Below are 115,343 nucleotides of genomic sequence, written 5' to 3' on the forward strand. Positions count from 1 at the left end.
TGCCGCCGGCCGTCTTGCGCACCCGGTGCACGTCGTCGATGTCGAGGACGACGCCGGCGGTGCGGCGGGTGCCGCTGGGCGGGGAGGCGAGCGCGGTGGTGGGACGCATGCGCAGGGTGGACAGGGCGAGGGAGGCGCCGATGTCCAGGGCCCGGCCCATGTCGAAGAGGGCGCCCTTGACCAGGCCGGGGAGCATGCCGGGCAGCTCGCGCACGTCCGGCAGGGCCCGGCGCGGCGGATCGACGGGGCGCGGCGCCCGCTCGGGCAGGTCCACCGGGTCCAGGACGCCCGCGGCGAGCCTGAGGGCGCGCAGCCCGTCGGCGAGGGCGTGATGGAACTTGAAGAGCACGGCGAAGGAGACCCCGTCCTCGCCCGGCAGGACGTGCGCCTCCCAGGGCGGCCGGCCGCGCTCCAGCGGGCGCTCCATCAGCCGTCCGGCGGCCGCGTGGAAGTCGCCGGCCGGCGCGTGCAGCCGTACGTGGTTCAGCGGGTCGAAGTCCGGGTCGGTCTCGCGGGTGGCGCCGCCGAAGGCGAACGGCTGCCAGACGTCGCGGATGCGCAGGCGGAGCCCGGGGACGGCGGCGGCGCGGGCGGCCAGCAGGTCGGCGGCGTGGGCGCCGGCCGTGGGCGAGTGCGCGGCGAAGACACCGAGCGCGCCCAGGTGCATCGGATGCCGGTCGGACTCGATGTTCCAGAAGGCCAGGTCGAGGGGAGCGAGCAGATCGGGGGTCACGGGCTTGCCTCGCGCGTCGGCGGAAGGGAACTTCAGTCAATCCCCGGCAGTCGATTACGGTCAAGTGCGATCGATATACGCTCAGTTAACAACGGATAAAGTCCCGCCCCGCCGAACGGGGCGGGACTCAGGAGACACCTGAGGTCACTTCAGTACCGGGGGTGCCGCCTGGGCCGACGTACCCCACTCCGACGGGCGCGGGCCGACCGTGAACGCCAGCGAGCGCAGGGAGCGCAGCGCACGCGTCGTCAGATACGTCCGCCCGTGGGCCGTCCCGTCGACGCGCACGCCCTGGACGTAGCGGTCGGCGGCGGAGGTGCCGGGCGCGGTGACGGTCAGTCCGCCGCTCGGCCAGTAGCGGCGGTCCAGGGTGAGGCCGACGCGGTCGAAGACCGGGGTGGACAGACCCCAGGTGTCGTAGCCGGGCTGGACCGGGAAGAGCCCGATGGACGACAGCACGTTCCAGGCGGACATGGTGCCGAGGTCGTCGTTGCCGGTCATGCCGGTCGGACTGTCGGTGAACAGGGTCAGGGCCGCGTGCACGACGTCGGTGGTCTTCCACGGCTGGCCGGTGGCGAGGTAGGTGTAGGGCGCGATGAGGTCGGGCTCGTTCATCGGGTTGTAGACGGTCGCGTTGTAGTAGGCGTACGCGTCGCCGTGCACCCACACCTCACGGGCCGTCTTCGCCGGGTCGGCGAGCAGCCGGTCGTAGGCGAAGAAGGAGTCCAGGCGGTCGTTGGCCGCCCGCTTGCCGCCGATCAGGCCGACCATGCCGGGCAGGTCCTGCGGCACCAGCCACTGGTACTGCCAGGCGGTGCCCTCGTGGAAGCCGGTGCCGAGCGCCGGGTCGGCCGAGCCGGTGAAGGCGCCGGAGGCGTCGCGGGCCCGGAAGAAGCCGGTCGAGCGGTCGAAGATGGTGCGGTAGTTGCGCGAGCGGGCCGCGTACCGGGCGGCGTCGGCGTCGTGCCCGAGACCCCGGGCCATCTGGGCGAGCATGGCGTCGGCGAGGGCGTACTCCAGGGTGACGGAGGCGCCGTGGTGGTAGTCGGAGTCGCCCATCTTGGCGAGCGGCCGGTCCTTCTCGAACGGGGCGAAGCCGTCCTTGACGTACTCGGCGTTGGCCTCCCGTCCGATGCCCGGGTTCGCGGCGGGCGGCACCCCGTCCGCGTTCTTGCGCAGCGCCCGGTAGGCCCGCTCCTCGAACCCTCTCAGCAAGCCCATCTGGTAGGCCGTGGTCAGGAAGGGCGTGACCGGGTCGCCGCTCATCACGTTCGTCTCGACCGGGCCGTAGCCCCACTTGGGCAGCCAGCCGCCGTCCTCGTCGATCGCCACCACCGAGCGGGCCATGTCCCGCGCCTCGCGCGGGGCGAGCAGCGCGAGCAACTGGGCCTGGGTGCGGTAGGTGTCCCACAGCGACCAGTTCTGGTAGTACGTGAACCCCTTCGCGTGGTGGACGCGGCGGTCCCAGCCGAGGTAGCGGCCGTCGGCGTCGCCGCCGAGGTTGGGCGCGAGGTACGACCGGTACAGCGAGGAGTAGAACGTACGGCGCAGGGTGTCGGTGCCGCCCCGGACCCGCACCGCGGCCAGCCGCTCCTCCCACCGCTCGCGGGCCGCCCGGCGCACGGCGTCGAACGGCCGCCCGCCCTCGGCGCGCAGATTGCCCGCCGCGCCCGCCGGATCGACGTACGACAGCGCGGTGGTCGCCTCGACCGTACGGTCCCTGGTGGTGTCGAAGCGGACGTAGGCGCCGCCGTGTCCGGCGCGCGAGCCCGCGGTGACGGTGGCGCCGTCCCAGGTGCCGTACGCGGTGAAGGGCCGGCTGAAGCGGGTGATCGTGTAGACCGTGTACGGGGCGGTGTCCCGGCAGAAGCCATGGCCGGTGATCTCGGTGCGCACCGTGCGGTCGTCCAGGATCTCCACCTTGCTGCCGCCCGCCTTGTGCAGCGACTGGGCCGCGTTCAGCAGGACGTTGGCCTTGGTGGTGGCCGGGAAGGTGTAGCGCTGCACTCCGGTGCGGGCGCCGGCGGTCAACTCGGCGCGGACGCCGGAGGCGAGGCCGACGCGGTAGTAGCCGGGGCTCGCCTCCTCGTCACCGTGCGAGAAAGCGACCGCGTACTTGGCGTCGTCCGTCTGCCCGACGTCGCCGGTGGTGGGCAGCACGGGCAGGTCGCCGCCGATCCGGCAGCCCACGCCCGACAGATGGACCAGCGAGAAGCCTCGGATACGGCTCTGGGTGTAGTCGTAGCCGGTGTTGTGTCCGGTGTCCGGCGAGAGCTGCACCATGCCGAAGGGCACGGTGGCGCCGGGAAAGGTGTTGCCCTCGTTCTGGCTCCCGATGAAGGGGTTCACCAGGTCGACGAGGTGGCCGTCGGTCCGCTCGGCGGCTCCTGCGGCGGGGGTGGCGACCAGCGCGGACGCTGCCATCACCCAGGCCAGGCACAGTCGTGTGCGCCGGGTCCCTCTCATGTCGGATGACCTCCGGGGGTTCGACATCGTTGCCTGCATCGTGGCGGGCGAACGCCGTGAAACCGGGCATTGCGCGATGAGAGGGGGTAAACGCGTCGCGGAGAAGGTGACTTGACGGCCCGCGCGGACGTGGCACGCGACCCCGCCCCCGGAACTCCGCACCTCAGCCGGGCGAATCAACTCCCTTGCCCCCTACTGCGGTTGGGGACCGTGGTGTCGCCGGGGGCCGGCGGAAGCAGCAGTCGCCGCACACTCCGCCGCCGGGGACCCGGTAGTACAGGCAGCAGCTACGGCGGCGGAAGGCCGGGCCGGTGCGGGTGCCGGTGGCCCGCAGCAGGGAGTGGTCGAGGAGTTCGCCGGTGAGGGCGCGGGTGCGCGCCGCCACGTCGGTACGGCCCTGGGCACGGGCCCAGCGCTCCAGTTCCCGGGCGGTTCCGGCGAGCGCGGAGCCCGCGTTGCCCCACAGCAGCCCGGAGGCGACCCCGTAACGGGCCCTCAGGGTCTCCCCCAGGGGTTCCAGATGGCCGTGCAGCACCGCATCGGCGAGGGCGGCCGCGTCGCCGGGCCCCGGGCGGACCTCGGTGAGCCACAGGTCGTCGGGCGCGGACGCGTGGGTGTCCCAGCGCAGCAGGCCGGGGTCCAGACCGGGCAGCCGGCCGTACAGGACGGCGCAGCCGAGCGCGGCCGACCACAGCCGGGCGGCCAGGCCCTGGTGGGCGAGGGAGGCGGCGACGCGGGGTTCGGTGGTGCGCAGGCGGTGGGCGACGGTGCGTACGCGCGAGGCCAGGGGGTCGTCGGGGCTCTCCGGATCCTCCGGGCTCGTCTGCGCGTAGGCCATCGCGAGGGTCGGCAGCCGCGCCGGGTCCGCGTCCGGGGCCGTGCGCAGGTCGAAGAAGCCGCCCAGCGGGCGGAGTGCGGCGAGTTCGGGGTCGAGGTCCACGAGGGACACTCGTACCAGGCCCGTTCGCGACCCGGAGGGGCGGGGGGCTCCCCCTGGGTAACCCATCTGAGGGATGATCAGGGAACCGGCGTACTCCATCGGTAGTAGGACACATTGCGTGCTCAGGGACGACGACGGGAAGAGCGCGGGCGGGCAGAGTGTCGACCATGCAAGCCGACCGTAGGCCGCGCCGGGCTCAGGCCCCTCGCCGCACGCACAGGAGACCCCGATGAGCGGGAGAGGCCGATGAGCGCCCTCGTGCTGTCCGTGCTGCTGTCGCTGGTGTCCGCCCTCGGCTACGCGGGCGGCGCGATCGTACAGGAACGGGTCGCCGCGTCCTCCCCCGACAGCGCGTATCTCCCGCTGCGCCGGCCCGGCTGGTGGGGCGCGCTGGCGCTCAACGGGCTCGGCGCGGTGCTGCACGTCGGGGCGCTGGCCTACGGCCCGCTGAGCATCGTCCAGCCGCTCGGCGCGCTGACCATCGTCTTCGCCCTGCCCCTGGCCACGCTGTGCGTGGGCCGCCGGGCCGGGGCGACGGCCTGGCGCGGCGCGGTGATGGCCACCATCGGCCTCGCGGGCCTGCTCTCCCTGGTCGGTTCCGCCGACGACCACGCGCTCGGCGGCGCCCAGCGGCTGGCGGCCGCGGTGATCACCGGCGGCGTGGTCGTGGCGCTGATGTGCGCGGGCCGGGCCGCCCACCGGCACCCCGCGGTGCGCAGCGTGCTGCTCGCCACGGCGTCCGGCATAGCGTTCGGCATGTCCTCGGTGTTCACCAAGTCCGTCACCGTCGGCTGGGACGACGGTCTCGCCTCCTCCGGCACCCTGTTCTCGCTGGCGCTGATCGCCGCGTTCTCCGTCGCCGGCGTCCTGCTGTCCCAGGCCTCCTACCGGGGCGGCGGCCTGGCCGCGCCGCTCGCCACCCTGACCGTGGTCAACCCGGTGCTGGCCGCGGCGGTCGGCATCCTCCTGTTCGGCGAGACCTTCCGCCACGGCATGACGGGCACCCTGCTCGCCCTGGGGTGCGGGGTGCTGGCGGCCGGTGGCCTGATCATGCTGACGACGGAGCGGATGGAGGAGACGGCGGGGCCGGACCCGGAGACGGACCCGAAGACGGACCGGGAGTCGAACCTGGAACCGGACCCGGAGACGAGCCCGGAGCCGGCGGCCTCCGCCGGGGAGATCACCGGCACGGGGATCTCCGTCGAGGCGGTTGCCGTCGAGAGGATTCCCGTCGAGGTGATTCCTTCGGTGCCGCAGCAGCGGGCCGACGGGGAGGACGTACGAGGCCCCGTCCCGGGCGACGGACCGCTCGCGGAGTCCGGCCTGCGGAAGCTGCTCCTCCCGGCGGCCGACACCGCGCTGGGGGACGCGGGCGAGGCCGTACCGCCCGGGGAGCGCGCGCTCCCGCTCCCGGAGACCTACGCCCGGCTGACGGTGCCGCACCGGCGGCGGCCGCGGGTCAGATCCTGACGCCGTGGGCCCGGAGGTAGCCGAGCGGGTCGATGTCCGTGCCGAAGCCCGGGCCCGTGCGCACCTCGAAGTGCAGGTGGGGACCGGTGACGTTGCCGGTGGCCCCGGAGCGCGCGATGCGCCCGCCGGCGGCGACGTGCTGGCCGACCCGCACGGAGATGGCCGACAGATGGCCGTACTGGGTGTAGTGGCCGTCGGCGTGCCGGATCACCACCTGGTAGCCGTAGGAGCCGCCCCAGCCCGCGGCCACCACCTGGCCCGCCTCGGCCGCGTGCACGGCGGTCCCGGTGGGCACGAGGAAGTCGACGCCGGTGTGATAGCCCTTCGACCAGTGCGAGCCGGCCGCGTGGTATCCGGTGCCTATGGAAGCCTGGACCGGGGCGACGAACGCGTGCGTGCTCGCCCCGGCCTTGGCCTCGTGGCTCTTGGTCTGGTGGCTCTCCGTCTGGTGGCGGGCTTTCGGCTGTGCCGGGTGTGAAGTCTGCTTCTTCTTCGGGGCCTTGCTCTTCGAGGTCTCGTTCTTGGAGGTCTTGGAGGGCGCGGCGGGCGCGGCGGGCGCCTTCGCGGGGTGCAGGCTGAGCCGTTCGCCCGGCAGGATCAGGTCGGGGTCGGCGCCGACGGTGGCACGGTTGGCGGCGTAGAGCTTCTGCCAGCCGCCCTGGACCTGGTGCTCGTCGGCGATGCCGGAGAGGGTGTCACCGCGGACCACCGTGTACATCGCGGTACGGCCGGCGCGGGACTGGGGGGTGGTCTGCGGGCGCACGTCGTGGGCGGAGGCGTCGCGCGCCTCCCCGGCCACGGCGGACCGCGCGTCCCCTGACGGCGAACCGGCGCGGGACACCTCCCCGGCGTCGGCGCGGACGCCGGGGTGCGCGCCGGTCTCCGCGGCCGCCGTTCCCGCGGCGATCAGCGGGAGAGCGAGGCCCGCACCGCCCGCCGTGACGGTGAGCGAGGCGCGGTTGATCCTGTTCGGCTGGTACCGGCGATGCCGGCCGCTTAGGGCCATGTGCGAGGTCCCCTCATGCGTCAGGAGGCGCAAAGCTATGCGCCGCGAACATGCCATGACAAGACGGCGTTTCGGCCGTCCATGGCCGCCAACTGGCCGATACCGGACGGTCGTTGACCGGGATCTCCCGGGACCGGCCCGGACAGGGCCCGCGCCCCGGTCGCGCGGGTGGCGGGTCTGATGTGCGCTCGCCCTGGGGTCACGTCAGGATGGGCGGGGACCCGTACCGACGGAACCGCAGTCACGAGGCGATCAGGGAGCAGGCGGTATGAGCACTTCAGCGCAGATCGGCGTCACCGGCCTCGCGGTCATGGGCCGCAACCTCGCCCGGAATTTCGCGCGCAACGGTTACCCGGTCGCGGTGCACAACCGCACGGTGTCGCGGACGCGGGACCTGGTGAAGGAGTTCGGGCAGGAGGGTGACTTCGTCGCCACCGAGACCGCCGAGGAGTTCGTGGCCGCCCTGGAACGCCCGCGCCGCCTGATGATCATGGTCAAGGCCGGTGAGCCCACGGACGCGGTGATCAAGGAGTTCGCGCCGCTCCTGGAACCCGGGGACATGATCATCGACGGCGGCAACGCGCACTTCGCGGACACCCGGCGCCGGGAACGGGAGCTGCGCGAGCGGGGCATCCACTTCGTCGGCACCGGCATCTCCGGCGGCGAGGAGGGCGCGCTGCACGGGCCGAGCATCATGCCCGGCGGGTCGAAGGAGTCGTACGCCTCCCTGGGCCCGATGCTGGAGAAGATCTCGGCGAAGGCGAAGGACGGCGCGCCCTGCGTGACCCACGTGGGTCCGGACGGCGCCGGGCACTTCGTGAAGATGGTGCACAACGGCATCGAGTACGCCGACATGCAGCTCATCGGCGAGGCCTACCAGTTGCTGCGGGACGTGGCGGGCTACTCCCCGGCGCAGATCGCGGACATCTTCCGCACCTGGAACACCGGCCGACTGGACTCCTACCTGATCGAGATCACCGCCGAGGTGCTGTCCCACGGGGACGCGGCGACCGGCAAGCCGTTCGTGGACGTGGTGCTGGACCAGGCCGAGCAGAAGGGCACCGGCCGCTGGACCGTCCAGATCGCGCTCGACCTCGGCGTACCGGTCTCCGGCATCGCGGAGGCCGTCTTCGCCCGCTCGCTGTCCGGCCACGCCGGGCTGCGGGCGGCCTCCCGCCATCTCGCCGGTCCGCAGCCGACACCGCTGACCGGGGCGGAGGCGGCGGCCTTCGCCGACCGGGTGGAGCAGGCGCTGTACGCCTCCAAGATCGTGTCGTACACGCAGGGCTTCCACGAGATCGCGGCGGGCAGCGAGGAGTACGGCTGGGACATCGACCACGGCGCCGTCTCCGCCATCTGGCGCGCCGGCTGCATCATCCGGGCGGCGTTCCTCGACCGGATCCGCGCCGCGTACGACGCCCGGCCCGATCTGCCCAGCCTGCTGTCCGACGAGACGTTCGCCCGCGAGATCGAGGCGGCTCAGGACGACTGGCGCGAGGTGCTGGCCACGGCGGTACGGCAAGGGGTGCCGACGCCGGGGTTCGCGGCCGCGCTGGCGTACTACGACGGACTGCGCGCCCCTCGGCTGCCCGCGGCGCTCACCCAGGGGCAGCGGGACTTCTTCGGGGCGCACACGTACCGGCGGGTGGACCGCGAGGGTTCGTTCCACACGCTGTGGGGCGGAGACCGGTCGGAGGTCTCGGCGTAGCGCGCGTCCGGGGAACCCCTCAGGTCAGAGGCGGCCCCGGCTCGGGGTTGGGTACGGGCTCCGGCCCCGGCGGGATCGGGGACGGAGGCGGAGTGGGCTGCGGCCCCGGACCAGGCGGGGGCGGAGTCGGCTGCGGCCCCGGACCGGGGGGAGGCGGAGTCGGCTGCGGGCCCGGACCGGGGGGAGGCGGAGGTGGAGTCGGCTGCGGGCCCGGACCCGGGGGAGAGGGGGTCGGCCGGGGGCCGGGCTCCGGTGGTGGTACGGGGGTGGGGTACGGCTCCGGGGTCGGGGTGGGGCCCGGCGGGACGGGGTCGGGGTGCGGGTTCGTCATCATGTCCTCCGCGCAGTCGTCGATATCACTGGACGTCGCCTCTGGACTACTCCCCCGCCTACCCGGCCACCGCCCGGCCACTCACCCGGGGGCGGCAGCGAAGGGGGCCGACCGGGTTCAGGCCGATACGGCCCGGGACACGGACTGCGGGGCGCGCCGCTGCTCGGAACCGGGCACCGGCTCCGAGGGGTCGCCGCCGAGGGCCACGATCCGGTTGTCACCGTCGACGTGCACGACCCGCGGCTTCAGCTCCCGCGCCTCCGCATCGGCGACCTGCGCATAACTGATGATGATCACCAGATCCCCGGGGTGCACGAGATGGGCGGCCGCCCCGTTGATCCCGATGACCCCCGAGCCCCGCTCGCCCTCAATGACGTACGTCTCCAGCCGGGCCCCGTTCGTGATGTCCACGATGTGCACGAGTTCCCCCGGCAACAGATCGGCCGCATCGAGCAGATCGGCATCGATCGTCACCGATCCCACGTAGTGCAGGTCGGCCTGGGTGACGGTGGCCCGGTGGATCTTGGACTTGAACATGGTACGCAGCATCGAGGCACTCCCACAATGAGGCTCCCTGCCTGCGTTTTTGCAGGTCAAGGGCTGTTTCGACATCCTACAACGAGTCGCATGTCCGGGCAGCTTTCCCTGCGTTTTTCAGGACTCATGCTGACCACTTGCCGACTTTCCTGACGCCTCGTCAGTTGACCGGAGGAGGGCTTCGCCCACTCTCGCGGACCCCAACGTGGCGACGGCCCAAGCCTACGCAGCACCCCCCGAAGGACGTCCGTGATCACCGTCACGCGGACGGTCTGGACGGCAGTCAGGAGCGAAGGCGCTCGACCGGCGCGAGCTGGGTCTATACGGGTCCGGCGGGGGTGGTGCTGCTCGATCGAGGTGCCGGGGACGTACTGGTCAGCCGGGGTTCGTGAGGGCTTCGAGCCGTGCCAGGGCGGCTGTGATCACGTCGGTCCAGGGCCAGTGGCGTGTGAACCTCAGGTGCCGGCGGCGGGCGGTGGTGACGATCCTGGCCGCGGTGGAGAAGAGGCGGAGGCGGAGGGGCTCCCACCTGCGGATTTCGCCGGTCGGAGTGAGTATGGGCATCCGGGCCAGGAGATCGAGGGCGATTGCGCAGGCCGGTGGCGCGGGCGGCGCGGATGCGGTCCTCGGCCCTTGAGCGCCGGCGGTGCCGCAGTTCGAGTGCGGCGATCGGGACGCCGGTGGTGTTGGTGGCGAACGCGGTGAGCCGCAGGCCGTCGGCGTCGGTGAAGCGCAACTGGGCGCCGGGATGGGGTCGTTCCTTGCGGACGATCAGTCGCATTCCCTTCGCCCAGCCCTTCAGGCAGTCACCGGACAGTTCGGCGACCCAGGCGCCGTCGCGGATCTCGCCGTCCGGCTCGACGGCCACCGTCCATGCGGCAGTCGGGACCTTGAGGACGGCCTGATGGATGGCGTCGGTGATGGGCATAGAGGGGCGCGCTGAACCACACCCAGACCGGCCGCACCTTCCCGGCGGACATCGCGCACTCGGCGCGCACGACGCCGCTGGATGCCCCGAGCCGGGCCGTCTCCGCTCTGGGACGGGCCCCGGCCGGGGTTGCTCTCAGGTCGCCTTGAACTCTCCTTCGAGGAGCCAGAGGGTGATGTCGCTCTGGTCGAGTTCGGTCGGTAGTGGACGATTCCATCGATGGGTCTCCGCAGCTACGTGCGTGAGACCCGTGAGCTCCCATCGGTGATCCGCCAGCCAAGTGGCGGGAGAGGACGTGGGACCGGTGCCGAACTGTTCCATGGCCAGCGCCCAGGAGGCCTGTTCCTGTTCGTCCTTCGAACCACTTCGCATGTCCTCGACCCGCGGTTGCCGACTGTAATACTCCGTGACCAGTCGACTGCCCGGTGCCGACAGAGAGCCAACCGTTTTCAACAGCTGGGAGCAGTCGCTGTCGGAGAGGTACATCAACAAGCCCTCCACTATCCACACGGTCGCTTTTTTCGGGTCGAAGCCCGCAGCGAGCAGCGGCCCGGTCCACTCCTCGCGCAGGTCGACGGCGATCGGGACGCGGCGGCAGGACGCCTGCGCCTGCTCCCGGTCGAGCACGCGTTGCTTGTAGTCCAGAACAGCGTCCTGGTCCAGTTCGAAAACCGTGGTGTCGTCGGGCAGATCAAGCCTGTAGGCGCGGCTGTCCAGTCCCGCCGCGAGAAGAACGACCTGCCTGCAGCCGGACGCGACAGCATGCGTGAGGCGCTGGTCGTAGAACGGTGTCCGCATCGCGATGTAGGTGCAGTAGAAGTGCCACATCCCGGTTGCGTGGTCGCCGTTCGCCGGCCCGAGCCGGGGCCTTTCAGCGTCGGGCGTGCTCGTCTCAGTCGCTCCGGAAGCGAACACGGCCCCCAGCGGATCGTCGAAAAGGCGGTCCGGCCGTTCGGATTCGACCGACCTGCAATACGCGGTGAGCAGTGCGGTCCATCCGATTCCACTGGGCGGTTTGATGTCGGACACAATTTCGTCCTCTCTGTGCGGTGTTCGGCGAAAGCGATGTCGGGGACGCTGCGCGCCTTGAAAGAAGGGTGGGGAATCCGTGGACGGTACCCAAATCGGCTACGTCGGGAGCTGCAGAAGTTGCTGAAGGCTCAGCTGCATGGAAATGGCGTGGTCGAAGAGGTAGAAGTGGTCTCCTGGGTACTCCGTGACGCCGACGAAGTTCGAGGTGCGATCAGCCCACACCCCCATCGCGCTCGCGACGACGAGCGGGTCCGACCGGCCGGCGAACGCGACCACCGGACAGGAGACCTGCGCACCGTCGTCCAAGTAGTCGGCCGCCGCCCCGAAATCAGCGCGCAGCGCCGGTAGCGCCGTTCTCAAGAGCTCTTCAGCCAGTACGGACCCCGTAGGCATCAGACCCAACTCCGTGACAGCCGCGACGAGTTCTTCATCGGACATTTCCGGTACCGCCCGCTGCTTCGCCAGTATGTCTTCGCCGGGCACCCAGCCGGAGACGGCCAGCACGGAGGGCGCCGTCATGCCCTCCTTCTCGAACTGAACGGCAAGCCGATACGCCAGCAGCGCGCCGAAGCTGTGCCCGAACAACGCGTAGGGGCGGCCGTCCAGTTCGGCTTCCAGCGCCTCACCTACGCGCGCCAGTAGCAGCGGGAGCCGGGTGAGGGGCGCCTCGTCCCCACGTCCCCACCGGCCCGGCAGATGGAGCACGCGCGGCTCGACGGTGGCAGGCACCGTCGCCGCCCACTCCCGGTACATCGCGCCAGTTCCACCGGCGTGCGGGAAGAGGAACAACTGGACGTCCGCGTCGTCGTCAGGGGCGCGGCCTGAGGGCGGGAACCATTCACCGGGTTGCGAGGGTGCGTGTGACATGTGGCCTCGGTCTGCGTCGTCGTGAGGGGCGTTTGTTTGCGGCGTGCAGTTCCTCGATGCGCCGCCAAGCCTTCCCGTAGGCAGCGGACACGGCAGTGGGCAGGAACGGCAGCCGGCCGTCGTGGCCCGGGCGACGCGGCGCGGCACTGCGTGGGTGCCGCTGTCGCCGAGCCGAAGCGGAGGTCCGTCGGTTCGCCGCGACTTGGGCAACCGGCCCGGCATCCGGGCGCTCACGGGACTGCGGGTCGGCGTACGAGCCATCAGCGGGCCTCAGCACAGAACGTTGTCCAGCCAGCGTTCGAGCAGGGCCCTCTCACCGGTCACCGCCACGGAGGACCCCGCCTCGGGAATCCGGCGCTTGAGCAGCAGAAGGAGATCCGAAGCCGTTCCGCGGACAACCACGTCATCGGTAGCGGCGCCGCCACCCGGTCGCCAGGCGGAGGTGGCCAGTCCTTGGGGAGTGCACACCGCCAGCCACCCTTCGTGACCGTCCACGTCCGTGGGCTGGAAGCGCAGTCGCTCGCCGTTGCCCTTCATGTTCGCCAACCGGGGGTCGAGGAACGGCGCGGCGGCAGGTTCACGGACGTAAGCGAGCCACTGGTCGATGCTGTCGACCGCGAGATCGGTGTCGATGCGGAACTCCCGGGCGGCGAGCACTTCCGCGTCCGCCCGATGCAGCGATGTCTCGAGCAACGCCCAGCGGGCCCAGGTCCTCACGCGCGGAGGGCAGAACTCCCGCCAGACGGCCGTGTCCGGTCCGGCCTCAAGGAGCGCGGAGGTCAGCCTCCGGGCCCCGTCGGTGATCCACTGCGACAGACGCCTTCGATCCACCGGATCGCCGAAGCTGTCGAGCGCGCGGAGCGTCAGCTGGTGGATCTGCTCGCTCCAGTCGCCGGAGAGGTCGCCGTCGCCGCCACCGATCTCCAGCAGCGACACCCTCTGGGTGGCCCGGGTCTCGACAATGACCGCAGCCCACTCCTGGGCCTGGTGCACGTGCACCATGAGCTGACCGGCGGTCCATCCAGGGCAGGTCGGCACCGGTTGCTCCAGGGGCACACCGTCCAGGGCGGCCACGAGACTTTCGGTCTCCGAGAACACGCCCTCACACAGGCGTTTGAAGTCGATCGATGACACTGAATGACTCCCCACTTACGCACCGCCGAGTCGCGACGCTGGCTTTTGATCGTGATGACGTCATGTCGGTCCCGCACCACCGGTGCGGATACCGACTTGATGGCGAGACTCCCGGAATCGCGGGACCGGATGAGGGCTGCTGGTGCACAGCCGGACCGCAGGCCGGCGCAGCGGCTGGTGAACGGCTGGGACAGGCGCGCCCTGCGGTTCGTGCGCGGCACGGGCGCACAGAACCTCGGTGGGCGTGCCCCAGACCGGCAGGGCGTGGGGACACGCCACGACGCCGTCGACAGTCACCCGGCCCGAGCAGGGGGTGAATGAGGCGGCGGTCTCAGCACGGGCCGGCGCACAGCGAGCCGTGCCGGTCAGTGATAGTGAGCGGACCTCGACCAGTGTCTCGGCGGTCACACCGGAGCAGCAGCTCAGAAGGACGTGGGCGCTCGTCTCGCGTACGCAAGCGAGGCCGAGCCGAAAAAGAGGTGGCGCGTCGCCACCGGTACGGACGGCTTCCGCCGAGGATGCCGCCCACGGACGCTCGCCCCGCGGCATCCCGCGGGCGGAGTCCCCCGTACCGGCTGGGACGATCGCCATGTCGGCGGCTGCGGGACCGTCGTGGCCGATCAGTCCCGCCGTAACTTCTCGCATCGCACCGTCACCGCCCACCACCACGACGAGGTCGAGGCGGCGGACCGAGACGGCCGGCCGAAGCCTGCCCGACCGCCTTTTCGGCGTCGCCTGGTTCCCGCCATCGAATTGGTGACCCCCAGGGCGCGCCTGGAAGTGGAGGTTGCCTGTACTGCCATGAAAGCGAGCTCCATATCGGGACGATGGAGGGAAGGGAACGCGCCCTGTTACCCGGACCCGCGGAACCCCATCTCCGCGAGGGCCGCGGAAGGAGGACTCGAGTCACCGTGACATGGCACTTGCTCGTGCGTGGCGCGAAATGCGGCGTGACGACCTTTCCGGGCGGTTCGCGGCCAACCCTGCCAGGCAGCCCTGAGACGGCACTGACACACAACTGACACGGCACTGACGCCGTGAAGGGCGGCGCGCTTCACACCGCGGGAGACGAGAGCAGCGCTCTGGCACAAGTTCCGTGAGCCGATCACGCCTTGTAGTTATTGGTCTTCCAATACGAGTCCGCCACGGCAGGGCCACCGAGCGGCCGCGCCAGGCGATGAGTGAGATCGGGTTGGCCCTGGCCGGCCGTGCCGGTGCCCGTCTCGCCCAGGTCATGGGCATTACGACCAGCCGCACCACGCTGCTGCGCCGGGTGATGGACCTGCCCGACCCCGCGGCGACGGAGCCCCGGGCCGTCGGCGTGGACGACTTCGCCCTGCGGCGGGCACGTCTACGGCACGGTCGTGATCGACGCCGAGACCCACCAGGGCCTCGACCTGCTGCCCGAACGCGACGCCGCCACCCTCGCCCCGTGGCTCGCGGCACATCCGGGAATCGAGGTCATCTGCCGCGACCGCGCCGGCGCCTACGCCGAGGCAGCCGACACCGCAGCTCCGCAGGCCCTCCAGGTCGCCGACCGGTTCCACCTCTGGCAGAACCTCGCCTCCGCGGTCGAGAAGACCGCGGCCACCCACCGCTCCTGCCTGCGCGACCTGCCACCGCCTGCTCCGGAACCCGAGCCTGCGTGGGAGACGCCCGCCCGCCCAGACGGCCCCCGGCCAGGACGCTGAGCCGGACGAACCGACCGGCAGGTTCGCCGAGCGAGCCCGCGTCCACCACACCCTCGTCCACGAACTCCTCGCCCAGGGCATGAGTCTGCGGGCCATCGCCCACCACCTGGGCTGGGGCCGACACACCGTCCAGCGATACACCCGCGCGGCCCGCTGGCAGGGCATGGTCAAGATCCGCAAGTCCTCGATCTCCACCGGGAGATCACCGCCCGTGGCTTCCGTGGTCACTGCTCCACCGTCCGCGACCGGATCCGCCGCGACCTGCCGCGACAGGAGGGGGTCACGCCCGCCCCACCACCGCTGTCGGTACGGCAGGTGACCGGCCGGCTCACCCGGCACCCCGCCATCCTGACTGCCCGAGTGGATCACTGAGGCCACCGCGGCGGGCGAAGGAGCAGGGAACCGGATCAAGATGCTCAAGAGGCAGATGTTCGGCCATGCAGGGTTCCCGCTCCTTCGGAAACGTGCCGGGGGTGTCAGGCGCGTGTCAGCGGCAGGTCAGTTCGGTGTGGTCCCATCTAGTGATGGCAGATCAACGCATCACGGAAATAAGTGATCTACTGGAGATTCCGCTCTACGACCGGCGCGAAGCTCTGCAAGAGCTGGTGACACACGAACTGAAGTCAGCCTTGCTGATGGAAGACGACGAATACCTTGCGCCCGACTCTGTTTTTTTCGAACTGGGTCTGACATCTCTGCAGTTGTCCGAGATCAAATACACTCTGGACAAGGTGCTCGGATGCGAACTCGAGGTCGCACAGCTTTTCAACAGGCCGACGGTCGAGCAGCTCGTCTCATATCTGTCCGAGCATGTCATCGCCGAGGCTTTCGCCGATCCCGATGCGGACCTCCACCGTTGAAGCGTCGCCGTCAGCCCACACGCGCTCTCTGTGCTCCTTGACCAAAGAGCCCCACGGGGCGTGGCCCAACCCGACACGGAGACGGGACGTTGTCAAAAAACTCTGAGCTTTCCGAAGCGACCCCGCGCGACCTGCTGCGGAAGATCGACGAGCAGGACGCCGTGATCCGTGAGCTGTTGCTGGAGAAGCACGAACCGATCGCCATCGTGGGAGCCGGACTCAGGTTTCCCGGTGGTAACGAAAGCCTGCGGGATTTCGACGAGTTCCTCGCCAAGGGCCAGTCAGGCATCCGCCCCCTGCCGGAGAGCCGACGGCACACGCTCACCGGCTCGGATCCCGAGGACGCACAGCCGGTCATCGGCGGCTTCCTGGACGAGATCGACCGTTTCGACGCTGCCTTCTTCAACATCTCTCCTCGTGAGGCCGCCTACCTCGACCCGCAACAGCGGATGGTCCTGGAGACCACGTGGCAGGCGCTGGAGAACGCCTCCATACCTCCGGGGGCGTGGCGGCACCGTGAAGGCGGTGTCTATATGGGCGTCAGCTCCTTCGACTACGCACTGGACACCGCGGGCGTGCGCGCAGAGGAGGTGGACAGCTACATAGGCACCGGCTTGTCGCACAGCAGCGTGCCGGGCCGGCTCAGTTACTTACTGGGCTGGCGGGGGCCGAGCATCAGTGTCGACACCGCGTGCTCCTCCTCACTGGTCGCGCTGCACCTGGCCGTGCAGGGACTGCGCAACAAGGAGTGCGGCATCGCCCTGTGCGGCGGCGTGAACCTGATACACAACGCGGTGAGCAACGGTGCGTTACGGGCGGCCAACATGTTGTCTCCCGACGGCCGGTGCAAAACCTTCGACGACTCGGCTGACGGGTACGCCCGCGGCGAGGGATGCGGCGTGATCGTCCTGAAGCGTCTGTCGGACGCCGAACGCGACGGGGACGCCGTTCTCGCGCTCGTGCGTGGCACCGCGGTGCGCCAGGACGGCGAGAGCGCGGGCCTGACCGTGCCCAACGGACAGGCCCAGGAGCAGGTGATGGGGGCCGCGCTGGCCGCGGCCGGTCTCGAACCGGGGCACATCCAGTACGTCGAGGCGCACGGCACCGGCACGCCGTTGGGCGACCCGATCGAGATGGGCTCGATCGCCGCACTCTTCGCGGCATCGCACGACAAAGCCGCACCGGTGACGGTCGGTTCTGTGAAGACCAACATCGGGCACCTGGAGGGTGCCGCGGGAATGGCTGGTCTGGTCAAGACCGTTCTGCAGTTGCAGGCCGGCAAGTTCTACCCGCACCTCAATTTCGAGCGCCCCTCGGGGCGCATACCCTGGGAAAGATACCCGGTCACGGTGCCCACGGGCGAGCTCACGTGGGAGGGCACCCCCCGCCGAGCGCTGGTGAACGGTTTCGGCTTCGCCGGGACGATCGCCACGACCGTACTCGAACAAGCTCCGGCTCACTGTGCCGGACCCGCCCTGGACGGGCACGCCGAGTCGTCCGATCGTCATCCGGGGACCGACGGGCAGCGGGGCCATGTCTTCACCTTGTCGGCGAAGAACGACCGCTCCTTGCGCTCGCAGATCCGGCGGTACCAGCAGTTCCTCACCGCCGACGCACCGCCGTCCCTGGCCGACATCTGCTTCACTTCCAACACCGGGCGGGCTCACCACAAGGTGCGTCTGGCAGGAGCAGTCGCCAGCCGGGAAGAGCTGGCGCAGCTGCTGGATCGGCGCCTGCACTCCGCCGGAGCCTCGCCCGTCGGCGGCGCGCGTAAAGCGGCCTTCCTCTTCTCGGGGCAGGGTTCGCAGTTCTCGGGAATGGCGGCGGCGCTCTACCGGCGCTTTCCTGCCTTCAGGGAGCGCGTCGACGAATGCGACCGGGTACTCCGCCCCCTGACAGGGCGTTCGATGCGGGACATGCTGGTCGGCGCCGACGACCACGGCGACGACATCCATCAGACCCGGTACAGCCAACCGGCCCTGTTCTGTCTGGAGTACGCGCTGGCGGAGCTGTGGACGGACTGGGGAGTGCGGCCCAGCGTGCTGGTCGGGCACAGCATCGGTGAGCTTGTCGCGGCGACGGTGGCCGGCGTCTTCTCCCTGGAGGACGGTGCCCGGATCGCCGCGGAACGCGGCCGGCTCATGCAGTCGGTCAGCACCCCGGGCGCCATGGCGGCCGTGGCGGTGGCGGCGGAGGAGATCGGCCCGCTGCTCGGCCCGTACGACGATCTCGCGCTGGCGGCGATCAACGCTCCCGACCAGTGCGTCGTCTCGGGCGGTTCGCGTTCGCTGGAAGCTTTGCTGGAGGATGTGCGCCGACGGGACATTCGCGTCAAGCGGCTCCCCGTCTCGCACGCCTTCCACTCACCGCTGATGGCGGAGGTGGCCGACGAGTTCCGCGCCCTGTTCGAAGGCATCCACTGCCGTGCCCCGCGCTTGCCCGTGGTATCGGCACTGACCGGAAAGGTGGTCCGGGCCTCGGAATTCGCCGATCCGGCCTTCTGGGTGCGCCATCTGCTCGAACCCGTCGATTTCCTGGGCGCGGTACAAGCGGTCGAGCGCCGCGGTACGCACGCGTTCGTGGAGATCGGCCCCTCGGCCTCCCTGATCTCGCTCGCACGCCGGTGCGTCACCAGGAACGACCACGTGTGGGCCGCCAGCAGCCGTGCGGGCGACGAGGACGGTGCGACCATCGACCAGGCTGTCGCCGGCCTGTACATGGCCGGGCTGTCCGTCGACTGGGCCGCGTACCACCGGGGCACTACCCACCGGCGCGTGGACTTGCCGACGTACACGTTTGATCGAAAGCGGTACTGGCTGCCGTCCGGCACCGGTCCGGCACCGAGTGTCTCTCCCGATCCGCTGCCCGAGGCGCCGCCCGCCGCAGCCCTCGAAGAGGAGAGCAAGGCTGTGGCGCCCGAGTCGGCCGGGTGGCCGGCGGACGCGAGCAGCGGGGCGATCAACGAAGCGATACGCCGCGAGCTGGTGGCGATTCTCCGCTACCAGGACGTCGAGGACATCGAACCTGATGCGGATTTCGCGTCCTTGGGCCTTGATTCGCTCACGGCCGTCAGTCTGAAGAATCGGCTTGAGCAGGTGTTCGCCGTTTCGCTTCCGACGGCCGTGGCGTTCGAGCAATCACGTATCGATCTCCTGGCCGGCTCCATCCGCAGTCTGCTGATCCCGTCGTCGCGATGAAGGGCGCCATGATGGACGCGAAGAAGACCGACACGCTCCACGCGACTCTGGCCTACCAGGCGGCCCGTCAGCCGGATCACCCGGCCATCCTGTGCGAAGGCCGCAGTCTCACCTACCAGGCGCTCCACCAGGAGAGCAACCGGGTGGCACAGGCGTTGCTCGCCTCACAGGTCGGCCGCGACTCCCGAGTGGCGTACCTGGGCAAGGAGTCGGAACGCTACTGGGAGCTCGCCTTCGCCTGCGCGAAGACCGGCGCGGTGCTGGTGCCCGTCAACTGGCGGCTGACCCTGGACGAGGTCCATCACATCCTGGCGGACTCGGGCACGGAGCTGCTGGTGGTCGACGAAGGCTGTCGAGCCGTTGCGGAAGGTGTGCGCGACCGGCTCGACCGCCTGCGGACCGTTGTTCTCGCCGACGACTCCGAAGACGGGGGCGCGGGCTGGGTGGGCTGGACCGCACCGCACCCGGACACCGACCCGCAATCGGGCGGCGACCGGGAAAGCGCGGTGGTGCAGATCTACACGAGCGGCACCAGCGGGCGGCCCAAGGGTGTCGTGCTGCCGCACCGCAGCTTCTTCAACGTGGCCGAGGCCATGGAGCAGCACAGCCTCGACTGGTTCGACTGGCTGCCGGGCGACCGCAGCCTGATCGGCCTGCCGGGCTTTCACATAGGCGGCTTCTCCTACGCGATGCAGGGCTTCAACGCCGGGGCGACGATCGTCTCCATGCCGATGTTCGTCAGCTCGTCAGCTCTCAGACTCATCAGAGAACTGCGGATCACCACCGCGATCGTGGCGCCGGCCATGCTGCAACTGCTCTTCAACGAGCCGGATGCCAACCCCGCGTGCTTCCAGTCGTTGCGCAAAGTCGTCTACGGTGGCTCCCCCATCTCGGCGCCACTGCTTGAGCAGTGCATGAAGATGATCGACTGCGACTTCCTGCAGATCTACGGGAGCAGCGAGACAGGTAACTTCGCGGCCTGTCTGCCACCCGAGGACCACAGGCAGGGCAACCCCCGGCTGCTGGCCGCCGGCCGGGCGTACCCGGGCATCACGCTGCGCATCATCGACCGGGACGGCAAACCGGTGCCACCTGGCACGGTCGGCGAGGTCTGCGTGCGCTCGCCCGCCCGGATGCTGGAGTACTGGCGTCGCCCCGACGCCACGGCCGAGACCCTGGTCGACGGATGGATCCGCATGGGCGACGCGGGCTACCTCGACGAGGACGGCTACCTGTTCGTCAGCGACCGCGTCAACGACATGATCATCGTGGCAGGAGAAAACGTATATCCCGCCGAGATCGAGGCCGCGCTGTGCGCCCACCCAGCGGTCCTCGAAGTCGCGGTCGTGGGCATTCCGCACCCCAGGTGGGGTGAATCGGTGCACGCCCGAGTGGTCCTTGAGCCGGGCCGGCGCGTCACCCCCCGCGAGCTGATGCTCTCTCTGCGCGGCCGCATCGCCGACTTCAAGGTGCCCACCAGTTACGACTTCGCCGCGGAGCTGCCGAGGAATCCGAGCGGCAAGGTCCTGCGCAGGATGGTGCGCGGCGAACTCGCGGAGAAGGCGCCGCGGGTCGGCCGCTGAGTACCGCCGGTATATCCTCGTCGGCGCCCTCCATGGCGCGTGACCGACGCATTTCGGTGTCCACAAAAGGTAGAAGCGTTTAGCGTTTTGCCGAGTTCCTGGAAGTGTGTATCCATGAGGGAAAGCAAACCTGATTTCACGAGTCAGCTGAATGCCGCTCTCGACATGATCGGCCTGTCGCCCGAGAAAGCGGTCAGTGAACTTTCGGTGACCGGCGCAGATCCGTTGCTCAACTCCACCCTCAAACTCGGGACCGCCATAGGCGTTCCTCTCCTGTCGGCGGCCGCTGGAGCGGCGCAGATCTGGCACGAGGCGACCGGCCGCAGCCAGCGGCTCAGCCTTGACCTACCGCAGGCGCTCCACTCTCTCACGCCCTATCTGGGCGCAGGGAATCGCCTCAACGGCTACGGATCCAACATGGGTTCGCTGCAGGGCCTCGACGGCGGTCTCGCGCCCGCGGTCTTCGACTTCTACCAGACGGCCGACGATCGCTGGGTCATCCCCATCGCCTGTTACCCGCGGCCGAGTGATGAGTTGCTGTCGCTCCTCGGCACCGCGCACACGCAGGAGCATATCCGGAGCGCCATCGCCTCCTGGATATCCTGGGACCTCGAAGAGGCCGCCGCTGAGCGAGGAATTCCGCTCGCGGTGGTGCGCAGCCGCGAGGAGTTCCTGGCCCATCCGCAGAGCCAGGCGATCCAAACAGAACCGCTGGTGTCGATCGAGAAGATCGGCGACGCGCCCATAAAACCGCTGCCCGCCGGCGATCAGCCACTGTCGGCGCTGCGTTGTCTGCAGTTCACCCACATCTTCGCCGGCACCGCGATGGGGCGTACGCTGGCCGAATATGGCGCTGATGTGCTCCACGTGTGCGAGCCGCACGCCTTCGAACACGATCTGTGCTGGAATGAAACAGCTGTGGGCATCCGCTCCACCCGGTTGGAACTGCGCGAGGACAGCGACGGCCGTCGCATATTCGACCAACTGCTCCGCGAAAGCGATGTCTTCGTGCACAATCACCGGGCCTCGAAGCTGGCCCGGCTAGGGCTGACCCCACAGGAGTGCGCGGAAATCTCCGAAGGGCTGATCTACTGCTCCATCCGCTGCTACGGCCATTCGGGCCCGTGGAGCGAACGAGGCGGCTTCGACCACCAGGCGCAGGCGTTGGTCGGCGTCAACTGGAACGAGGGGGAGGACGGGAGGCCGCAAATGCCCCCGGGCCGAATGCTCAATGACTACCTCGCGGCCTATTTCGCAGCGGCCGGTGTGATGGCCGCAACCCTGAAACAGGCGCGGGAGGGGGGCAGTTACCTCGTCCGTGTCTCCCTTGCCGGCTGCGCCAACTGGGCGTGGGAGCTCGGCACACTGGACAAGTCGGAGGTCGCCGCGCAGCTCGGCACGACGGCCGCACCACCCGAGCCCGAGTGGTTGGTCCATCAGACCCCGCTGGGCGAGTTCCAGCACGTCGCTCCTCCGGTCCGGCTGAGCGAGACCCCCGCTGACTGGCGCCACGGGCCCGTCCTCGTACCCCGAGGGTCCTCCGCCCCCGTCTGGCGCGCCGACGGAGCCGCGGCGGCCCACTCCATCTCGTGAGCGTCGACAAACCGTCCGGACGAGAGGAACAGCGGCCGCAAGCCCGTGCCGGCCCATGTGTCAACGGCCGCGGCACCAGTGAGCCGCTGTCCCTTCTCGTGCTGAGCGTGGAGGTGCCCCGGGACCAGACTGCCTCGCACGGCGACGCGCACCGCGTGCAGGAGTTCTGCCGGTTCGGTGTCCTCAGCAGTTCGGACTCGGCCTGGGCGTCGCCATCCTTCTCGACGCCGTGGTCATCCGATGCCTGATCGTCCCCGCAGCCATGCAGGTGCTCGGCAGTTGGGCCTATTGGCTTCCTGGCCCGCTGGCCCGAAAACTGCCCAAGGTGTCCATCGAGCGCCCTGAGCAGAGCTGACCTCACCTCGCCCTGGCTCGGATCACCGCCGAACCCCCGCCGCCTCCGCGGGTAGGAGCGCTACCAGGAGGCGGGGCCGGCCACTTCGGTGACGGGTTGGTGAGCGGCCTTCGGGATGCCGAGGATTTCGCGGGCTCGGTGGACTGCCCGGATCTGGTCGGCTGCGGACGGTCCCCAGTCGAAGAACTCCAGGGCCTGCTCCGGCGTGGCCAGGATCCTGGTGTACGTACGTCCGGTTGCCGGATCGGCCGAGGCGGGGCCGAGGTTCGTGAGAACGGCGGCGTAGCGGGCGCGCGCACAGGGTCCGGTGGGGTCGAAGAGGTAGCCGAGATACCGGGCGCCCGTCAGGGCGGCGGCGGCCTCCTCACGGGCTTCCCGGAACAGGGTGACCTCAAGGTCGCCGTGGTCCTCCGGTTCCGGTGTTCCGCCGGGCAGACAGGCCGCGCCGGTGTCGGGTTCGAGGAGGACGAGGACACGCCCGTCCGGAGCGAAGGTCCAGGCCCAGGACTGGCGGACCGTGAGGCCGCCGGGGACGGGGACGGGATGGAAGAGGAGGTGGTGACGGGCTCGGGAGGTGCGCAGGACGCCGACCCGGTCAAGGACGGTGGGGGCGATCGGGAGCCCGTCCTCAAGGAACACGGGCCCGGCGCCGGCGATGCGGGCGCGAAGCGCGGACAGGGCGCGGCGGGCGTCGCCCGGGGACATCAGAGCGGGCAGGTCGGCCGGCTCGGCGAACTCGACGGCCTCGATCTCGCCCGGTGCGGGCCGGATCGCCGCGATCTGGTCCTCGTTCCAGACGCCGCCGTCGAAGACATGCAGGATCTCGCCGGGGAAATTCACGGCGGGGGACGCTGTGGCGCCGGCGGGCGAGACCCAGTCGATGGCGAGCCCGCGGGTGACGGTCGCCGTGACGCCGAGTTCCTCCTCCACTTCGCGGGCGGCGGCCTGGGCGGGGGATTCGCCCTTCTCGACGGCGCCGCCGGGCAGCAGACGCGTGGGACGGTAGCCGACGCGCTGGATCAGGACCTGCCCTCGCCGGTTGGTGATCAGCACGGAGGTCCCGGCCCACAGGGCGGCCGAGGCGCGCAGCGCCCCGTAGTCCTCGTCGCTCATCGTCGTGCCAGGAAGCTCGTCGGACGCGGAAGTCGTCGTCATCGTCTCTCCGATCGGTGAAGCGCCCGGGAACAGGGCGATGCGGGAGCGGCTGGTCGCCGGGTGCAGAGGGTGAGCTGGTGAGGGTCTCGAAGCAGCTCCCCGGCGGGAGCGGGACGGCGGCAGGCATGCCGTCGGAACCAGCTTCCGCCGACATCGCCGAGGGCGCGGGCCTGGACGAGGAGGCGACGAAGATACCAAAGGGCTCTCGGGCGTTGCTGAAGATCGAGGGCGTTGCAGAGCAACGCTCCGGCAACGGCCGATGCCGCCGGGCCCGTGACCTGCCGGAGAACGGTGGCGGCGCCTGTGCAACAGGTCCCTCCGCACTGCCCGGCTTGCGGGTCGTGGCTGCAACATCGCGGCTCAGCCCCGGACCACCACGGTCGAGGGAGAGAGCAATGGGTGAACTGCGACCTCTGGGAGCCGACCTCAACGAGGCTTCCCGGGCGTTGGACGTGGCGCTGCGCCGAGTTGTTCGAGAGCCTTCAGGTATCCGTCCGTCGGTACGCGGCCCGGCGCCGCCTCGACCAGGTACGGTCTCGCGTTATCTGAACGGCACGCGGTTACCCCCGTGGCAGGTGATCAGCGATCTCTTCACCGATGTCGCCGAGCATCGTGGGACCGCCGTCACTGCCGAGGCCCTGCTCGACCACGACGACTTCGCCGTCATCATCATGGACGTGCAGATGCCGGAGATGGACGGCTACGAGACCTGTGCCCACATCAAACGCCGCTCAAGGACCCGGGACATCCCCATCATCTTCCTGACCGCGATGGGCACGGGGTCCGAGCACTCCGCGCGCGGATACGCGGCCGGCGCCGTCGACTACATCCACAAGCCCTTCGACCCTTGGGCCCTGCGCGCCAAAATCTCCGTCTTCACCACCATCTACCTGGAGCGGCACGGGCAGTAGAAGGGTGCCGTGTGGCATGCTCCCGCCATCCTTGAACCGTCGAACACCGGTACCACCGACAGCCCCCAGCCCTTACCAGCCCTGGACGCAAGCCATGACCAAGACGACCGGTCCCGACGTCGCTGACGCGCCGTCCGGCGGAACGCCCGGTCCACCGCGTCCCCGCACGGTACGGATCGGGTACGGGCTGGGCTCGTTCGCCACCGGTACCTTCGGCACCGTCCCCGGTCTGATCCTGCTGTATTACCTGACCGACGTGCTGGCCGTGCCGGCGGCGGTGGCGGGTGCCGCCGTTTTCCTGCCCAAGGCGTGGGACGTCCTGGTCAACCCGCTGATCGGCGCCGCCGCCGACCGCAGGCGGGCGCACGGCGGTTCGCGCCGGCCGTTCCTGCTCGCGGGCGCGGTGACCCTGCCGCCGCTCTTCGCGCTGATCTTCGCCGCCCCTCCGCTGCACGGCGCCGCTGCCGCCGTCTACGTGTCCGTGCTCTTCCTGCTGGCGGCCACCGCGTACGCCGTGTTCCAGGTGCCGTACGTGACGATGCCCGCCGAGATGACCGAGGATCCCGTGGAGCGGGGCCGGGTGCTGGGCTGGCGGGTCGGTTTCCTCGGTACCGCCATCCTGGTGTCCGGGGCGCTGGCGCCCGCGCTCGCGCACGAGGACGGGGACACCCCGGCCGGCTACCGCACCATGGGCATCGTGATCGGCGCGCTGCTCGCCCTAGGCATGTTCGGCGCCTGGCGCAGCACCCGCCGGGCGCCGGTGGTGGCCCGCAGTGAGGCGGAGGGCTCGCTGCGGGCCCAGTTCACCGCCGGCCGGGAGAACAGGGCGTTCGCCGCGCTGGCCGGGATGTGGGCGGTGCAGGCCCTCGCGGTGGGCGTGATGCTGGCCGGGACGCAGTACTTCGCGACATACACCCTGGGCTCGGCGGGGGCCGTCACCCCGCTGTTCGCGTGCATGATCGGCCCGCTCGTGCTGGTCATGCCGCTGTGGAACCGGCTCGCCCGTGCCCGGGGGACGGCATACGCCCAGTGGTGCGCCTCGCTGCTCTTCACCGGCGCCGCCGCGCTGCTCTTCCTGACCCCTTACACGGCGCCCGCCCTTGGTTACGCGGCCGTGGCGCTCGTCGGAGTGGCCTACGCGGGGCTCCAGTTGCTGCCGCTGACCATGCCGGCGCACACCCTGGCCGCGGACACCCGGCGTACCGGGCGCCGGCGGACCGCCACCTTCACCGGGCTGTGGACCGCGGCCGAGACGCTCGCCATGGCGCTGGGACCGGCCCTGTTCGCGCTGGTCCTGACCGTCACGGGGTTCCGCTCGTCCGACGCCGACGAGCGAGTGGCGCAGCCCTCGGCCGCCCATACCGGAATCACCGCGGGGATGAGCCTGCTGCCGGCCGTCCTCTCGCTTGCCGCGCTCCTCCTCCTGGCCCGCTACCGCCGGGAATCCGCCCGTCTCGAAGCGGACGGCGCCGCCGCGTCCGACATCGAGGAGACCGGACGCGCCGTGTCCGACGCGATCCCCGCGCAATCCGCGGCCGACTCGGCGGCGTCCAAGGCCACTTCACTGTCGTCCGAGCCCGCCCATACCCAGGAAGAGAGCCATCGTGCCCGCTGAAACCAGCGAAACCAGCGAAACCAGCGAATCCGCCAAGTCCGACGAGGCCGCGAGCGCCGCCCCGTCCGGCACCGCGCTTCCCTCGACCGGCCGCCCCGCCGACGAGTTGCTGGCCGCGTTGCGTGAGCTGCGCGCCGCCGACGCCCCGACCCGCGGCGGCCGGACCTTCGCCTACGTCTACGATCCCGGCCTGCCCGAGGTGGACGAGCTGGCCGCCGCCGCGTACCGGGAGTTCGCGACCGTCAACGGGCTCGACCCGACCGTCTTCCCGAGCGTGGCCCGGCTGGAGAACGACGTGGTCGGCGCGGTGGCGGCGGTGCTCGGCGCGCCCGGGGCCCAGGGCACGTTCACCAGCGGCGGCACCGAGTCGATCCTGCTGGCCGTGAAGACCGCCCGCGACCACGCCCGCGCCGAACGCGGCATCACCCGGCCTCAGTTGGTGTTGCCGTCCACCGCCCACGCGGCCTTCCACAAAGCGGCCCATTACCTGGGCGTCGAGCCGGTGGTGGTCCCGGTCGACCCGGTGACGTTCAAGGCGGTGGCGTCCGATGTCGTGGCCGCGATCACCGACCGGACCGCCCTGGTCGTCGCGTCGGCGCCGTCGTACGCCCATGGCGTGCTCGACCCGGTCGCCGAGATCGCGGCGGCCGCCGCCGAACGGGGTGTGCTCTGCCATGTCGACGCCTGTATCGGCGGCTGGTTCCTGCCGTTCCTGGCCCGTGCCGGGCGTGAGGTGGAGCCGTTCGGCCTGACGGTACCGGGGGTCACGTCCCTCTCGGTGGACCTGCACAAGTACGGCTACGCCGACAAGGGTGCCTCCGTGGTCCTGTACCGGGACGCGGAGTTGCGGCGGCACCAGTACTTCGCGCACGCCGGCTGGCCCGGCTACCCCGTGGTCAACCCGACGGTGCAGGGCACCAAGTCGGGCGGGCTGCTGGCCCAGGCGTGGGCGGTGCTGCGGCGCCTCGGCGAGGACGGGTACACCGAGCTGGCGCGGCAAATCGCCCGCGCCGCCGAGGAGTTGGTGCCGGGCCTGCGTGCCGTCGCGGGGATACGGGTGCTGGGCGAACCGGCGGGCAGCCTGGTCGCCTTCACGGTGACCGGGCCGGGCGGCGATCCCGACCTGAGCCTGGTGCTGCACGTCGCCGACGAGATGCGGGAGCGCGGCTGGTACCTCCAGCCCCAGCTCTCCTTCGGCGGCCTCCCGCCCAATCTGCACCTCACGCTCACCCCGGCGACCGTCGAGCGGGTCGGGGCGCTGCTCGCGGACCTCACCGACTCCCTCGCGTCGGCACGGGCTCTCGAACCGGTCGTGGTGGACCCGGGGTTGGCCGAGCTGGCCGCTGGTCTCGACCCCGATGCCCTGACCCCGGACGAGGTGGCAGGCTTCCTGGCCTTCGCCGGCCTGGGCGGCGAAGGGGGCGGCGGCCAGGACGGAGGGGACGGACAGGGAGATGGGCTGCCGGCCCGGATGGCGCCGGTGCTCGCCCTGCTGGACGCGCTGCCGCCGCGGCTGAAGGAGCGGCTCCTCGCGGAGTTCATCGGGTCCGTGTTCCGCGTCTGAGCCGCAGCGCCGCCGCCCGAGCCACCGCGCCGTCCCGGATCGCCCAACTCCGCACTGCTGAATGCTTGTTGAGCGCCCTTATCGGCGCGTGCGCACCCCTTAGCAGGTCGTGGAGTTCCCGGCCACCCGCTCCGACAACCTGGCCAACCTGGCGTCCGACGGCACGGCCACGGCCTCCGACTACCAGGACGCCGTCATCGTCTCCTACCCGCCGTGCAAGGCGATCGACGGCGACCCGGGCACCCGGTGGGCGAGCAAGACCGAGTCCACCGCGTGGATCACCGTCGACCTCAAGGCGGTCCGCCAGGTCGGCCGGGTCGTCCTGGACTGGTCCGACCAGTACGCGGTCAAGTACACGATCGCGGTCTCCTCGGACAACGCCACCTGGACCACCGTCCACACCACCACCGCCGGCAGCGGAGGCATCGAGAACCGGTCCTTCACCCCGACCGACGCCCGCTACGTCCGCGTCAACCTGCTCACCAAGGGCACGGACAACCGGTACTCGCTGAACGAGATCGGCGTCTACACCCGGTAACTCCCGGGCACGCCGGTGTCGCCGCCGTCTTCCACGGCGGCGACACCACCATGTCCGTCGAAGTGGCAGGGCGGACGAGGGGACGCCGCATCCGGGTCGAGCACGTGCTCGGCCGTACGAAGGAGCGGCGCGAGGAGTGGGCGTCGCGCCGGCCCTCGTGCCTCTCCTCGTACCACTCGGGCACCGGGGCGGAGCCGCGCCGGTGTCGCGACACGCGCGCCCCTGTGCCCTCCGCACGAGGTGACCCGCGGCCGTACCGCGCGGACGATCGGCGGTCCGACTCCCCTGTCCGGGCGGTGAAGTGCTGGTCCGAGTGGCTCCGCAGGGCTCGGACCGCGACAGGCGCCTCGGCCGCGGCGGACCGGCTCCGGCCTCCCGGGGCCCGCCGCGCGGGGCTGCGGGCCCGCGCTCCGCCGCTCCCGGCCGCGCACGTCTTCGCGGGCGGACCCCCTGCCCCGGACACGGCCGTGGCCCCCGGTCCGCGCGGGAGGGTCCCCGGCCCCCTCCGCCGGGGCCTCCGGGTCGGCGGGACCCTCGGCCCGGCGTGACGGATCGAGATGCCCGAGCGTCTCGCGCAGCTGGGCCAGGCAGCGGGTGAGCAGCCGGGACACATGCATCTGCGAGATACCCACCATGGCCGCGATCTGCTGCTGTGTCCGGTCGTGGAAGAAGCGCAGCACCAGGATGCGGCGCTCCCGCTCCGGGAACCGCCGCAGCGCGTCGAGGAGTTCCACTCGCTCGGCGGCCGTCTCGATCCGGGCGTCCCGGTCGCCGAGCACCTCGCTGAGCGCGGGCAGCGGACCCTCCCGCCCCTGCGACGGCGCGTCGAGCGAGCCGGGCCGTGTCGCGTCCTGGGAGCGGAGGGCCTCGGCCACCGCGTCCTCGGACAGACCGGAGGCCCGCGCGATCTCTCCGAGCGTGGGCGGACGGCCGCCGCCCGTCTGTTCGAGCTCCAGCCGCACGCGTCGTACCTGCCGGCCGGCCTCCTGCACGGCCCGGGGCAGCCGCACGAGCCCGGTCCGGTCCCTGAAGTGGCGCTTCAGCTCCCCGGTGATCGTCGGCACGGCGTACGACAGGAAAGCGTGTCCGTGGCCGGGGTCGTAGCCGTCGATGGCCTTGACCAGGCCCACGCAGGCCACCTGGAAGAGGTCGTCCTGGTCCTCGACGCCGGTGTTGCGGTACTTGGCGGCGATCCGGCGTGCCACGGGGATGAGGGCGCGGACGGCCCGCTCGCGTGCCGCGTCCCGCTCGCGGCCCGGAGGGTGCGTGCTGATCCGCCCGACGACCTCGTCGATCCGCAGGGACGTGAGCGCGCCGTCGGTCTCATGCTTCCCCGGCGGGCGGAGGGTGGTCGGGGAATTCATGTGAGCCTCTGCGCTGAAGGGGCTTGCTGGGGTGCCCCATGGGTTTCCCGATTCCTTCGACCTATGCGAAGTTCACACGCCCGGCGACGACTTCGGGTGGAGTCGTGGGGGGAACGGGTGATTCCGGTTTCGCTCCGCGCCGTACGGTCCCGGCTTCGCGAACGCCTCACCGCTTGCCCGGCGCACACCTCGTTTCCGGACCGGGCGGCCGGGAAACCCCAGTGCCATGCATGAGAGAGCCGGCACACAGGCAGAGCTGGCGGACGGCGTCTGCCCGCCGTCGGTGCTGCGGGAGTACGGGATCCTCGCCGACGGCGAACGCGGCGCAGTGGTGGACCCTGAGGGGCGGATCGTGTGGCTGTGCGCGCCGCGCTGGCACAGCGACGCGGTGTTCTCCGCCCTGATCGGAGGCGGCGGGTACTTCGGCGTCGAACCGGTGGACCGCTGGCACGTGTGGGGAAGCTACTACGAGGACGGCACGCTCATCCGGGTCAGTCGCTGGGTGACCGCCGACTCCGTGATCGAGTGCCGCGACGCGCTGGCGATGCCGGGCTCGGTGGACCGGCTCGTGCTGCTGCGCCGGATGCGCGTCGAACGCGGTGAGGCACGGCTGCGGCTGACCCTCGACCCGCGGCCCGGCTTCGCCACGGGCCGGGTGCGCGACCCGCGCCTGGCGGGCGACGTGTGGCTCGCGGACGCAGGCGGTCTGCGGCTGCGGCTCGTCGGCGCCCCCGAAGCCGCCTGGCACACCGGGTCCGGGCTGCGCGGTGAGTTCCGGCTCCGGAAGGGCGAGCACCACGACCTGATCCTGGAGTTGGCGGAGCGGGAGTGCGCCGAGCGCCTGGAGCCGGATCGGTTGTGGCGGGCGACGGAGGACACCTGGCGGCGGGCCGTGCCCGACTGCTCCGCCCTGGCCGCTCCGCGCGACGCCCGGCACGCCTACGCCGTCCTGCGCGGCCTGACGAGTTCCTCCGGCGGCATGGTCGCCGCCGCCACCACCTCGCTGCCGGAACGCGCCAACACCGGCCGCAACTACGACTACCGCTTCGCCTGGATCCGCGACCAGAGCTACGCGGGCCTCGCGGTCGCCGCGCACGGCCCGCACGACCTGCTCGACTCCGCGGTGCGCTTCACCGCCGAACGCATCCTGGCCGACGGCGAGGGGCTGCACCCCGCGTACGACGTCGGCGGCGGACGGGTCCCGCGGGAGCGCGGGCTGCCGTTGCCCGGCTACCCGGGCGGCAACGACCGGATCGGGAACCGTGCGGCCGAGCAGTTCCAGCTCGACGCGTTCGGGGAGGCGCTCCAGCTTTTCGCCGCCGCCGCTCACCACGACCGGCTCACGCCCGAGGCCGAGCAGGCGGTCACGGTCGCGGTCGACGCGGTGGCACGCAACTGGAAGCGGCCCGACGCCGGGCTGTGGGAACTGGACGAGCGCTGGTGGACCCAGTCCCGGCTGAGTGTGGTCTGCGGTCTGCGCCGGGTGGCCGGGGCGTTCAAGGGGCGGACCGCGCGGACCGGGGCCGACCTCGCCGAGGCCGTCTTCGCCGAGACCCGCAGCCGCTGTCTGCGCGCCGACGGCCGCTGGCGCCGGGCCATGGACGACGACGGGCCGGAGGCCGCGCTGCTGACGCCGCTCGCCCGGGGCTGCCCGTCCGCCGACGACCCGAGCAGCGCGATCACCCGCCGCTTCATCGAGGACGAGCTGGCCGAGGACGGCTACCTCTACCGCTTCCGCCGCCCGGGCGTCCCGCTGGGCGAGGCCGAGGGGGCGTTCCTGCTCTGCGGGTTCACGATGGCGCTGGCCACCGACCACCTCGGCGACCGGACCGGCGCGCTGCGCTGGTTCGAACGGACCCGGACGGCGTGCGGGCCGTCCGGGCTGTTCGCGGAGGAGTACGACGTGCGTCAGCGCCAGCTACGCGGCAACCTGCCCCAGGCGTTCGTCCACGCCCTCCTGCTGGAATGCGCCGTGCGCCTCAACGACGCGTCGACGCTTCCCCCTTGAGCCGAGGGGCCGCGGCCCCGTGGCGGCGCCGGGCGCGGGCGGCCGCCGGGGCCGGAAGGCGCGCGTCCGGCGGACAGGTTTACCGGCGCGGCGTGGGGGCTAACCCCGTCGGGTTCGTCACACATGCCGACTCGTCGACGCACCGCCTGGAGGGCGCTCATGTCGAAGACGCACCCGGGGCTGGGGCAGGAAGAGGAGACCGCCCGCGGCCCCCGCGTGCACACGGGTGACCGGATCAGGGACTACCTGACGACCACCGACCACAAGAAGATCGGCAATCTCTACCTCGTCACGTCGTTCGGCTTCTTCCTCGTCGCCGGGGTGCTGGCGATGCTGATGCGCGCCGAACTGGCCCGGCCGGGGCTTCAGATCGTCACCGCGCAGCAGTACAACCAGCTGCTCACGATCCACGGCACGATCATGATGCTGCTCTTCGCGACGCCCACCTTCACCGGCTTCGCGAACGCCATCATGCCCCTGCAGATCGGCGCCCCCGACGTGGCCTTCCCCCGGCTCAACGCCCTGACCTACTGGCTGTTCCTCTTCGGGGGCCTCACGGTTCTCTCCGGGTTCCTGGTCAGCAAGGGTCCCGCCGATTTCGGCTGGTTCGCCTACTCCCCGCTGAACAACGCGGTGCACAGTCCGGGCCACGGCGGTGACGTGTGGGCGATGGGACTCGTGCTCTCGGGTGTGAGCACCACGCTGGGGGGTGTCAACTTCATCGCCACGATCGTCTGTCTGCGCTGTCCGGGCATGACGATGTTCCGGATGCCGATCTTCACCTGGAACGTGCTGTTCACCTCCATCCTCGTCCTGCTCGCCTTTCCCCCTCTCACGGCCCTCCTGCTGGCCCTGATGGCCGACCGTCAGTACGGCGCGCACATCTTCGACTCGGGCACCGGCGGAGCCCTGCTGTGGCAGCACCTCTTCTGGTGGTTCGGCCATCCGGAGGTGTACATCGTGGCGCTGCCGTTCTTCGGCGTCGTGACGGAGATCCTGCCGGTGTTCAGCCGCAAGCCGGTGTTCGGCTACGTCGGCATGGTCGGCGCGACCATCGCGATCACCATGCTGTCGGCCACCGTGTGGGCCCATCACATGTTCGCCACGGGCGCGGTGCTCCTGCCGTTCTTCTCCTTCATGTCCTTCCTGATCGCCGTGCCGACCGGGGTGAAGTTCTTCAACTGGATCGGGACCCTGTGGAACGGCAGTCTCTCCTTCGAGACACCCATGCTCTGGGCACTGGGTTTCCTCGTCACCTTCCTCCTCGGGGGCCTCAGCGGCGTCCTCATCGCCTCACCCGCCCTGGACTTCCATCTGACCGACACCTATTTCATCGTCGCCCATCTGCACTACGTCCTGTTCGGGACGATCGTCTTCGCCATGTTCGGCGGCTTCTACTTCTGGTGGCCCAAACTGACGGGCCGCATGCTGGACGAGCGCCTCGGCAAGATCCACTTCTGGAGCCTGTTCGTCGGCTTCCAGACCACGTTCCTCGTCCAGCACTGGCTGGGCGAGATCGGGATGCCGAGGCGCTATGCCGACTACCTGGCCGCCGACGGGTTCACCGCCCTGAACACCGTCTCGTCGATCGGCGCCTTCCTGCTCGGCCTGTCCACCCTGCCGTTCCTCTACAACGTCTGGAAGACCGCCCGGTACGCGCCGAAGGTGGACATGGACGATCCCTGGGGATACGGCCGCTCGCTCGAATGGGCCACCTCGTGTCCGCCGCCCCGGCACAACTTCACGGCCCTGCCCCGGGTCCGGTCCGACTCGCCCGCCTTCGACCTGCACCACCCGGAGATCAAGGAGCAGCTGCCGCCGCAGGAGCACGGCACCGTGGAACCGACCCCCGACACCCTAGGGACACAGAGCGGATGAAGTCCGAGGCATACCTCTTCGCCGGCGTGGCCGTCTTCTTCCTGGTCACCGACGCCGCCTACATCTGGTTCGCGCGCGAGCCCGTCGGTATCGCGGCGCTCACCGTCTCCTTCCTCATGGCGGCGGTGATCGCCTTCTTCTCGATGGTCAACCACCGCCGCAAGGGCTCGCGACCCGAGGACCGTTCCGACGCGGAGATCCAGGAGCGCAGTGGCCGCGTCGACTTCTTCCCCCCGCACAGCCGGCACCCGGTGGTGACCGCCGCCGGCGCCCTGCTGGTGGCCAACGGGATCGTCTACGGCGACTGGCTGATCCTGATGGGTCTCGGGGTCCTGGGGCTCGGAGTCTTCGGCCTGGTCTTCCAGTACAGCGGACGCGAGAGCGAGTGAGGCGGGCGGCGGCGAAGGATCCTCTCGCCGCCGCGCCGCCCCGCCCCGCCCTGCCGGGTCCCGCCCGGCGCGGGCGGCCGCGCGGCCGTCGCCGCCGGTCGGCGGATCTGCACCCGTTCCGGCTCCCCTGCGGTGCGGCGCGCGGCGGACTGCCGTGCGGCGGTACGGGTCGCCGTCGTGCCCGGCGCAGGGGGGCGAGCGGGGCCGGGGGCTGGGGCACGTTTACGACGGCGGCCCGGCCCTCCGTGGCCCCCTGACCGGTGACCCGATCGGTGGGCGTCGACGCGGGCCAGGACGCGCCTGATCCCGGACGTCAGCGCCGAGGCGCCGCCGCGCCGCCCCGCGGGGACGCGGGGACGCGGGGACGCGGGGACGCGGGGACGCGGGACCCGCCTGAGGTCAGTCCGGCTCTTCCTCTTTCCCGATGCCGCCCGCCACCGGATCGGCGGTGCGGGCCGTGACCTGGAGCCGTTCCTCCGCCGTGGCCGGCATGTCGACTCGCTCCCCGTAGTACCAGGAGCTGAAGGACGCCTGGAGCCTGCTCCGCAACGGCGCCCGCCCGGCCGGGCGTTTCAGCGGCCGCGGGATGTCCCGTACCAGCAGCTTGTAGCGCTGGTCCCGGTCCAGGGGTTCGTGCTGCTCGCTGATCCCGCCCGCCAGGTCCTGGTACACCTCACCGGTCTCCTCTCCCTCTTCCAGCAGTTGCCGGTCATGCCGTTGCAGGGCCAGGCAGACATGCTTGGTCACCAGGAAGGAGAGGACCGGGAGGACGAACAGGGCGACCCGGAAGATATACGTCAGGGTGTTGACGGAGATGTCGAACCACACGGTCATCACGTCGTTGCCCCCGGCCATGAGCAGCACCGCGTACCAGGCGATGGCCGCCACGCCGAGTCCGGTCCGGGTGGGCCGGTCCCGGGGCCGGTCACACAGGTGGTGCTCCACCATGTCACCGGTCACCCAGCGTTCGAAGAACGGATACATGTAGAGGACCAGGAACAGCAGGGCCGGCAGCACGACGGCGGGCAGCAGGACGTTCCACATGAACGTGTGGCCGGCGATGTTCCATTCGACGCCGGGCATCAGCCGCAGGGCCCCTTCGAGGAATCCGACGTACCAGTCGGGCTGGGCGTCGGTGGAGACCTGGTCGGGCACGTAGGGGCCGAAGAGCCAGACGGGGTTGATCTGCGCGAGCCCTCCCATGAGGGCGGTGACGCCGGCGACGATCAGCGACAGCCCGGTCGACTTGGCGGTGAACGAGGGGAACATCGGCTGGCCGACGACGTTGCGGTTGGTCTTTCCGCGTCCGGCCCACTGCGTGTGCTTCAGATAGACGACCAGGATCAGATGCACCGTGATCAGAGCGAGGAGGGCGCCGGGGACGAAGAGGACGTGGACAATGTACAGACGCCGGTTGATCGCGGTGCCGGGGAAGGGGCCGCCCCAGAGGAAGAAGCTCAGGTAGGTGCCGACGACGGGGATGGACAGGACGATGGAGTTGGCGGTGCGCAGACCCGTGCCGGACAGCAGGTCGTCCGGCAGGGAGTAGCCGCAGAAACCCTCCAGCAGCGACAGCAGGAACAGGGTCACCCCGATGATCCAGTTCATCTCGCGGGGCCTGCGGAAGGCGCCGGTGAAGAAGATCCGCAGCATGTGGACGCCGATGGCCGCCACGAAGATGAGCGCCGACCAGTGGTGCATCTGCCGGATCAGCAGACCGCCGCGTACGTCGAAACTGATGTGCAGGGTCGACTCGTACGCCTTCGAGACGAGCAGCCCCCGCAAGGGCTCGTAGGAGCCGGTGTAGGGCACCTTGGCGACGCTGGGATCGAAGTAGAGCGTCAGGTAGGTCCCCGTCAGCACAAGGACGACGAAGCTGTAGAGCGCGATCTCCCCCAGCAGGAACGACCAGTGGTCGGGGAAGGCTTTGCGCAGCAACTGGCCGGCCAGTTCCGACAACGGCGACCGCCGGTCGGTCGCGACGTATGCCCGGAAGGCCGCCTGCCGTGTCCTTCCCCGCATCCTCTCCCTGCGCCGCCGTAGTAGCACGCCCGCACCACTCCTCTTCCGCCCGGCCCTTCGTGTGCGCCGCACGGCCCGACCGCTCGCGCGACGGGCGCTCGAATACCCGAAGGCCCCGATCCCCAACCAGCCCCGCGCTCGTCCGGAATGAAACGGCGGTGTGGCGGGCATCCAGGACCGACAGCCGCCGGGGACCGCCGGCGCCTCACCTTTCAGGGAGCTTCGAGTGGGGAGTGACAGCGGCATCATCGAGCAGCTCGCGGCGGACCACCGCCGGATCCAGAACCTTCTCGACCGGGTGCGGTCCGCTCCGCCCGGCAGTGACGAGCGCACGTCACTCGTGGAGCAGGCCGGCAGCCGCCTGGTGAGCCATCTGGTGGCGGAGAGGGAGCGTCTCTATCCGCTCGTGCACCGTTACGTCGTGGACGGGGACGCGGGGGTGAACGAGCTGCTCGCCGTCGACGAGGACATCCAGCGGACGCTGAAGGCCCTGGAGGCCGCCCCGGCGGGCAGCGAACGGTACGCGCGCCTCCTGCTGTGCCTCGTCTCGGGCGTCACCGAGCACGTGGTGGGGATGGAACAGCGGCTGTTCCCCCGCTTGCAGGCCATGAGCCCGGTTGCCGTCCTGCGCGACGCGGGCGCCGGGACACGCCACGCGGAAGCCGTCGGACCCACCCGGCCACGCCCTGACGCGCCCAGCTCACCGGCCCTGACGAAGCTGACCTCCGCCGTCTGGGGACCCCTGGACCGGCTGCGCGACCGGCTGGAACGCCGGCCTTAGCGAACCGGCGGTCGCGGACACGCCCGCGGGACAGCCGGTGCCGGTGGGCGCGCCAGGGGCTCAGCCGTTGCGGCGTACGAGGGCGGCCTTGCGGGCCTCGGCGAGCTTGCGGGCCTCGCCGGCCTTTCGGGACTTGCCGCCCGCGCCGCGGGAGGCGTCCTTGCTGGTGCCGAGGCCGCGGAAGGGGAGGTTGGTGTTCTTGGGCCGGGGGGCGGCGGGGCCGCCGTCGAGCGGGGTCCCGGAAGGAGCCTTGGCGCCGGTGATCCGGCTCAGCTCCGCCTCGCCCGAGCGCACCTTGGTGACGGTCGCGTCGATGCCGGCCTCGGCCATCATCCGGCTCGTCTCGCGGCGCTGGCCCGTCAGTACGAGCGTGACCACGCGGCCGGACTCACCGGCGCGGGCGGTGCGGCCCGCCCGGTGCACGTAGTCCTTGGGGTCGGTGGGCGGGTCGACGTTGACCACGAGATCGAGGTCGTCGACGTGCAGGCCACGGGCCGCGACGTTGGTCGCCACCAGAACGTTGATCTGGCCGTTCTTGAACTGCGCCAGGGTCCGGGTGCGCTGCGGCTGGGACTTGCCGCTGTGCAGGGCCCCGGCGTGCACCCCGCTGGCCCGCAGATGCCGGGTGAGCTGGTCGACGGCGTGCTTGGTGTCGAGGAACAGCAGGACGCGGCCGTCGCGGGCGGCGATCTCCGTGGTGACGGCGTAGCGGTCGGGGCCGTGGACGACCAGGACGTGGTGCTCCATCGTCGTGACGGTGCCCGCGGACGGGTCGACCGAGTGCACGACGGGGTCGTGGAGGTAGCGGCGGACCAACTGGTCGACGTCGCCGTCCAAAGTGGCCGAGAACAGCATCCGCTGACCGTCGGGGTGCACCTGGTCGAGGGCCTCGACGACCTGCGGCAGGAATCCCATGTCGCACATCTGGTCGGCCTCGTCAAGCACGGTGATCCGCACCCGTCCCAAGCGGCAGGCGTTGCGGTCGATCAGGTCGTGCAGGCGTCCGGGGGTGGCGACGACCACCTCGGCTCCCTGACGCAGCTCGGCGATCTGCCGGCCGATCGAAATGCCGCCGACGACGGTGGCCATCCGCAGCCGCAGGGCCTCGGCGTACGGCGCGAGCGCCTGGGCGACCTGCTGGGCCAGCTCGCGGGTGGGCACGAGGATCAGGGCGAGGGGCTGCTTGGGTTCGGCGCGCCGCCCGGCCGTACGCGTCAGCAGCGGCAGGCCGAAGGCGAGCGTCTTGCCCGATCCGGTGCGCCCTCGGCCCAGGACGTCGCGCCCCTTCAGGGCATCGGGCAGTGTGGCGGCCTGGATCGGGAAGGGTGTGCGCACCCCGTGCTCGCTCAGTGTCCGGACCACCTCCGCCGGCAGTTCCAGGGCGTCGAAGGAGACGGCCGGCGGCAGTGCCGGGGTCGTGGCCTCGGGCTGGGCGGGACCGCCGTGAGCGATGCCGGAGTCATCGGGATGCTTCATGAACAGCCTTCCGCAGGGGAACGTACCGAGGAAGGCCCGGCAGGATGTGCACAGCCCACACGAGCGGAACCGAACAGCAAGAATCGCCCACCGCGACGACCACGCAAACACGCGAGACTAACACAGCAGGTCGCGCTTTTCTCCCGCGTCACGTGCCGACCGCCGCCCCGGGCAGGGCGGCGGGTACGGTCCGGACCGCGCGTCACGCCTTGCGGAAGACGTCCTTGACCAGGATCTTGTCGTCACGAAGGGTGAACAGGTCGATGCCCCGCTGGACGATGGTCCCGTCCTCCTTGCGCAGCGACCACTCGACCACGGCCTGGTCCCCGTTGGCGAGGAAGACGGGCTTCTCGAAGACGCCGTCCATTCCCTGGGCCCGTATCTGGTGCGCCTGCTCGTTCATCTCCTCGATCAGATCGCGGATCTCCCGGCCGCGGAGCGTACGCCCCGGCTCCGGGCCGTCCGAGGTGATCCACACCCCGTCCTCGGCGAAGCACTTCCACGCCCCGTCGATGTCCTCCTGCGCGCCGAGCTCGAAGAAGCGGCTCACTGCGTTGTCGCTCATGCGAAATACCTCCCGGATACGGATGGCCGCTGGTGTCATGGCCGACTGATCGGACAGAAATCGGGTGAGGCTGATAGCGGGGAGAACGGTCCGGAATTCCTTCGGATTTCCGCGACTTCCGAAACCCTATGCCGACTGCTTCGGACCACAACCCCTAGGAAACCGTGGTTTGTTTTCCGGTGAGAACTCCGGGCGCGGCCCGGATCCGGAAATGGGCAGAACGGGATCAGCCCAGCCGGACGGGAAGGCGTTCCAGCGTCCGGAACTGGAGGCTGTCGCGCCAGCGCAGGGACTGCTCGCCGACCGCCAGCCGCCAGGTCGGGAACCGCGCGAGCAGCCGGCTCAGCGCGATCTCGCCCTCCATGCGGGCCAGCGGAGCGCCCAGGCAGTGATGGATGCCGTGGCCGAAGGCGAGATGACTGTTGGCGGAGCGCGCGGTGTCGAGCGCGTCGGGCTCACTGAAGCGGGCGGCGTCGCGGTTGGCCGCCGCCAGGGAGATGAAGACGAGGTCGTCCCGGGGAATGGTCAGCCCGTCGATCTCGACCGGTTCCAGGGTGTAGCGGACCGTGGCCAGGTTGAGCGGGCTCTCGAAGCGCAGGAACTCCTCCACCGCGGCCGGGACGGCCTGCGGCTGCGAGCGCAGCCGCTGCTGCTGTTCAGGGTCCCGCAGCAGCGCGTACACCGAGTTGCTGATCATGCTCGCGGTCGTCTCGTAACCCGCGTTCATCACCAGGAAGATGGTCGACAGCAACTCGCCCTCGTCCAGGCCCTGTTCACCGTCGTCGGCCTGGAGCAAGGCGCTGACCAAGTCGTCGCCCGGCCTCTCGCGCTTGTCCACGATGAAGTCCCGCAGGTAGGCCGTGGCGGCCACATGGGCCTGCATCTTGTCCTGCATGGTCGCGGTGACGCTGGTCAGCGTGGCGTTCCAGGAGCGGAAGTCGTCGCGCCGGTCGCCGGGTATGCCGAGCAGCTCGCCGATCACGGTGATCGGCAGGGGCAGCGACAGCGCCTCCACCAGATCGACGTCCCCGCCCGGGACGATGCGGTCGAGGAGTTCGTCGGTGGCCCGCTCGATCCGGGGCCTGAGCCGCTCCACGCGCCGCATCGTGAACGCCTTGCCCATGATGCGGCGCAGCCGGGTGTGGTCCGGCGGGTCGCTGAAGAGCATGCTCTTGAAGTTCGCGAACTGCACCGGCTCGGCGCTGACCTTGTTGCGCTCCACGATGCGGGGCAGGTCCGCGGCGTCCTTGGAGAGCCGGGGGTCGGCCAGGAGCGAGCGCGCCGCCTCGTAGCGGGTGACCACCCAGGCGTGCAGTTCGGTGGTCAGCGTCTTCACCACGACCCGGTGGGCCGGCGCCTCGGCCCGCATGTCGTTGTAGATCGCATACGGTTCCTGGGTGAACTCCGGACTCAGCAAGTCCACCACATTCGATATTCCACTCACGCGTGTCCCTCCTGCTTCGTTCTGTGGGCCTCTTGGTCGGCCAGCCAGCGCAGGACCGGCCGGGCGGTCGACGCGGCGGACTCCTGGATCATGGACAGATGGTCGGCGTCCTCCACCTCGTAACTGGTGTGCGCGACGGGCCAGTCCGGCCTCAGATGCGCGGCCACGGGCCGGCCCGCCCGGGGCCCGGCGGTCACATGGCGTGCCGCGGTCAACTGGAGCGTCGGCGCGTGTGCCGCAGCGGGACGCCACTCCGCGAAAAGGGTCAAATAGCGCCCCATGGCGGTGAGTTGGGCGTCATTGATCCGCCCGAAGCGCTCCGCTTCGATCGTGTGGTCGCCGCCGAGCAGGATCTGTTGAATCTCGGCGAGCCCTTCGCTGCCCGGCAGATGGGAGTCCAGCAGCACCACCGCGCGGACGGGCTCCCCGGCTCGCGCCAGGTGCTCGGCCACGGCGTGGGCGACCCAGCCGCCGGAGGAGTAGCCGACGAGCACGATCTCCCGGCCGTCCGCGCAGGCCCGTACCGCGTCGGCCCGGTCGGCGACCAGCTCGCCCAGGGACGCGGGCAGCGGTTCCCCCTCCTCGAAGCCCGGATGCGGCAGCACGGTGAGCGGGTAGGCATCGCGGAACGCGGCGGCGAAGCGGGCGAACTGGAAGGCGTTCGACGGCGCCACCACGGAAGGGAAGCAGATCAGGGCGGGGGCGAGCGGGTCGCCGGTACGGCTGAAGACCATCGGGGAGGGAACAGTGAGGGCACGATCCACAGACCGCCGCGCATCCCTGAGCCTGGCCGCCGACTCCAGGAGGTCGAGGCCGGCCTCCATCCGCCCCTCGGTACAGGCGGCGCGGAAGAGTTCGCGCAGACCGCGGTCCTCGTAGCCGCCGACGCCGGACAACTCCGACTCCAGTACCCCGGGTTCATCGAGCCGTTGGAGGAGGTGCTTGGCGAGGAGCCTCGGTGCCGGATGGCTGAAGAGGACATCCGCGGTCAGCGGCAGACCGGTGGCCGCCTTGAGCCGCTCGCACAGCTCCACCACGGTCAGGGAGTCGAATCCCAGCTCGGCGAAGAGAGCGTCCGGGTGAACCTCGTCCTGCGCCGTGTAGTCGAGGATGGCCGCGACCTCGGCGCACACCCCCCGCAACAGCGCGTCCTCCCGTTCCTCGGGCGGGATGCCCGCGAGGCTCTGACGCAGCGGGAAGGACGGTTCCGACGGCGGTTCGCCGGGGGTGGGTGCGGCGGGGGCTGTGCCGACCGCGAGGGAGGGGCGGACTCCGTCGATCCAGTAACGCTTGCGCTGGAAGGCGTAGGTGGGGAGGTCGACGGTCCGAGCGCCTGAATCCTCGTACAGCGCTCGCCAGTTGACGGGCGCGCCGGTGGTCCAGAGGGTGGCGAGGGCCTTGACGGCGGTCTGGGGCTCGTCGCGGTTGCGGCGCAGGGTCGGGGTGCAGCCCGGGACCAGGGCGGACAGGGCCGCGTCCGGGCCGACCTCGATGAACCGGACGACGCCTGCCTCGCGGGCGGCCTCGATGTCGTCGTGGAAGCGGACCGTGTCGCGGACGTGCCGCACCCAGTACTCCGCGTCGGTCACATCCTTGAGGAGCGTCAACCGAGGCTCGTGGAAGGTCACCTGGGCGAGGACCTGACGGAAGTCGTCCAGCATCGGCTCCATCAGCGGCGAGTGGAAGGCGTGGCTGACCGACAGCCGCTTCACCTTGCGGCCCTCGGCCTCGAAACGGGCCGTGACCGCCAGCACGGCTGCCTCTTCGCCGGAGATCACGACCGCCTCGGGGCCGTTCACCGCCGCGATCGACACCTGATCCGACAGCAGCCCGGCCACCTCGGCCTCGGTCGCCTGAAGGGCCACCATCCCGCCGTCCGGCGGCAGTTGACTCATCAGTCGACCCCGCGCGGAGACCACCTTCACGGCGTCCTCAAGAGACCACACCCCCGCCACATGAGCGGCGGCGAGTTCACCGATCGAATGCCCCACCAGCGCATCCGGGCGCACACCCCACGACTCCAGCAGCCGGAACAGCGCCACCTCACACGCGAAGATCGCCGGCTGCGCCCACGCCGTGTCCCCCAACACCTCGGCAGGACCCTCGAACATCACCTCACACAACGACCCGCCAAAAGCCGCACACACCTCGTCCAGAGCCCTCGCGAACACCGGATACGCCGCATACAACCCACGGCCCATCCCCACCCGCTGAGACCCCTGACCGGAGAACACGAACCCCGTGCCACCGGCGTCCGCGTCTCCGCGCGCCAGTTGGCGGCCGTCGTCCGTCACCACGGCCCGGTGCTCGAACCCAGACCTGGTCGTGATCAGCGACCATCCGACATCCACGGGATCCGGCCTGGGAGTCCAGTCGTCCAGTCGGCTCAGCTGTGCTCGCAGGGCCGCGGCGGACCGCCCCGACACCACCCACGGCACCACGGGCATCGAGACGCGCGCGGGAGTCTCCGCCGTCTCCTCCGGCGGCGCCTCCTCCAGGATCACGTGCGCGTTCGTCCCGCTCGCCCCGAACGCCGACACCCCGGCCCGCCGCAGCCGCCCCTCCTCGGGCGCCCACTCCCTGGCCTCCCGCAGCAGCTCCATCGCACCCGACGCCCAGTCCACCTGCGGCGTCGGCTCCTCCACGTGCAGCGTCTTCGGCAGCAGCCCCCGTTGCAGGGCCATCACCATCTTGATCACACCGGCCACGCCCGCGGCCGCCTGCGCGTGCCCGATGTTCGACTTCAACGCGCCGAGCCACAGGGGCCGTTCGGCGTCCCGGCCCTGCCCGTACGCCGCCAGCAGCGCCTGCGCCTCGATCGGATCCCCCAGCCGGGTCCCCGTACCGTGTGCCTCCACCGCGTCCACGTCGGCGGGCGACAACCCCGCGCTCGCCAACGCCGCCCGGATCACCCGCTGCTGTGACGGACCGTTCGGTGCCGTCAGCCCGTTGCTCGCCCCGTCCTGGTTGACCGCGCTGCCCCGGACCACCGCCAGCACCCGGTGCCCCAGCCGCCGGGCGTCCGACAGCCGCTCCACGGCCAGCACCCCCACGCCGTCGGAGAACCCGGTTCCGTCCGCGTCGGCCGAGAAAGCCCGGCACCGGCCGTCGGGCGACAGCCCCCGCTGTCTGCTGAAGACCTGGAGCATGCCCGGGGTGGCCATCACCGTGGCACCGCCCGCGAGGGCGAGGGAGCACTCCCCCGACCGCAGCGCCTGCACCGCAAGGTGCAGCGCGACCAGCGACGACGAGCACGCCGTGTCGACCGTGACCGCCGGCCCCTCCAGGCCGAAGGTGTAGGAGATCCGGCCGGAGACCACGCTGCCGACGTTCGCGGTGAGGAAGTAGCCCTCCATGCCCTCGGGGCTGCTCTTCAGCAGTTCGCCGTAGTCCTGCATGCTGTTGCCGAGGAAGACACCGGTGCGGCTGCCGCGCAGTTGCCGCGGGTCGAGGCCCGCGCGCTCCAGCGCTTCCCACGAGGTCTCCAGGAGGAGCCGCTGCTGGGGGTCCATGGCCTGGGCCTCGCGCGGGGATATCCCGAAGAAGCGGGGGTCGAAGTCGGCGGCGTCGGCGAGGAAGCCGCCGCCCCGGGCGTAGACGGTGCCCCACCGGTCGGGGTCGGGGTCGTAGAGGTTGGCCAGGTCCCAGCCGCGGTTCTCCGGGAACGCGGTGATGGCGTCCGTACCGTCGGCCACCAGGCGCCACAGCGCTTCCGGGGTGTCGGCCGCGCCCGGGTAGCGGCAGGCCATGCCGACGATCGCGATGGGCTCGGCGGTGCGGGACTCCAGTTCGCGGACGCGCTTGCGCGCCTGGACCAGGTCGGCGGTCACCCATTTCAGGTAGTCCCGGAGCTTGGTCTCGGTGTCCATGGACTCGTGCTCGGCCGTCACTGGTCCCTCCCGAGTTCCTGGTTGATGAAGTCGAAGATCTCGTCATCGCTCGCCGCCTCGATGCGCTCGGCCGCGTCGTCGTCGGGGCCGGCCGGCGCCGCACCATGAAAGTCGGCCAGGACCGCGATCCGGTCGAGGAAGTCGCGCAGCCGCTCGGTGGCCTGCCGCCGCTCCCAGTAGTCGGCCGGGGCGGTGAGCAGGACGTTCTCGAGCCGGTCCAGGCCGGCCAGTGGGTCGTCGGAGGCCGGGGCGGCCGCGCCGCCCAGTGCGTCGTGCAGGTGTCCGGCCAGGGCCGTGGCGGTCGGGTGGTCGAAGACGACGGTGGCCGCGAGTGCGAGTCCGGTGGCGGACTTGAGCCGGTTGCGCAGTGCCACGGCGGTGAGTGAGTCGAAGCCGAGGTCGTGGAAGGCCCGGTCCGGGTCGACGGCGGCGCCGGAGGTGTGGCCGAGGACGGCGGCGGCCTCGGCCCTTACCAGGTCGAGCAGCAGGGCGTGCTGCTCGGCCGGGGCGAGCCCGGCGAGGCGGCCGGTCACGGCGGCGGTGTCCGTCGCCGGAGCGCTCGCGGCCTCGCGGGCGACGAGCGCGGCGGTGTCGGGCAGGTCGGCGAGGAGGGGGCTGGGACGGTGGAGGGTGAAGGCGGGCAGGAAGCGGTCCCATGCCATGTCGGCGACGACGAGGGTCGTCTCGTCGTCGGTGACCGCCTGTTCCAGCGCGGTGATCGCCGGTTCGGGCGCCATCACGATGACCCCGCCGCGCGCGAGTTGGTCGGCGCGCTTCTCGTCGAGCATGCCGCCGTCCGCGTCCCAGGCGCCCCAGGCCACGGAGGTCGCCCGGCCGCCCGCCGCACGGCGGGCCTGCGCCAGGGCGTCGAGGTAGGCGTTGCCCGCCGCGTAGGCGGCCTGCCCGCCGCTGCCCCATACCCCGGCGATGGAAGAGAACAGCACGAACGCGTCCACCTCGTCGGGTTCCAGGAGTTCGTCGAGGTGGCGGGCGCCCGCCACCTTCGCGGCCAGCGCCTCGGCGATCTGCTCGGCGGTGAGTTCGGCGAAGGGCGTGTACTCGGCGGTGCCCGCGGCGTGGAACACCGCGCGCACGGGATCGCCCGACGCGGTGAGGCCCTTGAGCAGTTCCTCGACGGCGGACCGGTCGGTCATGTCGCAGGAGACCACGCTGACCCGGGCGCCCGACGCGGCCAGTTCGGCGGCCAGTTCGCTCGCGCCGGGTGCTTGCGGTCCGCTGCGTCCGGCCAGTACGACGTGCTCCGCCCCGCTGCGCGCCACCCACCGGGCGACGTGCGCGCCGATCGCGCCCGTGCCGCCGGTGATGAGGACGGTCCCCTTCGGAGTCCAGGATGTGCGGGCCCGTTCGGGGCGCGGGCTGCGGCCGAGCCGTCGTACGAGTACGCCGCCCTCGCGGACCGCGAGTTGGTCCTCGCCGTGCGTGGGGGCGTCGCCGAGCACGTCCAGCAGCCGGCCGACGGCCCGAGGTGTCGGCACGGCCGGCAGATCCACCAAGCCGCCCCAGCGGTCGGGGAGTTCCAGGACCGCGGTCCGGCCCAGCCCCCATACGAGGGCCTGCGCGGGGCTGGTGAGCGGGTCGTCGGCGTCGACGGAGACGGCACCGGAGGTCAGGCACCACAGGGGCGCGTCCTGGCCGATGTCGCCGAGGGCCTGGGTCAGCAGGACCGTGTCGACGGCGCCCGACGTGAGCACCGGGTGCTCGGGGTGTTCCCGGTCGTCCAGCGCGGTGAGGGCCACCACGCCCCGGAGTTCCTCCTCGCCCGCGGCCTCGCCGATCAGCCGGCCCAGCACCGCGCGGTCACCGTCGGCGCGGGCCGTGTCCAGGACGCGCACGTCGGCTCCGCCCGCGGTCAGTTCGCGCACGAGGGCGTCGGCCCAGGATGCCGCGGCCGGGTGGTCCGGCACCGCGACGAGCCAGCGTCCGGCCGGCCGCGCCGCCGTACGGTCCGGGAGCGCACGCCAAGTGATCCGGTACCGGCGGCTGTCGAGCTCCACGCGCTCGTGGTGCCGCCTGCGCCAGGTCGCCAGCGCGGGAACGACCGTGTCGAGGGCGTCCGTGCCACCGAGATCGAGCGTGCCGGCCACCGCGGCGAGGTCTCCCGCGTCCACCGCCCGCCAGAATTCGGCCGTGTCCTCGGAGGCCGCGGCACCGCTCGGCGCGAAGGCGCCCGGGGCGGGCCAGTAGCGCTCGTGCTGGAAGGCGTACGTCGGCAGGTCGACCCGGCTCGCGTCCGCCCCGTCGAAGAGGGTGTGCCACCGCACCGACGCGCCGTGTGCGTATGCCTCGGCGGCGGAGAGCAGGAACCGGCGCAGCCCGCCCTCGTCGCGCCGCAGGGAACCCACGGTGACGGCTTCGGTCCCCGTCGCCTCGAAGGTCTCGGCGAGGGCGACCGCGAGAACGGGATGCGGGCTCGCCTCCACGAACAACCGGAAGCCATCGGCGAGAAGGGCACGGACGGTGTCCTCGAAGAGGACCGTCTGACGAAGGTTCGTGTACCAGTAACCCGCGTCCATCACCGACGTGTCGATCAACCCACCGGTCACCGTCGAATAGAACGGCACGGCGGACGCCCTCGGTTTGACGGACGCCAGCAGATCGGCCAACTCGGCCTCGATCGCTTCCACATGAGCCGAGTGCGAGGCGTAGTCCACCGGGATACGACGAACCCGCACCCCCTCGCCCTCCAACACCGCGAACAACTCGTCCAACGCCGCCGCGTCACCCGAGACCACCGTCGAGGACGGACCATTGACCGCCGCCACCGACACCTTGCCGCCCCACACCGCGACCCGCTCGCGCACCTCCGACACACCCAACGGCACCGACAACATCCCGCCCCGCCCCGACAACGCCACGATCGCCTGACTCCGCAACGCCACCACCCGCGCCGCGTCCTCCAACGACAACGCCCCCGCCACACACGCCGCCGCGATCTCACCCTGCGAATGACCCACCACCGCCGCCGGCACAACGCCGAGGGACCCCCACACAGCGGCCAGGGACACCATCACCGCGAACAACACCGGCTGCACCACATCCACCCGGTCAAAACCAGGCGCACCCTCGGCCTCCCGGACCACGTCCGTCAGGGACCAGCCGGTCAGGGGATCCAATGCCGCCGCACACTCCGCGAACCGAGCCGCGAACACCGGCGAGGACTCCAGCAACTCCACCGCCATCCCCACCCACTGACCCCCCTGACCAGGGAAGACGAAGACAGGTCGATCGTCGGTGCCGGTCGCCGCGGTGACGGTGTGGGCGGTGGTGCCGCCCTGGGCGACGGCCAGCAGTCCGGACAGCAGTTCGTCCCGGTCGGCGCCGACGACCACGGCCCGGTGTTCGTGGGCCGAGCGGGTGGTGGCGAGCGCCAGGCCGATTTCCTGGTGGGGCAGTTCACGGACGGCGGGCGAGGACAGCAGGGCCTGGGCCTGGCCGCGCAGGGCGGTCGCCGAGCGGGCGGTCAGCACCCACGGGACCACCGGGGCGGCCTGCGCGTCGCCGGAGGCGTGGTCGGTTTCCGGGAACTGCTCGACGACGACATGGGCGTTGGTGCCGCTCACCCCGAACGCGGAGACCGCGGCCCGCCGGGGCCGGCCCAGTTCCGGCCAGGGCCGGGCCTCGGTCAGGACGTGCACGTTCCCGCTGTCCCAGTCGACCTCCTGGGTCAGCCGGTCGACGTGGAGGGTCCTGGGCAGGACGCCGTGCCGGAGCGCCATCACGGTCTTGATGAGTCCCGCGACGCCCGCGGCGGCCTGGGTGTGGCCGATGTTGGACTTCAACGAGCCGACGTGCAGGGGCTGTTGGTCGTCGTGCTCCTGGCCGTAGGTGGCGAGCAGCGCCTGCGCCTCGATGGGGTCGCCGAGCCGGGTGCCGGTGCCGTGCGCCTCGACGAGGTCGACGTCGGCGGCGCCGACGCCCGCGTTGGCGAGGGCCTGGCGGATGACGCGCTGCTGGGAGGGGCCGTTGGGCGCGGACAGGCCGTTGGAGGCGCCGTCCTGGTTCACCGCGCTGCCCCGCACCACCGCCAGCACGCGGTGTCCGTTGCGCCGTGCGTCGGAAAGTCGCTCCACGACGACCATGCCGACGCCCTCGGCCCACGCCGTTCCGTCGGCGGTGTCGGCGAACGCCTTGCAGCGGCCGTCGGGCGACAGTCCGCGCTGCCGGCTGAACTCCACGAACAGGTCGGGCGTGGACAGCACGGCGACGCCGCCCACGAGGGCGAGTTCGCACTCGCCGGAGCGCAGCGCCTGCCCGGCGAGGTGCAGCGCGACCAGCGACGAGGAGCAGGCCGTGTCCACGGTGACCGCGGGCCCCTCCAGGCCGAAGGTGTAGGCGAGGCGGCCGGACAGGACGCTGCCGGTGCTGCCGGTGAGGAGGTAGCCCTCGTAGTTGTCGGCGGCGCGGGCGAGGAGCGAGGAGTAGGTCTGGCCGCTGGCGCCGACGAAGACGCCGGTGCGCGAGCCGCGCAGGGCGGCGGGATCGAGCCCGGCGCGTTCCATGGCCTCCCAGGAGGTCTCCAGGAGGAGTCGCTGCTGGGGATCCATGGCGACGGCCTCGCGCGGGGAGATCCCGAAAAAGGCCGCGTCGAACCCGGCGACATCGTGCAGGAAGCCGCCGTGGCGGGCGTAGGTGGTGCCCTGCCGGTCCGGGTCGGGGTCGTAGAGGCCGGTGGTGTCCCAGCCGCGGTCGGCGGGGAAGCCGGACATGCCGTCGCCGCCGGAGCGGACCAGGTCCCACAGGTCCTCGGGCGAGTCGACGCCGCCGGGGAAGTGGCAGGCGATGCCGACGACGGCGAGGGGCTCCTGGCTGTCGGCCCGGACGGCGGGGGCCGGGGCGATCGTGCCGGGGAGTTCCCCGCTGACGTCGGCGACGATGCGCGCCGCGAGGGCGCGGGGTGTGGGGTGGTCGAAGACGAGGGTGGCGGGGAGCCGGATGCCGGTCTCGGTGTTCAGGCGGTTGCGCAGTTCGACGGCGGTCAGCGAGTCGAAGCCCATCTCCTGGAAGGCGCGGCCCCCCTCGACCGCGTCCGGGGAGCCGTGCCCGAGGACGGCGGACGCCTGGGCCCGCACCAGGTCGAGGACGATCCGCAGCCGCTCGTCCTCGCCGCGGCCGTGCAGGCGCTGGCGCAGTCCGGTGGCCGGGGTGTCGGTGCCGGCCTGGGCACGCGGGGCCGTGGTGCGGACCAGGCCGCGCAGGACCGGTGGCACGGCGCCGCCGCGCCGGCGCAGTCCGGCCAGGTCGAGGCGGGCCGGCACGAGGGTCGGGGCGCCGTGCTCCAGCGCCGCGTCGAACAGGGCGAGACCGTCGTCCTCGGTCAGCGGCACCAGGCCGCCGCCCGCCATGCGCCGCCGGTCGACCTCGCCGAGGGACGCCGCCATGCCACCGGGCTGCTCCCACAGTCCCCACGCCATCGACACGGCGGGCAGGCCGAGGGCCCTGCGGTGTTCGGCGAGGGCGTCGAGGAAGGTGTTGGCCGCGCAGTACCCGGCCTGGCCGGCCGCGCCGAAGGTGGCGGCGGCGGAGGCGAACACCACGAAGTGGGCGAGGTCGAGGCCGCGGGTCAGGTCGTGCAGATGCCAGGCGGCATCGGCCTTGGGCCGCAGCACGGCGTCCACCCGCTCGGGGGTGAGGGAGGTGATGATCCCGTCGTCGAGCACGCCGGCGGCGTGGACCACGCCGTGCAGGGTGGAGTGCTCGGTGATGGTGTCAAGCAGCCGGGCCAGGGCCGCGCGGTCCGACACGTCGCAGGCGACCACCTCCGCCTGGGCACCCAACTCCGCCATTTCCGCGAGGAGTTGCTCAACCCCCGGGGTACGGCGGCCACGGCGTCCGGCGAGCACCAGGCGGCGCACGCCGTGGCGCGTGACGAGGTGCCGGGCGATCAGTCCGCCCAGGGCGCCACCCGCGCCGGTGACGAGGACCGTGCCGTCGGCGGCCGTGTCCCGGGGCTCGGCCCGGGGGACCGTGAGGACGACCTTGCCGATGTGCCGGGCCTGGCCGAGGAAGCGGAACGCCTCGCCGGCCGCGCGGACGTCCCAGGTGGTCACCGGGAGCGGTCGCAGGGCACCGCTCTCGAAGAGGTCCACGAGCGCGGTCAGCATCTCACCGATGCGGTCGGGGCCCGCTTCGAGCATGTCGAACGCCTGGTAGCGCACGCCCGGGTGGGCCGCCGCCACCTCCTCGGGGTGCCGGATGTCGGTCTTGCCCATCTCCAGGAAGCGCCCGCCCCGCGGCAGCAGTGCGGCCGAGGTGTCGACGTACTCCTTCGCGAGGGAGTTCAGGACGACGTCCACGCCGCGCCCGTCGGTGACCTCGGCGAACATCCGGCCGAAGTCGAGGAGGCGGGAGGAGGCGAGGTGGTCGTCGGGGACGCCGAGGGACCGGACGGTGTCCCACTTGCCGGGGCTCGCCGTGGCGAAGACCTCCGCGCCCAGGTGCCGGGCGAGCTGCACGGCGGCCATGCCGACGCCGCCGGCCGCCGCGTGGACCAGGACGGACTCGCCCGCCTTCAGGTCCGCCAGGTCCACGAGGCCGTAGTACGCCGTGAGGAAGACGACGGGCACGGCGGCCGCGCGGGTGAACGACCAGCCGTCGGGAATCCGGACGAGCAGCCTGCGGTCCGTGACGGCCACGGGGCCGAGGACGCCGTAGAAGAGACCCATCACCCGGTCGCCCGGGGCCATTCCGGACACTCCCGGTCCGACCTCCAGGACGACTCCGGCGCCCTCCGCGCCGACGCGTGCCTCGCCCGGATACATGCCCAGGGCGATGAGGACGTCCCGGAAGTTCAGGCCGCCCGCCCGCATGCCGACCCTGACCTCGCCCTCGGCGAGCGGCCGGCCGGCCTCCGGGTACGGCGCGAGGGCCAGGTTCCCGTCGAGGGTGCCCCGGCCGAGGGTCTCCAGGCGCCACGGCCGGTCGTCCGGCACGTCGAGTCCCGCCGGTGTCCGGGCGAGCCTGGGGACGAGGACGTCCGTGCCGCGTACCGCCCACTCGGTCTCGTCGCCGTCCGCGAGTACGGCCAACCGGGGCCAGACATCGCCCGGTTCGTCGACGTCGACCAGGACGAAACGGCCCGGGTTCTCCACGCCCGCCGACCGTATGAGCCCGCGCGCGGCCGCGTGCGCCGGTCCGGTGACCTGCTCGCCCTGGCGTGCGGCGACCGCCCGGCGAGTGAGCAGCAGCAGGCGCGCGCCGGCGAAGCGTTCGTCCGCGATCCAGGTCTGCGCGAGGCGCAGGGCACGGTGGGTGAGGGTGTGGGCCAAGTCGGGGAGGCGGTCGTCCACGGCGGTGGCCGTGTCGTCGCCGGGCCGATCGTCCGCACCGGCCGGGGTGTCGATGCTGGGCACGACCACGAGGCCGGGCAGCGGCGTGCCGGCGTCGACGGCGGCGGCGAGGTCGTCGAGGCCGGTGTAGGTGCCGGCGGCACCGGCCGCCAGGGCCTGTGCGGCGTACGGGGTGCCGGCCGGCGCCAGCAGGGCCCAGGTCAGCGGGCCGGCCGGGGTCGGCAGCGGTTGCTCGACCCACTCGACACGGAACAACGCGTCGAGGTCGCGTCGGCCGTCCCCGCGAAGTCGCTCGGCGGTCACGGGCCGGAGCACGAGCGCGTCGGCGGTGGCGACGAGCTGCCCGGAGGTGTCGGCGACGGCGAGCGCGAGGCTGTCGTCACCGGTGCGCACGAGGTGGACGCGCAGCGACGACGCGCCCCAGGCCCGCACGTCGACCCCGCTCCACGAGAAGGGCAGCCGCCCCGACGTGTGCTCCGCACCGAGCAGCCCGCCCGCTCCCACCGCGTGCAGCGCGGCATCCAGCAGGGCGGGATGCAGCGCGAACGCCGCCGCGTCCCCGCTCGCCTCGGCGGGCAGGGCGACCTCGGCGAAGAGTTCCTCGCCGCGCCGCCATACACCGCGCAGGCCCTGGAAGGTCGGGCCATAGGCGAAGCCCACGTCCGCGAAACGGTCGTACAGGTCGGCGGCGTCGACGGGGGTGGCGTCCGCCGGAGGCCATGTTCCCGTGACCGAAGAGGAGTTGGGGGCGGTTCGTACGGTGGTGAGGGCGCCCGTCGCGTGTTCCTGCCAGGGCTTCTCGTCCCCCGCCTCCGAGGGCTCCGGACGCGAGTGGATCGACAGAGCGCGCCGACCGGAGTCGTCCAGGTGTCCTACGACCACCTGGAGCTGGACGGCGTCCCGCTCGGGCAGGACGAGGGGGTGGTGCAGGGTGAGTTCCTCGACGGCGGGGGCCCCGACCTGGTCCCCCGCCCACACGGCCAGCTCAAGAAACGCCGTGCCGGGAAGCAGGACCGTGTCCAGGATCGCGTGGTCGGTCAACCAGGGATGCGAACGACGGGAAAGCCGACCGGTGAGGATCAGACCGTCACCCTCGGCGAGATGGATCGCGGCACCGAGCAGAGGATGCGCGGCGATACCCAGACCGGCAGCAGACACGTCACCCGTGGCAGAGATCGCGGGCTCCAGCCAGTAACGCTCGCGCTGGAAGGCGTAGGTGGGGAGGTCGACGGTACGGGCACCCGAACCCTCGTACAACGCCTGCCAGTTGACCGGCGCGCCGGTGGTCCAGAGGGCGGCGAGGGCCTTGACGGCGGTCTGGGGCTCGTCGCGGTTGCGCCGCAGGGTCGGGGTGCAGCCCGCGACCAGGGCGGACAGGGCCGCGTCCGGGCCGACCTCGACGAACCGGACGACGCCCGCCTCGCGGGCGGCCTCGATGTCGTCGTGGAAGCGGACCGTGTCGCGGACGTGGCGCACCCAGTACTCCGCGTCGGTCACGTCTTTGAGGAGCGTCAACCGCGGCTCATGGAAGGAGACTTCCGCCAGGACCCGACGGAAGTCGTCCAGCATCGGCTCCATCAGCGACGAGTGGAAGGCGTGACTGACCGACAGCCGCTTCACCTTGCGGCCCTCGGCCTCGAAACGGGCCGCGACCGCCAGCACGGCCGCCTCCTCGCCCGAGATCACCACCGCGTCCGGACCGTTCACCGCCGCGATCGACACCTGATCCGACAGCAGCCCGGCCACCTCTGACTCGGTCGCCTGAAGCGCCACCATCGCGCCGCCCGAAGGAAGTTGGCTCATCAGCCGACCCCGGGCAGCCACCACCCTCACGGCGTCCTCCAGCGACCACACCCCCGCCACATGGGCGGCGGCGAGTTCACCGATCGAGTGCCCCACCATCACGTCGGGGAGCACGCCCCAGGACTCCAGCAGCCGGAACAGCGCCACCTCACACGCGAAGATCGCCGGCTGCGCCCACGCCGTGTCCCCCAACACCTCGGCAGGACCCTCGAACATCACCTCACGCAACGACCCGCCGAAAGCCGCACACACCTCGTCCAGAGCCCTCGCGAACACCGGATACGCCGCATACAACTCCCGGCCCATCCCCACCCGCTGAGACCCCTGACCGGAGAACACGAACCCGGTCCCACCGGCAGCGACCACCCCAGTCACGGGCTCACCCCCGCCATCGAGCACCACGGCCCGATGCTCGAAGGTGGACCTGGTCATGATCAGCGACCACCCCACGTCGACGGGGTCCAGACCGGCGGCCCACTCCTCCAGCCGGCCCAACTGCCCCCGCAACGCCTCGGCCGACCGCCCCGACACCACCCACGGCACCACCGGAACGGAGACAGCGGACCGTGGTTCGGCCGCCTGATCCTCAGGCGCCTCCTCCAGAATCACGTGGGCGTTGGTCCCGCTGATCCCGAAGGAGGAGACTCCGGCCCGCCGCAGCCGCCCCTCCTCGGGCGCCCACTCCCGCGCCTCCCGCAGCAGCTCCACCGCACCCGAAGCCCAACTGACCTGCGGCGTCGGCTCGTCCACGTGCAGCGTCTTCGGCAGCAGCCCCCGCCGCAGAGCCATCACCATCTTGATCACACCGGCGACGCCCGCGGCCGCCTGGGTGTGTCCGATGTTCGACTTCAACGACCCCAGCCACAGCGGCCGTTCGGCGTCCCGGCCCTGCCCGTACGTCGCCAGCAGCGCCTGTGCCTCGATCGGGTCTCCGAGCCGGGTCCCGGTGCCGTGGGCCTCCACCGCGTCGACGTCCGCCGTCGACAGCCCGGCGCTCTCCAGGGCCGCGCGGATCACCCGCTGCTGTGACGGACCGTTCGGTGCCGTCAGCCCGTTGCTCGCCCCGTCCTGGTTGACCGCGCTGCCCCGCACCACCGCCAGCACCCGGCGGCCGTTCTCCCGGGCGTCGGAGAGCCGCTCCACCACCAGGACGCCCACGCCCTCGCCCCATCCGACGCCGTCGGCCGCGGCGGCGAAGGACTTCGAGCGGCCGTCGGGTGCCAGGCCGCGCTGTCTGCTGAACTCCATCAGGACGCCGGGCGCGGCCATCACCGCGACGCCGCCCACCAGCGCGCGGTCGCAGTCACCGGCGCGCAGGGCCTGGCCGGCCAGGTGCAGGGCGACCAGCGAGGAGGAGCACGCCGTGTCCAGCGTCACCGCCGGGCCCTCCAGGCCGAGGATGTAGGCGATCCGGCCCGACATCACACTGGGGGTGTTACCGGTCATGAGGTAGCCGGCCACTTCATCGGGCGCCTGGGTCAGCGGCGGGGCGTAGTCCCAGGTGTTGGAGCCGACGAAGACGCCGGTGCGGCTGCCGCGCAGTTTCTGCGGGTCGAGGCCCGCGCGTTCCAGCGCCTCCCACGAGGTTTCGAGGAGCAGCCGCTGCTGGGGGTCCATGGCCTGGGCCTCGCGCGGGGAGATGCCGAAGAACGCGGCGTCGAAGGCACCGAGGTCGTCCAGAAAGGCTGCCTCGCGGGTGCCGATGGAACCGGGCCGGGTCAGCTCGGGGTCGTAGAGGTCGTCGATGTGCCAGCCGCGGTCGGCGGGGATCGGGGCGACCGCGTCCGTACCGGTGGCGACGAGCTCCCAGAGTGCCTCGGGGGTGCGGACGCCGTGCGGGAACCGGCAGGCCATCGCGGTGATGGCGAGGGGTTCGCCGGCGCGCTCCTCCAGTTCCCGCACGCGGTCCCTCGACTGCACCAGGTCAGCCGTGACCCACTTGAGGTATTCGCGGAGCTTCTCTTCGTTGTCCATCTGCGTTGCCGCTCCATCCAGCAGTGTGCGTGCTCCGGGCTGCTCTGCCTGCTCTGTGGCGCCTTACTGCGACTTGCCGAGTTCCTTGTTGATGAAGTCGAAGATCTCGTCGTCCGAGGCGGACTCGATCTTCTGTGCGGAGGCCGCGCCGGGGCCGGTGCCGGCCGGGGCGCCGCCGACCGCGGCGAGGACCTCGCGGGCCCGCGCGGCCACCAGGGCCCGTTCGCCGTCCGTCGGCGCCAGGGCGGCGAGGGCGGCTTCGAGGGTGTCGAGCCCCGCCAGGACGGAGTCGACGGTCGTCTCCTGCGCCGGGGCCAGCTGTTCCCGCAGATAGGTGGCCAGGGCCGCGGGTGTCGGATAGTCGAAGACCAGCGTGGCGGGCAGCCTGAGGCCCGTCGCCGCGTTGAGCCGGTTTCGCAGCTCCACGGCGATCAGGGAGTCGAAGCCCAGTTCCTTGAAGGCGCGTTCCGGGGCGATCTCGGCGCCCGACGCGTGCCCGAGGGCGGTGGCCACATGGGTGCGGACGAGGGTGGCCAGGAGCTGGTCCTGCTCGGTGGGGGTGAGGCCGGCGAGCCGGGCGCCGAGCCCGTCGGGGCCTTCCCCGGGCGCCGTCTGTGCCGTCGTTCCGGCGGAGGTCCTGGCCGCGGCCGTCCGCAGGGCGCGTACGTCGGGCAGGTCACGGATGATCGGGCGGGCCCGGCCGCCGTGCACCTCGGCGACGAAGCGCCGCCAGTCGACGTCGATGACGGTGAGGAACGGCTCGTCCGCGAGCAGGGAGCGCGCCATGACGTCGACGGCGGTGGCGGGGTCCATCGGCCGGATGCCGCGCCGTTTGATGCGGGCCTCGTTGGAGCCGAGGGTGGCCATGCCGTCGCCGCCCCACATGCCCCAGCCGAAGGAGGCGCCGACGCGTCCTTGAGCGCGCCGCTGTTGGACGAGGGTGTCGAGGAAGGTGTTCCCGGCGGCGTAGGCGGCCTGGCCCGCGGAGCCGAGGACACCGGACACGGAGGAGAACAGGACGAACGCCGACAGGTCGAGGTGGGCGGTGAGTTCGTGCAGGTTGAGGGCCGCGTCGATCTTCGGCCGGAGAACCGCGTCCATGTTCTCGACGGTGAGGCCGTCGACAATGCCGTCGCGGGAGACGCCGGCGGTGTGGATGACGGCGTCGAGTGGGGCGTCGTCGGGCAAGGAGTCGAGAAGTTCGGCGAGTTGGGCGCGGTCGGCGACGTCACAGGCGGCGATGGTGACCCGCGCGCCGAGCGCGGTCAGCTCGGCCTCCAGCTCGTCCGCGCCGGCCGCGTCGCGCCCCCTGCGGCTGGTCAGGATCAGATGGTCGGCTCCCTCCTGGGCCAGCCAGCGGGCCACGTGGCCGCCGAGGGCGCCGGTGCCCCCGGTGACGAGCACGGTGCCGGCCGGCTTCCACGGCCGCTGCGGTGACGGCTCGGGGCGCGGGGCGCGCAGCAGGCGCCGTACGAGAACTCCCGTGTCGCGCACAGCCAGTTGGTCCTCGTCGCGGTCGGCCGCCAGCACGTCGGCGAGACGCCCGGCAGCGCGTTCGCCGGTCGTGGCGGGGACGTCGACGAGGCCGCCCCACTGCTTGGGCTGCTCCAGGGCGATGACCCGGCCCAGGCCCCAGACGGCGGACTGCAGGACGTGGTCGACGGGGTCGGTGTCGGTGGCCTGCACGGCGCCCTGGGTGGCGATCCACAGGGGTGCCTCGATGCCCGCGGTGTCCATGGCCTGGACGGTGGTGACGGTGTGGGCGAGGCCCAGCGGGACCGACGGGTGGTCGGGGTGCATGCGTTCGTCCAGGGCGAGCCAGGACAGCACCCCGGCCACGGGTCCGCCGTGTCCGTCGCCCCCGGCGGCCTCAATAAGGCGGTCTGCGAGGGCGGCCCGGTCGGCGGCCAGAGCGTCGGCGACGAGGACGGTGGTCACCCGGGCGCCGCGCGCCTGGAGGGCCTCGGCGCTCGCGGTGATCCACGAGTGGTCGGCCTGCCCGGCCGGCACGGCGAGCAGCCAGGTGCCGTCGAGGACCGCGTCGGGGGCGTCGGCGATCCGGGTCCAGTCGATGCGGTAGCGCCAGGAGTCCTCGGCGGCGGCGCTCTCGCCGAGGGCCTTCTTGGCCTCTTCGAGCTGGCCGGCGGAGAGCGGTCGCGCGGCCAGCGAGTCGACGGTGGCGACGGGCGCCCCGGTGGCGTCGGCGACGGTCACGGTGACGATGTCCTCGCCGCCGCGCCGGAACCGGACGCGCAGGGCGTCGGCGCCGGTGGCGTGCGTGCGTACGCCGTTCCAGGAGAACGGCAGGACGGCGGTCTCGGTGTCGCCGTGGTAGCCGAGGACGGTGGCGTGCAGGGCGGCGTCCAGAAGGGCGGGGTGCAGTTCGAAGGAGTCGGCCTGGGCGGCGTACTCCTCAGGCAGGGCGACCTCGGTGAACACCTCCTCGCCCCGGCGCCAGGCGCGCCGTAGCCCCTGGAAGGCGGGGCCGTAGCCGTAGCCGAGGTCCGCGAACCACTCGTAGACGCCCTGGACGTCGAGTTCCTCGGCGTCGGCGGGAGGCCAGACGGTGAGGTCCTGGTCGGCGGTGACCGGCGGCGCCGCGCCCGCCGCGGTGAGGAAGCCCATGGCGTGCCGGGTCCAGGGCCGGTCCGGCGTCGGTTCGACCGCCGTGCCGGACTCCGGGCCGGCGGCGGGTTCGGTGCGCGAATACACGCCGATCTCGTAGCGGCCGGTGTCGTCGCGTCCGCCGACCACGACCTGCACCTGTACGGCGCCGTCCGCGGGCAGGACCAGCGGGGCGTGCAGCGTGAGTTCGTCGATGCCGTCGGCTCCGACGCGCCGGGCCGCGTACTGGGCGAGTTCCACGAATCCGGTGCCGGGCAGCAGGACGGTGTCGAGGACCGCGTGGTCCGCGAGCCAGGGCTGGGTCGCCGTGGACAGCCGCCCGGTGAACACCGCGCCCGCGCCGTCGGCGAGTTCGACCACCGCGCCGAGCAGGGGGTGGTCCGCCCCGCCGATGCCCGCCTCGGTGACCTGGCCGGTGCTCCGCCGGGCCGCCGGTCGCAGCCAGTAACTGCGGCGCTGGAACGGGTAGGTGGGCAGGTCCACGGTGTGCGCGGCCGTCTCGGCGAAGGCGGCCTCCCAGTCCACCGGCACACCGCTGACGTGCAGTTCGGCAGCGCTCAGCAGCAACCGGTCGAGTCCCCCGTCGTCCCGCCGCAGCGAACCCACGGTGACGGCTTCGGTCCCCGTCGCCTCGAAGGCCTCGGCGAGGGCGACCGCGAGAACGGGATGCGGGCTCGCCTCCACGAACAACCGAAAGCCATCGGCGAGAAGGGCACGGACGGTGTCCTCGAAGAGGACCGTCTGACGAAGGTTCGTGTACCAGTAACCCGCGTCCATCACCGACGTGTCGATCAACCCACCGGTCACCGTCGAATAGAACGGGACAGCGGATTCCCGCGGCTCGACGGACGCCAGCAGATCGGCCAACTCGGCCTCGATCGCTTCCACATGAGCCGAGTGCGAGGCGTAGTCCACCGGGATACGACGAACCCGCACCCCCTCACCCTCCAACACCGCGAACAACTCGTCCAACGCCGCCGCGTCACCCGAGACCACCGTCGAGGACGGACCATTGACCGCCGCCACCGACACCTTGCCGCCCCACACCGCGACCCGCTCGCGCACCTCCGACACACCCAACGGCACCGACAACATCCCGCCCCGCCCCGACAACGCCACGATCGCCTGACTCCGCAACGCCACCACCCGCGCCGCGTCCTCCAACGACAACGCCCCCGCCACACACGCCGCCGCGATCTCACCCTGCGAATGACCCACCACAGCCGCCGGCACAACGCCGAGGGACCCCCACACAGCGGCCAGGGACACCATCACCGCGAACAACACCGGCTGCACCACATCCACCCGGTCAAAACCAGGCGCACCCTCCAACCCGCGCACCACGTCCGACAACGACCACCCCGTCAACGGGTCCAGTGCCGCCGCACACTCCGCGAACCGAGCCGCGAACACCGGCGAGGACTCCAGCAACTCCACCGCCATCCCCACCCACTGACCCCCCTGACCAGGGAAGACGAAGACCGGCCGGGTGGCGCGCCCCTGGAGTGCCGGGGTTCCTGTCTCCACGTTCGGTGTGGGTTCGCCGGTGGCGAGTGCGGTGAGTGCGGTGAGGAGGTCGTCCTGGTCGCGGCCCACGACGACGGCGCGCTCCTCGAAGAGGGAGCGGTGGCGTACGAGGGTGAGGCCGACGTCGGCGGCGGGGGTGCCCGTGGCGAGCAGCGTGCGCAGGCGCTGGGCCTGGGCCCGCAGGGCGGCCTCGGAGCGCGCGGACACGACGAGCGGGATCGCCGGAGGTGTCGCGGATGCCTCGGCCGGATCCGGTGCGTCGTTCGGTTCCGGTGCGTCGGCCGGTTCCGGTGCGGCGGCCGGCTTCGGTGCGGCGGCCTGTTCCGGGGCCTGGGCGATGACGACGTGGGCGTTGGTGCCGCTCACGCCGAAGGACGAGATTCCCGCGCGGCGCGGGCGGTCCGGGCCGGGCTCGGGCCAGGGACGGTTCTCGGTGAGCAGTTCCACCGCGCCGGCCGTCCAGTCGACCTGGGGCGTGGGCTCGTTCACGTGCAGGGTCTGTGGCAGCACTCCGTGGCGCAGGGCCATGACCATCTTGATGACGCCGGCGACTCCGGCGGCGGCCTGGGTGTGTCCGATGTTGGACTTCAACGAGCCGAGCCAGAGGGGCCGTTCGGCATTCCGGCCCTGTCCGTAGGTGGCGAGGAGTGCCTGGGCCTCGATGGGGTCGCCCAGTTTCGTCCCCGTGCCGTGCGCCTCGACGGCGTCCACGTCGGCGGATGACAGGCCCGCGCTCGCCAACGCCTCCCGGATCACCCGCTGTTGGGACGGGCCGTTGGGCGCGGTCAGGCCGTTGCTCGCGCCGTCCTGGTTCACCGCGCTGCCCTCGACGACGGCCAGGACGTGGTGTCCCTTGCGCCGTGCGGCGGAGAGCCGCTCGACGACGATGACGCCCACGCCCTCCGCCCAGCCGGTGCCGTCCGCGTCGGCGGAGAACGCCTTGCAGCGGCCGTCGGGCGAGAGTCCGCGCTGCCGGCTGAACTCGACGAAGAGGGTGGGGGTCGCCATGAGGGCGGCGCCGCCGACGAGCGCGAGGTCGCATTCGCCGTCGCGCACGGAGCGGGCGGCCAGGTGCAGGGCGACCAGCGAGGAGGAGCAGGCGGTGTCCACGGTGACCGCCGACCCCTCCAGGCCGAACGCGTAGGCGAGGCGGCCGGAGATGACGCTGGCCGAGCCGCCGGTGAGCAGATAGCCCTCGTAGTCCTGCGGGGCCTCGGCGAGGAGGGCCGCGTAGTCCTGGCCGTTGGCGCCGATGAAGACACCTGTGCGGGAGCCGTGCAGCGCGGCCGGGTCGATGCCGGCCCGCTCGAACGCCTCCCAGGACGTCTCCAGCAGCAGCCGCTGCTGCGGGTCCATGCCGAGGGCCTCACGCGGGGAGATCCCGAAGAACCCGGCGTCGAACTGGTCGAGGTCGTGCAGGAAGCCGCCGTGGCGGGTGTAGGTCTTGCCGGTGCGCTCGGGGTCGGGGTCGTAGAGGCCGTCCACGTCCCAGCCGCGGTTTCCGGGGAAGTCCGTGATGCCGTCGGTGCCCTCGGCGACCAGCCGCCACAGGTCTTCGGGACTGCTCACGCCGCCGGGGAAGCGGCAGGCCATGCCCACGATCACGACGGGGTCGTCGGCGGTGCCGACGGCCTGGACCGGTGCCGTGGTGGTCGACTCCCCCTGTTCTCCGATGAGTTCGGCGATGATCCGGGCGGCCATCACCTGCGGGGTCGGGTAGTCGAAGACGAGGGTGGCGGGCAGGCGCAGGCCGGTCTCGGCGTTGAGCCGGTTGCGCAGTTCGACGGCCATGAGGGAGTCGAAGCCCATCTCCTGGAAGGCGCGGGCCGCCTCGACCGCGTCCACGGAGCCGTGGCCCAGCACATCGGCGACATGCCGGCTGACCAAGGCGAGGCTGGCGGCCTCGCGGTCGTCGGCGGGCAGAGCGGCGAGCCGGTCGCGCAGGCTGCGGGCCGCGTCGGCCCCCGCCGCGAGCACCGGGCGCCGAGCGGGCCGTACGAGGGAGCGCAACAGGGCGGGCACCTCGCCGGAGCGTCGGAGCGCGGCCAGGTCGAGCCGGGTCGGCACGACCACCGGGCGCTGCTGTCCGAGCGCTGCGTCGAAGAGGGCGAGCGCCTCCGCGGTGGGCAGTGCGGTCATGCCGCCGCGCGCGGCGCGCCGCAGGTCGGCGTCGCCGAGGTGCTTGGTCGTGCCGCTGGTCTCCTGCCACAGGCCCCAGGCGAGCGAGACCGCCGGGAGTCCCTGGGCGGCGCGCTGCTGGGCGAGGGCGTCCAGACAGGCGTTGGCCGCCGCGTAGCCGGCCTGACCGGCGCCGCCGAGGGTCGCGGCCGCCGACGAGAACAGCACGAACGCCGCCAGGTCGGCATCCCGCGTCAGCTCGTGCAGGATGCGGGCGGCGTCGGCCTTGGGCCGCAGGACGGCGTCGACGCGGTCGGGGGTCTGCGCGGCGAACACGCCGTCGTCCACGACGCCCGCGGTGTGCACGACGGCTGTGAGCGGCGCCGAGTCGGGGATCGCGGCCAGCACGGCGGCGAGCGCGTCCCGGTCCGCGGCGTCGCAGGCGATGACCTCGGCCTGCGCACCCAACTCTCCTAGTTCCGACACGAGTTCGGCGGCGCCGTCGGTCGCGGGACCGCGTCGGCTGGTGAGCACGAGCCTGCGGACGCCGTGCCGGGCCGCGAGGTGGCGGGCGAGCAGTCCGCCGAGCGTGCCGGTGCCGCCGGTGACGAGGACGGTGCCCTGCGGGTCGAGGCCCGGGGGCCGGCCGCCGTGCGCGTGGGCGCGTGTCAGCCGGGGCACGAGGGTCTGGCCGGAGCGGATGGCTGCCTGGGGTTCGTCGGTGGTGATCAGGGCCGCGAGCGCGCGGGCCGCGTCCGGATTGGAGTCGCCGTCCGGTGCTCCGCTCTCGCTGTCGACGAGCACGATCCGGCCGGGGTGCTCCGTCTGCGCCGTCCGCAGCAGACCGTGGACGGCCGCGCCCGGCAGGTCGGTGACGTTCTCTCCCGGTCGGGCGCACACGGCACCCCGGGTGAGCACCACCAGCGTGGTCGTGGCGAACCGCTCGTCGGCGAGCCAGTCCTGCACGAACTCCAGCGTCCGGTGCAGGGCGGCGCGCACCGCGTCCTGCTCGGCAGCGCCGGCCTCCGTACGGCAGGCGAACACCACCGCGCCGGGAACGGTCCCGCCGCCGTCCAGGACGGCGCGCAGGGTGTCGAGGCCGTCGTACGTCGCCGTGGTGGCGCCCTGCTCGGCCAGCGCGGCCGCGAGGGCGTGACCGTCCCAGTGGCTCTGCTCGTCGGCGAGGACGGCCCACGTGGCCGCGGGGACCTCGGGTTCGCGGGAGGGGAGGGCGGACCAGTCGACGTGGAACAGGGCCTGGTCGCCGCGCGGGCGGGCCGTGGCGAGTTGCTCCCCGGTGACCGCCCGCAGCAGCAGCGACCCCACGGTCGCGACGGGCTGTCCGGAGGGCGCGGCCGCGGTGAGCCGCAGGGTGTCGGATCCGGTGCGGGTCAGCCGCACCCGCAGCGCGGAGGCGCCGGACGCGTGGAGCGTCACCTGCCCCCAGGCGAACGGCAGCCGCGCCTGGGCCTCGCTGTCGCCGAGCAGACCGCTGAGCCCGACGGCGTGCAGGGCCGCGTCGAGGAGGGCCGGATGGACGGCGAACTCGTCGGTCTTCCGGGCGACTTCGGCGGGCAGCTCGACGTCGGCGAAGACCTCGTCGCCATTTCGCCAGAGGGCTCGCAGCCCCTGGAAGGCAGGGCCGTAGTCGTGACCCTCGTCGGCGAGGCGCTCGTAGTAGCCCTGGGTGGAGATGGCCGTCGCCCCGGGCGGCGGCCAGGCCGCGGCGAAGTCGTGGTCGCCTCCGCCGTCCGTCCCGCCCGCGCTGTCCGCCCTGTCCGCCCTGTCGTCCTGGGGGACGAGCGCGCCAGAGGCATGCCGGGTCCAGGGCTCGTCCGTGCCGTCGACCGAATCGAGACGCGAGTGGATCCCTATCTCACGTCGCCCGGTGTCATCGGCCGCACCGACGGTCACCTGAAGCTGGAGGCCGTCCGCCTCAGGGAGGATCAGCGGGGCCTGGAGGGTGAGTTCCTCGACGGTGGAGGCCCCGACCTGGTCCCCCGCCCACACGGCCAGCTCAAGAAACGCCGTGCCGGGAAGCAGGACCGTGTCCAGGATCGCGTGGTCGGTCAACCAGGGATGCGAACGACGGGAAAGCCGACCGGTGAGGATCAGACCGTCACCCTCGGCGAGATGGATCGCGGCACCGAGCAGAGGATGCGCGGCGATACCCAGACCGGCGGCGGACACGTCACCCGTGGCAGAGATCGCGGGCTCCAGCCAGTAACGCTCACGCTGGAAGGCGTAGGTGGGGAGGTCGACGGTACGGGCGCCCGAATCCTCGTACAGCGCCTGCCAGTTGACGGGCGCGCCGGTGGTCCAGAGGGCGGCGAGGGCCTTGACGGCGGTCTGGGGCTCGTCGCGGTTGCGACGCAGGGTCGGGGTGCAGCCCGCGACCAGGGAGGAGAGCGCGGCGTCCGGGCCGACTTCGACGAACCGGACGACGCCTGCCTCACGGGCCGCCTCGACGTCGTCATGGAAACGGACCGCGTCGCGGACGTGCCGCACCCAGTACTCCGGATCGGTCACATCCTTGAAGAGCGTCAACCGCGGCTCATGGAAGCCGACCTCCGCCAGGACCTGACGGAAGTCGTCCAGCATCGGCTCCATCAGCGACGAGTGGAAGGCGTGGCTGACCGACAGCCTCTTCACCTTCCGACCCTCGGCCTCCAAACGGGCCGCGACCGCCAGAACGGCCGACTCCTCGCCCGAGATCACCACCGCGTCCGGACCGTTCACCGCCGCGATCGACACCTGATCCGACAGCAGCCCGGCCACCTCATCCTCGGTCGCCTGAAGCGCCACCATCGCGCCACCCGAGGGCAGTCGACTCATCAGCCGACCCCGGGCAGCCACCACCCTCACGGCATCCTCCAGCGACCACACCCCCGCCACATGAGCGGCAGCGAGTTCACCGATCGAATGCCCCACCATCACGTCGGGGAGCACGCCCCACGACTCCAGCAGCCGGAACAACGCCACTTCACACGCGAAGATCGCCGGCTGAGCCCACGCCGTGTCCCCCAACACCTCGGCAGGACCCTCGAACATCACCTCCCGCAACGACCCGCCGAAAGCCGCGCACACCTCGTCCAGAGCCCTCGCGAACACCGGATACGCCGCATACAACTCCCGGCCCATCCCCACCCGCTGAGACCCCTGACCGGAGAACACGAACCCGGTCCCACCTGCAGCGACCACCCCAGTCACGGGCTGAGCACCGCCATCGAGCACCACGGCCCGATGCTCGAAGGTGGACCTGGTCGTGATCAGCGACCACCCCACGTCGACGGGGTCCAGACCGGCGGCCCACTCCTCCAGCCGACCCAACTGCCCCCGCAACGCCTCGGCCGACCGCCCCGACACCACCCACGGCACCACCGGCATGGAGACACGTACGGGAGTCTCCGCTGCCGACACCGCCGGCGCGTCCTCCGAGTCCCCCGGCGGCGCCTCCGTCGGCTCCTCCCCCAGGATCACATGCGCGTTCGTCCCGCTGATCCCGAAGGAGGAGACCCCGGCCCGTCGCAGCCGCCCCTCCTCGGGCGCCCACTCCCGCGCCTCCCGCAACAGCTCCACCGCGCCCGAAGTCCAGTCCACCTGGGCCGTCGGCTCGTCCGCGTGCAGGGTGCGCGGCAGCACTCCCTCGCGCAGTGCCATCACCATCTTGATCACGCCGCCGACCCCTGCGGCCGCCTGCGCGTGGCCGATGTTCGACTTCAACGACCCCAGCCACAACGGCCGTTCGGCATCGCGAGCCTGGCCGTACGTCGCCAGCAGCGCCTCGGCCTCGATGGGGTCCCCGAGCGGGGTGCCGGTGCCGTGGGCCTCCACCGTGTCGATGTCCGAGGGAGTGAGTCCGGCGCTTGCCAACGCGTCCCGGATGACGCGCTGTTGGGACGGGCCGTTCGGTGCGGTGAAGCCGTTGGAGGCGCCGTCCTGGTTGACGGCCGAGCCGTTGACGACGGCGAGGACGCGGTGACCGTTGCGGCGGGCCTCGGAGAGGCGCTCAAGGAGCAGGAGCCCGGCTCCCTCGCCCCAGCCCGCGCCGTCGGCGGTGGCCGAGAAGGACTTGCAGCGGCCGTCGGGGGAGAGTCCGCGCTGCCGGCTGAACTCGATGAAGGGTCCGGGGGTCGCCATGACGGTCACCCCGCCGGCCAGGGCGAGGGAGCACTCCCCCGCCCGCAGCGCCTGCACCGCCAGGTGCAGCGCGACCAGCGACGACGAGCACGCCGTGTCGACGGTGACGGCCGGACCGACGAGGCCGAGGTTGTAGGCGATGCGTCCGGAGGCGACGCTGCCCGCGCTGCCGTGCAGGAGGTAGCCCTCGAAGCCGTCGGGGATGTCCCGGATGCGCGAGCCGTAGTCGCCGTACATCAGGCCCGTGTACACGCCCACCGGCGTGTCCTTCACGGACTGGGGGACGATTCCCGCGCGTTCGAAGGCCTCCCAGGCGATCTGCAGGAGCAGTCGTTGCTGGACATCGACGGCGAGTGCCTCACGGGGGCTCATGCCGAAGAAGGCGGGGTCGAACTCGTCGGCGTCGTGCAGGAATCCGCCCTCGCGGACGTAGCTTTTGCCCTGCCGGTCGGGGTCCGGGTCGAAGAGGGTGTCGAGATCCCAGCCGCGCCCGGTGGGGAAGTCGCCGACGGCGTCGGTGCCTTCGGCGACAAGCTGCCACAGGTCCTCCGGCGAGCGGACGCCGCCGGGGTACCGGCAGGCCATGCCGATGATCGCGACGGGTTCGCGGTTCTTGTTCTCCAGTTCTTCGAGGCGATGGCGCGTCTGGTAGAGATCGGCCGTGACCTTCTTGAAGTACGAGAGAAGCTTCTCGTCCTTCTCGTCGTTCTCCATGGCTGGATACCTCAATCCATCAGTCGGTCGGGTGACGGCGGATCACTTGGCGTTGGTGCCGAATTCCTTGTCGACGAACGCGAACATCTCCTCCATGGAGGAGGCGCCGATCCCCTCGACCACGTCGGCGACGCCGGTGGCCGATGTCGGGTCGGCCGGTTCGTCGTCCCAGACCGTGAGGAGTCCGCGCAGTCTGGTCAGGGTCATCTCGCGCGCGAGTTTGTCGAGGGAGACGGCGGTGAGGACGTCGCCGAGCCGGTCGATCTCCTTCAGGACGCGGTCCTCGGCGGAGAGTCCGTCGTCGACGATCTCCCGGTGGAGGTAGTCGGCGAGCGCCCGGGGCGTCGGGTAGTCGAAGACGAGGGTTGCCGGGAGGCGGCGCCCGGCCTCGGCGTTGAGGCGGTTGCGCAGGTCCACGGCGGTCAAGGAGTCGAAGCCGAGTTCCTTGAAGGCGGTCTCGCCGTCGACGGTGTCCGGGTCGCCGTGGCCGAGGACGGTGGCGACGTGTGTGAGGACGATGCGGAGCAGTTCGGCTTCCTGCTCCGGGCGGCTCAGGGTGGCCAGCCGCCCGGTGAGTCCGCCGGGGGCCGCGGTGGCCGGACCCCCGGTGGTGGCGGCGCCCCGGCGCGGGGCGTGGCGTACGAGGCCGCGGAAGAGGTGGGCGAGGCCGTCGCCCTGGGCGCGCAGGGCCTTGGTGTCGAGGCGCATGGGCAGCAGCCAGGGTTCGGGCATGGTGAGGGCGGTGTCCAGCAGGCCGAGGGCCTCGTCGGCGTCCAACGCGGCCATGCCGGCCCGCGCCATGCGCTGGTGGTCGGCCTCGGTGAGGTGCCCGGTGATGCCGCTGGCCTGCGCCCACAGTCCCCACGAGAGGGTGAGTGCGGGCAGTCCGCGGGCGTGGCGGTGGCCGGCGAGGGCGTCCAGGAAGGCGTTGGCCGCCGCGTAGTTGCCCTGGCCGGCGCCGCCCAGGGTGGCGGCGGCGGACGAGAACAGCACGAACGCCGACAGCTCGTGGTCGCGGGTGAGGTCGTGCAGATGCCAGGCGGCGTCCACCTTGGGGCGCAGGACGGCGGCGGTGCGTTCCGGGGTGAGCGAGCCGATGACTCCGTCGTCGGCGAGGCCCGCGGCGTGGATGACGGCGGTGAGCGGGTGCGTGTCCGGTACGGCGGCCAGGAGCCGCGCGGTGGCTTCGCGGTCGGCGAAGTCGCAGGCGGCGACGGTGACATGGGCGCCCTGTTCGGCGAGTGACGCGGTGAGTTCACGGGCGCCGGGGGCGTCGGCGCCCCGGCGCCCGGCGAGCAGCAGGTGCCGTACGCCGTGCGCCCGGACGAGGTGCCGGGCGAGCAGCCCGCCGAGCACGCCCGTGCCGCCGGTGATCAGGACGGTACCTTCGGGGGCGAACAGTACGGTTTCCAGGGGCGGTTGGGCGGGGACGCGGGCGATCCTCGGGACGAGCACGGTGCCGTCGCCGGTGAGCGCGGCCAGCGGTTCGCCCGAGGCGATGACGCCGGGCAGTCCGCGCCAGGCGTCCGGGGCGATGTCGACCAGGACGATCCGTCCCGGGTTCTCGGTCTGGGCGGACTTCAGCAGGCCCCAGGCGGCGGCGCCGGCCAGCCCCGCGGCGCTGTCCGTGCCGTGGTCCGGTACTCCGCCGGGGCAGGCGAGGACGAGCCGGGACGCCTCGAACCGGTCGTCGGACAGCCAGTCCTGGACCACGCCCAGGACCCGCACGACCGAGGCGTGGGTCGCCGCCACCACATCGTCCCCGCCGTGGTGCTTGAGCGGGAGGACGACGACGTCGGGAACGGCCGTGCCCGCGTCGACGGCGGCCCGCAGACCGGCCAGGTCCGGGTGGTGTCCGGTCAAGGGCCGGGCCAGGGCCGCTTCGAGCCGGTCCCGCGCGGCCGGGTCGTCGCCCGTGACCACGGCCCAGGTCAGGGTGGGGTCGGCGGCGGGCACCGGGGTGGTCGAAGGCACCCAGTCGGCTCGGAAGAGGGACTCGTGGTGGGTGACCCGCCGGGCGCCGCCCAGCCCCTCCGGGGACAGCGTCCGCCACATCAGCTGGGCGGCGGTGGCCACGGGCGCCCCGCTCGCGTCGGCGACGTGTACGGCCGCGGTGTCCGTGCCGGTCCTGGTCAGCCGTACGCGCAGGCTGTCCGCGCCCGAGGCGTGGATGGTCACCCCGTTCCAGGCGAAGGGCAGTACCGGCTCGGCGGAGCCCTCCAGGGTCACCACCATCACGGCGTGCAGGGCCGCGTCGAGCAGCGCCGGGTGCAGCACGTAGAGCGGGGCGTCGGCGCGTTCCTGCTCGGGCAGGGCGACCTCCGCGAAGACGTCGTCCCCGCGCCGCCAGGCACGCCGCAGGCCCTGGAAGACCGGCCCGTACTCGTACCCCAGGTCGAGGAAGCGGTCGTAGACGCCCTCGACATCGAGTTCCTCCGCGTCGGCCGGCGGCCATGCGCCCGGTTCGCCCATGGGCGCGGCGATGTCCGCGGTACTGGTGCTGTCCGCGGTTCCGGTGATGAGCGATCCCGTCGCGTGCCGGGTCCAGGAGGACGGTTCCTCCTCGCCGCCGGACCGCGAGTGGATGACCAGCTCGCGCCGGCCGTCCGCGTCCATCTCCTTCGCGGTGACCTGGATCTGGACGGTGTCCTGCCCGGGCAGCAGGAGCGGGGAGGCGAGGGTGAGTTCCTCCAGCCGGTGGGCGCCGACCTGGTCCCCGGCGCGGACGGCGAGTTCCACGAAGACGGTGCCGGGCAGCAGGACCTGCCCGTTCACGGCGTGGTCCGCGAGCCAGGGATGGGTGCGCAGCGAGAGCCGGGAGGTGAGCACCACGCCCGCGTCGTCGGCGAGTTCGACCGCCGCGCCGAGCAGGGGGTGCCCGGCCGTCTCCAGACCGGCGGCCGACAGATCCCGCACCGCGCCCTGAGCCGGCTCCAGCCAGTAGCGGCTGCGCTGGAAGGCGTACGTCGGCAGGTCCACCCTGCGCGCCGAGGCCCCCGCGAAGGCGGTTGCCCAGTCCACCGGCACGCCGTTGACGTGCAGTTCGGCAGCGCTCAGCAGCAACCGGTCGAGCCCTCCGTCGTCCCGGCGCAGCGAGCCCACGGACACGGTGATGGCCTCGGCGTCCTCGCAGATCTCCTGCAACCCCACCGCGAGGACGGGATGCGGACTGATCTCCACGAAAGTGCCATGCCCGTCGGCAAGGAGGGCGCGGACGGTGTCCTCGAAGAGGACCGTCTGACGGAGGTTCGTGTACCAGTAACCCGCGTCCATCACCGACGTGTCGATCAACCCACCGGTCACCGTCGAATAGAAGGGCACGGCGGACGCCCTCGGTTTGACGGACGCCAGCAGATCGGCCAACTCGACCTCGATCGCCTCCACATGAGCCGAGTGCGAGGCGTAGTCCACCGGGATACGACGAACCCGCACCCCCTCACCCTCCAACACCGCGAACAACTCGTCCAACGCCGCCGCGTCACCCGAGACCACCGTCGAGGACGGACCATTGACCGCCGCCACCGACACCTTGCCGCCCCACACCGCGACCCGCTCACGCACCTCCGACACACCCAACGGCACCGACAACATCCCGCCCCGCCCCGACAACGCCACGATCGCCTGACTCCGCAACGCCACCACCCGCGCCGCGTCCTCCAGCGACAACGCCCCCGCCACACACGCCGCCGCGATCTCACCCTGCGAATGACCCACCACAGCCGCCGGCACAACGCCGAGGGACTCCCACACAGCGGCCAGGGACACCATCACCGCGAACAACACCGGCTGCACCACATCCACCCGGTCAAAACCAGGCGCACCCTCCAACCCCCGCACCACGTCCGACAACGACCACCCCGTCAACGGGTCCAATGCCGCCGCACACTCCGCGAACCGAGCCGCGAACACCGGCGAGGACTCCAGCAACTCCACCGCCATCCCCACCCACTGACCCCCCTGACCAGGGAAGACGAAGACGGTTCGACGCGTGGAACCGCGTGGCGCGTTGGCCGTGCCGGTCACGATGTCGGCGGCGGGCAGGCCGGCCGCGAGGGCTTCGAGTCCGTTGCGCAGCACGTCCGTTGTGGCGCCGACGACGACTGCCCGGTGGTCGAAGACCGCGCGCGTGGTGGCGAGCGACCAGCCGATGTCGGCAGGCGTGTGCCCGCCTTCGCGGTCGAGGTGGGTCAGGAGTGCGCGGGCCTGATCCGCGAGGGCCGCTTCGGTGCGGGCCGACAGCAGCCAGGGCCGCGGGGTGGTCTCGTCTTCGCGGGGCTCGGCCTCCAAGGGCGCCTCGGGTGCTTCTTCGACGATGAGGTGGGCGTTGGTGCCGCTGGCGCCGAAAGAGGAGACGGCGGCCCGGCGGGGCGTCTCGCCGCGCGGCCACGGCCGGTCGTCGCCGAGGAGCCGTACGGTCCCGGACGACCAGTCGACCTTCGGGGTGGGCTCCTCCACGTGCAGGGTCCTGGGCAGGACCTCGTGGTGCAGGGCCATCACCATCTTGATGACACCACCGACGCCTGCGGCGGCCTGGGTGTGGCCGATGTTCGACTTCAACGAGCCGAGCCACAGCGGCCGTTCGGTGTCCCGGCCCTCTCCGTACGTGCCGAACAGTGCCTGCGCCTCGATCGGGTCGCCCAGGGGTGTTCCCGTGCCGTGCGCCTCGACCGCGTCCACCTCGTCGGGGCGCAGTCCCGCGTTGGCGAGGGCCTGGCGGATGACACGCTGCTGGGAGGGGCCGTTGGGGGCGGTCAGCCCGTTGGAGGCGCCGTCCTGGTTGACGGCGCTGCCGCGCACCACGGCGAGGACGCGGTGCCCGTTGCGCCGTGCGTCGGAGAGCCGTTCGACCACGAGGACGCCCACGCCCTCCGCCCAGCCGGTGCCGTCCGCGTCGGCGGAGAACGCCTTGCAGCGGCCGTCGGGCGACAGCGCGCGCAGCCTGCTGAACTCGACGAAGGTGTGGGGCGTGGTCATGGCGACGACGCCGCCCGCGAGCGCGAGGGAGCACTCGCCGGAGCGCAGCGCCTGCCCGGCGAGGTGCAGCGCGACCAGCGACGAGGAGCAGGCCGTGTCGACGGTCACCGCCGGCCCCTCCAGGCCGAAGGTGTAGGCGAGGCGGCCGGACATCACGCTGGCGGCGTTCCCGGTCATCAGGTATCCGTCGTAGTCCTCGGGGCGGCCGCTCAGCAGGTCCGGGTAGTCCTGGCCGTTGGAGCCGACGAAGACGCCGGTGCGGCTGCCGCGCAGCGCGTGCGGGTCGAGGCCCGCCCGCTCGAACGCCTCCCACGCCGTCTCCAGCAGCAGCCGCTGCTGGGGGTCGAGGGAGCGGGCCTCGCGGCGCGAGATGCCGAAGAACTCCTCGTCGAAGAGCGGGAGTTCGAGCAGGAAGCCGCCCTGCTTCGTGTAGGACTTGCCGGGCTTGTCGGCGTCGGTGTCGTACAGGTCCTCGATGTCCCAGCCCCGGTCGGCGGGGAACTCGGAGACGGCGTCGGTGCCGTCCGCGACGAGCCGCCACAGCGCCTCCGGCGAGTCGACGCCGCCCGGGTAGCGGCAGGCCATGCCGACGATGGCGATCGGCTCGTCGGCGGCCGCGGCGGCCGGGATCTCCTGGACGGGGCCGTCGTCGGCAGCGCCACGCCGGCCCAGGTCCACCAGGTGGGCGGCGAGGACGAGCGGGGTGGGGTAGTCGAAGACGAGCGTGGTCGGCAGTTCGAGGCCGGTGACCGTGTGCAGACGATTGCGCAGCTCGACGGCCGCGAGCGAGTCGAATCCGACGTCCTTGAAGGCGCGTTCGTCGGCCACCGCGTCCGTGGACGCGTACCCCAGGACCTGGGCGACCTCCCTGCGTACGGCGTCGAGGACGAAGGCGAACCGCTCGGCGGCCGGCCGTTCGGCGACGGCACGCTGCCAGGCCGAGGCTTCGTCGTGCTCGGCCTGCCGGTCCGTCGCCTCGGGCAGGGCTGCGAGGAGCGGGCGGTGCCGGGCGGCGGTGAACTCGGGCAGGAACTCGGTCCAGTCGATGTCCGCGACGACGCGACCGGGTTCGGCCCGGTCGGCCACGGCCCGCGCCAGGGCGTCGAACGCGGCTGCCGGGTCGAGCGGTTGGATGCCCCGGCCGTGGCGCGGCCCCGCGTCTCCGGTGGCCCACGGGCCCCAGGCGATCACCGTGCCGGCGAGTCCCCGCGCCCGGCGCCGTTCGACCAGTGCGTGCGCGTACGTGTCCGTGAGCGCCTGCGCACCCAGCCCAGGGGATCCCAGGACCCCGACCAGGGAGCCGTACAGCACGAACTGCGTCGCGGGGTCGTCGATCAGCTCGTCCAGGTGGGTGGCGCCCAGGGTTCCGGGGGCGGTCACGGAGAGCAGTTCGTCCGCGGGCACGTCGACGAGGTGCCGTCCGTCACCGGCGCCGGATCCGGCCAGGTGCAGTACGGCGTCGAGCCCTGAGTCCGTCAGGTCCCCGACCACCCGGGCGAGCGCCGCGCGGTCGGTGACATCGCAGGAGAGGACCGTGGTGGGCACCCCGTCACCGGTCAGCGAGTCCGCCAGTTCGGCGGCGCCGGGCGCGGCGAGGCCGCCGCGGGAGAGGAGCACCAGCCGCTCGGCGCCGTTGGCCGCGGCCCAGCGCGCCGCCCGGCTGCCGAGCCGGCCGGTGCCACCGGTGATCAGGACGGTGCCGGTCGGCTTCCAGGGCGCCGCCTCTGCCGTGCCGCCGCCCTCCGGCCGCGTCGGGTCAGGGGCGCGCACGAGGCGCCGGGCCAGGATCGCCGTACCGCGTACGGCGGTCTCGTCCTCGCCGCCCTCGCCCCTGGCGGCGGCGCCGAGGATGGTCACGAGCCGCTCGGCCGCCTCCGGCGAGACGGCATCGCCGTCACCGCCCGGCAGGTCGATCAGGCCGCCCCATCGCTGCGGTTCCTCCACGGCTGCGGTGCGGCCGAAGCCCCAGAGCCGGGCCGGTCCCTCAGGGGCGGGGTCGTCGGGACCGGTCCGCACGGCCCCGCGCGTCACGCACCAGAGGCGGGCTTCGGCACCCGAGTCGGAGAGGGCCTGCCACAGGGCGAGGGTGTCCGGCACATCGTCGGGCGCGTCGAGGAGGGAGAGGACGCCGTGCAGGGGCTCGCTTTGGCCCAACTCCACTATGTTTGTGGCGAGTTCGATGCGTTCGCGCTCGGAGACGACGAGGCGGCGCACGTCGGCTCCACGGGCACGCAGGGCGGTCTCCACCACGCCCGCCCACGTGTCTTCCGCCTCGGCGCCGAGAGCCAGCAGCCAGGTTCCCGGCAGGTCGGCGGGAGACATGCCGTCGACCTCATGCCACTCGACGCGGTAGCCGTGGTCGGCCGGGGAGGGGAGGTCCGTTCCTCCGTCGCGCCAGCTGTGGGTGACGTCGGAGGTGAGCCAGTAACGCTCGCGCTGGAAGGCGTAGGTGGGGAGGTCGACGGTCCGGGCGCCCGAGTTCTCGAACAGGGCCCGCCAGTCGACGAGGGCGCCGGTGGTCCAGAGGGCGGCGAGGGCCTTGACGGCGGTCCGGGGCTCGTCGCGGTCGCGACGCAGGGTCGGGGTGCAGCCCGGGATAAGGGAGGAGAGCGCGGCGTCCGGGCCGACCTCGACGAACCGGACGACGCCCGCCTCACGGGCCGCCCCGATGTCGTCGTGGAAACGGACCGCGTCACGGACGTGGCGCACCCAGTACTCCGCGTCGGTCACCTCTTTGAGGAGCGTCAACCGAGGCTCGTGGAAGGTGACTTCCGCCAGGACCCGGCGGAATCCCTCCAGCATCGGCTCCATCAGCGACGAGTGGAAGGCGTGGCTGACCGACAGCCGCTTCACCTTGCGGCCCTCGGCCCCGAAGCGAGCGGCGATCTCCAGCACCGCCGTCTCCTCGCCGGAGATCACCAGCGCGTCCGGGCCGTTCACCGCGGCGATCGACACCCGGTCCGACAGCAGCGCCCGCACCTCGGCCTCGGCCACCGCCAGGGCCACCATCGCCCCGCCCGGCGGCAGTTCGCTCATCAGACGTCCCCGGGCGGTCACGATCTTCGCCGCGTCTTCGAGGGACCACACCCCGGCCACGTACGCGGCGGCGAGTTCGCCGATCGAGTGCCCCACCATCACGTCGGGGAGCACGCCCCAGGACTCCAGCAGCCGGAACAGCGCCACTTCCACGGCGAAGATCGCCGGCTGTGCCCACGCCGTGTCCTCCAGGACCTCGGCGGGGCCCTCGAACATCACCTCGCGCAACGACCCGTCGAAGGCCGCGCACACCTCGTCCAGGGCCTGTGCGAACACCGGGTACGCCGCGTACAACTCTCGGCCCATGCCCACCCGTTGGGACCCCTGGCCGGAGAACACGAACCCGGTGCCGCCCGGTGCCACGGCCCCGCGAGCCAGTTCACCGCCGCCGTCGAGGACCACGGCCCGATGCTCGAAAGCCGACCTGGTCGTGATCAGCGACCATCCCACATCCACCGGATCCAGACCGGCGGTGCCTTCCGCCAACCGGCTCAACTGGTCCCGCAGTGCCTCGTCCGACCGTCCCGACACCGCCCACGGGACGACCGGAACGGAGACACCGGTTCGCGTCCGTTCCTCCTCTTCCTGGGCCGGCGCCTCCTCCAGGATCACGTGCGCGTTCGTCCCGCTCGCGCCGAAGGCGGACACCCCGGCCCGGCGGACCCGGCCCTGCTCGGGCGCCCACTCGCGCGCCTCCCGCAGCAGCTCCACCGCGCCAGACGCCCAGTCCACCTGGGGCGTCGGCTCGTCCGCGTGCAGGGTGCGCGGCAGCAGCCCCGCGCGCAGCGCCATCACCATCTTGATCACGCCGCCGACCCCCGCGGCCGCCTGCGCGTGCCCGATGTTCGACTTCAACGACCCCAGCCACAAGGGCCGTTCGGGGTCCCGGTCCCGCCCGTACGTCGCCAGCAGCGCCTGTGCCTCGATCGGGTCCCCGAGCCGGGTGCCCGTCCCGTGCGCCTCGACGGCGTCCACGTCCGCCGCCGACAGTCCGGCGCTCTCCAGCGCCGCCCGGATCACCCGCTGCTGCGAGGGCCCGTTGGGCGCCGTCAGACCGTTGCTCGCCCCGTCCTGGTTGACCGCGCTGCCCCGCACCACCGCCAGCACCCGGTGCCCCAGCCGCCGGGCGTCCGACAGCCGCTCGACCACCAGCACGCCGGCGCCCTCGGCCCACCCCGTGCCGTCCGCGTCGGCCGAGAAGGCCCGGCAGCGGCCGTCCGCCGACAGCCCCCCTTGCCGGCTGAACTCCAGGAACTCCCCTGGAGCTGACATCACCGACACGGCGCCGACCAGTGCCTTCTCGCACTCGCCCGAGCGGAGGGCCTGGACCGCCAGGTGCAGGGCGACCAGCGAGGAGGAGCACGCCGTGTCCAGGGTCACCGCCGGGCCCTCCAGGCCGAGCGTGTAGGCGATGCGGCCGGAGAGGAAGCTGGCGATGTTGCCGGTGAGGAGGTAGCCCTCGTATCCGCGCGGTGCCTCGTGGAGCGCCAGGTAGTCCTGGTTGGTGAAGCCGGCGAAGACGCTGGTGCGGGTCTCGCGCAGGGAGTGCGGGTCGATGCCGGCCCGCTCCACGGCCTCCCAGCAGGTCTCCAGCAGCAGCCGCTGCTGAGGGTCCATGGCCAGGGCCTCGCGCGGGGAGATCCCGAAGAAGCCGGCGTCGAAGTCGGCCGCGTCGTGCAGGAAGCCGCCCTCGCGGACGTAGATCCTGCCGGGCTTGTCGGGGTCGGGGTCGTAGAGCCGCTCGATGTCCCAGCCGCGATCGGCGGGGAACTCCGAGATGGCGTCCGTGCCGTCGGCCACCAGCCGCCACAGGTCCTCGGGGGAGCGCACGCCGCCCGGGTAGCGGCAGGCCATGCCGACGATCGCGATGGGCTCGCCGCTCTCCAGCGCCTTGACGCGGCGGCGGAGTTGTTCGTTCTCCTTCACCGAATTGCGCAGTGCGGCGACGATTTCTTCGGTCGATGCAGCCACTTGTCGGGCCCCTTCGGAATGCCGTTGGACGCTAGTTCTGGCGGGACGCGATCCTGACGAGTTCTTCGATGTCCATGGCGTCGACCTCGGTCGCCGGGTCCTCGCCGTCGTGCGGGAGGCTCCCGCGGGTGCCGTCCTGGGCGGCCGCCTCGTCGGCGGTCTGCGCGGCGGCCAGTTGACGCAGTTGGTCGAGCAGGCCCACCTCGCGGAGGCGGCTCAGCGGGATGACGCTGATCAGCTCCTTGACGGAGGTCTCGTCCTCGCCGGGGCCCGCCGGGTGCCGGTGGCCGTTTCCCGCGGCGGCCGGCCGGTCCGGCAGGAGTTGCTCGCGCAGGTGTTCCGCGAGCTTGGCGGGGGTCGGGAAGTCGAAGACCAGCGTGGCGGGCAGGGCGAGCCCGGTGGCGGTCTTGAGGCGGTTGCGCAGCTCGACGGCGGTCAGCGAGTCGAAGCCGATCTCCTTGAGGGCGCGCTCCGCGCGGATGCCGGTGTCGGAGGTGTGTCCGAGGACCGCCGCGACCTCCGAGGTGACCAGTCGCAGGATCCGCTTGCGCTGCTGGGCGGGCGGGAGCGCGGCCAGGGTGGCGGCCAGCGGGGGCGGCTGCTCCGGGGTGGCCGGTGCCGTGCCGTCGTCGCGCGATCGCCGTGCCTCGGGCAGGTCGCCGAGGAAGGCGCTGGCGCGGCGCAGGGTGAAGGCGGGCAGGAAGAGCTGCCAGTCCATGGCCGCGACGGTGAGAGTGGCGCGGCGTTCGGCGACGGCCTGGGCGACAGCGGTGATCGCGAGGTCCGGGTCCATGGTCAGGACTCCGCTGCGGTCGAGCTGCCGGCGCTTGTCGTCGGCGAGCATGCCGCCGCTGCCCCAGGATCCCCAGGCGATGGAGGTGGCGGGCCGGCCCTGGGCGCGCCGCCGGTGGGCGAGCGCGTCGAGGTAGCTGTTGCCGGCCGCGTACGCCCCCTGTTCGCCGCTGCCCCACACCCCGGCGACGGAGGAGAACAGCACGAACGCCTCCAGGTGGGTGTCGTCGACCAGTTCGTCGAGGTGCCGGGCGCCGATCACCTTGGTGGCGAGGGCGCCCGCGAACTCGCCGGGGTCCGTCTCGGCGAGCGGGACGTAGTCGACGGCCCCCGCGGTGTGCACGACGCCGCGCAGCGGGCCGTGTGTCTCCGCCTCGCGGACCAGCCGGGCGACCGCCTCCCGGTCGGTCACGTCGCAGGCGGCGATCGTCACTCCCGCGCCCAACGCCTCCAGCTCGGCGGCGAGTTCGCCCGCGCCCGCGGCGTCCGGTCCGCTGCGACTGGCCAGCACCAGGTGGTCGGCGCCCGCGCCGGCCGCCCAGCGCGCCATGCGGGCGCCGAGCGAGCCGGTGCCGCCGGTGATCAGCACGGTCCCCGTCGGCCGCCAGGCGGTCGTGGCGGTGTCGTCGTACCGCCCGGCGCGGGTGAGGCGGCGGGCGAGGAGACCGGACGGCCGTACGGCGATCTGGTCCTCGCCGGTGGCGCCGGACAGGGCGAGCAGCAGCCGGTCGACGGCCTGGGGGGTCGGCGTCCGGGGCAGGTCGACCAGGCCGCCCCAGCGCCGCGGGTGCTCCAGGGCGGCGACGTAGCCGAGTCCCCAGACCAGCGCGCCGGCCGGGTCGGCCGGCCGGCCGTCGTCGGGCGAGACGGCGAGCCGGGTGGCGCACCACAGAGGTGCGTCGGCGTCGAGGTCGCCGAGGGCCTGGAGGAGGCTCAGGGTGGCGGCGGCTCCCCTGGTGATCCCCCGGTGCCCGGGGTCCTGGTCGGTGTCGAGAGAGAGCAGGGAGACGATGCCCGCGACCGGTGCGGCGGTGACCGTCGTCCGCAACTGGTCGGCGAGTGCCGCGCGGTCGGGCGAGGCGAGTGTCAGGGAGAGGTGGCGGACGTCGGCGCCGCGCCCGGCGAGACCGTCCACGACGGCCTCCGCCCAGGCGTCGTCCCGGCCCGCCTCGCCGCACACCACCCACGTCCCGCTCAGGTCGGCCTTGTCGGCGGACGGCACCGGCCGCCAGGTGGTGCGGTAGCGCCACCCGTCGAGCCTGCCCTGGTCCTGCCGTCGGCGGCGCCACGACGCGAGGACGGGCAGTACCGCCCCGAGCGGTTCCACGAGGCCGTCGTCCGCGATGGACGCGGCCAGCGTCTCCAGGTCGCCGTCCTCCACGGCCCGCCAGAAGTCGTCGTCGACCGGATCGCCTGCGGCCGGCGGGACGTCGTCGCCCGGCAGGGGGCGGGTGGTCAGCCAGTAGCGCTCGCGCTGGAAGGCGTACGTGGGCAGCGCGACCGGGTCCGCGGGCGTGTCTCCGAGCACCGCTCGCCAGTCGACGGCGGCGCCGCGGACGTGGAGTTCCGCCGCGGAGTGCAGCACGCGCCGCAGGCCGCCGTCGCCCCGGCGCAGGGTGCCGATGCCGGCCGCCTCGACACCCGCGTCCTCGGCGGTCTCCTGGAGGCCCATGGTGAGGACGGGGTGCGGGCTGCACTCGGCGAACAGGCGGAAGCCGTCGGCGAGGAGGGCGCGGACGGTGTCCTCGAAGAGGACCGTCCGGCGGAGGTTGGTGTACCAGTAGCGCGCGTCCATCGTCGCCGTGTCGATCAGGCCGCCGGTGACTGTGGAGTAGAGGGGGATCCGCGACGCGCGCGGCTCGATCGGCGCCAGCGCCTCGGCCAACTCGCCTTCGAGGGTCGCCACATGGGAGGAGTGGGAGGCGTAGTCCACCGGGATGCGGCGGACCCGTACGTCCTCGCCGGAGAGTTCGAACAGCATCGCCTCCAGGCTGTCCTCGTCGCCGGAGACCACGGTCGAGGCCGGGCCGTTGACCGCGGCCACGGAGAGCCCCTCGCCCCACTCGGCGAACCGGGCGCTCACCTCGGCCGCGGGCAGCGCGACCGAGGCCATGCCGCCGCGCCCGGACAGGGCGAGGATCGCCTGGCTGCGCAGGGCCACCACGCGCGCCGCGTCCTCCAGCGACAGCGCCCCCGCCACGCAGGCCGCGGCGATCTCGCCCTGCGAGTGGCCGACCACGGCCGCGGGCACGACGCCGAGGGACTCCCACACGGCGGCCAGGGACACCATCACCGCGAACAGCACCGGCTGCACCACATCCACCCGGTCCAGGCCCGGCGCCCCCTCGGCCTCCCGGACCACGTCCGTCAGGGACCAGCCGGTCAGCGGGTCCAGCGCCGCCGCGCACTGCGTGAAGCGGGCCGCGAAGACCGGCGAGGACTCCAGCAGTTCCACCGCCATCCCCGCCCACTGACCGCCCTGGCCGGGGAAGACGAAGACGGGCCGGCGCGACTCCGCGGTGTCCGCGGTGCCCAGGACGACGTCCGGGTAGGACTCGCCGCGGGCGACCGCGGTCATGCCGCTCACCAGTCGTGCGCGGTCGGCCCCGAACACCACGGCACGGCACTCGAAGGCCGTACGGGACTCCAGCAGCGCCCGTGCGACGGCGCGGGCGGGTGCGTGGCCGGCGGCCGCGACCAGCCGCGCCGCCTGGTCCCGCAGCCCGGCCTCGGTCCGCGCCGAGACCAGCCAGGGCACGAGGTCGCCGGGGTGCTCCTCGGCGTCCTGGGCGGCGGCCCGCGGGTCCGGCGTCTCGACGGTGCCCTGGGCCGGTGCCCCGCCACCGCTCCGGTCCGGCGCCTCGATGATGACGTGGGCGTTGGTGCCGCTGATCCCGAACGACGACACCGCCGCCCGGCGGGGCCCGCCGCCCTCGGGCTCCGGCCAGGGCCGCTCCTCGGTCAGCAGCCGTACCGTTCCGGACGACCAGTCGACCTGCGGGGTCGGCTCGTCGGCGTGCAGGGTCCTGGGCAGCACCGCGTCGCGCAGCGCCAGTACCGTCTTGATGATCCCGCCGACCCCGGCGGCGGCCTGCGTGTGCCCGATGTTCGACTTCAACGAGCCGAGCCACAAAGGCCGTACGGTGCTCCGCTCCCTGCCGTACGTGGCCAGCAGGGCCTGCGCCTCGATCGGATCGCCCAGCTTCGTGCCCGTACCGTGCGCCTCCACCAGGTCCACGTCCTCCGGGCGCAGTCCCGCGGCGGACAGCGCGCGGCGGATGACCCGCTGCTGGGAGGGGCCGTTCGGCGCGGTCAGGCCGTTGGAGGCGCCGTCCTGGTTGACCGCGCTGCCCCGCACCACGGCGAGGACCGGATGCCCGTTGCGCCGGGCGTCGGAGAGCCGCTCCACGAGCAGCAGGCCGACGCCCTCGCCCCAGCCGGTGCCGTCCGCGTCGGCGGAGAACGCCTTGCAGCGGCCGTCGGGCGACAGCCCGCGCTGCCGGCTGAACTCCACGAAGGTGCCGGGCGTCGACATCACGGTGGCGCCGCCGGCCAGCGCCATGTCGCACTCCCCCGCCCGCAGCGACTGCGCCGCGAGATGCAGGGCGACCAGCGACGACGAGCAGGCGGTGTCCACGGTCACCGCCGGGCCCTCCAGGCCCAGGGTGTAGGCGATGCGCCCGGACACGACGCTGCCCGTGTTGCCGGTGAGCAGCACGCCCTCAAGCTGCTCGGGCATCCGCTCCAGGGGCGGCGCGTAGTCGTGGTACATGATCCCGGTGAAGACGCCGACACTGGTGCCGCGCAGGGTGCCGGGGTCGATGCCGGCCGTCTCGACGGCCTCCCAGGAGGTTTCGAGGAGCAGCCGCTGCTGGGGGTCCATCGCCAGCGCCTCGCGGGGCGAGATCCCGAAGAACCCGGCGTCGAACTCGGCGGCGTCGTGCAGGAAGCCGCCCTGGCGGGTGTAGGTCGTGCCCTGCCGGTCGGGGTCGGGGTCGTAGAGCCGCTCGGTGTCCCAGCCCCGGTCGGTGGGGAAGGCGGAGATGCCGTCGGTGCCGGTGCGCACGAGCTGCCACAGCTGCTCGGGAGACGTGACCCCGCCGGGGTAGCGGCAGGCCATGCCGACGATCGCGACGGGCTCCTCGTCGTCCACGGGTCCGGCGGCCCGCGTCGTCTCGGCGGCCGGCGCCCCCAGCGCCTCGGCCTCCAGAAACGCGGCGAGGGCGGTGGGGGTCGGATAGTCGAAGAGGAGTGTCGCGGGCAGCCGCAGCCCGGTCGCCGCGTGGAGCCCGTTGCGCAGTTCCACCGCGGCCAGGGAGTCGAAGCCGATGTCCTTGAACGGCTTGGCCGGGTCGATGGCGTAGGACGAGGGGTGGCCGAGCACGAGCGCCGCCTGCTCGGCGATGAGCTGTGTCAGCAGCCGCTCGCGTTCCTCGGCCCCGAGTCCGGCGATACGGCCTCGCAGCGCACCGCCCGCGTCCGCGGGGCGCGCCGCCGCGCGCCGGGCCGGCGAGCGCACCAGGCCGCGCAGCAGCGCCGGTACGCCGTCCGAACCGGCGTGCGCCCGCACGGACGCGGTGTCGAGCCGCAGCGGCACGAGGAGGGCGTCGTCGTGGGCCAGTGCCAGGTCGAAGAGCGCGAGCCCCTCGTCCTCGGCGAGGCTCGCCACACCGGCGCGGGCCATGCGCGCGAGGTCGGCGGTGTCCAGGCGTTCCGCCATGCCCCCGCTCTGGTCCCACAGCCCGAAGGCGAGGGCGTGGGCGGGCAGGCCCAGCGCACGGCGGTGGGCGGCTAGCGTGTCGAGGAAGGTGTTGGCGGCCGCGTAGTTGGCCTGTCCGGCGGCCCCCACCAGTCCGGAGATGGAGGAGAACAGCACGAACGCGGAGAGGTCGAGGTCGCGTGTCAGCTCGTGCAGATGCCAGGCCGCGTCCAGCTTGGGCCGCAGGACGCGGTCGAGCCGCTCGGGGGTCAGGGCCCCGAGGACGCCGTCGTCCAGGAGGCCGGCGGTGTGGACGACGGCGGTGAGCGGCCGGTCGTCCGGGACGGCCGCGAGCAGCGCGGCGGCCTGCGCCCGGTCCGCCACGTCGCACGCCTCGATACGCACCCGGGCGCCGAGCGCGGTGAGTTCGTCCGCCAGTTCCCGGGCCCCTTCGGCCTCGGCACCGCGCCGGCTCGTGAGGAGCAGGGAGCGCACCCCGTGCCGGGTGACGAGGTGCCGGGCGAGCAGGGTGCCGATCCGGCCGAAGGCGCCGGTGAGGAGGACCGTGCCGGAGGGGTCGAAGCGGGGCTCGGCGGCGGTGCCGGCGGCGGGCACGCGCGCCAGCCTCGGCACGTATGCGGTGCCCGCGCGCAGCGCGAGCTGGGGTTCGCCGGTGGCGACCGCCGCGAGGACGGCGGCCGGGCCGGGCTGGGCGGTGTCGGTGTCGACGAGCACGAGGCGTCCGGGGTGCTCGGTCTGCGCGGTGCGCAGCAGGCCCCACAGCGGGGCGGCGGCGAGCCCGGCGGGATCGTCGACGGCCCAGGCGGCGGCCGGTACGGCACGCTGGGTGACCACGACGAGCCGGGCGCCCGCGAACCTCTCGTCCGCGAGCCAGTCCCGCGCGAGCTCCAGAGCCCGCGCCACCCACGAGTGCGCACGCTCGGGTACGGCGGTGCCGGCGTCGTCCGCCGCCGTGGCGACGTGCGCGGGGTGCGCGGGGTGCGTGACGTGGGCGACGACGGCGTCCGGGACGGCCCGGCCCGCGTCGATGGCTCGGCGGAGGGCCGCCAGGTCGTCGTAGTGGTCGAGCCCGCCGCCGGCCGGCCGCGGGCCGATGGACACGGCGGACAGGGCGGCGGTCGCGGGCAGCGGGTGCTCGACCCAGTCCACGCGGTACAGGTTCTCCTCGAACGCGGTCCGCGCGCCGCGCAGTCGTTCCGCCTCGACCTGCCGCCAGGTCAGCGCGTCGACGACGGCCACGGTCCGACCGGCGGCGTCGAAGACGGTGAGCGCCGTGATGTCGGCGCCGGCCCGGACGAGCCGGACCCGCAGGGTGGTGGCGCCCCACGCGTGCACCCGCACCCCGCTCCACGAGAACGGCAGCCGCCCGGTCATGTCCTCGCCCAGCAGCCCGCTGAGCCCGACGGCGTGCAGCGCGGCGTCCAGCAGGGCGGGGTGAACGGCGAACTCCTGGGCGCTTTCCGCGATGTCGCCGGCCAGTTCGACCTCGGCGAAGACCTCGTCACCGCGCCGCCACAGGGCGCGCAGCCCCTGGAAGGCCGGCCCGTAGGCGAACCCGTCCCCGGCGAGCCGCTCATAGGCCTCGACCGGGTCCAGTTCGACGGGCTCCGCGCCGGTGGGGGGCCACTGGGCCAGGCCGTCCGCGGTCTCCGCCCCGGCCGCGCCGAGCACACCGGTCGCATGCCGCTCCCACGGCGACTCGTCCCCGCCCACGGGCGTCTCGGCCCGCGAGTGGATCCCTATCTCACGTCGCCCGGTGTCATCGGCCACACCGACGGTCACCTGGAGCTGGAGGCCGTCCACCTCAGGGAGGATCAGCGGGGCCTGGAGGGTGAGTTCCTCGACGGTGGGGGTGCCGACCTGGTCGCCCGCCCACACGGCCAGCTCCAGGAAGGCGGTGCCGGGGAGTAGGACCGTGTCGAGCACGGTGTGGTCACCCAGCCAGGAATGGGTTCGCCGGGACAGACGGCCGGTGAGGACCAGGCCGTCACCGTCCGCGAGGTGCAGGACCGCGCCCAGCAGCGGGTGCGCGGCCGTGCCCAGACCGGCGGACGACACGTCACCGGCGGTGCGGGGGGCCGACTCCAGCCAGTAGCGCTCGCGTTGGAAGGCGTAGGTGGGGAGGTCGACCGGGCGGGCGCCCGAGTTCTCGTACAGGGCCTGCCAGTTGACGGGAGCGCCGGTGGTCCAGAGGGCGGCGAGGGCCTTGACGGCGGTCTGGGGCTCGTCGCGGTTGCGACGCAGGATCGGCGTGCAGCCGGGCACCAGGGCGGACAGGGCCGCGTCCGGGCCGACCTCGACGAACCGGACGACGCCCGCCTCGCGGGCGGCCTCGACGTCGTCGTGGAAGCGGACCGCGTCGCGGACGTGGCGCGCCCAGTACTCCGCGTCGGTCACATCCTTGAGGAGCGTCAACCGCGGCTCATGGAAGGTGACTTCCGCCAGGACCTGACGGAAGTCGTCCAGCATCGGCTCCATCAGCGGCGAGTGGAAGGCGTGACTGACAGACAGCCGCTTCACCTTCCGACCCTCGGCCTCGAAACGGGCCGCGACCGCCAGTACGGCCGCCTCCTCGCCGGAGATCACGACCGACTCGGGGCCGTTCACCGCCGCGATCGACACCTCGTCCGGCAGCAGCTCGGCCACCTCTGACTCGGTCGCCTGAAGCGCCACCATCACGCCGCCCGATGGCAGTTGGCTCATCAGCCGCCCCCGTGCGGTGACCACCCGTACCGCATCCTCCAGCGACCACACCCCCGCCACATGAGCGGCGGCGAGTTCACCGATCGAATGCCCCACCAGCGCATCCGGGCGCACACCCCACGACTCCAGCAGCCGGAACAGCGCCACCTCACACGCGAAGATCGCCGGCTGCGCCCACGCCGTGTCCTCCAACACCTCGGTGGGACCTTCGAACATCACCTCGCGCAACGACCCGTCAAAGGCCGCGCACACCTCGTCCAGGGCCTTCGCGAACACCGGATAGGCCGCGTACAACCCACGGCCCATCCCCACCCGTTGGGATCCCTGACCGGAGAACACGAACCCGGTGCCACCGGTGGCGGCGACCCCCGTCACCGGCTCACCGGCCCCGTCGACGACCACGGCACGGTGCTCGAAGGCCGACCGGGAGGTGATCAGCGACCACCCCACGTCGACGGGGTCCAGACCGGCGGCCCATTCCTCCAGCCGGCCCAACTGCTCCCGCAACGCCTCGGCCGACCGCCCCGACACCACCCACGGAACCACAGGCAACGCGCCACGAACGGCCGCCTCCGACTCCTCCGCCGGCGCTTCCTCCACGATCACGTGGGCGTTGGTCCCGCTGATCCCGAAGGAGGAGACCCCGGCCCGCCGCAGCCGCCCCTCCTCGGGCGCCCACTCCCGCGCCTCCCGCAACAGCTCCACCGCGCCGGACGCCCAGTCCACCCGCGCCGTCGGCTCGTCCGCATGCAAGGTCTTCGGCAGCGAGCCCCGCCGCAGTGCCATCACCATCTTGATCACACCGGCCACCCCGGCGGCGGCCTGCGTGTGACCGATGTTCGACTTCAACGATCCCAGCCACAGCGGCCGTTCGGCATCCCGGCCCTGCCCGTACGCCGCCAGCAGCGCCTGCGCCTCGATCGGATCCCCCAGCCGGGTCCCCGTACCGTGTGCCTCCACCGCGTCCACGTCGGCGGGCGACAACCCCGCGCTCGCCAACGCCGCCCGGATCACCCGCTGCTGCGAGGGCCCGTTCGGCGCCGTCAGACCATTGGACGCCCCGTCCTGGTTGACCGCGCTGCCCCGCACCACCGCCAGCACCCGGTGCCCCAGCCGCCGGGCGTCCGACAGCCGCTCCACGACCAGCACGCCCACGCCCTCGGCCCAACCGGTGCCGTCCGCGTCCGCCGAGAACGCCCGGCACCGCCCGTCCGCCGACAGTCCCCGCTGCCGGCTGAACTCCAGGAACATCCCGGGCGTCGCCATGACCGTCACGCCGCCCGCGAGGGCGAGGGAGCACTCCCCCGACCGCAGCGCCTGCACCGCCAGGTGCAGCGCGACCAGCGAGGACGAGCACGCCGTGTCGACCGTGACAGCCGGCCCCTCCAGGCCGAAGGTGTAGGCGATGCGGCCGGACATCACGCTGGGGGTGGTGCCGGTGAGGAGGTAGCCGGCGAAGCCGTCGGGGGCGTCCTGGGCGCGGGGGCCGTAGTCGTGTGTGGTCGCGCCGACGTAGACGCCGGTGCGGCTGCCGCGCAGTGTCCCCGCGTCGAGGCCCGCGCGCTCCAGCGCCTCCCAGGAGGTCTCCAGCAGCAGCCGCTGCTGGGGGTCCATCGCCAGCGCCTCGCGCGGGGAGATCCCGAAGAACGCGGCGTCGAACTCGGTCGCGTCGCGCAGGAAGCCGCCCTCGTGGGCGTAGCTGGTGCCCCAGTGCTCGGGGTCGGGGTCGTAGAGCCGCTCGACGTCCCAGCCGCGGTCGTCGGGGAACGCGGAGATGACGTCCGTGCCCTCGGCGACCGTCCGCCACAACGCTTCCGGCGAGTCGATCCCGCCCGGGTAGCGGCAGGCCATGCCGACGATCGCGACGGGCTCGTCCACGGCGACCGGGACGTCGGCGCCGACGCCGGTCCGGGAGTCGGGGGCGCCCGCCAGTTCGCCGAGGACGTGCTGGATCAGCCGCTCGGGCGTCGGGTGGTCGAAGACGACTCCGCCGGAGAAGGCCAGCCCGGTCGCTTCGTGCAGGGCCTCGGCGAGTTCGACGGACGTCATCGAGTCGAAGCCGAGTTCCCTGAAGGTCCGGCTCAGGTCGACCGAGCCGGCCTCGGGGCGGCCGAGGACGCCGGCGATCCGGTCGCGTACGAGGGTGCGCACCGCCACCGTACGGTCTTCGTCCGGCAGTTGGGCGAGCGGATGGCCGGCTGCGACCGGGTCGGGCGCGACGGTCTCGGCACGCCGCTCACCACGTCGACTTGCCGCGGGGCGCGCCGCATCGAGCCAGAACCGCTCCCGCTGGAAGGCGTAGGTGGGCAGATCGACCAGCGGACCGCTCGGCGCGGGCAGCCGCGCCGCGAGGTCCACCGGCACTCCGCGGGTGTGCAGTTGGGCGAGGGCCGTGGCGACGGTGAGGTTCTCGTCGCGCTCGCGCCGCATGGTGGGCACCGCGGTGGCACCGGGGATCGCGGCCGGCACCAGGGCCGACAGGACGGCGTCGGGGCCGATCTCCAGCAGGGTGCCGATCTCCCGGGCGGCGATGGTCCGCAGGGTGTCGTGGAAGCGGACGGGCTCGCGGACGTGGCGTACCCAGTAGGCGGGGTCGCGCAGTTCGTCGTCCGTGGCGATCCGGCCGGTGAGGTCGGAGACGACCGGGATCGTGGTGTCGTGGCAGACGGCCGTCTCCACGACCGTGCGGAAGGCGTCCAGCATCGGTTCCATGCGCGGGGAGTGGAAGGCGTGGCTGACGGCCAGCCGCTTGGTCTTGCGGCCCTGCCGGGCGAAGCTTTCGGCGACGGCGGTGACGGCGTCCTCGTCGCCGGAGATCACCATGGCGTCGGGACCGTTGACCGCGGCGAGGGCGACCCGCTCCGGGCCGACGCCCTGTACCGCCTCGGCGATCTCGGCCTCGGTGGCCTGGACGGCGGCCATGGCGCCGCCCGCGGGCAGCTCCTGCATCAACCGGCCCCGGGCGGCCACGATGCGGGCGGCGTCCTCCAGTGACCACAGTCCGGCGGCGTGGGCGGCGGCGAGTTCGCCGATGGAGTGTCCGGCGAGGATGTCGGGCCGCACCCCCCAGGATCGGACCAGGCGGTAGAGGGCGGTCTCGACGGCGAACAGGGCCGGCTGTGCCCAGGCGGTGCGGTCGAGCAGTTGGTCCGGGCCCTCCAGCAGCACGTCGCGCAGGCTGCCGTCGAGGAGCGGGTCGAACGCCTCGCAGACCTCGTCGAAGGCGCGGGCGAACTCGGGATGGTCCGCGAGGAGCCGGCGCCCCGTGCCGACGCGCTGGGCGCCCTGTCCGGTGAAGAGCAGGGCGAGGCCGGCGGCCGTGGCCTCGCCGCGTACCGCTCCGGGTGTGGTGGTGCCGGCGGCGAGCGCGGTGAGGGCGCGGGTGAGGGAGGGCAGGTCGCCGCCGACGGCGACCGCCCGGTGCGGGAAGCTCTCCCGGGTGAGCAGCAGGGAGCGGGCGATGCCGGCGGGTGCCGGGCAGTCGTCGCGGTCCGCGAGGTCGAGCAGGTTCTGTGCCTGGGCGCGCAGGGCCGGCGCGGAGGCGGCGGACAGCGGCCAGAACAGCAGGGGCCCGGAGGCGCCGGCCGCCCCGGAGGCCGCCCCGGAGGCCGTGCCGGTGGCCGCCCCTGACGCCGCGCCGGTTCGGGGGGCTTCCTGGAGGACGACGTGGGCGTTGGTTCCACCCATCCCGAAGGAGCTGACGCCCGCGATAAGCGGTCGGTCGGGGTGCGGCCAGGGCGAAAGACCCTGCTGGACGCGGAGGTTGAGACGGTCGAGGGGGATGTCCGGGTTCGGCGTCTCGTAGTTGAGGCTGGCCGGGATCATCCGGTGCTTGAGGCAGAGGACCGTCTTGAGGAGTCCGGTGATGCCCGCGGCGCCGCTGAGGTGGCCGAGGTTGGTCTTCACGGACCCGACGGTCAGCGCGTCGCCCGAGGGGCGGGCCGCGCCGAGGACCGCGCCGAGCGCGGCTGCCTCCACTGGGTCCCCGGCCCTGGTGCCGGTGCCGTGCAGTTCCACGTACTGCACCGCGTCGAGCGGCACGGCCGCCTGTCGGTAGGCCTGCCGCAGGACGGCGCTCTGGGCCTGCGGATCGGGAGTGGTCAGGCTGCGCCCGCCGCCGTCGTTGTTGGTGGCGCTGCCCCGGATGACGCAGTGGACGCGGTCTCCGTCCGCGACGGCCTGCCGGAGGTTCTTCAGTACGACCGCCGCGCCGCCCTCGCCCGGGACGTAGCCGTTGGCGCGGGCGTCGAAGGTGTAGCAGCGGCCGTCGGGGGAGAGTCCGCCCCAGCGGGCGGCGAGGAGGGCGCTGTCGCCGAGCAGGTGCAGGTTGACGCCGCCCGCGAGGGCGAGCCGGGACTCGCCCCGGCGCAGGCTCTCGCAGGCGAGATGGACCGCGACCAGGGAGGAGGACTGGGCGGAGTCGAGGGTCAGGCTGGGGCCGCGGAGCTTGAGGAAGTAGGAGAGCCGGTTGGCGACGAGGGCGCGCTGGGCGCCGGGCATGGCGTGGTGGGCGCCCGCTTCGAAGGCGGCGTCCTGGTGCAGGAGTCTGGCGTAGTCGTCCGCGTTGACTCCGACGAAGACCCCGACATCGAGGCCCCGCAGGGTGGAGGGGCGGATACGGGCGTCCTCCAGGGCCTCCCACCCGAGTTCCAGCATGAGGCGTTGCTGGGGATCCATGAATTCCGCTTCGCGGGGGGTGATGCCGAAGAAGCCGGCGTCGAAGTCGGCGATCCGGTCGAGGAAGGCTCCGCGCCGGAGTCCCGCGGTGTTCCCGAGGCCGGGGCGGTCCGCCCGGTCGTCGGCGCCCCAGCGGTCCCGGGGCGCGTCGGTGACCGCGTGCCGGCCCTCGCTGAGCAGGTCCCACAGTTGATCGGGTCCGTCGGCCTTCGGCAGGCGGCAGGAGATGCCGATGATCGCGACGGCGTCGTCGGGGACGTCGGCCGTCCGGAGTTTCCCGGCTGTGACGTGACCTGCTTCGCGCATCGTCGCTCCCCGTTCGGAATTGGGTGGCAGTCCGGCTGGTGGATTTTCAGTGCACGAGAATCGGCTTGACCGTCACTCCGTTTTCGGAGTCCTTGACGGCGGCCGAAATCTCGTCGAAGGCGTAGGTCCGCACGAGTTTCTCGAAGGGAAATCGTCCGGCGGCGTGGAGATCCATGAGCTGTGGAATGAAAAGGGCCGGGACGATATCGCCCTCGATGACGCCGTGCACGGTGCGCCCCATCAGCTGGGTGAGGTTCAGGGACACGTCCTTGCCGCTGCCGGCCGAGCCGGCGATCGCCGCGACGCCCGACATCGTCAGCGAGTCGACCGCGCTGCGGGCCGTCTGCGGCAGGCCGACGGCGTCGAGGGCGAAGTCCACTCCGCCGCCGGTGGCCCGGACGAGGTCGCCCGCGATGTCGGGGGCGTCGGCGTGCAGGAGGTGGGTGGCCCCCAGTTCGGCGGCGAGGTCGAGCCGCCCGCGGTGCAGATCGACGGCGTAGATGGGGTCGCAGCCCGCGATCCTGGCCGCCATGATGCCGGCGAGGCCGACCGCGCCGGCGCCGAACACGGCGATGGACGCGCCGGGTTGGGGCGCGAGCACGTTGAGGACGGTCCCCGCGCCGGCCTGGAGCCCGCAGCCGAGCGGGCCGGCGAGCCGCAGGTCGAGATCGTCCCGGACCTTGATGACCGACCGCTGGGGGACGACGACGTGTCCGGCGAAGGAGGACTGCCCGAAGAAGTGGCCGTTGAGTTCGGCGCCGTCCCTGTCGTGGTAGGCGGTGCTGCCGTCCGTTCGGCGGCCGCGCAGGTTCAGCGGGCCCCAGTACGCGCAGTGCATGGGGTGCGCGGACCGGCAGTTGCGGCAGCGCCCGCAGCTCAGCGGGGCCAGGACGACCCGTTCGCCGACCGCGCAGGTGTCGACGCCGACACCGACCGCCTCGACGATGCCGCTGCCCTCGTGGCCCAGGACGGCCGGCAGCGCGGGGGGCAGCACCTGGTCGCGGACCAGCAGGTCGGTGTGGCAGACGCCGCTGGCGACGATCCGTACCCGGACCTCGTCGGGCCGCAGTTCGTCGGCGACCGATATCTCTTCGATCCGGAAATCCCCCGCCCTGTCGCGAAGAACAGCGGCCCGAGTCGTAACCATCCACTCTCTCCCCTGCCAGGCAATTACGTTCTCCGAGACTCCGTCGCCGGTTCGTGATCCACAACCCCTAGAAAACCGGTACGGCCACCGCCGGAGAACTCGGCACGGCCACCCCCTAGAAATCCACTACCGCTCATTCCGGATATTTAGGGGTTGTCGGAGCGGACGGCCGCTGCGACATTCGGGAGAACAGCGATACGCCGAGAGGAAGGGCACAGGCGTCCCCACGATGAGCAATGTCAGGACGGACAGCGATTGGATCCGCCGGTACCACCCGTCCGCGAAGGCCGCGATCCGTCTGGTCTGCTTTCCGCACGCGGGTGGTTCCGCCAGCTACTTCCGTGGCATCTCGGCCGCGCTGGCACCGGAGGTCGAGGGCCTCGCGGTCCAGTACCCGGGCCGGCAGGACCGCAGGAGCGAGCCGCCGTTGCGCAGCATCGAAGAGCTCGCCCGGGGCGCCGCTGCGGCGATCGCCCCCTGGGCGGACGGCCCGCTGGCCCTGTTCGGGCACAGTATGGGGGCGATGGTGGCGTTCGAGGTCGCCGCGTCACTCGCCCGTGACGGCATCGCCCCGTCCGTGGTCTTCCTCTCCGGTCGCCGGGCCCCGTCCCGGGTGCGGGAGGAGAACGTACGGCTTCGCGACGACGCGGGAATCATGGCGGAACTCCGCCGACTCGGCGGCACGGACGCCGCGTTGATGGAGGACGAGGAGCTGCGGCAGATGGTTCTGCCCGCGCTGCGCGCCGACTACCACGCCGTGGAGACCTACCGCCCGCGCCCCGGCACCGTACTCGACTGCCCGGTCGTCGCCCTCGTGGGCGACGCGGACCCCCGGACCACCGTCGAGGAGGCCCGGGCCTGGTCCGAGCACACGACCGGCCCGTTCGACCTGAAGGTCTTCCCGGGCGGCCACTTCTACCTGAACTCCCAGGTCCCGGCGGTGCTCGACGTGGTGCGTACACGGCTGCGCTCCCCCGAGACCGCCGCGTAACCGGCGACTCGTTCTCTCTCTCACGCGGAGGTGCCCACGATGTCCCAGATCAAGGTTCTCCTGGTAGGCGGCCCGTCCTACTTCCCCGACGAGGAGCGCGTCCAGTTCACGACCTCGCTCGCGGAGAAGATCAAGCACCGGTTCGGGGCGGGCTACGAACACTTCGTCCACGAGGGGGACTTCACTACGCTCGACGACGAGCGGCTGGCGGTGTTCCACTGGACGGCGCGCACCGCCATCGCGGAGTGAGCGCCGGGTGACCGCCAGCAGTCTGGCCGAGTTGCGCGAGATCCGTGCGCGGGCCCTGGCCGGCCCCAGTGAGACGGCGACCGAGGCACAGCACGCCAAGGGCAAGCTGACCGCCCGGGAGCGCATCGGGCTCCTCCTCGATCCGGGTTCCTTCCGAGAGGTCGAGCAGCTGCGCCGGCACCGGGCGACCGGTTTCGGCCTGGAGGCCAAGAAGCCGTACACCGACGGTGTGATCACCGGTTGGGGCACGGTGGAGGGCCGTACGGTCTTCGTCTACGCCCACGACTTCCGCATCTTCGGCGGCGCGCTCGGCGAGGCCCACGCCACCAAGATCCACAAGATCATGGACATGGCCATCGCGGCCGGGGCCCCGCTGGTGTCGTTGAACGACGGCGCGGGCGCCCGCATCCAGGAGGGCGTCAGCGCCCTCGCCGGGTACGGCGGCATCTTCCAGCGCAACACGAAGGCGTCGGGTGTCATCCCGCAGATCTCGGTGATGCTGGGCCCGTGCGCGGGCGGCGCGGCCTACTCCCCCGCCCTCACGGACTTCGTCTTCATGGTCCGCGAGACCTCGCAGATGTTCATCACCGGACCGGACGTGGTCAAGGCGGTGACCGGCGAGGAGATCACGCAGAACGGCCTGGGCGGTGCGGACGTGCACGCCGAGACCTCCGGCGTCTGCCACTTCGCGTACGACGACGAGGAGACCTGCATCGCGGAGGTGCGCTACCTCCTGTCGCTGCTGCCGCAGAACAACCGCGAGCTCCCGCCGCGCGTGGAGTGCACCGACCCGGCCGACCGTCGCTCGGAGGTCCTGCTCGACCTGGTCCCGGCGGACGGCACCCGGCCGTACGACATGGCCAAGGTCATCGAGGAGATCGTCGACGACGGCGAGTACCTGGAGGTCCACGAGCGCTGGGCCCGCAACGTCATCTGCGCCCTGGCCCGCCTCGACGGCCAGGTGGTCGGCATCATCGCCAACCAGCCGCAGGTCCTCGCGGGCGTACTGGACATCGAGGCGAGTGAAAAAGCCGCGCGCTTCGTGCAGATGTGCGACGCGTTCAGCATCCCCCTGATCACCCTGCTGGACGTGCCGGGTTTCCTCCCCGGCGTCGGCCAGGAGCACGGCGGCATCATCCGCCACGGCGCGAAGCTCCTCTACGCCTACTGCAACGCCACCGTGCCGCGCGTCTCCCTGATCCTGCGCAAGGCGTACGGCGGCGCCTACATCGTCATGGACAGCCAGTCCATCGGCGCCGACCTCACCTATGCCTGGCCGACCAACGAGATCGCGGTGATGGGCGCCGAAGGCGCCGCCAACGTCATCTTCCGGCGTCAGATCGCCGAGGCGGAGGACCCGGAGGCCATGCGGGCGCGGATGGTCAAGGAGTACAAGTCCGAGCTGATGCACCCGTACTACGCCGCCGAGCGCGGCCTGGTCGACGACGTCATCGACCCGGCGGAGACCCGCGAGGTCCTCATCGCGTCCCTGGCCATGCTCCGCTCGAAACACGCCGACCTGCCCTCCCGTAAACACGGCAATCCCCCGCAGTGACACACCCCGCTCCCCGACCGGCCGGGCTCCCGTGACATCACGGGAGCCCGGCCGGTCGCGTGCGCTGTGACTCCGCCTGTTTGACCGGCCGGCCGACGGGTCCTGGCGGGGGCGTCGAACACCAGCCGGTACCCGGGCCGGGCCCCGAGCGGAGCCGCAGCGGTCATCACCGTCAGTCCAGATTGAGTTCCGGCTGCTCCCGGGGGGCCGGGGCCGGCACCCTCCCGACCGGTTCGCCCGGGGCGCCCGGCCGTGCGGCCCGCGACCTGCTCCAGCGCCTCATGGCCGGCATCTCGATCCCTTCGTGCAGCAGCCACGCGGCGAGCAGCGCCACGACGAACCCGGCGGCCCACAGCCCGAGCGCGGCAGGGGTGCTCCACGTCTCGACGGGCCCGATGACACGGTGCCCGTAGTGCAGCACCAGCCAGTGCACCATGTAGAACGCGAAGGAGATCTCGCCGAGCCGCACCATCACCTTGCTGCGCAGGCCCCAGGTGGAGGTGCCGAGGCGGTCGGCCTCCGCCGCGGCGGGGACGAGAAGGGCCAGCGGGATGATGCTGGCCGCGGCGAAGGAGTAGTACATCGGGACCTTCACGACGACGTAGTAGTCGCAGACCGCCAGGATCACCGCGGGGGCGAAGCCCAGCTTGATCCAGCGGCCGGTCAGCACGATGCGCGCCATCACGATGCCCACCACGAACTCGAAGAGGTGGGCCAGCGGGAAGACCTTCATGAACCACGAGCCGTAGAAGGTCACGTCGTAGCCGGGGATCACGGGCTGCTGGGGCAGCAGCGAGGTGAGGAGCGGGGTGCACATCACGATGGCGACGGCGACGACCGCCGCGGGCCACAGCAGGGCCGGCCGTATCTTGCGGACGAGCCAGATGATCAGCGGGAAGGCGAGGTAGAAGAGCGCCTCGCAACACAGCGACCAGGACGGCGCGTTCAGGCTGACCATCGTGTCCGACCAGGGGAACCAGGAGTGCAGCAGGAAGAGGTTGAGCGTCCCCACGTGCCAGTTCAGCACGAGTCCGGGGGACTTGACCGTGGCCAGCAGGACGAGCGCCATCGCCCAGGTGACGACGTGCAGCGGATAGATCTTGGCCAGCCGCCGGCGCCAGAAGCCCCGCACGGTGTCATGGGGTCTGGCCGACCAGGTCAGCACGAAGCCGCTGAGGACGAAGAAGAACGAGACGCCGTACCTGCCGCCGGGTTCCAGCACGCGATGGGTCCAGGAGGCGACCCCCTGATCGCTGAAGACCGATTCGATCGACGCGTGCGTAAAAAAGACCAGTAAGGCAGCGATAAAACGCATTCCGGTCAGCGACGGGAGACGCGCGCCGGGTGGCCTCTGATTGTTTTCGAGCATGCCGGATGGCCTCCGAGTTGTATGGCAGCCTTGACCGATCTGTGCTGGAAAACACATTACTTTAGGCCCGGATCGGCGCGGCCCCTAAAAATCCCCAGGGAAAACGGAGGCAAATACTCCGTCTCGCCGGTGCAAAAATTCGCCGACCACGCGACCGGACAGTGCAGGGCATGCCGTAACGCGGCCCGCGTTACGGCATGAGACTTCCCTAATGGGGGGTGGTGGTAGTTGTAGGGAGTGGGCAACGATCAGTCACGGATCCGCAGTGATCAACTGCTTGATCACGGAGGCCCCGAACCCGACCGACACCGCGGGGACGGGGCCGGCACCAGGAGCGGGCAGGGAGATGAACCCGCCCAAAACTTTCCGCACCGATGACGCCGCGCACCGCTAAGGCAAGAGACGATCACCAAGCGGGAGAGAATCCGTGAAACACTTGGAAAGGGTCACCGAATTCAACGTTCTCAACTCCCTCCTGGATAATGCCGCGCAAGGCGACGGAGGCATCGTGATTGTGCTCGGCCCGCAGGGGTCGGGCAGGACGACACTCATTTCGGCTGTCGCGAGAACGGCGACCTCCCGTGGGTTCGAGGTGGAGACGATCGCCTTCCCGCACCTCTCGAAGCCCCTGCCGCTGGAATCCCCGGCCCGGCCCGGCACGATGCCCCGGCTGCTCTGCGTCGACGACGTGCAGGACGCCGACGTCGCCTCGCTGCGGGCGATGACCGGGCTCGCCCGGGACGTACAGTCGCGCCCGGTGCTCCTCGTCCTCGGGGAGAGGTCCACCCTGCACCGGACGCACCGGCGGGAACTCGCCGAACTCGCCGGCCGGCCGCACTGCCGCACCCTGCACATGGGACAGCTTTCCCCCACGGCGGTCGCCCGCATGGCCGCGCGGCAGTTCGGACTGACGCTGGACAGCGGCACCACGGCCGAGCTGATGCAGCTGGCGGGCGACAACCTGTCCCTGCTCAAGGCGCTGCTCTCCGACTACCAGCGGCTGTGGGAGGGGGGCGCCGTCGCCCCCTCGGTCGCCGAGGTACCGGGCGCGTGCTACCGCGAGGCGGTGCTGAGCTGCTACCACCGCAGCGGCGCGGAGGCCCGGGAGGTGGCCCAGGCCATCGCCGTCCTCGACGAGCACAGCACGGCGCGAAGCCTGGCCGAGGTGGTCGGCACGACCCCGGAGAACACCGCCCGGACGCTGACCGCCCTCGCCTCGGCCGGTCTGGTGGCCCACAGCCGTTTCCGGCACCCGCTGGCCGCCCAGGCGATCCTGGCCTCCATCCCGTTACAGCAGGGCTCCGCATTACGCCGCCGGGCGGCCACCGTGCTGCGGACCATGGGGGTGCAGGCGGTCAAGGTGGCACAGGTGCTGATCGCTGCGGACCACACCGACGCCTCCTGGACCGACTTCCTGGCCCAGGAGGCCGCCGCCCAGGCGCTGGCGCTCAACGACCGCCAACTGGCGGTCAGGACCCTGTGGCTGGCGGTGCGCGGCATGCCCGACGGCGCACGGCGCGCGGAGACCCTGAGCCGGATCGCCGAGATCCAGTCGGCCGCCGACCCCGAGCTCTGCGCCCAGTGCCTGCACGAAGCGCGTGCGCTGATCGGCGCCGACGCGTTGTGGCAGAAGCAGTCCTCTCTGCTCAGCGAGCAGATGGCGCGGCGCGGCATGGCCGCGGAGGCGGTCGCCGAACTGGAGGCGGTGGCCGGCCGGCTCGATGCGCGGCGACTGCCGGCGCAGGCCGAGCTGGAGGCCGACCGCCTCCTCCTCTGCGGCGACTACCCGGCGCTCACCCGTACGTCGTCGGCACGTCTGGACGACCACGCGAGGACCGCCGAACTCAGCGCCGCCTCCAACCGGTTCGCGGCGGCCTGGCCCCTGGTGCGGATGCTGACGAGCGAACAGCCGGATCCCGCCGCCGCCGAAGCCGCGTCCAAGGCGGTGTACGCCTCCTCCTGCACCGAGAACTCCGCGCCCGCCGTGCTGGCCGCCCTCTCCGCGCTGCTGTACGCGAAGGAGTGGAAACTCGTCCATTCCCTCACGGACAAGCTGGTGGACGAGGCCGCGGTGCGACGCGCCCCCGTGTGGCAGGCCCGGTTCCTCGCGATACGGGCCGAGGCGTCGCTGGGTGAGGGGCGGTACTCCGACGCGGCCGCGGCCGCCGAGGAGGCCATGGCCATGCTGCCCACGCCGTCCTGGGGCGCCCGGTTCGGCGGCCCGCTGGCCTCGCTCCTGCTCGCCCGGGTCATGACCGGCGAACTGACGGACGCCGCGGAGCGGTCGGCGCAGCCCCTGCCCACCGGCTCGCTGGACACCCGGCACGGACTGAGGTTCCTGTACGCCCGCGGTCACCTCGATCTGGCGCGGGGCCGGGCCGAAGCGGCGCTCGCGGACTTCCTCACCTGCGGACGGCTGCTGATTGCCTGGGGCGTCGACCACGAGCACATCCTGCCGTGGCGGCTCGCGGCGGCCGGTGCCCAGTTGCTGCGGGGCGACCACGAGGCCGCGGTGGACCTCGTCGACGAGCGGAACGCCCGGCTGGAGGCCCCCGGCCGGCCGATGAGCGCCGACGAGGGCTACCGCTCGGCGCGTGAGCACCTGTACGACGCGCTCGCCGGGGCCGTGGAGCGCGGCGAACTCGTCGAGTCGATCAGGACCCTGACCCTGGACGAGACGGCTCCGCCCAGCGAGAGACCCGCCCGCTACCAGATAGAGGACCGGTTCTCCCGCTACCTCAACAAGCTCACCTTCTCCGAGCGGAAGGTGGCCATGCTCGCGGCGACCGGCAGCAGCAACCGGGTCATCGCCCGCTCCCTGTCGCTGAGCATCAGCACGGTCGAACAGCACCTCACGCACACCTACAAGAAGCTCGGTGTCGCGGGACGGCAGCAACTGCGCGCCATGATCGGCTGAACCGCGCCTCCCCGTACGAGCACCCCCCGATCCGACGGGCCGGACCCCGCGCCCGCCGCACGACGACCAGGGTTCCGCCGCCCGCCACCGCGTGGCCGGACGGGCGGGATCCCCCTGCCACACGAAGGAGAAGGACGGCATGCTGACTTCCGTCAAGGACGGAGCGTGGACGGTGGGAGCGGCTCCCGGAGCGCTGCCGGTGCTCGGTCATTCGCGCCAGATGCGCCAAGACCCGCTGGGCTTCCTCAGCTCCCTGCACGAGTACGGCGACATCGTCTCGATCCGCATGGGGCCCACGCCGCTCAACGTGCTGTGCCGCCACGACCTCGCGCACCATCTGCTGGTCGAGCGCTCCAAGGACTTCGGCCGGGGCGGTCCCTTCCTCGAGAGGTCCCGCACGATCATGGGCAACGGCCTGGCCACGTCGACCGGGCCGGAGCACATGCGGCAGCGCCGGATGTCACAGCCCGCCTTCCACTCCCAGCACATCAAGTCGTACATGCGGGTCATGCAGGAGGAAGCGGACGCCATGGCCGGCGGCTGGCGGTCCGGTCAGGAGGTCGACATCGTCAAGGAGATGCACGACCTCACCACCCGGGTCACGCTGCGCTGCTTCTTCTCCATGTCGACCAGCGGGTCCGAGTCGGCCGGGACCGTCAACCAGGCGGCGGACTCGCTGGACCGGCTGACGGCCGGCATGTACAAGCAGATGACGGCGCCCCTCGCCATCCTCGGCAAGCTGCCCACCGCCGCGAACCGGCGGTACCAGGAGGCGGTGCGCCAGTTCGACGAGACGGTCGACAGGATCATCGCCGACCAGCGCCGCAGCACGACCCGCGACGACCTGCTCGGCCTGCTGATGTCGGCCCAGGACGAGGACACCGGGTCCACGTTCAGCGACGAGGAACTCCACGACCAGGTCATCACCTTCCTCGCCGCCGGCATCGACACCACCGCCAACACCCTCTCCTGGGCCCTGGGGCTGATCGCGCAACACCCGGACGTGCAGCAGAAGTTCCAGGCCGAGATCGACTCCCTGCTCGGCGGCGAGGACGTGTCGTACGACAACATCCGCGCGCTGACGTACGTCAACGCGATCCTGGACGAGACGCTGCGCCTCTACCCGCCGTTGTGGATGCTGACCCGCCGGGCGCTGCGCGACACCACGCTGGGCCCGCACCGCTTCCCGGAGGGTACCCAGTTCGCGGTCAGCCCGTACGCCCTCCAGCGCGACCCCCGCGTGTTCGAGGAGCCCGAGCTGTTCGACCCCGAGCGGCGCAAGCGGCAGCCCGACATCCCGCGCAACTCGTTCATCCCGTTCGGGGCGGGCGTGCACAAGTGCATCGGCGACGCGTTCGCCCTCACCGAGTCCACCATCGCGCTGGCCACGATCGGGCGGCGCTGGCACCTGCGCCTCGCGCCGGAGAGCACCCCGCTCAAGCCGCAGACGGAGATGACGATGGGCCCCGCGTCGGTGCGCGTGACCCTCGTCCCCCGGACGGCATAACCGCCGCGCCCGCCCCGCGGCGGCGCTATCCACGCAGCGCGGTCCTGGCCCAGGCGGCGACCTGGGCCCGTGACTCGATGTCGAGTTCGCTGCGCAGACGAGCCAGGTGGGTGGCCACCGTCCGCGGGGAGACGCCCAGCCGACTGGCGATCTGACTGTTCGTGAGCCCTTCGGCCACGAACCGCGCGATGTCCAGTTTCCTCGCGGACGGCACACCGGTGCGCCGCTCCTCCGCGGTCTCGTGCGGCCACGTCGCGCCCAGCGCGAAGGCCCGCGCGAGCCGCGGGGAGAGGGTGACCGCCGCCCTGCGGACCCGCTGCACCTCAGCCGGGTGCTGCCGGCCCACGAACTCCCGTAACCGCCGCTCCACTTCCTCGTCCAGCCACATCTGCTCCACCGCCCCGCCCTGGTCGCGCAGGGCACGGGCCAGCTCCGCGAGCCGCAGGGCCCGCAGCGGGTCCCCGTCCTCCACGAGGGCCGCGGCCAGCCGGCCGAGCGGCCGGTGCAGCAGCCCGGCGTCGTCCGGCAGCCTGCGCAGCAGCTCTTCGGCGTGGGCCGCGGCCAGGGCGGGCTCCCCCGCGGCCAGAGCGATGTCGGTCGCGGTGTCGAGGGCCTGTACGGCGCCCGCCTCGTCGTACTCGGGCAACGACCCCAGCACGCCGGTGATGATCCGGGATGCCTGATCCAGGTCGCCCGCGGCCATGCTCGTGACGGCCAGGTGCTGGAGACAGGCGGCTTCGTCGAGGACGCCGCCGTACCCCTGCGCGATGGCCAGGGCCTGCCGCGCGGTGGCCTCCGCGGCCGTGTGCTGCCCGATCCGGCGCAGGCAGGAGGCCAGGGTGAGAAAGGCGCGGGCCCGTACGGCCGGGTTCGCGCACGCGCGCCGGCCGCGGGGGCCGTCGGCGGTGTGGCCGGTGTGGCCCTCCCCGATCAGCTCCGTCGCGCGCGAGGCGTAGGCGACCGCGTCGATCAGGAAGTCACCGGCCAGTTTGGCCTCGGCGAGTTCCGTCAGCAGGACAGCACGGTCGGCGCTGTCGGCCGCCATGTGCAGGGCGCGCTCCCCCAGGCGTCCGAGCAGGGCGTGTTCGCCCCGGGCCCGCAGCGCCCTGGCGAGCGCGGCGACCAGCACCACGTGCCGCTCGTCGTCGGCGCGTGCCGTCCACTCGACGGCGCTGCGCAGGTGGTGGTGCACCCGGCAGACCCCGGACAGCGGTTCCCGCGGCACGGTGATGCGCTCCACCACGGGCCGGCAGAGGTCCACCAGCCAGTCGGTCAGCCGGTCGCGGGTGGTCTCCGCCTCCCCGGCCTCCTCCAGCAGCTCGCCCGCGTATCTGCGCACCGATCCGTACTGGCGCAGTTCCGTGCCGTTCGGCGAGTCCACCGCCGCCACCAGCAGGGACTTGGCCCGGAGCTGGGTGAGGAGTTGGGCGCTGTGCTGGGTGGACGGCGCGTCCTCGCCGCAGACCGCGGTGGCCAGGTCCAGGCCGAACGGCCCGGACAGCACCGACAGCCGGCGGAACACGGCCTGCTCGGCGGCGCTGAGCCGGTCGTAACTGGAAGCGAACGCCGACAGGAGGCTCCGGTGCCGGTCGCTCGCGGTGCGGCTGCCGACGGTCAGTGCCTTCGCCGACTGCCGGATGCGGGTCAGCAGTTCGGTGACCGTCAGCAGGCCGACCCAGTGGGCGGCGAACTCGATCAGCAGGGGCAGTCCGTCCAGCTCCACGCAGAGTTCGGCGACGGCGGCGGCGTTGTCACGGCTCAGCGCGAAGTTCGGGTTCCCCGACGAGGCGCGCTCCACGAAGAGCTGGCCCGCCTCGGAGCGCAGCAGCGCCTTGGGGGTGCTCGCGGTCGGGGCGGGCAGGGACAGCGGGTCGAGCCCGAGCACGGTCTCGCAGGGGATGCGGAACGCCTCCCGGCTGGTCGCGAGGATCCGCAGTCCGGGGCAGCGGGACAACAGCGTTTCCAGGGCGTGGGCGTGGCGTTCCACCACGTCCTCGCAGTTGTCGAGCACCAGCAGCACCTGCTGGGCGCCGAGTGCCGCGCACAGCGACTGCTCGTCGGCGTGGTCCGTCCCCGGGGCGAGTGCCGTGGCCAGGAGGTCCACGAACCGCTCGGTGCCGCCTCGTCCGTCCAGGTCGAGCCAGACCACCGTCGCGCCGTCGGCGGATATCGCCTGGACGTGCTGCATGGCGAGCCGGCTCTTGCCCACGCCCGGCGCCCCGGTCACCGTCAGGAGCCGCTTGCCGGACAGGGCCCTGAGGCGCTCCAGCTCCCTGGCCCGGCCGGTGAACTTGTCCAGCCGGACGGGAAAGGTGGCGGCGCCGAGAGGCCGCGGGTGAGCGGTCGACCGCTCCGTGGCGGCCAGTCTGCGCCGGTAGGCCCGCTGACGGCAGGCGTTGGAGCAGTACTGCTTGTGCGTTCTGGTGCGCCGGGTGGACGGTGCGGCGATACGCGATTCACAGATGACGCAGTAGATGGCCGATACTCCCAACGGTCGCGCTCCTCTTCGTCTGGTCCCTTCGCGGTACGGCGATCGTCCGGGAACGGTGCTCCCACGGCGCGGACGACGACTACATCCCCAGCACGGCGCCCGCGGAGAAGAGGCGGGCTCCCGCCGCCACGACCGTCTCGCGGGCCGGCGTGGCGATCGCGTGGCGCGGTATGCCGCAGGGGCTCTGGGCGGCCATCCAGGCGGCGAGCTGGGTACGCGAGTGGATGCCGAGTTTGGCGTAGATCCTCTTGGTATGGGAGGCCACGGTGCTCTCGGCTATCTGGAGGTGACCGGCGATCCGCCGGTTGCTCAGCCCCTGCGCGATCAGCATCGCGATCTCGTGCTCGCGCCGGGTCAGCTCCGACGGCTCGCGCGCCGGCAGCCCGTCCGCACCGCCCAGCGCGTAGCTGATGAGCTGCTGGTCGGTGCACGCCTCGGCGGCCCGCCGGATCTCCTCGGCCTCCTCGGCCGTCAGGCGCGCGGTGGCGACGAGGCGCGCGTCCGCGAGTTTGCGTTCCCACCACTGGGGGACGCGTGTCGACTCGCCCGGTCCGTTGCGGAACCTCTCGTGGGCGGTCAGCAGCATCAGGCAGCGGCTGGGCCGGCCGTGGAGCAGCGCGATGAGGGCGAGGCCGCCGATGGGGTAGAAGCAGCTCGGGCCGGAGGAGTTGAAGATGCCGACCGCGGTCCGCATGTGCTCCTCGGCGGCGTCCAGGGCGCCCACGGCGAGATCGCTGGCTCCCGCCACGAAGCGGTAACTGGCGTACTGGAACGGCCCGGCCTGCTCCTCGAAGGACGGAAGGGTGACGGAGACCGCGGCGCACGCCTCGGCGGCCTCGCCGACGCCGAGCAGGAACCAGGCGTAGATGTGCGAGCACGCGGAGAGGCTGAAGTCGTCGTTCAGCTGCCTCGCCAGAGCGATGGACTCCTCGAAGCACCGGCGCGCCGAGGCGTCGTCCTCCAGCCGGACGTAGACGCAGGCGAGCGACGTGAGCGCGCGGACCAGCACGGAGTCCGTGCCCGCGGCACGGGCCGCGGCCACCGCGTCGAGGACGACGGCCAGGTACTCGTCCGACTGGTCGTCCTGGTAGGTGAACCACAGCCCCCACAGGAGCAGGTCGCTGCGGTAGGGCGAGGGCGGGCTGCGGCGCAGCGCCCTGTCGATGAGGCGCCTGCCGTCCTCCTGCCGGCCGTTGTGCAGCCAGATGTTGGCCAGCAGAACCGCCATCAGGTCATGCCGGTCGTCGTCCCGCCTGGACCAGGTCCACTCGACGGTCCGGACGAGATAGTCCACGCGGTCGGCGAACCACTGGTTCTGCTCGCGGGAGAGCATGTAGGCGTGGGTGAGCCGGCGGGCGTGCTCCCATATCCAGTCGGCCAGGCGGGCGTTGGCGGCGGCCGCCTCTCCGTGTTCCGCCAGGCGTACGGCGCCGTACTCGACCGTGCTCTCGGGCCACCGGAAGCGGCTCTTCTCGGAGTCGCCGCACACCCGTTGGATCAGTCCCCTGAACTCCAGCATGTTCAGCGAGCCCACCACGTCCATCGCGCCGAGGCGGCTGTCGTGGCAGACCACGACGGCCGCCTCGGCGTCGAATTCGGTGCCCAGCACCGACAGTCTGCGGAAGACCGCGCGGTCGTCCGGGGTGAGGTGCTGGTAGTGCCGGTCGAGCGGCGATGTCGCCGGTTGGCCGGCCAGGGCCCAGGCCGACGGGTCGCCGACGGCCGGTTCGGCGTCCCGGCGGCGTGCGGCCTGGACGCCGCCGCGCATGCTCGCGTACTCCATTTCCGTCTATCCCCCGTTTCCCGTGTGGGCGGCTCCGCGGCTACCGCTCCACTAGTGATGTCCGCTCGCCGTCAGCGGCTCACAGGTCCCGCAACGGATCCTCGCGGGTTCGCAGTCCGTCCAGCAGCAGGCGCAGCAGCCGGTCGGCGTGTTCCTCGCTGTCCGGCGCCCGCTCGGCGGCCACCGCGATGGCGTGGGTGAAGGTGATCAGGTCCGAGACCGCCAGGTCCGGCTGGAACGAGCCGTCCTCCAGGGCCCGTTCCAGCAGGGGCTCGGCCGCCGCCTCAAGCGCTTCCCGGCAGTAGCGGAACAGCTCGGAGCCGCCGTCCTTGTTGTCCGCGGCGAGCGCCGCGGCGAGTCCGCGCCGCATCGTCAGCCGGACGAGGCTGCGCAGCCAGACGACGATGCCCTCGACCGGCGACCGCGCCGCGCGGAGGTTCTCGGCCTCCGTGCACAGCGCGTCGATCCGTCCCCAGAACACCGCGGCCAGCAGGGCGTCGCGGCTGGCGAAGTGGCGGTAGAGGGTGCCGGAGCCGAGCCCGGCCCGCCGGACGATGTCGTCCAGCGGCACCTCCGTGCCCCGTTCGTCGAACAGCTCGTCCGCGACGGCGACCAGACGGTCGTAGTTCCGCCGGGCATCCGTCCTGGTGGGACGGGAGGGCAGGCTCGGCGGAGCCGGTCTCGAGTGCTGCATCAAGCCTCCATGTTGCAATGCGGAGAGTGTTCCCCGTATGGTACGCCCATACACCCGGAGAGAACTCCCCGCTTTTGGCCGGGCACTCCGACTCGAACAGGCCGTCATCCGTTCGCGAGCATCGGCTCGCCGAAGGAGGCTCCCCACCTTGTCCAGCACCGCACCCCCCGGCCAGGACGCGAGGACCCCCGCGCACCGCGGCGCCATCCTGACCGTCATCCTCTGCGTCCAACTGCTCAGCGCCATCGACATCACCGTCATGAACATGGCCCTGCCCAAGGTCCAGCACGCGCTGGACGTCTCCCCCACCGGGCTGTCCTGGGTGCTCAACGCCTACACCCTGGTGTACGGCGGATTCCTGCTGCTCGGCGGGCGCATGGGCGACATCCTCGGCAACCGCAGGGCGCTGATGACCGGCGTCGCGCTCTTCACGCTGGCCTCCTTCGCCGGCGGCTGCGCCCAGGAGACCTGGTGGCTGCTGACCGCCCGGGCCGTGCAGGGCCTCGGCGCGGCGCTGGCGCTGCCGTCCACCCTGGCGCTGATCGTGCGGACGTTCACCGGCCAGGAGGAGCGCACCAAGGCCCTCGGCATCTCCGTGATGGCCTCCGGTATCGGCTCCACCGGCGGCCTGCTCCTCGGCGGCCTGCTGACGGACCTCGCCTCGTGGCGATGGGTGCTGTTCATCAACGTGCCCATCGGTGTCGCGGTGCTCGCCCTGACCCCGCGGCTGATCCCCTCGGCCGAGCCCCAGGGCGGCCGGTTCGACGGAGCCGGCGCGCTGCTCGGCACCGCGGGCATGAGCGCGCTGGTGTACGGCTTCGTCCACGCCGCCGACGAAGGCTGGTCCAACACGCTCACGGTGGGCTCCTTCGTCGCGGGCGTCGTCCTGCTCGCCCTGCTCGTGCTGGTCGAGTCCCGGCACTCCCAACCAGTCCTGAACCTGGGCCTGTTCACCCACCGCAACCGAGCCGGCGGCTTCCTGGTCTTCGTCTGCTCCGGCGGCGCGATGTTCGGGATGTTCTTCTTCCTGACGCAGTTCGTGCAGAACGTGCTCGACATGAATCCGATCGAGGCGGGATTCGCCTTCTTGCCGATGTCCCTCGGCATGGTCGTGGTGCCGAGGACGCTGACCCCGAAGCTCGTCAAGCGTTACAGCGCGAAGACCTCCATGACGACCGGACTGCTGATGGTCGCCGTCGCGATGGTGTGGCTGACCCAGATCTCGGCGTCGACCGGGTACTTCAGCGGCATCATGCTCCCGATGCTCCTGGCGGGAGCCGGGGTGGGCCTGCTCAACGCGCCGCTCGCCGCGACCATCCTCGCGGACGTCCCGCCGAAGGAGGCGGGCGGCGCGTCGGGCGCGTTGCAGACCGTCGGCATGATCGGTGGTTCGATCGGTACCGCGGTGCTGGTCACGATCTTCGGCAACGCCCTGCGCGGACACGGCGGCGGGACCGGCAAGGCCGCCCTGGCCGACAGCATCGCGACCACGTGCGTGGGCGGGCTGGCGTTCGCGGTCGTGGGGCTGTTCCTGGTGCTGGCCGTCATCCGCACGCCCAAGCCGCAGCCGGCCGAGCAGCGGCAGGCCGTCCGCGCCGCCTGACGGCACGGGAACCCGGCGACCACGAAAAGGAGGGAGTCGGGAAGCGGAGGTGGATCCGCTTCCCGACTCCCTCTTCCCGCCGGAATCGCCCGGTGGACTCAGTCGGATTCCGGGAAGACCCAGCGCGTCGCCGTGTTGAAAAACGGCGCGTTCCATCCCAGCACCTTGGTGGGGATGATCCGGAAACCGGGGCCGCCGTACCCTTGCGGGGTGAAAACACCCTCGTCGGTGGCGACCGTTTCATGGCTGAAGTGCTCCCGGTAGTTGTCCGAGATCACCTGGAGCTTGTCCTTTCCGTACAGCCTTTCGCACCGGCCTTCCACGATGACCACTTCGTCACCGCTTTCGGTGTGGACGGTGACATTGTTGTCCGCCTCCATGTACGCCACGGAGCGGTTCGTCGTCGAGAACCACAGGCTGTCCTGGAGCCAGAACCCCCAGACGGGCCGGGTGTGCGGACGACCGTCCAGCGCCTTGGTGGTCAGCCAGAAGTTCTTCGACTCCCGCAGCCGTTTGTGCGCCCACTCCCAGTCCAGCTGCGGCCCGGTGGCCGTGTAGCTGAATATCCAGGCGGGCTCCGTGACCGGCTCACGGTCCACACGCAGCAACTCCGGGTTGGTCATCGGAATCGCCACCTCCATTCCGTCGAGGCAGGGGTTCTTCACGTTCGCCTCCACGCTAGCGGCGCGGCTGATCGCTACAACCCCTAAGAAGCCACAGTGCGGTGCTGGCCCCGTACGGATTTCCTTCACTGAATCGGGACGCTTTCGCCCGGCCCCGCGAAAAGGTACGATGGCCGAGTTCCACTGGATTTCCGCGGCGCGGCATTCGCCGAAGCGGTCATCCGTCCCCAGCGCCGACTCGGCGGTTCCCCCGTGCCGTACGAGTCGGTCGGTCGCCGCGTTCAGGCCGCCCCGGCGGCGCGGCGCCAGAGCGGTGCGGGAAGGACAGGGCCATCCCCCGAGCCCTCTCCTTCCCGCACCACACCACGTGCCGGCGAGGCGGTCGCCGGCCCCGCTCAGTCGTCGCGGTCGACCCACTCCAAGGCCATCGCGCGGACGACGTCGAGTGCCGAGGTGTCGGCGTCGGTCTCGTCGTAGGCGGCGGCGAGTTGGAGGAAGGCCGCCGCGAACCCGCCGGTCAGCAGGGCGATCCGGTCCTGTGCCCTGCCTATGGTGATCGCCGCGGCCTCCCGCGCCGACACTCCGGCGGGCAACTCCTCGTCGAGGCGGGCCAGTTCGTCCATCAGCAGCGACAGCCGGTCCTGCTCACCGTCCCACGGTTCCTCGGGCATCAGGGTCAGTGCCAGGATGCCCGCGACCAGCCGCCAGATATCGCTCTTCTTCATGCAGAGCATGGTGCCCGACCCGCCCGCTCGTGCCGCGACCGCCGCGGTCAGCAGCCGGAGTCGGCGATGACGAAGTAGCCGGCGGAGGTCTCCTTCAGGGTGTGGCTGACGGCGACGTTGTACAGGCCCATGTTCTGGTTCGAGCCGTTGGCGTAGGTGTAGCCACCGCTCTGGTGCGCGCGACCGGCCTGGACCTGGTTGTAGTTGTTGTCGGTGTAGCACTTGGGCACGGAGCCCGTCGTCGTGGCCGTGACCGACGCGGACGACGCGCCGACGGCGCCGGAGGAGTCGACCGCGGCGACGGTGTAGCTGTAGGAGGTGCCGGCGGACAGGCCGGAGTCGGTGTACGTGGTGCCCGTCGCGGAGCCGACCTTCGTCCCGCCCCGGTAGACGTCGTACGAGGCGGCGCCGCTGACGGAGTTCCACGACAGCGAGGCGCCGGTGTCGGTGGTGCCGGTCACCGTGAGACCGGACGGCGCGGGCAGGGACCCGGTGCCGCCGCCCTGGCCGCCACTGCCGTCGAGACCCCAGAACTTCGCGGTGTAGTAGCTGGAGCAGATGTAGCCGAGGTAGTAGGACCCCGTGGTGCCGCACTGGTCGGCGCCCGAGCCGGGGTTCACGGCGAGGCCGTGTGCCATGCCGGAGATCGAGAACAGGGCGACGGCGGGCTTGCCGGTGCTGTCGTCGTAGACGCTCTCGGTGGTCCCGCCGGTCAGGCTCTGGGTGCTGGAGGCGGTCTGGCCGATGCCCCAGACGTCGGTCCACTGGTCGCGCAGCTCGGTGCCGTTGGCCGGGGTGACGGTGGTGTCGGAGGTGCCCTGCCAGATGGCGACCCGCGGCCACGAACCCGTGTAACCAGGATAGGAGTTGCGGACCTTGTCGCCCCACTGCTTCGGGGTGAGGTTCTGGCCGCTGTACTGGCAGCCGGAGGCGGCGGTCTGCGTGGTGGCGCACTGCGCGGGCAGGCCGGAGTCGACGGAACCGCCGGCGAAGACGTCCGGGTAGTCGGCGAGCAGGTCCGCGGTCATGCCGCCGCCGGCGGACAGGCCGGTGACGAAGATGCGGCTGCGGTCCGAACCGTACTGCGCCGCGGCGGTGTCGACCATCTGCATCACCGAGGCCGCCTCGCCCTTGCCCCGGGTGTCCTTGGTCGAGTCGAACCAACTGAAGCAGGACAGACTGTTGTTGGCCGAGCTGGTCTGCGGGTAGACCACGGCGAAGCCCCACTGGTCGGCGAACTTCTGCCAGCCGGAGTGCGCGTGGTAGTCGCTCGCCGACTGGGTGCACCCGTGCAGAGCCACCACCAGCGGCGCGTCGGCGGGCAGGTTGGCCGGGGCGTACTCGTACATCGCCAGGTTGCCGGGGTTCGAGCCGAAGCTGGTGACCTGGGTGAGGGTGCCGGCGGCCGCCGCGCTCGTCGCGAGGGGGGCGGCCACGGTCAGGCCCGCGGCGCAGACGCCCAGGGCGGCGGACAGTGCGGTGCGCCGGATGAACCGACGCCAGAGGGAGTGAGGCATGGTGCGACTCCGATGAGTGGTGGGGTGAGAGGAGGGAGCGCGGGCGCGGCACGCCGCCCGGCGGTCCCGCCCCGCCCGGCTCCCGCCCGTGCCCGCCTCCGCGGCCGGCCACCACGGCGTCCCGCCGCGGCCGGTCCGCTGTCGTTCCGGCTTGCTGTCGTTCCGGCTTGCTGTCGTTCCGGTTGTTGGTAGCGGACCGTACGACCGGTCGGGGCCACCGCGACATGTGGGGGACAGCCAGGACCGCGGTGCCCGGCGTGGCGCGTCCACCCATGGTGTCGGCGGTGGCGCCGTGACATGCGACGCGCCGCACGGACCGGCGCGTCCGCGGCCGCCGGGCGTTCCCGGCGGGCAGGGGCCTCAAGTCCGCCCGCCGGACCGCCGGCACATGGTGACGGAAGCCATCTCCCGCTGGGAAAATGTGTCGCCGACCCACGTGTCTCACCTCGTGGTTCCTCCCTAGCGTGGTCGGCCATGGACAGCACCAAGAGCTCCGACGAGGGCTCGCCCCAGCATCCCGGGCCCGGTGACACCACCGCGTCCGGTCCGGCCTCGACCGGGTTCCTCACCGGCCGCAAGGTTCTGGTCACCGGTGCGGCCAGCGGGATCGGCCGGGCCTGCGCCGAGGGCTTCGCCGCGGCCGGTGCCGAGGTCTACGTGGTGGACCGGGCCGCCGAGGCCGCCAAGGAGGTGGCCGGGGCGATCGGCGGCATCGCGGTCGTGGCCGACCTCTCCGAGGCCGACGCCGTGGACGCGCTGCCGGACGACGCCGACATCGTGGTCAACAACGCGGGGCTGCAACATGTCGCCCCCGTGCACGAGTTCCCCCCCGAGCGCTTCACGCTGATCCAACGGGTCATGGTGGAGGCGCCGTTCCGCATCCTGCGCCGCACCCTGCCCCACATGTACGGGCAGGCGTGGGGCAGGGTCGTCAACATCTCCTCGGTGCACGGTCTTCGGGCCAGCGCCTACAAGTCGGCGTACGTCGCGGCGAAGCACGCGCTGGAGGGCCTGAGCAAGGTCGTCGCCCTGGAGGGCGCCCCGCACGGCGTGACCAGCAACTGCATCAACCCCGGCTACGTCCGTACGCCGCTGGTCGAGGAGCAGATCGCCGCCCAGGCGCTCGCCCACGGCATCCCGGCGGCGGACGTGATGGACCAGGTGTTCCTGGACCGCACCGCGATCAAGCGCCTGATCGAGCCGGCCGAGGTCGCCGAGGCGGCCCTGTGGCTGTGCACCGAACGCAGCGGCTACATCACCGGCGTCTCGATCCCCCTCGACGGCGGCTGGACCGCCCGCTGACGGCGGGCCGGGCCGGGCCGCGAGCGCCCCCGGCCGGACCGTGCCGCCGCGGCCCGTCCGTCCCGGCGCTGCCGAGTGCGCTGCCCGGTCAACTCAAGTGCGCTGGTGGGCAATTCCGCACTGTTCGGGGTGTCTAGCCTGGTCGGCGCCGTCCATGACGGATGGCTGAACCACGTGGCACCCATCGAGAGGACAGTGTGGTGGAGAAGCAGCAGCCGCCGGCGACCACGGCACCGGGGGAGTTCGACCCCGACGCCTTCCTGGTCGTTCCGGCCCGGACCTTCGAGGACCTGCGGATCGGGGAGGTCTTCCGCGCCCCCAGCCGCACCCTGACCGACGCCCACGCCGCGGCTTTCCAGACGGTCTCCGCGGACAACCACCCCGTGCACTACGACGCCGAGTGGGCGCGCGGACACGGACACTCGGCACCGGTGGTGCACGGCCTCCAGGTGCTCGCGTTCACCGCTCCGGGGGCCACCCTGTTCCCGCACTTCATCGGGGAGGTCTTCGTCAGCTTCCTCGAACTGTCCGCCCGCTTCCTCGTTGAAGTGCACTCCGGGGACACGCTGTACCCGGCTCTGACCATCACCGGTCTGGAGCCGGACGGCGACACCGGCATCGTCGTCACGGAGGCCACCATCCACAACCAGCGTGGCGAGCTGGTGCTGTCCGGTCAGCACAAGTACCTGCTGCGTCGTCAGTAGACATGCCGGACATCCAGTCCGCGGCGCCGCCGTCGGCCACGGCGGCCGGCCTCCCGGACTCCCTCATGCACGCCACGGGTTTTCTCTCCTTCTTCGACCGGTTCGCGACCGCGCCCATGCTGGTGGTGATCACCGAGGAGGAGGGGATGCCGCTTTCCAGCGCCGTGCAGCTGGTGACGGTCTACGTGCTGCTGTACGCGCTGGGGCAGCCGATGTGGGGCCTGCTCAGTGATCGTCTCGGCCGGCTGCGGATCCTGCGGCTGGCCCTGGTGGGCACTCTGCTCGCGAGCGTGGCGAGCGTGGCCGCCCCTGGCTTGTCCGCACTGCTGGTGGCCCGCGCGGCGACCGGCTTCTTCGTCGGGTCCCTGTTCCCGAGCATGCTGACCGTCGTCGGCGACTCCTACACCGGCGCGGCCAGGGCCCGCGAGATTTCCGGTCTCCAGACCTCCACCGCGCTGGGCACGACGGTCGCGACGCTGGCGGCCGGCGCCCTGGCCGTCTGGGCGGACTGGCGCGTCGTCTTCGCCCTGACCGCCGTGGGGGCCGCGGCCCTCCTGGTGCGGCTGCGCCTGGTCCGGCTTCCGGTCGGTGGCGGGCGGCGCCGCAGTGTGCGCAGTGCCTTCACCGCCTGGCCGCTGTGGACCTACGCGCTCGGGTTCCTCGAAGGCGCGATCCTGCTCGGCATCCTGACCTACGTCGTCCCCGCCCTGGAGCGGGACGGCGTGTCCACCCAACTGGCGGGGGTGCTGGGGGCCACGTACGGCATCGGGATCATCGGCGGCGCCTACCTGGTCAGGCGAGCGGTGGCGCGCGCCGGGCGAACCGTGATGATCGGCATCGGCTGTGCCGTACTGTTCGGCGCCTTCCTCCTGGCGAGCCTTTCCCAAGGCGTCGCGGCGCTGACGGTCACCTCGGTTCTCATCGGCACGTCCAACGCCTTCCTGCACTCGTCACTCCAGGGCTGGGCCACCGAGGTCGCACCGGCCGCGCGGGCCACCACCGTCTCCGTGTTCGTCTGCTCCGCCTTCCTCGGCAGCGCCGCCGCGACGGGTCTTACCGCGGGGATGACCCGGCACGGCTATGGACCGGTCTTCACGGCCACCTGCGTCGCCACCGTGGTGCTGGCCGTCCTCGCGGTCGGCAGTCATGCCGCGTGGTCCCGCCGCCGTACCGGCCGCTGAACGCCGCGCCGAGCGGCCCTGACGCCCCGATGCCCCGATGCGCCAAGCGCATCGGGGCATCGGGCTGCTCAGCCGCCGTGGGCTGTGCTCACGGTGCCTTCCTCAGGGTGAAGTCGCCGGTGGTCGTCTCTCCCTTCGTGAGCTTCACCTTGGCCACGGCCGGCTGGTAGCCGTCCTTGGCCACGGTCACGGTGAGCGGAGCGCCACGGGCGTCCAGCCACAGGGCGAAGGTGCCGTCCTTGGCGGTCTTCAGGGTGTAGTCGGATGCCTTGCCGTCGATCCGGACGGTGGCCCCGGCGAGCGGTGCCGTCCCGCCCGCGCCGTCGGAGCCGAGGACCGTACCGGCGTACTTGCCCCAGTTCTTCGGCGGCTCGACGTGCATGGTCACCGGGATCTCGGAGGCGTGGTAGGGCGTGTCGGTGCCCACGCTGAGCCGCGCGGTGTACGCGCCCGGCTGGGTGACCTCGGCGACCGCGGCGTCCAGGGAGACCACCACGGTGGTGCTGGCTCCCGGGGCGAGGGTCGCCCGCCGGGTGTCGACGCCGAGCCAGGTCACGCCCTTGCCCGCACCGGCCTGTTCGTAACCGGGCAGCACCTTGACGGCGGCGGTCGGCTTGGCGCCGACGAGGTTGTTGTTCTTGCCGCCGACGCTGTAGAAGCCAGGTGCGCCGCCGCCGCGGTAGACCGGGGCGTCGGCATTGGGCAGGGCGCTCCAGGTACCGGCCCTGGGATCGAAGGCGAAGCTCTGGTTGGTGACGCCGCCGGGCATCCTGCCGCCGACGGTGAGCAGCAGCCCGTTCGCGGCGGTGTAGGCGGAACCCCAGAGCGTGGTCGGCAGATCGGCGATCCGCGACCAGCTGTCGGACACGGGGTCGTAGGCGTAGGCGTGCTTCGTGTCACCGCTCTCGGCCGTACCGCCGGCGCAGTAGAGCACGCCGTCGATCGCACCGCAGGCCGTCCAGGAGACGGGCTCGGGATACGCGGCCATCCGCGACCAGTTGTCGGTGGACGGGTCGTAGGCGTAGACGTCGGTGGTGCCGCAGGAGGACGCGAGGCAGCCGCCGACGACGTACAGCTTGCCGTCCAGGACCGCGCTGCCGGAGGCCGCGGCGGGCTTGGGCGAGGGGGCACCGGTGGTCCAGGTGTCGGACGACGGGTCGTAGATCTCCAGTTTCGCGTCGGGCGATCCGTCGGTACCCCAGCCGCCGACGGCGTAGAACTTGCCGTCGATGAAGCCCTTGGCCGGTGCCCCGCGGCCGTCGGCCGCCGAGGCCAGCTTCGACCAGGCGCCCGAGCCGGGGTCGTAGCCGTACAGGTCCGGGGTGTAGGTGGTCCCGTTGTAGCCGAAGGCGGAGTAGAGCTTGCCACCGTCCGCGGCGACCGCGTTGTCCGAGGAGCCCACCGGCAGATCCGCCACCGGCTTCCAGGCGTCACCGGCGGCCGCGGATTCGGCCGTCGGCCCGGCGGTGGACTTGCCGGCCCGCTCCCGCAGCGGCGAAGGATCGCCCGGCACCACCTGGAGCGGTGCGCCCTGAGCGGTCTGCTGCCGGAAGCCGCCCGGCCATTCGCCGAGGGTGAAGGTGGCGGGCACGCGGCCGGTGTTGGTCACGGTCAGCTTCTGGGTGCCGGTGGCGCCCCAGGCCAGCGTCTTGTCGACGGCCGCGGGGGTGAAAGTGAGCTGTCCGGCCTCCAGTGAGTAGTCGGCCTCGGTGGTGCTGTCCGCTGCCACCCGCACGGTGCTGTCGGCGGAGGCGTACGCGCCCTTCGCCGCCGTGAAGGAGTGCCGGCCGAGGGTGTCGGAGAACAGCCAGTAGAAGCCGTCGCCGAGCGCGGGGTCGTCCGGAGTGGCGGCGGTCACGCCCGACTGCGCGGCGGTGTCGCCGTTGGTGACGGTGGCTCCGACGATGCCGTGACCGGTGTTGGCGTCGGTGACGGTGCCCGCCACGAGGCCGCCGTCCACCGGGCCGTAGTGCTGCTCGCCGACGAAGACGTTGTCCAGCTCCCACCACCAACCCCAGGTGGCGGTGAAGTGGAACCGCAGCTGGACGGCCTTGGCACCGGCGTAGGCGGTGAGCGGGAGATCGATGTGGTCGGTCACGTTGGTGGCCCGCGACCACACCGTGGTCCAGGTGGCACCGCCGTCGGTGGTGATGTCGACACTGCCGCTCTGGCCGTTGTAACCCTCGTAGTCCGTGTCGAACGAGACCCGGGGCGAGGTGTAGCCGCTGAAGTCGTAGACGGGGCTGAGCAGCGTGCTGTCCTGGTGCTTGCCGCCACCGATGTGGTCGCTGTCGGCCATGGCGAAGGCTCCGCTGCCCCCGGTGTGGTTGCCCCGGTTGCCCGCGTCGGAGAACTCCCAGCCGCCGTCCGTGCCGTCCGCGTCGACGACGCTCCAGCCGGCCGGCGCGGCGGTCGTGGAGTCGAACGACTCGATGGGACCGCTCCTCTTCGTCGCATAGCCCGCGGCGGTGGCCGCCTTGGCGTCCACCGGGACGGCGACGTCGACGGTCCGGGAGGAGTCCGCGACGGTGACGTCCTTGGTCACCGCCTGGTAACCCGGGTACTGCGCGGCGAACTTCAGGGTGTAGTCATGGCCCTCGGGGAGCTGGAGCTTGTAGGTGCCGGTGTAGGGGTCGGTGAAGACCGGTGCGCCGGGCACGCCGTCGGCGGTGACCGTGGCGTACAGCGGCCAGCCGTGGCCGGATCCGTCGGTGACCTTGCCGGTGACGGTCTGGTGGGGCACCGCGGTCAGCACGAACTTCTCCGTGACCGAGCCGCCTTCGGTGACGGCCACCGTGGCCGTCCCGCTGTGGTAGCCGTAGGCGGCGGCGGTGAGGTCGTAGCTGCCGGGCGGCAGGACGAAGCCGTAGTGGCCCTTGCCGTCCGTGGTGGTCCGGTAGTCGCCGGCGGTGACGGACACCCCGGTCAGCGGTGTCCCCGCGGAGTCGGTGACGGTACCGCTGATCTCACCGTGCGGGTAGCTGCGGAAGGCGGTCAGGCCGTTGGGGGTGCCGAGGCCGGTCGGACCGTCGTAGCCGGCCCCGGCGGTGCACGCACGGCCGGCGGCGCAGCTCCCGTTGGCGCCGCTGGTCACGTCGTTGAGGCTGGCGGAGTTGAAGTACGGGTAGGAGTTGGGGTAGGTGTTCGCGGCGGGAGCGCCGGCGGCGGCGTAGACGCCCGCGATGATCGGGGCGGCGGCGCTGGTGCCGCCCATCACCCCCCAGCCGTCGCTGCCGTAGGTCTGGTAGACCGCCACCCCGGTGAGCGGGTCGGCGACGGCCGACACGTCCGACACCGACCGCGTGTCGCATCCGGTGTCGGTCTGGAAGGCGGGCTTGGGCTCGAACTCCGAGCAGCCCGATCCCGGGGCGCCGTAGGCGTTGTACCAGACCGATTCGGACCAGCCGCGGGCACTGGCGGGGTCCTTCTCTAGCGCTGTGCCGCCGACGGCGGTCACGTGCTGCGAGGCCGCCGGATACGTGACGCCGTATCCGTAGTCTCCGGAGGAGGCGACCATCGCGACGCCCGGATGGTCGTAGTGGGCGTCGAACTCGGCCGTCTGGGCGG

At 72.1% G+C, this 115,343-nt stretch carries 50 protein-coding genes and 4 pseudogenes (2 of these 54 cut by a window edge); 24 read left to right on the forward strand and 30 right to left on the reverse strand.

The genetic code is table 11. The features are described from left to right. From AB0927_RS02980 to AB0927_RS02990, 3 genes are all read right to left on the reverse strand, one after another. A protein-coding gene (locus AB0927_RS02980; protein WP_366665716.1) for a wax ester/triacylglycerol synthase family O-acyltransferase crosses the window boundary here: on the reverse strand, positions 1-733 show its 5' portion. The gene continues 599 nt to the left of window position 1, outside the view; only the first 733 of its 1,332 coding nucleotides appear in the window; it begins with the start codon at positions 731-733; its stop codon lies beyond the left edge, outside the window. A gap of 144 nt (positions 734-877) precedes the next feature. Continuing rightward, entirely contained in the window at positions 878-3,199 is a 2,322-nt protein-coding gene (locus AB0927_RS02985) for a GH92 family glycosyl hydrolase (RefSeq protein WP_366665717.1), read from the reverse strand. Positions 3,200-3,362: 163 nt separating this feature from the next. Further along, complete coding sequence (locus AB0927_RS02990) at positions 3,363-4,139, reverse strand: (2Fe-2S)-binding protein (RefSeq protein ID WP_366665718.1); 777 nt, start codon at positions 4,137-4,139, stop codon at positions 3,363-3,365. Between the two features lie 246 nt (positions 4,140-4,385). Between AB0927_RS02990 and AB0927_RS02995 the strand changes: the two genes are divergently transcribed. Then, on the forward strand, positions 4,386-5,609 hold the full coding sequence (locus AB0927_RS02995; protein ID WP_366665719.1) for a DMT family transporter: 1,224 nt from the start codon (positions 4,386-4,388) through the stop codon (positions 5,607-5,609). Here AB0927_RS02995 and AB0927_RS03000 read toward each other — a convergent pair. Then, positions 5,599-6,615, reverse strand: a complete 1,017-nt coding sequence (locus tag AB0927_RS03000) for a peptidoglycan DD-metalloendopeptidase family protein (protein ID WP_366665720.1) — start codon at positions 6,613-6,615, stop codon at positions 5,599-5,601. The two genes, AB0927_RS02995 and AB0927_RS03000, sit on opposite strands and share 11 nt — an antisense overlap. Before the next feature lie 268 nt (positions 6,616-6,883). On the opposite strand from AB0927_RS03000, the gene gndA reads away from it, so the two are divergent. After that, positions 6,884-8,323, forward strand: coding sequence for an NADP-dependent phosphogluconate dehydrogenase (gene gndA, locus AB0927_RS03005; protein WP_366665721.1), 1,440 nt, complete (start codon positions 6,884-6,886; stop codon positions 8,321-8,323). 448 nt (positions 8,324-8,771) lie between these two features. Here the strand turns inward: gndA and panD are convergent, their stop codons facing one another. The 6 genes and pseudogenes from panD to AB0927_RS03035 form a co-directional block, all read right to left on the reverse strand. Then, positions 8,772-9,203: an aspartate 1-decarboxylase gene (panD, locus tag AB0927_RS03010; RefSeq protein ID WP_366665722.1), complete on the reverse strand. Its 432-nt coding sequence runs from the start codon at positions 9,201-9,203 to the stop codon at positions 8,772-8,774. 363 nt (positions 9,204-9,566) lie between these two features. After that, positions 9,567-10,080: pseudogene (locus tag AB0927_RS03015) on the reverse strand (transposase); the annotation flags it as partial. 174 nt (positions 10,081-10,254) lie between these two features. Further along, positions 10,255-11,148, reverse strand: coding sequence for an SAM-dependent methyltransferase (locus AB0927_RS03020; protein ID WP_366665723.1), 894 nt, complete (start codon positions 11,146-11,148; stop codon positions 10,255-10,257). Positions 11,149-11,247: 99 nt separating this feature from the next. Then, positions 11,248-12,018 (reverse strand): alpha/beta fold hydrolase, encoded by a 771-nt coding sequence (locus tag AB0927_RS03025; protein ID WP_366665724.1) that lies wholly within the window; start codon positions 12,016-12,018, stop codon positions 11,248-11,250. 270 nt (positions 12,019-12,288) lie between these two features. After that, positions 12,289-13,167 carry a maleylpyruvate isomerase N-terminal domain-containing protein gene (locus tag AB0927_RS03030; RefSeq protein WP_366665725.1) on the reverse strand — a complete coding sequence of 293 codons (879 nt, stop codon included), beginning with the start codon at positions 13,165-13,167 and terminating at the stop codon, positions 12,289-12,291. Positions 13,168-13,212: 45 nt separating this feature from the next. Continuing rightward, positions 13,213-13,833 (reverse strand): annotated as a pseudogene (locus AB0927_RS03035) (diacylglycerol kinase family protein); the annotation flags it as partial. Positions 13,834-14,507: 674 nt separating this feature from the next. On the opposite strand from AB0927_RS03035, the pseudogene AB0927_RS03040 reads away from it, so the two are divergent. From AB0927_RS03040 to AB0927_RS03060, 5 genes and pseudogenes are all read left to right on the forward strand, one after another. Continuing rightward, positions 14,508-14,843, forward strand: a pseudogene (locus AB0927_RS03040) (transposase); the annotation flags it as partial. Positions 14,844-15,367: 524 nt separating this feature from the next. Continuing rightward, positions 15,368-15,703 carry an acyl carrier protein gene (locus AB0927_RS03045; protein ID WP_366665726.1) on the forward strand — a complete coding sequence of 112 codons (336 nt, stop codon included), beginning with the start codon at positions 15,368-15,370 and terminating at the stop codon, positions 15,701-15,703. 89 nt (positions 15,704-15,792) lie between these two features. Then, entirely contained in the window at positions 15,793-18,900 is a 3,108-nt protein-coding gene (locus AB0927_RS03050) for a beta-ketoacyl synthase N-terminal-like domain-containing protein (RefSeq protein ID WP_366665727.1), read from the forward strand. Beyond that, positions 18,897-20,483 (forward strand): long-chain-fatty-acid--CoA ligase, encoded by a 1,587-nt coding sequence (locus AB0927_RS03055; protein ID WP_366665728.1) that lies wholly within the window; start codon positions 18,897-18,899, stop codon positions 20,481-20,483. The genes AB0927_RS03050 and AB0927_RS03055 overlap by 4 nt, the downstream gene beginning before the upstream one ends. 114 nt (positions 20,484-20,597) lie before the next feature. Further along, a complete protein-coding gene (locus AB0927_RS03060; RefSeq protein ID WP_366665729.1) occupies positions 20,598-22,076 on the forward strand; it encodes a CoA transferase in 1,479 nt (492 codons plus the stop codon). A 415-nt stretch (positions 22,077-22,491) separates the two neighbouring features. On the opposite strand, the gene AB0927_RS03065 is transcribed toward AB0927_RS03060, so the two are convergent. Then, complete coding sequence (locus AB0927_RS03065; RefSeq protein WP_366665730.1) at positions 22,492-23,586, reverse strand: NUDIX hydrolase; 1,095 nt, start codon at positions 23,584-23,586, stop codon at positions 22,492-22,494. A 395-nt stretch (positions 23,587-23,981) separates the two neighbouring features. Here AB0927_RS03065 and AB0927_RS03070 point away from each other — a divergent pair. The 4 genes and pseudogenes from AB0927_RS03070 to AB0927_RS03085 all read left to right on the forward strand — a co-directional run bounded on the left by AB0927_RS03070 (position 23,982) and on the right by AB0927_RS03085 (position 28,214). After that, a pseudogene (locus AB0927_RS03070) lies at positions 23,982-24,497 on the forward strand (response regulator). A 94-nt stretch (positions 24,498-24,591) separates the two neighbouring features. Next, a complete protein-coding gene (locus tag AB0927_RS03075; RefSeq protein ID WP_366665731.1) occupies positions 24,592-26,112 on the forward strand; it encodes an MFS transporter in 1,521 nt (506 codons plus the stop codon). Positions 26,113-26,218: 106 nt separating this feature from the next. Further along, on the forward strand, positions 26,219-27,676 hold the full coding sequence (locus tag AB0927_RS03080) for an aminotransferase class V-fold PLP-dependent enzyme (RefSeq protein WP_366665777.1): 1,458 nt from the start codon (positions 26,219-26,221) through the stop codon (positions 27,674-27,676). Positions 27,677-27,785: 109 nt separating this feature from the next. Then, positions 27,786-28,214: a discoidin domain-containing protein gene (locus tag AB0927_RS03085; protein ID WP_366665732.1), complete on the forward strand. Its 429-nt coding sequence runs from the start codon at positions 27,786-27,788 to the stop codon at positions 28,212-28,214. Here the strand turns inward: AB0927_RS03085 and AB0927_RS03090 are convergent. Beyond that, positions 28,202-29,578, reverse strand: a complete 1,377-nt coding sequence (locus AB0927_RS03090) for a sigma-70 family RNA polymerase sigma factor (RefSeq protein WP_366665733.1) — start codon at positions 29,576-29,578, stop codon at positions 28,202-28,204. The two genes, AB0927_RS03085 and AB0927_RS03090, sit on opposite strands and share 13 nt — an antisense overlap. A gap of 226 nt (positions 29,579-29,804) precedes the next feature. Between AB0927_RS03090 and AB0927_RS03095 the strand changes: the two genes are divergently transcribed. The 3 genes from AB0927_RS03095 to AB0927_RS03105 all read left to right on the forward strand — a co-directional run bounded on the left by AB0927_RS03095 (position 29,805) and on the right by AB0927_RS03105 (position 33,853). Further along, positions 29,805-31,586 carry a glycoside hydrolase family 15 protein gene (locus AB0927_RS03095; protein ID WP_366665734.1) on the forward strand — a complete coding sequence of 594 codons (1,782 nt, stop codon included), beginning with the start codon at positions 29,805-29,807 and terminating at the stop codon, positions 31,584-31,586. Between the two features lie 159 nt (positions 31,587-31,745). Next, entirely contained in the window at positions 31,746-33,464 is a 1,719-nt protein-coding gene (gene ctaD / locus AB0927_RS03100; protein ID WP_366665735.1) for a cytochrome c oxidase subunit I, read from the forward strand. Continuing rightward, positions 33,461-33,853 (forward strand): cytochrome c oxidase subunit 4, encoded by a 393-nt coding sequence (locus AB0927_RS03105; protein WP_366665736.1) that lies wholly within the window; start codon positions 33,461-33,463, stop codon positions 33,851-33,853. The genes ctaD and AB0927_RS03105 overlap by 4 nt, the downstream gene beginning before the upstream one ends. A gap of 399 nt (positions 33,854-34,252) precedes the next feature. Here the strand turns inward: AB0927_RS03105 and AB0927_RS03110 are convergent, their stop codons facing one another. Further along, entirely contained in the window at positions 34,253-35,875 is a 1,623-nt protein-coding gene (locus AB0927_RS03110) for a ubiquinol-cytochrome c reductase cytochrome b subunit (RefSeq protein ID WP_366665737.1), read from the reverse strand. Positions 35,876-36,101: 226 nt separating this feature from the next. Between AB0927_RS03110 and AB0927_RS03115 the strand changes: the two genes are divergently transcribed. Then, positions 36,102-36,656, forward strand: coding sequence for a hemerythrin domain-containing protein (locus AB0927_RS03115; protein ID WP_366665738.1), 555 nt, complete (start codon positions 36,102-36,104; stop codon positions 36,654-36,656). Between the two features lie 60 nt (positions 36,657-36,716). Here AB0927_RS03115 and AB0927_RS03120 read toward each other — a convergent pair whose 3' ends face one another. The 9 genes from AB0927_RS03120 to AB0927_RS03160 form a co-directional block, all read right to left on the reverse strand. Continuing rightward, entirely contained in the window at positions 36,717-38,132 is a 1,416-nt protein-coding gene (locus AB0927_RS03120; RefSeq protein WP_366665739.1) for a DEAD/DEAH box helicase, read from the reverse strand. Positions 38,133-38,334: 202 nt separating this feature from the next. Continuing rightward, positions 38,335-38,697, reverse strand: a complete 363-nt coding sequence (locus AB0927_RS03125; RefSeq protein ID WP_366665740.1) for a nuclear transport factor 2 family protein — start codon at positions 38,695-38,697, stop codon at positions 38,335-38,337. 226 nt (positions 38,698-38,923) lie between these two features. Beyond that, positions 38,924-40,141, reverse strand: a complete 1,218-nt coding sequence (locus AB0927_RS03130) for a cytochrome P450 (protein WP_366665741.1) — start codon at positions 40,139-40,141, stop codon at positions 38,924-38,926. Then, entirely contained in the window at positions 40,138-44,010 is a 3,873-nt protein-coding gene (locus tag AB0927_RS03135) for an alpha/beta fold hydrolase (protein ID WP_366665778.1), read from the reverse strand. The genes AB0927_RS03130 and AB0927_RS03135 overlap by 4 nt, the downstream gene beginning before the upstream one ends. A gap of 17 nt (positions 44,011-44,027) precedes the next feature. Continuing rightward, the gene (locus tag AB0927_RS03140) at positions 44,028-55,115 is read right to left on the reverse strand and encodes a type I polyketide synthase (protein WP_366665742.1); all 11,088 of its coding nucleotides are present in this window, start codon (positions 55,113-55,115) and stop codon (positions 44,028-44,030) included. Between the two features lie 63 nt (positions 55,116-55,178). Then, positions 55,179-66,239, reverse strand: coding sequence for an SDR family NAD(P)-dependent oxidoreductase (locus tag AB0927_RS03145; protein WP_366665743.1), 11,061 nt, complete (start codon positions 66,237-66,239; stop codon positions 55,179-55,181). Between the two features lie 42 nt (positions 66,240-66,281). Then, positions 66,282-76,220 carry a type I polyketide synthase gene (locus tag AB0927_RS03150; RefSeq protein WP_366665744.1) on the reverse strand — a complete coding sequence of 3,313 codons (9,939 nt, stop codon included), beginning with the start codon at positions 76,218-76,220 and terminating at the stop codon, positions 66,282-66,284. Between the two features lie 31 nt (positions 76,221-76,251). After that, complete coding sequence (locus AB0927_RS03155; RefSeq protein ID WP_366665745.1) at positions 76,252-89,418, reverse strand: type I polyketide synthase; 13,167 nt, start codon at positions 89,416-89,418, stop codon at positions 76,252-76,254. Between the two features lie 46 nt (positions 89,419-89,464). Continuing rightward, positions 89,465-90,565 (reverse strand): NAD(P)-dependent alcohol dehydrogenase, encoded by a 1,101-nt coding sequence (locus AB0927_RS03160; RefSeq protein WP_366665746.1) that lies wholly within the window; start codon positions 90,563-90,565, stop codon positions 89,465-89,467. A gap of 229 nt (positions 90,566-90,794) precedes the next feature. Between AB0927_RS03160 and AB0927_RS03165 the strand changes: the two genes are divergently transcribed. The 3 genes from AB0927_RS03165 to AB0927_RS03175 are packed head-to-tail and all read left to right on the forward strand — an operon-like array spanning position 90,795 to position 93,360. Next, the gene (locus tag AB0927_RS03165; RefSeq protein ID WP_366665747.1) at positions 90,795-91,556 is read left to right on the forward strand and encodes an alpha/beta fold hydrolase; all 762 of its coding nucleotides are present in this window, start codon (positions 90,795-90,797) and stop codon (positions 91,554-91,556) included. A 39-nt stretch (positions 91,557-91,595) separates the two neighbouring features. After that, positions 91,596-91,805, forward strand: a complete 210-nt coding sequence (locus AB0927_RS03170; protein WP_366665748.1) for a DUF5988 family protein — start codon at positions 91,596-91,598, stop codon at positions 91,803-91,805. A gap of 22 nt (positions 91,806-91,827) precedes the next feature. Next, positions 91,828-93,360 carry an acyl-CoA carboxylase subunit beta gene (locus AB0927_RS03175; protein WP_366665779.1) on the forward strand — a complete coding sequence of 511 codons (1,533 nt, stop codon included), beginning with the start codon at positions 91,828-91,830 and terminating at the stop codon, positions 93,358-93,360. A 172-nt stretch (positions 93,361-93,532) separates the two neighbouring features. On the opposite strand, the gene AB0927_RS03180 is transcribed toward AB0927_RS03175, so the two are convergent. Then, positions 93,533-94,729, reverse strand: coding sequence for an acyltransferase (locus tag AB0927_RS03180; RefSeq protein ID WP_366665750.1), 1,197 nt, complete (start codon positions 94,727-94,729; stop codon positions 93,533-93,535). A 592-nt stretch (positions 94,730-95,321) separates the two neighbouring features. On the opposite strand from AB0927_RS03180, the gene AB0927_RS03185 reads away from it, so the two are divergent. Both AB0927_RS03185 and AB0927_RS03190 read left to right on the forward strand, forming a co-directional pair. After that, a complete protein-coding gene (locus AB0927_RS03185; protein ID WP_366665751.1) occupies positions 95,322-97,646 on the forward strand; it encodes a LuxR C-terminal-related transcriptional regulator in 2,325 nt (774 codons plus the stop codon). A 139-nt stretch (positions 97,647-97,785) separates the two neighbouring features. Next, positions 97,786-99,153: a cytochrome P450 gene (locus AB0927_RS03190; RefSeq protein ID WP_366665752.1), complete on the forward strand. Its 1,368-nt coding sequence runs from the start codon at positions 97,786-97,788 to the stop codon at positions 99,151-99,153. Positions 99,154-99,178: 25 nt separating this feature from the next. Here AB0927_RS03190 and AB0927_RS03195 read toward each other — a convergent pair whose 3' ends face one another. The 3 genes from AB0927_RS03195 to AB0927_RS03205 form a co-directional block, all read right to left on the reverse strand. Next, positions 99,179-101,644 carry a LuxR C-terminal-related transcriptional regulator gene (locus tag AB0927_RS03195; RefSeq protein WP_366665753.1) on the reverse strand — a complete coding sequence of 822 codons (2,466 nt, stop codon included), beginning with the start codon at positions 101,642-101,644 and terminating at the stop codon, positions 99,179-99,181. A 79-nt stretch (positions 101,645-101,723) separates the two neighbouring features. Beyond that, on the reverse strand, positions 101,724-103,427 hold the full coding sequence (locus AB0927_RS03200; protein WP_366665754.1) for a LuxR C-terminal-related transcriptional regulator: 1,704 nt from the start codon (positions 103,425-103,427) through the stop codon (positions 101,724-101,726). Positions 103,428-103,506: 79 nt separating this feature from the next. Further along, positions 103,507-104,121 carry a helix-turn-helix domain-containing protein gene (locus AB0927_RS03205; RefSeq protein ID WP_366665755.1) on the reverse strand — a complete coding sequence of 205 codons (615 nt, stop codon included), beginning with the start codon at positions 104,119-104,121 and terminating at the stop codon, positions 103,507-103,509. Between the two features lie 148 nt (positions 104,122-104,269). Between AB0927_RS03205 and AB0927_RS03210 the strand changes: the two genes are divergently transcribed. After that, the gene (locus tag AB0927_RS03210) at positions 104,270-105,724 is read left to right on the forward strand and encodes an MFS transporter (RefSeq protein ID WP_366665756.1); all 1,455 of its coding nucleotides are present in this window, start codon (positions 104,270-104,272) and stop codon (positions 105,722-105,724) included. Positions 105,725-105,822: 98 nt separating this feature from the next. Here AB0927_RS03210 and AB0927_RS03215 read toward each other — a convergent pair whose 3' ends face one another. The 3 genes from AB0927_RS03215 to AB0927_RS03225 all read right to left on the reverse strand — a co-directional run bounded on the left by AB0927_RS03215 (position 105,823) and on the right by AB0927_RS03225 (position 108,589). After that, positions 105,823-106,389 carry a pyridoxamine 5'-phosphate oxidase family protein gene (locus AB0927_RS03215; protein ID WP_366665757.1) on the reverse strand — a complete coding sequence of 189 codons (567 nt, stop codon included), beginning with the start codon at positions 106,387-106,389 and terminating at the stop codon, positions 105,823-105,825. A gap of 353 nt (positions 106,390-106,742) precedes the next feature. Continuing rightward, positions 106,743-107,072 carry a hypothetical protein gene (locus AB0927_RS03220; RefSeq protein WP_366665758.1) on the reverse strand — a complete coding sequence of 110 codons (330 nt, stop codon included), beginning with the start codon at positions 107,070-107,072 and terminating at the stop codon, positions 106,743-106,745. A gap of 47 nt (positions 107,073-107,119) precedes the next feature. Further along, on the reverse strand, positions 107,120-108,589 hold the full coding sequence (locus AB0927_RS03225) for a PHB depolymerase family esterase (protein ID WP_366665759.1): 1,470 nt from the start codon (positions 108,587-108,589) through the stop codon (positions 107,120-107,122). Positions 108,590-109,063: 474 nt separating this feature from the next. On the opposite strand from AB0927_RS03225, the gene AB0927_RS03230 reads away from it, so the two are divergent. The 3 genes from AB0927_RS03230 to AB0927_RS03240 all read left to right on the forward strand — a co-directional run bounded on the left by AB0927_RS03230 (position 109,064) and on the right by AB0927_RS03240 (position 111,776). Beyond that, a complete protein-coding gene (locus tag AB0927_RS03230) occupies positions 109,064-109,891 on the forward strand; it encodes a 3-hydroxybutyrate dehydrogenase (RefSeq protein WP_366665760.1) in 828 nt (275 codons plus the stop codon). 200 nt (positions 109,892-110,091) lie between these two features. Beyond that, on the forward strand, positions 110,092-110,595 hold the full coding sequence (locus AB0927_RS03235) for a MaoC family dehydratase (RefSeq protein WP_366665761.1): 504 nt from the start codon (positions 110,092-110,094) through the stop codon (positions 110,593-110,595). Positions 110,596-110,597: 2 nt separating this feature from the next. Beyond that, positions 110,598-111,776, forward strand: coding sequence for an MFS transporter (locus tag AB0927_RS03240; protein WP_366665762.1), 1,179 nt, complete (start codon positions 110,598-110,600; stop codon positions 111,774-111,776). A gap of 88 nt (positions 111,777-111,864) precedes the next feature. On the opposite strand, the gene AB0927_RS03245 is transcribed toward AB0927_RS03240, so the two are convergent. Continuing rightward, positions 111,865-115,343 carry the 3' portion of a carboxypeptidase regulatory-like domain-containing protein gene (locus AB0927_RS03245; RefSeq protein WP_366665763.1) on the reverse strand. 481 nt of this gene lie beyond the right edge of the window, so the window shows 3,479 of its 3,960 coding nt (coding positions 482-3,960); its start codon lies beyond the right edge, outside the window — the gene reads right to left on this strand; its stop codon occupies positions 111,865-111,867.

This window comes from Streptomyces sp. NPDC048106 (assembly GCF_040706415.1).
Lineage (GTDB): Bacteria > Actinomycetota > Actinomycetes > Streptomycetales > Streptomycetaceae > Streptomyces.

What these genes read in the sequence shown, in the direction of transcription:
- AB0927_RS02985 (WP_366665717.1), bottom strand. Translation starts at nt 3,199, where the DNA reads ATGAGAGGGACCCGGCGCACACGACTGTGCCTGGCCTGGGTGATGGCA.
- AB0927_RS02995 (WP_366665719.1), top strand. Translation starts at nt 4,386, where the DNA reads ATGAGCGCCCTCGTGCTGTCCGTGCTGCTGTCGCTGGTGTCCGCCCTC.
- AB0927_RS03000 (WP_366665720.1), bottom strand. Translation starts at nt 6,615, where the DNA reads ATGGCCCTAAGCGGCCGGCATCGCCGGTACCAGCCGAACAGGATCAAC.
- gndA (WP_366665721.1), top strand. Translation starts at nt 6,884, where the DNA reads ATGAGCACTTCAGCGCAGATCGGCGTCACCGGCCTCGCGGTCATGGGC.
- panD (WP_366665722.1), bottom strand. Translation starts at nt 9,203, where the DNA reads ATGCTGCGTACCATGTTCAAGTCCAAGATCCACCGGGCCACCGTCACC.
- AB0927_RS03025 (WP_366665724.1), bottom strand. Translation starts at nt 12,018, where the DNA reads ATGTCACACGCACCCTCGCAACCCGGTGAATGGTTCCCGCCCTCAGGC.
- AB0927_RS03045 (WP_366665726.1), top strand. Translation starts at nt 15,368, where the DNA reads ATGGCAGATCAACGCATCACGGAAATAAGTGATCTACTGGAGATTCCG.
- AB0927_RS03055 (WP_366665728.1), top strand. Translation starts at nt 18,897, where the DNA reads ATGAAGGGCGCCATGATGGACGCGAAGAAGACCGACACGCTCCACGCG.
- AB0927_RS03060 (WP_366665729.1), top strand. Translation starts at nt 20,598, where the DNA reads ATGAGGGAAAGCAAACCTGATTTCACGAGTCAGCTGAATGCCGCTCTC.
- AB0927_RS03065 (WP_366665730.1), bottom strand. Translation starts at nt 23,586, where the DNA reads ATGACGACGACTTCCGCGTCCGACGAGCTTCCTGGCACGACGATGAGC.
- AB0927_RS03075 (WP_366665731.1), top strand. Translation starts at nt 24,592, where the DNA reads ATGACCAAGACGACCGGTCCCGACGTCGCTGACGCGCCGTCCGGCGGA.
- AB0927_RS03090 (WP_366665733.1), bottom strand. Translation starts at nt 29,578, where the DNA reads ATGAATTCCCCGACCACCCTCCGCCCGCCGGGGAAGCATGAGACCGAC.
- AB0927_RS03095 (WP_366665734.1), top strand. Translation starts at nt 29,805, where the DNA reads ATGCATGAGAGAGCCGGCACACAGGCAGAGCTGGCGGACGGCGTCTGC.
- ctaD (WP_366665735.1), top strand. Translation starts at nt 31,746, where the DNA reads ATGTCGAAGACGCACCCGGGGCTGGGGCAGGAAGAGGAGACCGCCCGC.
- AB0927_RS03105 (WP_366665736.1), top strand. Translation starts at nt 33,461, where the DNA reads ATGAAGTCCGAGGCATACCTCTTCGCCGGCGTGGCCGTCTTCTTCCTG.
- AB0927_RS03110 (WP_366665737.1), bottom strand. Translation starts at nt 35,875, where the DNA reads ATGCGGGGAAGGACACGGCAGGCGGCCTTCCGGGCATACGTCGCGACC.
- AB0927_RS03120 (WP_366665739.1), bottom strand. Translation starts at nt 38,132, where the DNA reads ATGAAGCATCCCGATGACTCCGGCATCGCTCACGGCGGTCCCGCCCAG.
- AB0927_RS03125 (WP_366665740.1), bottom strand. Translation starts at nt 38,697, where the DNA reads ATGAGCGACAACGCAGTGAGCCGCTTCTTCGAGCTCGGCGCGCAGGAG.
- AB0927_RS03135 (WP_366665778.1), bottom strand. Translation starts at nt 44,010, where the DNA reads ATGGACACCGAGACCAAGCTCCGGGACTACCTGAAATGGGTGACCGCC.
- AB0927_RS03140 (WP_366665742.1), bottom strand. Translation starts at nt 55,115, where the DNA reads ATGGACAACGAAGAGAAGCTCCGCGAATACCTCAAGTGGGTCACGGCT.
- AB0927_RS03145 (WP_366665743.1), bottom strand. Translation starts at nt 66,239, where the DNA reads ATGGAGAACGACGAGAAGGACGAGAAGCTTCTCTCGTACTTCAAGAAG.
- AB0927_RS03155 (WP_366665745.1), bottom strand. Translation starts at nt 89,418, where the DNA reads ATGCGCGAAGCAGGTCACGTCACAGCCGGGAAACTCCGGACGGCCGAC.
- AB0927_RS03160 (WP_366665746.1), bottom strand. Translation starts at nt 90,565, where the DNA reads ATGGTTACGACTCGGGCCGCTGTTCTTCGCGACAGGGCGGGGGATTTC.
- AB0927_RS03165 (WP_366665747.1), top strand. Translation starts at nt 90,795, where the DNA reads ATGAGCAATGTCAGGACGGACAGCGATTGGATCCGCCGGTACCACCCG.
- AB0927_RS03170 (WP_366665748.1), top strand. Translation starts at nt 91,596, where the DNA reads ATGTCCCAGATCAAGGTTCTCCTGGTAGGCGGCCCGTCCTACTTCCCC.
- AB0927_RS03180 (WP_366665750.1), bottom strand. Translation starts at nt 94,729, where the DNA reads ATGCTCGAAAACAATCAGAGGCCACCCGGCGCGCGTCTCCCGTCGCTG.
- AB0927_RS03190 (WP_366665752.1), top strand. Translation starts at nt 97,786, where the DNA reads ATGCTGACTTCCGTCAAGGACGGAGCGTGGACGGTGGGAGCGGCTCCC.
- AB0927_RS03200 (WP_366665754.1), bottom strand. Translation starts at nt 103,427, where the DNA reads ATGGAGTACGCGAGCATGCGCGGCGGCGTCCAGGCCGCACGCCGCCGG.
- AB0927_RS03205 (WP_366665755.1), bottom strand. Translation starts at nt 104,121, where the DNA reads ATGCAGCACTCGAGACCGGCTCCGCCGAGCCTGCCCTCCCGTCCCACC.
- AB0927_RS03220 (WP_366665758.1), bottom strand. Translation starts at nt 107,072, where the DNA reads ATGAAGAAGAGCGATATCTGGCGGCTGGTCGCGGGCATCCTGGCACTG.
- AB0927_RS03225 (WP_366665759.1), bottom strand. Translation starts at nt 108,589, where the DNA reads ATGCCTCACTCCCTCTGGCGTCGGTTCATCCGGCGCACCGCACTGTCC.
- AB0927_RS03230 (WP_366665760.1), top strand. Translation starts at nt 109,064, where the DNA reads ATGGACAGCACCAAGAGCTCCGACGAGGGCTCGCCCCAGCATCCCGGG.
- AB0927_RS03240 (WP_366665762.1), top strand. Translation starts at nt 110,598, where the DNA reads ATGCCGGACATCCAGTCCGCGGCGCCGCCGTCGGCCACGGCGGCCGGC.